This is a genomic window from Allobosea sp. FBZP-16, from assembly GCF_002831785.1.
GTDB classification, from domain to species: Bacteria; Pseudomonadota; Alphaproteobacteria; order Rhizobiales; family Beijerinckiaceae; genus Allobosea; species Allobosea lupini.
In genome coordinates this window covers 381-108,895 of record NZ_LNCQ01000056.1, presented here as the reverse complement: position 1 = coordinate 108,895, position 108,515 = coordinate 381, and the positions used below count along the sequence as shown (strand labels likewise).

The window sequence follows — 108,515 nt, the reverse complement described above, 5'->3', positions numbered from 1 at the left end:
GACGCGGCAGATGCTGGAGAACTTCGCTGCCGGTGGTGCCGCGATCAACCAGATCTGCGCTGCCTACGATCTCGGCTTCAAGGTCTTCGATCTCGCGATCGACCTGCCGACCGGCGATTTCACCGAAGGAGATGCGCTCGACGAGCGCGCCTGCGTCGCGACCATGGCCTTCGGCATGGAGGCGCTCGCCGGCGGCGCCGATCTGCTTGCGCTCGGTGAGATGGGCATCGGCAACACCACCTCGGCGGCCGCGATCTTCGCCGCGCTCTATGGCGGTGGCGCGGCCCAGTGGTGCGGCCGCGGCACCGGCGTCGACGAGGACGGGCTGAGGCGCAAGATCGCCGCGGTCGAGGCTGGGCTGAAGCTCCACGCCAGTCATTTGAACGATCCGCTCGAAGTGCTGCGCCGCTTCGGCGGCCGCGAGATGGCGGCGATCTGCGGCGCGATCCTCGCCGCCCGCCTGCAGCGCATCCCGGTGATCCTCGACGGCTATGTCGTGACCGCCGCCGCAGCGATCCTGCACGCGCTCGACTCCTCCGCGCTCGACCACTGCATCGCCGGCCATCTCTCGGCCGAGGGCGCCCATGCGCAGGCGCTGGTCAAGCTCGGCAAGCAGCCTTTGCTGGCGCTCGACATGCGGCTCGGCGAAGGGACGGGCGCCGCGCTCGCGGCCGGCCTGGTCAAGGCCGCCGCCGGCGTCCATTCCGGCATGGCGACCTTTGCGCAGGCACAGGTCTCGCAGAAGGGCGAGTAACAAAAAAGACGCGCCGGACACTCGGCCCGGCGCGTCTTTCCCGTGTCAGGCGCCGAAGCGCTCGATCACCTCGGCCAACGGCACATGACCCTTGAAGGCGCCGCCGCCGGCCGGTGTATCGCCGTTTTCCAGCGCGGTCGCGAAGACCACCGCCGGATCGGCCTCGACCCGCTGGCGCAGCGCCTGCAGCTTCGGCCAGCGCGAGAGATTGGCGACCTCATGGTACTCCAGCCAGCGCGCCACGCCTGCGAGCAGCCCGTCGGCGAGGCTGTGCTTGCCGCCAGCCAGCCAGTTCCCGCCATCGAGCATTTCTTCCAGCCTGTCGTGGCGCTCGATCACGCGCTCGCGCCCGAAGCGGCGCAGTGCCGCCTCGAAATCCGGATCGGGCTCGGGCAGCTCCAGCGCGACCCACAATGGCGTGAAGGCGCCGGTAAAGCCGGTGTTGAGGAAGCCCATCAGCTGGTGCATGCGGTCGGCTTCGGGCGAGAGCGGATCGAAGCTGATCTTGCGCTCTGTGTCGCGCGCCTCGAGATAGGCGGCGATCGCCATGGTCTCGGTCAGCGGCCGGCCTTTATCCGTGATCAAGACCGGCGTTTCGACACGCTGGTTGATCCGCTTGTAGGGTGGCTCGCGCATCTCGCCGAGCATGTCGACGCGGCTGAGCTTGTAGGGCTGGCCAAGCCATTCCAGAGCCGCGACCAGGCCCATCGAGGTGCCGGCCGGGTAGCCATAAACGAGAATCGGTTCCATCTTGCGTTTTCCATTCTGGTTGGGAAACGCTGCGCAGCGGGGTGGAACCTAGTCACTCGCCGCCCCATGTAAATTACGCACTTTTTTGTAACCACGCGCGGAACGGATCATGAAGGACGTCGTGTCCGACTGCTCAATCGAGAGCGTCATGCGGGTGCTGAGCGGCCGGTGGCCGACCTTGTTACTCTATTATCTGAAGGACGGCACCAAGCGCTTCAGCGAACTCAGGCGCGACAATCCGACCGTCTCGCATCGCATGCTCACGCTGGAACTGCGCAAGCTGGAAGCGGCCGGGGTCGTCCGGCGCATCGACCACGACGGCTATCCGCGCCGGGTCGATTACGAGCTGACCGCCGCTGGTCAGCGCCTCGTACCGCTGATCGACGCGCTTGGCGACTGGTGGGAGGAGGGCGAGGTCGAGCGGAAAGGCACGGCAGGCGTGCGTCGGGCGGCGTAGCGCCTCCGCGGCAGGAGCGCTTAGGCCGCCGAGCGCTCGTTCGGCTCCGGCAGGGCCGGCAGCGTGTCCATCACCCGCTCGGCGGGCAGCGTGATCGTCACTTCCGTGCCGGCGCGCGGGCTCGACTTGATGCGGAAGCCGCCGCCATGCAGGTCGATCAGCCCCTTGACGATCGGCAGGCCGAGGCCCGAGCCCTGCTCGGCGGTCTTGATCGCAAGGGAGCCACGCCCGAAGGTCTGCATCACCACCGGGATCTCGTCCTCGGGAATGCCAGGACCGGTATCGCTGATGCTGACATATTGTCCGCCCGTCGCGGTCCAGCCGACCTTGATCGAGATCTCGCCGCCCTGCGGGGTGAACTTGATCGCATTCGCGATGATGTTGAGCACAGCCTGGCGGATCGCGCGCTCATCGGCCCAGATCCGCGGCAGATCGGGCTCGGTAGCCTGGCGGATTGTCTGGTTCTTGGCCTTGGCGCGCAGGTTGAGCATGTGGGCTGCATCGTCGGAGATGGCCGCGAGGCTGATCGCCTCCTCGCTGAGCTCGTATTTGCCGGCCTCGATGCGAGAGAGGTCGAGGATCTCGTTGATCAGCGTCAGCAGGTGCTGGCCCGAGGAATGGATGTCGCCGGAATACTCCTTGTAGGAGGCATTGGTATGTGGGCCGAACACCTCGTTCTTCATCACTTCGGAGAAGCCGAGGATGGCGTTGAGCGGGGTGCGCAGCTCGTGGCTCATCGTCGCCAGGAAGCGCGACTTGGCGAGGTTCGCCTCCTCCGCCTTGCGCCTGGCCTCGTCGGAATTGGCCTTCGCGGTTTCGAGCTCGGCGATCAGCGCATCCTTCTCGGCCCGGAACTCGATGGTCTCGACCGAGGTCGAATAGAGTCGGTTGGTCAGGAAGATGAAGAAGAGCTGTGCGCAGACCGCCATCAGCAGCATGGTGACGCTGTCGATGTCGGAGCGGCCGCTGAAGGATAGGATGATCGCGCTGACGATCGGCGCGAGGCCGAAATAGACCGCGATCGGGATCGTCGCGGCGAGCGTCACCGTGAGCGCGCTGACGATCAGCAGCGCCGTCATCAGGAAGAAGCGGGCGCCGGGTGCCTCGATGCCGACGAAAAGGCCGGCCAGCAGGGCCCAGGACAGACCGTGCAGCAGTTCGGCCGTAGGTAGGAGCTTGCGCCAGAAGCTGACGCGGGCGGCTGCGGAAGGCTCGGCCAGGAAGCGCCTGCACAGCACGGCCGCGAAGGCTGAGGTCAGCACCACCAGGCAGAGCCAGCCCGAGACCGCATAGAACGGCACCCAGACGCAGGCGGCCGCCGCGACCAGCAAGGCGAGCAGCAGCGTGCCGGCCGAACCGTTCAGCCGATACTGCGCAAAGACGCGGATCAGTTCGTAGTCGAAGGCGCGCTGGAGACCGGTCGAAGAGGTCAATTTCTCCCGCGCCGACCGGACCTCGCGGTTGATCAGCTTGCGGCGCGCCAGCACGGTCGGATCGGGTCCGCGGCCGCGCTGCACCTGTTCGGCTGTCAGTTCCGGCATGATCCGAAGTCAAAGGCTCCCGCCCGGCAGCGCAACCTTCGCGCTCCGGCTCGCCATGATTGGCGAGAAATCGTTAAGCTTATGCTGATGGCACGCTTCGGATTCAGGACAGGCAGCTACGGACCGTTCGGCTGGCGGCGGGTCGGCCGATCCGTCGACTTTGTCGTAGCCCTTGGATTCCTTCTGCTTTTGGCGATCGCGGGAGCAGTCTTGCAGTATCGTCTCGGCTCGGGACGCGATCTCGCCGGAGCGGCCGAGGCGATCGATGGCGATTCGATCAGGCTTCTTGGCGAAGAGTTGCGCCTGGACGGCATCGACGCGCCGGAATACCGGCAGACCTGCCGCGATCGTACCGGTGGCGAGGTTGCCTGCGGCCGGCAGGCCAGGCGTGCGCTGGCCGCGATGCTGGCGCTCGGCAACGTCAACTGCATGATCTCCCGCGCCGATCGCTATGGCCGCGGACTGGCGCGCTGCCGCCAGGGTGACGCCGAGATCAACGCGGCTCTGGTGCGCCAGGGCCACGCGGTATCCTATGGCGCCTACCAGGCCGAGGAGGCCGAGGCGAAGGCGGCCGGCCGCGGCATCTGGGCGACGAGCTTCGAGCGGCCGGAAGCGTGGCGCAGGAGCCATCCGCGTTGAAGCCTGGGCGGGCCATGCGGATTCCTCAATCCCGCTGACAGTTCAGGCGGTTTCGTCTCTGGTGAGGGCGACCTAAAGAAGAATCGTCTTCTTCCTGCTCCCGCGCCGGATTCGCTGCCGCATGACATTGCTGCCCACTTGGTTGCCCGCTTGTGAGTTCAGGGCATGATCGGCGCGATCCTGCTAGCTCTGGCGCCGATCGCCCTGCTGATCGCGCTCGGCCACGCCATGCGGCGCCTGCGCTTCCTGCCCGACGCGTTCTGGCCGCAGGCCGAGCGGCTGAGCTACTATGTGCTGCTGCCGGCCCTCTTCATCCACGCTCTGGCGATGGCTGATCTCAGGGGACTGCCCGTCGCCGAGCTGGCTTTGACGCTGATCGCCGCGATTGTCGCCGTCTCGGCGCTGCTGGTCCTGGCGAAGCCCTGGCTCGGCTACGGCGACGCCGCCTTCACCTCGGTTTTCCAGGGTGGCATCCGCTTCAACAACTATGTCGGCCTGAGCGCGGCCGGCAGCATGCTGGGCGCATCCGCGTTGCCGCTGGCGGCTGTGGCCAACGCCGCGATCGTGCCGACCGTCAACGTGCTCTGCGTCCTCGTCTTCGCCCGCTGGGGCTCGGCCCAGCCGACCTTGCGCGGCATCCTGCGGGGCCTTGCGCTCAACCCGCTGCTGATGTCTTGCGTGCTCGGCATCGCCATCCAGCTCAGCGGCCTTGGCCTGCCGCCTGGCGTCGAGGGCTGCCTCAAGGCGCTCGGCCAGGCCTCGCTGCCGATCGGCCTGCTCTGCGTTGGCGCGGCGCTCGATTGGGGCGCGCTCGGCCGCGGGCTGAAGCCGGCGCTGGTCGCCTCCGCCGTCAAGTTCGTGCTGATGCCGCTCGCGACCTATGCGGCTCTGAAGGGCTTCAGCCTCGGTGGCCCGGCGGCGACCCTCGCCATCCTGTTCCAGGCGCTGCCGACCGCCTCGTCCTCCTATGTGATGGCGCGCCAGCTCGGCGGCGATGCCCCGCTGATGGCCGGCATCTGCGCGCTGCAGACGGTGGTGGCCGCGGTCGCGGTGCCGCTCGCGCTGATCCTGCTTGCGCCGGGGTGATCGCTCGGGAGCACGGTCACATCGGCTCGCGCGGATCGTCCCTGCTCGGCCCATCCAGCCGCGCGGTACCGGGCTGACGCGAGCGCGACCAGAAGGTTGCGAGCATCAGCCCCACCGGAATGGCGAGGACGACGATCCAGACGACGAAGCTCCAGTCCTGCGGCATTGCCTCTTCTCTTGCTGGCTGATCAATCGCCGCGCCCTGGCTTTGTTCCCGGGCTCGGCCGTTCTGTCGTCTTGCCGCCGTCTTTGCAGGCTGAACTCTTGACACGGTGGCGCCGGCACCGTGAAACCGCGATGTCCGAGACGGCGAAAGGCGAGGGGCATGAAGCTCTATGATGGCGGGCGCGCGCCCAATCCGCGGCGGGTCCGCATCTTCTTCGCCGAGAAGGGCGTGCCCTTGCCCGAGCTCATCCCGGTCGACATCGCCAGGAAGGAGCACCGGACGCCGGAGTTCACCCGGATCAACCCGTCCCAGCGCCTGCCGGTGCTGCTGCTGGACGACGGCACGGCGCTGGCCGAGACCATCGCGATCTGTCGCTACATCGAGAGCCTGCACCCGGCGCCGGCCCTGTTCGGCGCCGCCCCGAAGGAGGCGGCGCTGATCGAGATGTGGAATCGCCGCATCGAGCTCGGCCTGTTCACAGCGGTCGCGGCCGTGTTCCGCCACAGCCATCCCGCCATGGCCGAGCTCGAGGACCAGGTGCCGGAATGGGCCGAGGCCAGCCGCGAGCAGATCGACGATCATCTCGTGCTGCTCGACCTGCAGCTCGGCGCCAATCGCTTCCTCTGCGGCGACGAGCTGACGGTCGCCGACATCACCGCCGGCATCGCCATCGACTTCATGAAGCCTTCCCGCATCCCTCTGCCGGAGGATTTCACCAACATCCGGCGCTGGCATGGCGAGCTCTCGGCCAGGCCGAGCTGGAAGGTCTGATCATGCGCCTGCCGCTGATCCTGCTCGCTCTGATGGTCCCGCTCGCCGCGACGGCGATGGAGAAGCTGACCGGCGAGCAGATCAACCGCGCCTTCACCGGCAATACGGTCAGTGGCCGCTACACCGGCGGCGGGTTCTTCACCGAGTTTCACGACCCGGACGGGCGGGCGCTCGGCAACAATGGCTGGCAGGAGAATCGCGACGCCTGCTGGATCACCAAGGGCGATGCCGTCTGCTATTATTACGGCCCGCCGGAGGAGCGGACGACGCACTGTTTCACGGTCGAGCTGACCGACCGGCTCTACATCCTGCGCAATCTCGACAATGGCCGGATCAACGCGGTGGCGACCATCGAGCTCGCCAATCCGCGAAACCACACCGATGGCGGCAAGCCCTGGTATTGCGACGGGCTGATCTCGCGCGGTCCGCAGGGGCCGCTGATGTCGCGACGCGTGGCGGCCAGGTGAAGTGGCCCGGCAGGATCGCGGCGCTGCTGGCGCTCTGCGTTTCGGCAACGAGCGCGTTCGCGGTCGAGCGTCTGACCGGCCAGGAGATCCGCAAGCTCTTCGAGGGCAACACGGTTGCCGGCCGCTACAATAACGGCTTGCCGTTCAGCGAGTATCATCACCAGGACGGCCGTGCGACCGGGCACAACCGGCATGTGCAGAACGTCGATGCCTGCTGGACCACGACCGATGAGGCCGTCTGCTACTATTATGGCCCGTTCGCATCCCGCCGGACCTATTGCTTCACCGTCGAGCGCAGCGGCTCGCTCTATGTGCTGCAGACCCATCGAACCGGCCGCATCAACGCTATCGCCACGATCCAGCCGGGCGATCCCGAGAAGCACGCAGACAAGGCGCCGGCCTGGCATTGCGACGGCCTGATCTCGCAGGGTCCGCCGCCGTCGAGGTCGTCGCGGCTCGCCTCGCAGTGAGGTGTGCGGCGCTGCTGCTGCTCGGGCTCTCGGTCGCGGGCGGCGAGGCATTCGCCGTCGAGCGGTTGACGGGGGAGCAGATGCGCCAGCTCGTCGAGGGCAATACCGCGACCGGGCGCTACAGCAGCGGCGAGACTTTCAGCGAGTTCCATCACGCCGATGGGCGGGTGAGCGGCTACAACCGCGATCGCTCCATGCCTAACCGCGATGCCTGCTGGACCACGACGGATGATGCGATCTGCTATTATTACGGCCCGATCGAGACCCGGCAGACCCACTGCTTCACCATCGAACGCAGCGGCACGCTCTATGTCCCGCGGAGCGTCGCCAGTGGGGACATCATAGGCGCATTCACCGTCCGGCCCGGCGATCCCGAGAAGCACGCCGACAAGGTGCCGGCCTGGTATTGCGACGGGTTGATCTCGCAGCGAAAGGGCCGGGCCCGGCTGGCGGGGGGATGAGCAGGCAGGGAGACAACGCCTCCGAAGCGCTCGGCGATGTCCTCGCCGAATTGCGCGCCTGCCGCATCTGCCGGGACGAGCCGGTCTATCTGCCGCGTCTGCCGCACGAGCCGCGTCCCGTCATCCAGGCGCAGGCGAGCGCGCGCCTCCTGATCGCGAGCCAGGCGCCCGGCACGCGTGTCCATGCCAGCGGCAGGCCTTTCACCGACCGCTCCGGCGACCGCCTGCGCGATTGGCTCGGCCTCGACCATGCCCGCTTCTATGATGCTTCTCGCGTGGCGATCGTGCCGATGGGCCATTGCTTCCCCGGGCTCGACGGCAAGGGCGGCGACCTGCCGCCGCGCCGCGAATGCGCACCGGCCTGGCGAAGCCGCGTGCTCGCGGGCCTGCCGGAGATCGAGCTTATCCTGGTGATCGGCCGTTACGCGCAAGCCTGGCATCTCGGGCGCAAGGCGGCGGCCGACCTGACGGCGACCGTCGCCGACTGGCGCAACATCTTCGCCGGGGAACGCCGGCCGCGCATCCTGCCGCTGCCGCACCCCTCCTGGCGCAACAATGGCTGGCTCCGGAAGAACCCCTGGTTCGAGGCCGAGCTGGTGCCGGTGCTGCGGGCGGAGGTGGCGCGGCTGGTCGGCTGAGCCTTACGGCTCCAGCCGCTTCAGCAGGCTCGACGTATCCCAGCGCCCGCCGCCGAGCTTCTGCACATCGGCATAGAACTGGTCGACCAGCGCGGTCACCGGCAGACGGGCGCCGTTGTTCCGGGCCTCGTCGAGCACGATGCCGAGGTCCTTGCGCATCCAGTCGACGGCGAAGCCGAAATCGAACTTGTCGGCGTTCATCGTCTTGCCGCGGTTCTCCATCTGCCAGGAGCCCGCGGCGCCCTTCGAGATCACCTCCAGCATCGCCTCGACATCGAGGCCGGCGCGCTTGGCGAAGTGGACGCCTTCGGACAGGCCCTGGACCAGGCCGGCGATGCAGATCTGGTTGACCATCTTGGTGAGCTGGCCCGAGCCGGCCGGCCCCATCAGCCTGCACATCCGGGCGAAGCTGGCGATCACCGGCTCGACCTTGGCGTAGGTCGCCTGGTCGCCGCCGCACATCACGGTCAGCACCCCGTTCTCGGCGCCTGCCTGTCCGCCGGAGACCGGCGCGTCGACGAAGCCGAAGCCGGCCGCGGTTGCCGCTGCGTCGAGTTCGCGCGCGACATTGGCGGAAGCGGTCGTGTGGTCGACGAAGACGGTGCCCTTGCCCATCGCGGCGAAGGCACCGCCTTCGCCCGTCGTCACCGAGCGCAGATCGTCGTCATTGCCGACGCAACAGAAGACGATTTCCTGGCCCTCGGCCGCCTGGGCCGGCGTCGGTGCGTAGACGCCGCCATGCTGGGCTACCCATTTCTGCGCCTTCTCCGGCGAGCGGTTGTAGACGGTGACCTCATGGCCCTTGGCCTTGAGATGGCCGGCCATGGGATAGCCCATCACGCCGAGACCGAGGAAAGCGACTTTGGCCATGAGGTGCTCCGCTGCAATCGTCTGAAAGGTCATTGCGGCTTTAGCGCGCCAGGGAAGGCGAGGGAAGCGATAGCAGCGATCGCGATTCTGCAGGGATCGTGCATGGGCAGTCTGCCGCGCCCTGCCTTGCCGGCCTCGCCGAAATCGGTCAGGAACCCGCCATGACCATCACCAATGACGAAGAGCTGCAGGCCCTGCGCGAGATCGGCCGTATCGTCGCCGATACGCTGGCCGCGATGGGCAAGGCGCTCGAACCGGGAATCACCACGGCCGAGCTCGATGCGATCGGCCGCGACATGCTCGAAAGGCATGGTGCGCGCTCCGCTCCCGAGACCGTCTACGGCTTCCCGGGCGCCACCTGCATCAGCATCAACGAGGAGGTCGCCCACGGCATTCCCGGCGGGCGCCGGATCATGGCGGGCGACCTCGTGAACATCGACGTCTCTGCTGAGAAGGCGAGCTATTTCTCCGATACGGGCGCGTCCTTCACGGTGCCGCCGGTCGATCGCCGCATCGAGAAGCTGTGCCGCGACGGCAAGCGCGCGCTCTGGGCCGGGCTCGGCCAGGTCGGTGCCGGCAAGCCGGTCGCCGGGATCGGCGAAGCCGTCGGCCGCTTTGCCCAGAAGAACGGCTATACGCTGGTGCGAAACCTCGCCAGCCATGGCATCGGCCGCTCTCTGCACGAGGAGCCGAAGGAGATCGCCACCTGGCCCGAGCGCTCCGAGCGCCGCGTCATGCAGAAGGGGCTGGTCTTCACCGTCGAGCCGTTCCTGTCGCTCGGCGCCGACTGGGCCGAGCATGCCGAGGGCGATCGCTGGACGCTGTATTCCGAGCCGCGTGCGCCCACGGTCCAGTACGAGCACACCGTGGTCGCGACCGCCAACGGCCCGCTGGTGCTGACACTGCCGGGCTGAACGGTCAGGTTTCGCCCCAATCTTCATGGGCGTGGCGGATACGCGCGATCAGGACATCGCCGTTTTCGTCGACACGATAGACGACAAGGTGCGCCTTGAACGGGTAGTTGCGCATCGGCGGCGACAGTTCAAAGCGTTCGCGCGCGATACGAGGATAGACGGCGATCATGGCGAAGATCGCCAATAACTCATCGTGATAGTGCTTGGCCTGAAGCGGACCGAACAGTCGTATTCCCTGCTCGGCAATGCCGATGATGTCTTCTTCTGCCGCTAGCGACAGGCGAAAGCCCACTATCGATTGCCGGGCGGTGTCGCGGTGCGCTGGAGGGCGGCAGCGAAGAGCTCATCGCCTGAACGCGTGCCTGTCCCGCTGTTCAGGCCTTCATCGACGAAGCGCTGCATCGCAGCGATCTTGTCGTTGCGCTCCTGATCCCGCCGGATCAGGTCACGTACATAGTCGCTCGCATTGGCATAGCGACCGGTCTCGGTCTGGGCCTCGACCCAGTCCTTCATCGAGGCCGGCAAGGACACGTTCATCGTCGCCATGTTCGATCTCCGCTTCATCGAATATGGCAGGGATTGGCAAAGATTGTCAAATTCTCCGTAGCGTCACCTCAACGCCATATGCCGCGTCAGCCGCAGCTCGATCCGGTCCCAGACCCGGCGGATGATCTCGGTCAGCACGAGATAGATCAGCGCCGCATAGAGGTAGATCGACAGGTCGAAGGAGCGGGCGAAGGCGAGGCGCGTCGCGCCCATCAGGTCGAACAGCGTCACCAGCGAGGCGATGGCACTCGCCTTGATCATCACGATCAGCTCGTTGCCGAGCGGGCGCAGCGCCAGGATCATCGCCTGCGGCAGGATCACGCGGCGCAAGGTCGCCCAGCGATGCAGGCCGAGCGCCAGCGCCCCCTCGAACTGGCCGCGCGGGATCGATTGGATCGCGCCGCGCAGAATCTCGGCCTGATAGGCGGCGGTGTTGATGGTGAAGGTGAAAAGCGCGCAGTAGAACGGCTCGCGGAAGAACCACCACAGCCCGATATCCTGCCAGAACACCCGGAGCTGGCCGAAGCCGTAATAGACCAGGAAGAGCTGGCAGAGCAGCGGCGTGCCGCGGAAGAAGGTGGTGTAGCCGTTGATCGCGATCTGCGCCCAGCGCGGCCCGTAGAGCCTGGCGATGGCGAGGCCGAGCGCCAGCACGAAGCCTAACGCGACCGAGAGCACGACCAGCTGGAATGTGATGCCGAGGCCGCTGGCCATGCGGCAGCCATAGTTCTGCAGGACCTCGCTGCCGATCAGGTAGCCGGGATATTCGCACCAGGTCATCGCGTCGCTCCGCCGAAAGCGGCGAAGCCGCGATTGGTGCGTTGCTCGAGCTTGCCGATGCCCCAGGCCGAGACCAGCGAGAAGAAGAAATAGAGCATCATCGCTGTGCCGAAGAACAGGAACGGCTCCTTGGTGACGACATTGGCGCGCGTCGCGATGAACATGATGTCCTGCAGCGTGATCACCGAGATCAGCGAGGTCTCCTTCAGCAGCACCATCCAGTTGTTGCCGAGGCCGGGCAGGGCGACGCGGATCAGTTGCGGGAAGACGACGAGCCGGAAGGCCTGCGCCTTCGACAGGCCGAGCGCCGCCGCAGCCTCGCGCTGGCCCTTCTGGATCGAGTTCAGCGCGCCGACCCAGACCTCGCTGGAGAAGGCGGCGAGCACCATGCCGAGCGCGACCATGCCGGCGACGAAGGGCGGGATCGAGAAGCCGGTCCAGACCTTCTGCACCAGCACCTGGATGCCGAAATAGATGATGTAGAGCGTCAGCAGTTCGGGCACGCCGCGGAAGACGGTGGTGTAGATCGTCGCCAGCGAGCGCAGCAGGATGCTGTCGGAGCGCTTCCACAGCGCGATGATCAGGCCGAGCGCCAGGCCGAAGGGCAGGGTCGCGAGCGCGACCGAGATGGTGTTGGCCGCGCCTTGCAGCAGGGCCCAGCCCCAGCCGCCGGGGCCGAAACCGAGCAGTGCGAATTTGTCGAACATGGGAGAGCCGGCGCGCGAGAGGATAAAGCCCGCCGGCCTGGAGCGGCCGGCGAGCGGGCGTCAGCGGGTGTCAGATCACTCGTACTTGAACCACTTGTCCTCGAGCTTCTTCAGCGAGCCGTCGGCGACGGTCTCGGCGATCGCCTTGTTGAACAGGTCCTTCAGCGCGGTATCGGCCTTGCGCACCGCGCCGGCGACGCCCGCACCATGGATCGCGTCGTCGCGGGTCACCTCGGCGATCTTCTTGCAGCAATCCTTGCCCTGTCCCTTCAGGAAGTCGGCGAGGGCGAGCGCGTCGGCGACGATATAGTCGAGGCGGCCGTTGAGCAGGTCGAGATTAGCCTCTTCCTGGGTGGGGTAGAGGCGCGCTGTCGAGTCCTTGTAGAACTTCTCGACATAATTGGCGTGAATGGTCGAGCCCTGCGCGCCGATCGACTTGCCCTTCAGGGTGGCCGGCGAGATGTCGCTGGAAGCGGTGCTCTTGGGGCCGATCATCCAGATCGGCGTCTTGCTGTAAGGCGTGGTGAAGTCGACCTGCTTCTTGCGTTCCTCGGTGGCGTTCATGCCGGCGAGGATGATGTCGTACTTGTTCGCCTGCAGCGCCGGGATGATGCCGTCCCAATCCTGCACGACCCAGGTGCACTTCACCTTCATCTTCTCGCAGAGAAGGTTGCCGTAATCGATCTCGAAGCCTTCCAGCTCCTTCTTGGCGTTGAGGTTGTTGTAGGGCGGATAGGCGCCCTCCGTGCCGATTCGGACTTCCTTCCATTCCTTCGCCTGGGCGAGCGCCCCGGTGGCGCCGGCAACGGTGAGCGCTGCGGCTGCGAAGAACTTTGCGAAACCTTTCATGGGACCTCCCCTTGGGTTTGGCCAACCGGGCGTTTCGAGTTCCCGCATCGGCTTGTGCGCGACAGCTTGTGCGATCATCGGGGCGGGCCGCAAGTAGGCTCTTGCAGCTTTTCCGAGCGTGCCTGCACAAGGATGGTGCAAGGCAAGGCGCTGTTCTTATTGGTGAAAACAGGTTGTGGCGACGGATTTGCGCTGCAGGGGCCAAGGCGGCTGCACACGGATTTTGTCGCTCGGGTCAGCGCGCTCCTGACGTGGAGACGCTGTTGCAGCGTTTCGGCTGCCAATCCGGTGCGCCGTTCGGTGCACAGGCTTGCCCTTCGAACACGGTCGCGTTCATGGCGGTCCTCCCTCGTTCCTTCGAGGGTAGAGTTGCAAAAGCAGCCGAGGCAGGCCGCCCTTCTCGTGGGTGGCAGCCGAATCTGTCGCTAAGGCGACAGATTCGGGCCGGAGCTGGAGGCCGTCTCAGCGCCGGGCGATCGGAATGACGAGATAGACCATGCCGAGCACCATCGGCGGCACGGCCAGCGCCGTCACCGACCAGGTCGACCAGCCGGGCGTCAGCGGCGCCAGCAGGGCGAGTATGGCGTTGATCAGCAGATAGGCGCCCAGCATCAGCGTTCCCAGGAAGCGCAGGCGGGCGAGAATGGGGTTGCGGGTGAGGCTGGTCATCGCCATCTCCATAACGGAACGTGTCGTTTCGTTATTATTGATAGATACGGTCCGTTTCGATATCAAGCCTTCGGCTGCAAGATCTTGCTTGCAGGGAACGTGCTTGTAGGGAACGTGTTTGCCGGGGGCGGGCCGAACGCGCTGTCGCAGGACCGAAGAAGAAGGGTCGCGATCATGAAGGCCGGAAAAGCCGCAACTCCGGTTCGCCGCGCGTCGATCGGTGCGCGGCGGAACCCGGCTTCGCAGGCGGCGATCCTCGCTGCCGCCCGCGCCGTGCTGGCGGAGGAGGGCTATGCCGGCTTCTCGATCGATGCGGTCTCGCGCCGCGCCGGCGCCGGCAAGCCGACGATCTATCGCTGGTGGAAGAACCGCGCCGATCTGCTGATGGAGGTCTATGCCGCCGAGAAGGCGGGCATCAGGGCCGTGCCGAGCGGGGACCTGGCCCAGGACCTCATCGCTCATACGAGCGCGCTCTGGAGCTTCTGGTGCGGCACGCCGTCCGGGCGCACTTTCCAGGCGCTGCTGGCGGAGGCCCAGAGCGATCCCCATGCGCTCGCGGCCTTGCGCGAGAAATTCCTGCCGGAGCGGTTGCAGGACGTCCGCGGCCTCTTCACCGCGGCTGCGGCGCGGGGCGACATTCCGGCCGAGGAGGTCGAGGCCAGGCTCGCGCTCTATATCGGCTTCAACTGGTTCTACGTGCTGACCGACCAGCTCGAGGCCGGGCAGGCCTCGATTCCTGTCGCGATGCGCCTGATCGCGGCGCGAGGCGGGCCGTGAGTCGGAGAGCCAAGATCTAGTCGACCGTCGCTTCGTAGTTCAGCCGCGCGCAGCCGGAACCCCATGTGTCCTTGCCGCAGATATAGAGGACGTAGTTGTCCGTCCCCCTGAAGCCGGCTTTTGGAATGTAATAGAAGGTGACTTCGCCGATCTGGCGCAACTGCCCGTTCGACGGCGGCTTCATCACCACGAGCTTGTCCATGCGCCAGGTCCCGGCCACGCCATAGCTATGGCCGCAGCCCTGCGAGTCCATCTCGGCTTTCAGCGTCACCCTGTCGTTGGTGTGGAGATACCATTTCGGCCCGGTGACGCGGCATTCGGCGAAGGCGTTCGCCGAGATCATCAGCGCCGCGATCGTAATTGCTGAAGCAGGAAAACCTCGAAGCATGCAGCGCTCACAAGCCACCGTGGAGTGTCGCCGTCTTGGTATGGTGCCAATATGACATTGCAGCTCAGGTCTGTTGCAGGACTTCACATCGCCATTTTCGCGCGATCGGGTTGACGTAGCGGGTCGCGGTCTTTCGTGCCTCCGACCAACCTTGGAATTCCGTGAAGCCGTCCTTGAGTCGCCATTCGAACGTGGCCGAGCACGACGATTGCCCATCCGTACGGACCCGAACGATCCATGAGTGGCTTGGGTAGGCTACGATGCGGATCAGCGTCCTGTCGTCTACGATCCGCCATATCGCGGGCCACTGACCGACTGCATACTGATCACCAAGCGCGACGGTTCGGTTCTGGTTCGGACTCCATCTTTTCGTCGGTGACGGGTCCCTGCTGGTCCGCTCCTCGATCTGACGGCCGCCGATGAGGACGAAGTTGAGTTCGAAATGGTTCCAGAACTCCCGTCGCGGGGGAGCTATTGATTCAGAGGTCCAGTTAAGAACGATCCTGAAACGAGGGTCGCCTGCCAGCGCTGCATGTGGCGCACCCGCGGAGAGCGGCAATGCCGCCAGAAGAAACCCCTTCAATGCCTTGCTTACGGGAGGCATCTGCGTGCGCCTCATAGATGATCTTCCGAGGGGCCAGGGCGAGAAGTACAAATGTGCCGCTACGGCATGTGATGAACTATGACATGGCCGCTCCAGTCAAGGAGCGACCTGTTGACGGATTTGCCCAGCAACCGGGCGCAGAAAGACACAGCCCTAAAAAACGCCACGCTCGCTCGAATGGCTATCGCGGCGCTCGGGGCCCTGACGGGAAGGCGCCGTCTTAGGCAGTGGGTGCCTCTCGGCTCTGTCGCTTCGCATCCCACGCCGTGACCAGCCAGATCGCGAAGCCCGCGAGCGCCAGGCCGGCGCCGACCCAGCCGGTCGAGGTCCAGCCATGGCCGGCGGCGATCGCCATGCCGCCGAGCCAGGGGCCGAGCGCATTGGCGGTGTTGAAGGCGCTGTGGTTCAGCGCCGCGGCAAGCGTCTGCGCGTCCTGCGCGACATCCATCAGCCGGGTCTGCAAGGGCGTGCCGAGCCCGCCGCCGCAGCCGATCATGAAGCCGACCACGCAGATCGCCCAGATATTGCCGGCGGCGAAGGGGAAAAGCGCCAGCGAACCGGCGGTCCAGAGCAGGATGATCGCGATCGAGGCCATCGGCATCCGGTCCGCCAGCCAGGCTGCAGCCAAAGTCCCGAAAGTCAGGCCGAGGCCGAAGATCGCCAGCACCACCGGTACCACCGTGGGCGAGACCTGGGTCACCTCGATCAGCGTCGAGGCGATGTAGGTGTAGACCGCGAACAGGCCACCGAAGCCGACGGCACCGATCGCCAACGTCAGCCAGAGCTGGCGATGGCGCAGTGCCCCGAGCTCGCGCATGGCGCTGGCGCCGAACTGAGGCCGATCCTTCGGCGCAAACAGCGCGATCAGGACCGCTGTCGTCAGCGCCAGGGCAGTGACGACTCCAAAACCCCAGCGCCAGCCGAGCGCCTGGCCAAGCCAGTTCGCCAGGGGCACGCCGAGGATCGTCGCGATCGTCAGTCCGAGCATCACCCGCGCCACGGCGAGTGCACGACGGTTCGCCGGCACCAGCGAGGCCGCGACCAGCGCCGCGACGCCGAAATAGGCGCCGTGCGGCAGCCCGCTGAGGAAGCGGAACAGCAGCATCCAGCTATAGCTCGGAGCGAGCGCCGAAAGCCCGTTGCCGAGGGCGAATGCCGCCATCAGCGCGATAAGTAAGGTGCGGCGGGAGAGTTTTGTCGCCAGCACCGCGATGATCGGCGCGCCGACCACCACGCCGGCGGCGTAGGCGCTGATCACATGTCCGCCCGTCGGCTCGTCGATCCCCAGTCCCACCGAGAAATAGGGCAGCAGGCTCATCACCGCGAACTCGGCCGTGCCGATGGCGAAGCCGCCCATCGCCAGGGCGAACAGGGTGAGGCCGATGCGTGGCGCGGCAGTGGAGCGGGCAGGGCGCGCGAACGCGTCTCCCGTGCTCGAGAGGCTCATGACGATATCCGGTTATGGATTATTGTGTTGCAGCACGGAAAGATCGTGCCGCGCTGCAACATAATGTGATCGTCATGCGCTGAGCGCAAGCGAAATGCGGCTCGATCGCGCCAGAGCAAAGGTGGCATGATCTCAGTTCATGACGATCAGCTCAGGCCGCCACAGCCGGCACTAGGGCTGCCATGATCTCCGCGACGCTGCGGACCCGCGAGACGCGCGGCAGCGTCGAGGCGATGGCGAAGGCGTGGAGCTCCGCGCCGACCGAGCTCGAGGCGTCCTCGGCGACGATTACGTCGTAGCCGTGCTGCCAGGCGTCGCGCGCCGTCGATTCGACGCCGAAATTGGTGGCGATGCCGCCGATCACAACCGTCTCGATCCGCCGCCGTCGCAATTGCAGGTCGAGTTCCGTGCCGTAGAAGGCGCTCCAGTGCCGCTTGGTGACGCAGACGGCGGCCGGCAGCGCCGCGATCTCGGGGGTGAGTTCCGACCAGTCGGGCGGGAAGCCGCCCGGTGGCAGCATCATCGGCTGATCGATCGTTTGCGGCGGCAGGTCGGAGCGGTCGGGGGCGAACGCGACCCGAACTGTCACGATCAGGCCGCCGGCCTTCGCGAAGGCCTGCCCGAGCGCGGCCGTGTTGGCGATCAGGGTTGTCCGGTCATAGGGTGCGAGCGGGAAGGCGAGCGTTCCCTTCTGCATGTCGATGAGGACGAGGGCGGTCTTGCGAGGGTCGAGCTGGAGCGGCATCGAAATCTCCGTCAGGGAGCACGGCCGAGAGGGCCTTTATATGAGGATTGCCTCATGTTTTTAGATTTATGAGTACGTCCTCACAAAATTCAAGCCCCCCGACGGAGAAGAACGCCAAGGCGCCGAGTCGCAGTCGTGGCCTGAAAAGGGTCTCGGCGCTGCTCGACGGCGCCAGCGCCGTCTTCGCCGAGGCCGGATACGAGGCGGCGACGATGACGCAGATCGCCGCGCGCGCCGGCGCCTCGATCGGCTCGCTCTATCAGTTCTTCCCCACCAAGGAGCATGTCGCGGCGGCGCTGCATGGCCGCCATCTCGATGCGCTCGCGGGCATGCTCGACTCGCTCGCGGGAGAGGTTCGCGGCCAGCCGGTCGAGGCGGCAGTCGATGCGCTTTTCGCCCGCTTCGTCGCCTATCTTGAAGAGAACCCGGCCTTTCTTGCCGTCGGCGAGCGCCGCAGCCTCGATCCTGCCGTCAAGAAGGAGGCACGCGCCCGTCTGCGCGGCCGCATCGCGGCGCTGCTCGTGGCGGTCGAGCCGCCGATAGCCGAGGCGCGCGTCGCTTCTCTCGCCGCGGTGACCCTGCATCTGATCCGGGTTGCGGCGCTGTTGCGCGCCGATGACGATGAGGGCGTGCGGGCGCCGGCCATCGCCGAATTGCGCACCATGCTGAAGCGCCATCTCGCCGGGCAGGGCGGCTGAAGGCAGGGGCGCCTGCTACTCCCCCAGCAGCGGATAGCCCTCGAAATCCTTCAGCGCCTTGAGCGCGAAGGTGGTCGCAATCCGGGCGATGCCGAGCTGGTTGTCGGCGAGCCAGGCGCCGGTCAACTCTTCATAGGCGGCGAGCGAGCTTGCGACGATGCGGGCGAGATAGTCGGCTTCGCCGCTGATCACCAGGAGCTCGACCACGTCGGGACAGGCGCGCAGCACCTTCTCGACCCGCTCGCGCCGTCCGACCGAGTGGTCGCGCAGCGAGATCTGCGCGAAGGCGATGATGGCGTGGCCGGCGAGCTCGGGCGAGAGCCGCGCGCCATAGCCGGCGATCAGCCCCGAGGCCTCCAGCCGGCGCATCCGCTCCAGACAGGGCCGGGCCGAGAGCCCGACCCGCTCCGACAGGGCCTGGTTGGTGATCCGGCCCTCCGCTCGCAGGATCGCGATCATCTGTCGATCGATCGCGTCGATTTGAGGCGTCTTTCGCTTCACGGCCGGCCCTTGCCGGCGGCCCTTGCCTCGGCGATCAGGCAGAGCTCGAGGAACAGCACCTGCGCCGCGCATTGCGCCGTGTTGCTGGTCGCATCGTATTGCGGGGCGACCTCGACCACGTCGGCGGCGACGATGTTGCGGCCCTTCAGCCCGCGCAGGATGGCGAGCGCCTCGCGCGGGGTGAGGCCGCCGACCTCGGGCGTGCCGGTGCCCGGCGCGAAGGCCGGATCGAGCGAATCGACGTCGAACGAGACATAGGTCGGCCCGTCGCCGATCACGGCGAGCGCCTCGGCAATAACGGCGTCGAGGCCCATGCGGTCGACCTCGTCGGCATGGATCACGGTCATGCCGGACTCGTAGGAGAACTCCCAGAGATATTCGGCGCCGCCACGGATGCCGATCTGGATGACGCGCTCGGGATCGAGCACGCCGTCGAGCACGGCCTGCCGGAACGGCCCGCCATGGTGGAATTTCGATCCTTCATAGGGCCCCGACGTGTCGCAATGCGCGTCGATATGGACCATGCCGACCGGGCGCTTCTCGCCGACTGCCTTCAGGATCGGATAGGTGATCGAATGGTCGCCGCCGACGCCGAGCGTCGATACGCCGGCCTTCACGATCTGCTTGAAGGTCGCCTCGATGTCCTCGTGGCAGCTTTCCAGCGAATAGCGGGAGCGGAACGGCACGTCGCCGATATCGGCTGCCTTGATCAGGTTGAACGGAGCGGTGCCGTTGACATGGTCCATCGGTCCCATGCGCTCGACGGCGCGCACCGCACGCGGGCCGAGCCGGGTGCCGGCCCGGTTGGTGACGCCGAGGTCCATCGGCAGGCCGATGATCGCGACGTCGAGCCCGCCGAGATCGGGCTGGCTCAGGGCCTCCGGCCGGTAAGGCGCATTGATGAAGGTCGCGACGTCGGAAAACGGCCATTTGCGTCGGTCGCCCTGAAACTGGCCGGCAGCGACCTTGGCGAAGCGGGGATCATGGATGTCAGCGCCGCTCGCCCCGGCATAGCGCGCCCTGAGTTTCGCGAGTTTATCCTGGTCCATCGCTTGGTTCCCGAGGTTTGAGCCAGCCGCGATAATGCGCCAGCAGGCCGAAGAAGGGCAAAGACAGCTTCACGTCGAACCGGAAGCGGCCATCGGCGTCAACCGTCTCGCGAGCCTCGGCCGAGGGCATGAGAAAGCGGGGCAAGCGGAGGCCGAAGACGCGCCAGGCCGCGATCGGCAGCGCCAGGCCCTCCCGGTTTGCCTCGGCGGCAAGCGTGAAGGAGAACGGGCCGAAGGCCTCGCGCAGCTCGCCATTGCTATCGACGCTCAGGCGCGACCGGAAGCGTTGGCCGGCGAAGTTGCGGGTCCAGATCTCGCAGCCCTCGTCAAACGAATCGCCACGCGCGACGCTGACTGTCACCGGCAACCCGACCCCAGCCGTGGGAAGTCCGAAGAGCCGGCAGAACAGGTCGATCGCCGCCCCGTTTCCGCGCGTGACTTCGGCCCGACCCTGCCAGACCGGCTCGGCTTCATTGGCGTGGAAGGCCCGGATCGCCGCCGGAAGCATCGCGAAGGCCTGCGCCCCGAGCACGATCTCGAACAGGGCTGGGCCGACGGCGCGCTCGTCTTGGCTGGTGCTGATCGCATAGGGCGCCATCTCGGCCTCGATCGCGGCGAGGTCGAGCACCTCGGCGGCCGAGCGCGCGCCCGGGGCGATCTCGTCAGCGAGGAGGGCGCGCACCGCGGCGGCGGCTGCCAGTGTCGGCACCTGTGGGCCATCGTCGTTCTCCGCCAGCAGCGACCAATAGGCCCGGCGCGGCCGCCCCTTGCCGTCGATGCCGGAGATCGCGACGCGCATGCCGCCGCGATCCGAGGTCCAGAGCCGGGTGATACGGCGCGCCTTGACGAGAAAGGGCACGAGCGGCGCGAGATCGGCGACCCAGCCACGACGGCGAATCCAAGCGAGCCGCGCCAGCCCCCATTGCTCGATGCCGGCTTCCAGCCCCGCCGCGAAGCTGACGCGCGAGCGTACGGCGAAATCGGGACCGAGCGTCTCGGCATCGACCGTCTCGACCGGTGCGACCCGGCGCGGGCCGAGGCTCGGCATGTCGATGACCTCGCCGGTCTCCCAGCCGGACGTCGTCTGCAATTCGCCTTCGCGCCAGACCGGCACCGGCTTGCCGGCATAGCTCAGGACCGCAGCGATGACCGCCGGCCCAACCTCGCTGCGCCCGCCCGGCGTGATCGCGATCTCGATCGTGTCGAGCCGCTGCCAGCCTTCGCTCAATTCCCGCACCGCCGCAGCCGACAGCGCCGGCGTCGAGCTGGCGCCGGCCAGCGCGACGAGGCCGCGCTGCCTGGCGATCTCTTCCAACTGCGGCCCGTATCCGGCGAGATAGCCGCGCGCATCGGCGAGGTCGACGATATGGGAGCCAAGCAGAAGCGCTGCTGTCGGCACTTCGTAGCCCTGTTGCTGGAATGGTCCGGAGGCGTCGATCACCAGCCAGGGCTGCAATACGGCGAGCGCGGCGACCAGATCCTTGTCGCGATCCAATCCCGTGCCGCTGACCGGCACGCTCGCCTCGGCCGTCAGCTCCTGTGCCAGCGTCTGCGCCTTGCCGGCGCTGCGCGAGGTCAACACCAGATCGAGGCCGTCCATGCGCGAGAGATGGCGCGCCAGCCGCCGGCCGAAGACGCCGGTCGCGCCGATCAGCACGACGCGCCTCATCGGCTGTCCGGCAAGGTGAAGCGGTGGCGCGTCGCGGGATCCGGCATGTCGCACGAGGTCTTCTGGCCGAAGAGTCGGTAGCGATTGCGTGCGACGCGATCGTAAAGCCAGTCGCGCCAGCGCTTCGGCAGCGCACGCCCGAGCAGCAGCAGGCGCGCCGGCCCGTTCAGATGGCGAGCGAGCGCCAGAACGCCCTCGGACTTCGCCAGCGCCAGGCCGTTCTCGATGAAGAGGAAGCTGTCCGGCTCGTCAGGGTCGATACCGTGCGCCTGCGCGAGCGCGCGCCCTTCCTGCGACTGGATCGCGATGAAGCGGATGTCGTGGTCGCGCTCGTGCCGCAGGGTGTAGCGCACGCCGCCTGAGCAGAGAACGCAGACGCCGTCATAGAGCCAGATCGGGGCGGGGATGCTGGTCATCGGGCTTCTTTACGGGAGAGGTTGACCGTGCGGGAAAAAAGTTTCATGCGCTTCCTGCGCAGCCGTGCCATGCTCTGCGTGCAATTGTCGAGCGACCTGAGACAGTTGACGATCTTGCAACGATTGGGGGGAGTGCTGCGCAAATCTTGTGCAAGTATAGATTCGAGGTGAGCCGATTAACCGTGGGTCAACCCGGGCCGCCGCTTCCGATCACCGCTGCATAACACCAAGGTCGTCCTACAAATGTCGCTTGCGCTGGTGCTATTGCTGCCCGGGCGCGGCGATGAACGTCGAAACGAGGAGATGCCCCATATGAAGCGTCGTCAATTCCTGCAGGTCGCTGGTACCGGTGCGGCAGTGTCCGCTGTCGCCATGCCGGCGGTTGCGCAGTCGAATCCCGAGGTGAAGTGGCGCCTGGCGTCGAGCTTCCCGAAATCGCTCGACACCATCTATGGCGGCGCCGAAGTCATGGCGAAGATGGTTTCCGACCTGACCGACGGCAAGTTCCAGATCCAGGTCTTCGCCGCCGGCGAGATCGTGCCGGCCCTGCAAGCGGCCGACGCGGTCAGCAATAACACTGTCGAGATGTGCCACACCGTCTCGTATTACTATGTCGGCAAGGACCCGACCTTCGCGGTCGCCGCTTCGGTTCCGTTCGGCCTCAATGCCCGCCAGCAGAACGCCTGGCTGTTCCAGGGTGGCGGCAACGAGCTGTTCAACGAGTTCTACAAGAAGTTCAACATCTACGGCCTGCCTTGCGGCAACACCGGCGCCCAGATGGGCGGTTGGTTCCGCAAGGAGATCAAGAGCGTCGCCGACATCAACGGCCTGAAGATGCGCATCGGCGGTATCGCCGGTTCCGTCCTGCAGAAGCTCGGCCTCGTGCCGCAGCAGATCGGAGGCGGCGACATCTATCCGGCGCTGGAGAAGGGCACGATCGACGGTGCCGAGTGGGTCGGCCCCTATGACGACGAGAAGCTCGGCTTCTCGAAGGTCGCGCCCTACTACTACTATCCGGGCTTCTGGGAGGGCGGGCCTTGCGTCCACGCCTTCGTCAACCTGGAGAAGTGGAATGCGCTGCCTAAGGCCTACCAGGCCGCGCTGACCGCCGCCTGCACCTACGCCAACACCCAGATGGCGGCGAAATACGATGTGCAGAACCCGGCCGCTCTGAAGCGCCTCGTCGGCGCCGGAACGCAGCTGCGCCCGTTCCCGCAGGACGTGATGGAAGCCTCGCTCAAGGCCTCGAACGAACTCTATGCCGAGATTTCGGCCAAGAACGCCGACTTCAAGAAGGCAATCGATTCGATGGTTGCTTTCCGCGGCGACCAGTATCTCTGGTGGCAGGTGGCAGAGTTGACCTTCGACATCTTCCAGGTCCGCAACCGCGGCAAGTAATCGCCGTCGATCACGGCAGCGGAAACGAAGCCCGGCCTTGCGGCCGGGCTTTTTCGTTGGCGCGAGCGATTGCACTGTCGGTGCGCCGATGCCAAGTCGGGTTAGACAAAATACCTATGCGAAATTTGCATAGGGGCCATGTTGTGTGCTTGCGCTCGCCGGGCAGATGCCCTTTCCTGAAGCTCTTGCGCGCGAACCGGAAAAACCGGCGCGCCTGAAAGCTCTGGGAGGAGCACACCGCATGAAGCGTCGTCAGTTTCTGAAGGTCGCCGGAGCCGGCGGCGCCGCCAGCGTCATTGCCGCTCCGGCCATCGCGCAATCCATGCCCGAGGTGAAATGGCGCGTAACCTCATCCTTCCCGAAATCGCTGGACACGATCTACGGCGCTTCGGAAGTGCTGGCGAAGGCCGTGTCGGAAGCGACCGACGGCAAGTTCCAGATCCAGGTCTTCGCGGCCGGCGAGATCGTGCCGGCGCTGCAGGCGGCCGACGCCGTGACCAACGGCACCGTCGAGATGTGCCACACCGCGTCCTATTACTATGTCGGCAAGGATCCGACCTTCGCCTTCGGAACCGCGGTGCCGTTCGGCCTCAACGCCCGCCAGCAGAACGCCTGGTTCTACCATGGCGGCGGCATGGACCTGCTCAACGAGTTCTACAAGAAATACAACATCTACGCGATTCCGGGTGGCAACACCGGCTGTCAGATGGGTGGCTGGTTCCGCAAGGAGATCAAGACGGTCGCCGATCTCCAGGGCCTGAAGATGCGCATCGGCGGCTTCGCCGGCCAGGTCGTCAGCAAGCTCGGCGTCGTGCCGCAGCAGATCGGCGGCGGCGATATCTATCCGGCGCTGGAAAAGGGCACGATCGACGCGGCCGAGTGGGTCGGCCCCGCCGATGACGAGAAGCTCGGCTTCAACAAGGTCGCGCCCTATTACTACTACCCCGGCTGGTGGGAGGGGGGCGCCTCGCTGCACTTCTTCATGAACACCGCGAAGTGGGAGGCCCTGCCGAAGATATACAAGTCGATCCTGACCACGGCCGCCGGCCTTGCCAATATCGACATGCAGGCCAAGTACGATGCCCGCAACCCGGCGGCGCTGAAGCGCCTGGTCGGCGGCGGAGCGCAATTGCGGCCGTTCTCGCAGGAGATCATGGAGGCCTGCCTCAAGGCGTCCAAGGAGGTCTATGCCGAGACCAACGCCAAGAATCCCGACTTCAAGAAGATCTACGAGGCGATGTCGGCCTTCCGCGGCGACGAATATCTCTGGTTCCAGATCGCCGAATACACCTACGACAACTTCCTGATCCGCGCCCGCGCGGGCAACCTGCTCTGAGAAGAGGGCGGCTGGCCGGTTCGCCGGTCAACTCGGCACCACGCCAACCCCGGCCGCGAGGCCGGGGTTTTTCGTCTCGGTGGTCGTCGCCCTAGCCCGGCCCTGTTCGAAGCGCTATCCTGCCGCCGAACGCAAATCGAGGCACTCATGAAGCTGCCAATCGCAATAGTTCTCGCGACGCTCTGCCTGCCCACGCTCGCAGCCGCCCAGTCGATCGGCGAGCCACTTCCCGGTCGTGGTCCGGCCAAGACCAAGCCGTTGGCAGCGCCCTCTGCATCGAGCCAGGCGGCGCGTCCGTGCCCGGAATACGGGCCGGGCTTCGTTCGCGTCGAAGGCTCCTCGGCTTGCGTCCGCCTCGGCGGCGGCGTCCGCGTCGAATTCGGCAAGACTTCCGGCAACCGCGGCTACGGCTCCGCCGCCGATGCGACGGTCTATGGCGAGGCGCGCAGCCAGACCTCCGTCGGCGAGTTTCGCACCGTCATCAGCGGCCGCGGCCGGATCGACAACAACCTGAACAATGGCTGGCAGCGCTGGTGAATTGAGCGTCGACGCTCGCATCTGAAAACGAAAGCCCCGGATCGTCGATCCGGGGCTTCGTCGTTTCTGGCCTTAACGCGTCACTTGAGGTTCAGCGTCGGCGGAGCGTTGAGATCGAGCCCCGGCAATCCGCCGGAGCCACCGAGCCCGGGTATGCTGATGCTGTCGAGCTGCTTGTTGATCTGCTGCTGGTCGAGCTGAATGCCCGAACTCTTGTAGTGCATCACCATCTGCGGGAAGATCACCACGAGTGCGACCATAATGCACTGGATCACCACGAAGGGCACGGCGCCCCAGTAGATCTGCCCGGTCGTCACCGGCTCCATCATCTTGCCCGTCACCTTGTCGCGATAGGGGTTCTTCGGCGCGACCGAGCGCAGGAAGAAGAGGGCGAAGCCGAACGGCGGGTGCATGAACGAGGTCTGCATGTTCACGCCGAGGATGACGCCGAACCAGATCAGGTCGATGCCGAGCTTGTCCGCCGCCGGCCCGAGCAGCGGCACGATGATGAAGGCGAGCTCGAAGAAGTCGAGGAAGAAGGCGAGCAGGAACACCATCACGTTGACGACGATCAGGAAGCCCGTCGCGCCGCCGGGCAGCCCGACGAGCAGGTGCTCGACCCAGACATGGCCGTTGACGCCGTAGAAGGTCAGCGAGAACACGCGCGCGCCGACCAGGATGAACAGCACGAAGGCCGAGAGCTTCGCAGTCGACTCCGTCGCCTGCCGAAGCAGGCTGAAGGTCATACGCCCCTTGCTCCAAGCGAGCAGGATCGCGCCGGCCGCGCCCATCGCGCCGCCTTCGGTCGGCGTCGCGACGCCGATGAAGATCGTGCCGAGCACCAGGAAGATCAGCGCCAGTGGCGGCACCATCACGAAGACGACCTGCTCGGCCATGCGCGAGAGCAGGTTGAGCTTGAGGTACTTGTTGACCAGCGCGATCACGAAGGAGACCGCGACTGCGATCGACATCGTCAGGATGACGAAATCCGCGCCGCCACCGACCTTGGTGAAGTACTTCATGTAGCCAATGGCCACGGCGAAGGCGAGGATCGTCACCACCAGCAGCGAGCGCCGCCGCGTCACGCCGTCGGCATCGCGCAGCGTCTGCGCTTCCGGCGGCAGGCCGGGTGCCCGTTCCGGCTTCACCATCGTGATCAGGAAGACATAGCCGGCATAGAGCGCCGAGAGCACGAGGCCCGGGATGAAGGCGCCCTCGTACATGTCGCCGACCGAGCGGCCGAGCTGGTCGGCGAGCACGATCAGCACGAGCGAGGGCGGGATGATCTGCGCCAGCGTGCCGGACGCCGCGATCACGCCCGAGGCGAGACGCCGGTCATAGCCGTAGCGTAGCATGATCGGCAGCGAGATCAGGCCCATCGAGATGACGGACGCCGCGACGACGCCGGTGGTGGCGGCGAGCAGCGCGCCGACGAAGATGACGGCGTAGGCGAGGCCGCCGCGGATCGGCCCGAAGAGCTGGCCGATCGTGTCGAGCAGGTCCTCCGCCATGCCCGAGCGTTCCAGCACCAGGCCCATGAAGGTGAAGAACGGGATCGCCAGCAGCACGTCGTTGTTCATCGTGCCGTAGATGCGTTCCGGCAGCGCCTGCAGGAAGTTCTCCTGGAACAGGCCGAGCTCGATGCCGACCAGGGCGAAGAACAGGCCGTTGGCGGCGAGCGCAAAGGCGACGGGATAGCCGAGCAGCAGGAAGAGCACGAGCGCGACGAACATCACGGGCGCCATGTTGACGCGCAGGAAGTCGCCGATGCCGGCAGCGTGGGCGTCGCCGGTGTGCAGGCTGAGGAAGGCGGCTGCGGTGAGCGCGAGCAGCAGCGCGGCGGAGCGGGCGAATGTCATGAAGCGGGTCCGGAAAGCTGCGTCTGGGCTCACGGGGCGAGGCCTTCGGCCCTGGCCTGCTCGAGCAGGCGTTGGGCCTCGGCTTCGGCGGCAGCGGCATGGCCGCGCAGCGTCTCGTCGTCGTCGAGCTTGCCGCGCATGATCGCGATCTGCTTGATCACTTCCGAGATGCCCTGCAGCAGCAGCAGGACGAAGCCGACGATGACCAGTCCCTTGGCCGGCCATTGCGGCAGGCCGCCGGCCGACAGCGACTGCTCGTTGACCTGGTAGGAGCGCATGAAGAACGGGCCGGAGTGGTAGATCATCAGCGCACAGAACGGCAGCAGGAACAGGAGATGGCCGATCAGGTCGATCCATTGCTGCACGCGCTTGGGCAGCAGGTTGTTCACGATGTCGATGCGGATGTGCTCCTTCACCTGCAGCGTCCAGGCGGCGCAGAGCAGGAACACCGCGCCGAACAGCACCCATTGCAGCTCGAGCCAGGAATTCGACGAAACGTTGAACAGCTTGCGGATGATCGCATTCACGGTCGAGACGATGACCGCGAGCAGGATCAGCCATGCGACCCATTGACCGATCTTGCGGTTGAGAGTGTCGATCGCGCGACTCAAAGCGAGGGGTGCGTCCACCTCAGTCCTCCCTGACCTCGTGGATTCCGGCTGCATCATGCAGATTGTGAAGGGCGGTTATACGATTGCTACATGCCGCACAACATTGCGCCGCGCAAGGCGCTGTGGATCAGTCCTTTCGGTTACGCGGTTCCTTGCGCAACGCAAGCAAAGCGACGACGAGCATCAGCCACATCATCGCCATCAGCGCCGGCGGCCAATGCGCCACCAGCGAGCTGATCGCCACGGTCGCGAGCGCGCCCGAGCCGAGCTGGATCGCGCCGGCGAGCCCCGCCGCCGATCCCGCGAGCTCGGGCCGCGCCGAAAGCGCCGCGGCAGTCGCTCCCGGCAGGGTCAATCCGTTGCCGATGGCGCTGATGGCGAGCGGCAGGAACAGCGTCAGCGGCGTCCACCATGGCGTCAGCGCGATCACGAAGGCGACGGTGATCGCCACGAAGGAGATGATCAGGCCGATCCAGGCCATCGTCGCCGTGCCGTGCCTGAGCACCAATCGGGACATCGCGAAATTGCCCACCATGTAGCCGAAGGCGTTGATGATGAAATAGGCGCCGTAAGTGTCGGAGCCGCGCCCCATCGTCTCGACCACGATGAAGGGCGCCGCGGCGATGAAGGCGAAGAAGGCGGCCGAGGTCATCGCCAGCGCGACGACGTTCCTGATGAAGCTGCGGTCGCGCGCCAGCTCCGGAAAGGCCCGGAAGATGCCCGTCAGCGAGGTTCGCACCCCGACATTCGGTGCCGTCTCCGGCAGGCGTATCCCGACCAGGACCAGCACGATCGCGGCCGCCGCGGCCATCGACCAGAAGATCATGCGCCAGCCGAAATTGGTCTCGATATGGCCGCCGAGATAGGGCGTGATCATCGGCGCCACGACCATGACCATGGTCACGGTCGCGATCTGCCTGGCCGCCTGGTCGCGGCCGGCCGTGTCGCGGATGATAGCGCGTGCCAGGGCGAAGGTCGTGCCGGAACCGGCGCCTTCGAGCACGCGCGCGAACAGCAGGGTGCCCGCACTGTCCGCCAGGGCTCCGAGCACGGAGCCAACTGCGAACACGGCTGTGCCGGCGATCACGCAGGGCCGGCGTCCGTAGCGGTCGGAAAGCGGCCCGACGATCAGCTGCGTCAGTGCGACCGCGACCAGGAACAGGGTCAGCGTCAGCTGGATCGTCGCATAGCTGGTGGCGAAGTTGCGGGCGAGCGCCGGGGTCGCCGGGGCCAGCATGTTGAGGGCGATCGGCTGCAGCGTCGAGATCGCGACGAGGACGGTGAGGGTGGGCTTCGCTGTCATAGCGGTTTGTCGCCCTCGGGTTTCAGCTGCGAATCGGGGCGGGCGCGCTGGCGGTGCAGGGTGTAGAGGCCGCTGCCGACGATCAGCGCGATCCCGGCGTATGAGATGGCGTCCGGGGTCTCGCCCCAGACGAGCCAGCCGATCAGCACCGCGATCGGGACGACGGAGTAGCGATAGCCCGCGACGACGCCGACATCGGTGTTGCGGAAGGCGGTGATGACGCTGAGGCCGCCCCCTGTGACCAGGACCGCAGCGGCTGCGATATAGGCGAGCTCGATTCGCCATGGTGATTGCCAGGTTTCCAGGGCGCCCATGCCCGCTGCCAACAGTCCGACGGTCACCGTCGCGGTCAGGGAAACGACGGTCGATGGCACGTCGCTGCCGACGAAGCGGGTCGTCAGATCGCGGATGGCGACGAAGCCGGCGCCGGTAAGGGCGACCAGCGCGGCTGCGTTGAAGCCGTCCGCGCTCGGACGCATCACGATCAGCACGCCGATGAAGCCGACCGTCAGCGCCAGGGCCCGGCGCCAGCCGACGGATTCGATCCGCAGCAGCACCGCCAGCAGAACGATGAGCAAAGGCGAAGCCATCACGATCGCCGTGATGTTGGCGAGTGGCAGCAGCCCCAATGCCCAGATGAACGTCAGCGCGCACAGCGCCTCGACGCAGGCCCGCGCCAGCACCATCGGCCTCAGTCCAAGCGGAAGCTTGCGCCAGTCGTCCATGAACACGACCAGCGCCAAGCTTGCCACGACGGCGAAGATGGTGCGCAGCGCCAGCGCCTGGCCGACCGGGAAGACCTCGCGCGCGAGCTTCATCAGGGCGTCGTTGCAGCAGAAGAGCGTCATCGCCGCCAGCATGGCGATGATTCCGCGGCGGTTCTGGGCGGCGGTGGCCAAGGCGGGTCCTGTCGGGCTTCGCGCACCGTCCGCTCGGCCGATCTCGGCCAAACGGCAAGGCGTCGCGGCGGATCGACGGTTCAGGCGTCGAAGCGGGAAAGGGAGAAGGGCGAGAGATCGAAGGCGGAGCGGCCGGTGGTGGCGAGATCCGCCAGGATCTCGCCGATCGCGCTGGCGAATTTGAAGCCGTGGCCGGAGCAGGCCGAGGCGAACACCGCCTGCGGCACGCCGGGCACGGCGTCGATAACGAAGTCCTCGTCGGGCGAGACCGTGTAGACGCAGCCCTTCACCGTCAGCGGGTCGCCATTGGCGTCTGGAAGGTAGCGCGCCAGGCATTCGCGGATCAGCCTGACCTGGTTGGGGCTCGGCGTCCGGTCCGGCTCGCGCGGATCCATCGGCTCGCGCGCGAAATGCGGGCCGCCGAGCTTGAAGCCGGGATGTTCGTAGAGCGGGAAGCCGTAGAAGGTGCCCTCCTCGGCGCTGAGGATGAAGACGGGAAAGGCGCCTTCGCGGAAAAGCTCCGGGCGGCGCGTGGTGAACCAGCCGATCGCCTGGCGCACCGTCGTCATCGAGCGCGAGAGCTGGGGCACCGCGTCCGTGATCCAGCCGCCGGAGGTGATCACCAGACGCCCGGCCGAATAGGTCGTGCGCTCGGTGCGGACGGTGACGCCGCCATCGGCGGTCGGCTGCCAGTCGAGCATCGGCTCGCCGGTGCGGATATCCGCGCCTTTCGACTGCGCCAGCCCGACATGAGCGTAGATCGCCTTTTCCGAGGCGACGAAGCCGCCGCCCGGCTGCCAGAGGCCGAGATAACCATCCGGCACATGGAAGGCGGGGAAGCGGCGCATGATCTCGTCGCGGCCGAGCATGTCGTGCTCGAGATCATGGTCGAGGCAGGATTGCAGCGAGGATTCGACCGGGCCGAGGCCTTCGGGTGCAAGATCGAGCGAACCGGTGACGTGCAGCAGCTTCAGCCCGGCGGCGTCGCCGGTCTCCTGCCAGAGCTGATGGGCGCGCTTGACGATCGGCACATAATGCGAGCCCTCGAAATAGGCGAGGCGGATGATCCGCGTCAGCCCGTGCGAAGAGCCCATGGCATGGCCGAGATCGAAGCGCTCGAGGCCGAGCACCTTGAGCCCGCGCTTGGCCAGGTGCCAGCAGGCGGCAGAGCCCATCGCACCGACGCCGGCGACGATCACGTCGTAATGCGATGAACTCATCGAACATCCCTGGAGAGCCCGGCTGTGTCGCCGGTTGAAAACTGCCTGCAATCTAGGCGGGCGGGCGATGGCGGTCCATCCTGCCCGGCAGATGAGCGCATCTGCGCCGGGGGCAGGGCGGTCGCAGCTGGAAAGTGTCGGGCAAGCGCGCCACGCGCCGGTTGTCGCAGGGGTTTGTTAACCCTGTTGCCGGATGCTCGGGTTTCCTGTCTCGCCCTCGGGAATGCCTATGCTTGCTCGTTCCGTCTGGCGCCTGTTGGGCCGTGCCGGCCCCGCTGCCGCGCCGGCTGCGTTGCAGGCCGCGGCCGAGACACCGCAGCAGCCTCCCGTTCCCGCCGAAACCTCGATCAGCGAGGCGATCAACGAGCTTGAGAGCGACGTCGTCGCGGCGATGCGTCGTCTGAATGATGGGCTCGACCAGGCTGAGAACTGTTCCGAGCGTTCGGAGATCCGTTCCCGCGAGATCCGCGGCGGCATGGCGGAACTCCGCGAGGCGGCTCTGCAGGCGAGCGACAACTCCGCGGCATTGGCGACGGCGACGCTGCAGGTGTCGGAGGCGGCCGAGCGCGTCGGAGCGGCGATGTCCGGCGCCCGCGACATGCTCGACAACGCCGCCGAACGCGCCGCGGAGGCGACGGCGATGATCAACGGGCTCGCGGCGGCGACCGGCGAGATTCGTTCGATCGTCGATGCCATCGCCGAGATCGCCCGCCAGACCAATCTGCTCGCCCTCAACGCCACCATCGAGGCGGCCCGCGCCGGCGAGGCTGGCAAGGGCTTCGGCGTCGTCGCGCAGGAGGTGAAGTCGCTCTCGCTCGGCGTGCGCGAGGCGGTCGACCATATCCGCAATCAGGTCGATCGGCTGAACCAGACGGCGCAGGGCTCGGCCGCCGTGGTCACCGACGCCTTCCGTCTCGTCGGCGAGGTCAATCCGGTCATGGCGACCGTCGGCGAGGCCTCGCACGAGCAGGCGGCGGCGGCGGCGGAATTGTCGCGCAGCGCCGAGGCGACCGCCCGCTTCATCGAGACGGTGCGCGACCGCGTCGGCGAGGTCGACCGCGTTGCCCTCGCGGCCGCGCAGGAGAACATCGATGCCAGGCGGGCGCTTGCCGAAGGCGCGCGCCAGGCGGAGGGGTTGCTGGAGCGCTTCGTACCGACGCTGCGTCACACCGTCTTCGCCGACCGGCGCCAGCACGACCGTTTCCCGGCCGAGTGTCCGGTCAGGCTCGAATTCGGTGGGCGCATCGTCGCCGGGCAGACGATCGATCTGGGCTTCGGCGGCGCCCTGCTGTCGGTTGCCGATTCCGAACTGAGGCCGCGGATGCGCGGCACGATCGCGATCGAGAACGTGCCGCCCTTGCCCTGCCGGGTGATGGCACGCAGCGATCTTGGCCTCCACGTCGCCTTCGAGCGTGGTGACGAGGCTGCTCACGCGGCGCTGCATCGACGCCTCGCCGAGATCGAGGACGGCTACCGCCCGCTGATCGAGCAGGCGCAGGAATTCGCGCATCGGGTCGCCGCTCTGCTCGAATCGGCGCTGCGCACCGGACGCCTCAGCGAGGAGGATTTGTTCGATACCGACTATCTGCCTGTTCCGGACTCCAATCCGCGCCAGTTCGTCAACCGGGCGCTGCCAGTGCTGCAGGCGATCCTGCCGCCGTTGATGGAGCAGGCCAAGGCGAGCGATCCGCGCCTCGTGTTCACCCTGCCGATCGACCGCAACGGCTATATCCCGGTGCATCATCCCGAATATTCGCAGCCGCAGCGGCCCGGCGACCCGGATTGGGATCCGGCCTACAGCCGCGACCGCCGCATCTTCGACGATCGCGCTGGCATCACCGCGGCGCGCTCAGCACGGCCCTTCATCATCCAGTCCTACCAGCGCGACATGGGCGGTGCCGGCATCCAGCTGATGCGCGAGGTGGACGCACCGGTGCGCGTCGCCGGCCGCCATTGGGGCGGCGTGCGCATGGCCTATCGAATGGCGTGATCAGCCGCGCCCGGCCGCCAGGATCGCGTCGATCCAGCGCTGCGAGGTCAGGGCTTCCTCGCCCGTCACGACAGGATCGCGCCCAGTCTCGATCGCGTCGAGGAAGTCGGCGATCACGGCGCGATGGGCGTCGTGCGGGAAGTCCATGATGTTGGCGCCGCTGCCGGTATTGCCCTCGGCTTCGACCACCTCCGAGCGGCCGTCGAGGAAGGAGAGCTGCAAACGCCCGCCGACCAGCGCTGCATGGCCCTTGCTGCCGATGATCTCGATGCGCTCGGGATGGCCCGGATGGGCGGCAGTGGTGGTCACCAGCGTCGCCGGTGCGCCGCTGCCTGTCTCCAAGAGCGCTCCGACATAGTCCTCGGTCTCCATCCGGTGCAGCGAGGTGGTACGCACCTGCGCGGCGACGACCTTGGACACCCCGACCAGCGAGCGGAACAGGTCGAAGGAGTGGATCGCCTGCGTCAGCAGCACGCCGCCGCCATCGCGGGCCATCGTGCCGCGGCCGGGCTCGTCGTAATAGCTTTGCGGGCGCCACCACGGCACCTGCAGCAGGCCGGCCTCCACCGTGCCGAGCTCGCCGCCGTCCAGCGCCGCCTTGAGCCGCAGGCTCGCCGGCCGGAAACGGTGCTGCAGCACGACGCCGAAGGCCTTGCCGGCTCGGCGCGCCGCGGCGACTAGCTCCTCGCCACGTGCGACGGTGAGTTCCAGCGGTTTCTCGACCAGCACATGCTTGCCGGCCGCCAGGCAGCGCGTCCCCACATCGCGATGGCTCGCCGGCGGCGTCAGCACGATCACCGCCTCGACGGCCTCGTCAGCCAGTGCCGCGTCGATGTCGGTGGTGCCGGGGAAGGGGAACTGGGCGCGATAGGCGTCGAGCCGCTCCTGCGAGCGGCTGGCGACGTAGCGGACATCGACCCTGCCAGCCAGATCGATCAGGCTGCGAGAATGGGGCAGGGCGGCCGGGCCCAGCCCGATGACGGCGATGCCGAGCTTGCGTGTCACTTTGCCTCGGTTCCTCTGACGGGCAGGCGCACGGCACGGTCCTGCGCATGCAAGGCGAGCCGGCAGACCGTGAACATGTGCCGCTGTGTCGCCGCCGTCTCGCTGCGGTCCGCGATGTCGGCGATCAGGTTGCGGAAATAGGTCAATGGTTCGCGCGACGCGTCGATATGGTGCGTGCCGGCCTTGTCGACCAGGAAGACATGGTCGGTCCCGGGCCGGCCGGCAATGTCGACATATTTGCGCAGCTCGATCGTCCCTTCGGTGCCGAGGATGGTGAGCCGCCCGTCGCCCCAGGTCGGCAGGCCGTCAGCGGTGAACCAGTCGACGCGGATAAAGCCGTTCGCCCGGTCGCTGCGCAGCAGAATCTCGCCGAAATCCTCGAAATCGGGCAGGTCGGCCAGGCCGAAATGGCCGGTGCCGGAGGCCGCGATCTCGGCATCGGGCGAGCCGGTGAAATGCAGGAACTGGTCGATCTGGTGCGAGGCGATGTCGGTGAGGATGCCGCCGAAGGACCGCTTGTCGAAGAACCAGTCCGGCCGGATCGACCGGTTCAGCCGGTGCGGGCCGAGGCCGACGGTCTGCACAACCCGCCCGATCGCGCCATCCGCGATCAGCTTGCCGGCGACGATGGTGGCCGGGACGATGAAGCGCTCCGAGAAGCAGACCGAGAAGATCCGCCCCGTTTCCGCGACGACGCGCTCGACCTCGGCGAGTTGCTCGAAGGTCGTGACGCCCGGCTTGTCGACCATCACGTCCTTGCCGGCCTGCATCGCCCTGACGGCGAGGCCGGCCCGCTCCGAGGGGATGCCGGCGCAGACGATGAGGTCGATCGTAGCGTCGTCGAGCAATGCCTCGGCCTGCGCCTCCCGCAGTTGCGGAAAGCGCTCGTGGAAGCCGGCGAGCACGCGCGGATCGCTGGTCGCAGGATCGAAGCCGGCGCAGTCCGCGCCGGCTTCCAGAAGGCCGCCGACCATATGGTAGATATGGCGGTGGTCGAGGCCGATGGCAGCAAAGCGCATCTTACTCGCGTATCCTATTTGGGCGCGTGGCCGACGCCGATCTCCTGGTCCCAGCGCCGGAAGGCGGCGACCAGGCGCGCGGGTGTCAGTGGCGGGCGGGTCGGCAGGCTTGAGATCAGCCCGTCATATTCGGGCCGGCCGAACTCCTTCAGCACGTCCTGGCTCTCCTTCGGCGCCATCGCCAGGGTCACGCCCTTGATCGCCGGGCCGGGGTAGAAATAGCCCTTGTCATAGGTCGCAGCCTGCGACTCCGGCTTCAGCAGATGCGACATCAGCGCCAGGATGACCGGGATCTTCTCCGCAGCCACGCCCTTCGGGATGCACATGAACTGCGTGTCGGGAATCCAGTGCGTATTGGCGATGGTGAAGACCTTCGCCTCTTTCGGCACGATGCCGAGCGCGCGCGGATTGATGTCCCAGCCCAGCGTCGAGACGATGCAGTCGCGCGTCCCGTCGCCGAGTTCCTTCATCGTCGCGGCGGTGCCGGTCGGATAATAGTCGATCGCCGTGCCGAGTTCCTTGAGATAGGCCCAGGTCTTGGCCCAGCCGTTCATCGGGTCGGTCGGATCGCTGTCGCCGAGGATGTAGGGCATGCCCTGCAGGAAGGTCCAGCCGGGGCCGGAGTTGAGCGGGCGGGCATAGGTGAAGCGGTTGGGGTTCGCCTTCACATAGGCGAGGAACTCCTCGGCCGTCTTCGGCACCGTCTTGACCTTGTCGGCCATGTATTCGAACAGCGGGCCGGACGGCGAATAAACGACGGCGACGCCTTCGTTCTGGCCGAAATTGCGCTGCATCATCAGCGCCTGCTCGTGATAGATGTCCTCGGCCTTGGGCAAGCTCGCCGTATGCGACTTCCAGACGTCGACCCACAGGCCCTGCTGGATGCCGTCCGACATCGCGCCAGGCCCGGTCAGGACCATGTCGATGTCGACGCGGTTGGCGTCCTGCTGCGCCTTGAGCTTGGCCGGCAGCTCCGGCGAGGGCGCCCGCGAGAAATTCAGGCGCGAGATCAGCTTCGGATTGTCCCTGGCGAACTTCTCGATCGAAGCTTGGGTAAGCTGCAGATTGCCGGCGACGTCGATGATGTTGAGCATCACCGGGTTTGCAGGCGCGCTCTGGGCGAAGGCTCCGCCGGCGGAGAGCGCCGCGAGGCTGGAAGCGCCGGCGATCACGCCGCGCCGTGTCGGATGGGTCATTGCTACCTCCCTGTGCTGGCCTGCTTTGCTGCGGCCTTGCCGGTATACTAGTACACAAGACGCCGCCGGCAAGAGGCGACGAAAGCAGGGGGAGGGTTGCGTCGGGCGCCAGGAGCGGCAGCCGTCCTGGCGGCGGCAGCTTTCGAATGTGCCCCAGACCCCTGCAATGTCGACAGCGTTCGCGATGAACGCTACGTCATCGGCAGGCTGGCAAACGGGTGGGGAATGCGCGACATCGGAGCTGGCCTAGGTGGCGCGCTCATCCTGTTCTTCGCCCGCTTCATCACGGCGGTGCGCGGGCGCTGGGACGGTGTCGCGCCGACCGATGAGCAGCGCATCTACTTCGCCAACCATGCCAGCCATGGCGATTTCGTCCTGATCTGGACGGTGTTGCCACGCCGCATGCGCTTTTCGACCCGGCCGGTCGCCGGCAGCGACTACTGGCTGAAGAGCGGCCTGCGGCGCTTCATCGGCCGCGATGTCTTCAACGCCGTCCTGATCGACCGCGATCCAGCGACGCGAACGGCAGACCCGATCGTCCAGATGAGCGACGCGCTCGATGCCGGCTCCTCTCTCATCGTCTTCCCGGAAGGCACGCGCAACACCACCGATGCGCCGCTGCTGCCGTTCAAGAGCGGGCTGTTCCATCTGGCGCAGGCGCGCCCGAACGTGGCGCTCGTGCCGGTCTGGATCGACAATCTCAACCGCGTCATGCCGAAGGGCGAGTTCGTGCCGGTGCCGCTGGTCTGCACGGTCACCTTCGGCGCGGCGCTAACTCTTGCCGAGGCCGAGACCAAGCAGGATTTCCTGGCGAGGGCTGAGAAAGCGCTGCTCGCTCTGTCACCGAAGGCCAGCGCGCCATGACGATGCCGCATCCCGATCTCGTTGCCGTGCTGGCCGGTCTGCTCGGCGTCCTGATCGTGGCCTCCACGATCGGCTACCTGCTGCAGCGCCGGCTGTCGCCGGACGGCTCGAATGCCGTGGTCGAGAACCTGAACGATCGCATCCGCGCCTGGTGGATCATGATCGTGCTGATGGGCCTGGCGCTGATCGGCGGTAAGGCCGGCGTGACGCTGCTCTTCGGTTTCTGCTCGTTTGCGGCGCTACGCGAATTCATCACACTGACCGACACGCGCCGCGCCGATCATTGGGCGCTGGCGGCCGGCTTCTTCGTCGTGCTGCCTATGCAGTATTATCTGATCTGGATCGACTGGTACGGCCTCTACTCGATCTTCATCCCGGTCTACGCTTTCCTGTTGATGCCGATCATCGCCTCGCTGCGCGGCGACACCGAGCATTTCCTCGTGCGTATCGCCGAGGTGCAATGGGCGCTGATGATCTGCGTCTTCTGCATCTCGCATGTGCCGGCGCTGCTCAGCCTCGACATCCCCGGATATCAGGGGCGCAACGTCCTGTTGATCGCCTTCCTCGTCATCGTCGTGCAGATGAGCGATGTGCTCCAATATGTCTGGGGCAAGCTGCTCGGCCGCACCAAGATCGCGCCCAGGTTGTCGCCGTCCAAGACGGTCGAGGGCTTCGTCGGTGGCGCGCTCAGCGCGACGGTGGTCGGGGCGGCCCTGTCCTGGATGACACCGTTCACGCCGCTGCAGGCAGCGCTTCTGGCGCTGGTCATCGTGCTGATGGGCTTCTTCGGCGGGCTCGTGATGTCGGCGATCAAGCGCGATCGCGGCATCAAGGACTGGGGCCATCTGATCGCCGGCCATGGCGGCTTCCTCGACCGGCTCGATTCGGTGGTTTTCTCCGCACCGATCTTCTTCCACCTCGTCCGCTATGGCTGGTCGGCGACGTGAGTTCGCCGCTCGCCCGTCTGATGCGAAGCAGCATCGTCCATGTCGGCTTCGCCTTCATCGCCATGGGCAGCTGGGCCGCCTTCGCCAACCGCGCCCATCCGATGCCGGCGCCGCTCCTGGCTGGGCTGATCCAGGGGACGCTCTCGGCGATCATCACCCTGCTGCTGAAACGGGGCATCGAATATCTCGCCAGCCGCTTCACTGGCCTGGCCGCGCTGCTGGCGCCGCCCGTCATCGCGGGGCTCGTCTCCGCGAGCCTGCTGACGCTCATCCATACGATCGGCGGCACGCCCGAGATCGCCAGGACGATCGCAGTCCCGCTGACCGTCGCAACCAGCTATGCGGCGCTCTACAATCTGTCGCTGTGGCGGAGCAGGAAGGCGACGGACAATGGCGCAGAGCGACGACCGGCGGCCGCTCTCGAGCCGCGATACCGGCTGGGCCCGGGCGATAGCGCGCCGGCTGAGCGATAGCGGCATCACGCCGAACCAGATCTCGATGGCGAGCATGGCGATGGCGGCCTGCGCCGGCGCCGCCTTCTGGCTCGCGGGCACGGCGCCGGCCGGATCGCGCATCGCGCTGCTGCTTGCCGCGGCCCTGTTCTGCCAGCTCAGGCTGCTCTGCAATCTCTTCGACGGCATGGTTGCGATCGAAGGCGGCAAGCAGGCGGCCGATGGGCCGTTTTGGAACGAATTCCCCGACCGGATCGCCGATATCCTGATCCTCGCCGGCGTCGGCTACGGGATCGGTGCGCCGGCGCTGGGCTGGGCGGCGGCCGCCTTTGCGGTGCTGACCGCCTATACCCGCGAGCTCGGCCGCAATTGCGGGCTGCCGGCCGATTTCTCCGGCCCGATGGCCAAGCAGCACCGCATGGCGATGATCACGGCGGCGGCGCTGATCTCTCTGCTGGAGCCGTTCTGGCGAGGCCAGAACGAGGTGCTGACCGTCGCGCTCTGGCTGATCGCGGTAGGCGCTGCCGTGACCGCTCTCAGGCGGGCGGCGAACATCGTGCGGGCATTGCGGGCTCGCTGAGCCGGGCCTGCCTCGCTCTCAGCCCCCGGTCACGCTCATATGCCGGCCGACGGCGGCTCGCGGCTGGCGTCGGTCGATGACGAAGTCGTGGCCCTTGGGCTTGCGCGAAATCGCCTCTTCCATCGCCCGGTAGAGCAGGGCGTCGTCGGCCGAGGCGCGGATCGGGGCGCGCAGGTCTGCCGCATCCTCCTGGCCGAGGCACATGTAGAGCGTGCCGGTGCAGGTCAGCCGGACGCGGTTGCAGCTCTCGCAGAAATTATGGGTCATCGGTGTGATGAAGCCGACGAGACCGCCGGTCTCGCGTACCCGGACATAGCGTGCCGGGCCACCGGTCCGGTAGGGATCGTCGTCGAGCGTGTAGCGGTCCATCAACCTGGCCCGCACCATCGAGAGCGGCAGGAACTGATCGAGCCTCGCCGGCTCGATCTCACCGAGCGGCATCACCTCGATGAGCGTCAGGTCCATGCCGAGGCCATGGGCCCACTGCATCAGCCCCTCGATCTCGTCCTCGTTGACGCCCTTCAGCGCCACCGCATTGATCTTGACGCGCAGGCCGGCGGCACGCGCCGCCTCGATGCCGGCGAGCACCTTCGACAGGTCGCCCCAGCGCGTGATCCTGCGGAACTTCTCGGGATCGAGCGTGTCCATCGAGACGTTGATGCGGCGCACGCCGCAATCGGCCAGCTCCTGCGCATAGCGGGCGAGCTGCGAGCCATTGGTGGTCACAGTGAGCTCGTCGAGCGCGCCCGAGGCGAGATGGCGCGAGAGCGAGCGGAACAGGTTCATGATGTCGCGCCGCACCAGCGGCTCACCGCCGGTGATGCGCAATTTGCGCGTGCCGCGCGAGACGAAGGCGCTGGCGACGCGGTCGATCTCCTCCAGCGTCAGCAGATCGCGCTTCGGCAGGAAAGCCATGTCCTCGGACATGCAGTAGACGCAGCGGAAATCGCAGCGATCCGTCACCGAGATGCGCAGATAGGAGATGTCGCGGCCGAACGGGTCGGTCAGCGGCGCACGCATCAAGGGCTTGATGGGGTCCTGCAGCACGGCGGCTGAAATCCTTGGACGGTCGCGGTCTTGCGGCGCAGTGCGCCTGCCGTTGCTCTGATATAGGAAGCGAACATCGGCGGCGGCAAGCCCGCGGTCAAGCCGGCTGATGGTCGCAAGCTGTTCTGGAGAAACACGAAGATGTCAGACTGGCCGAGCGAGATCCGTCTCTCGAAGGACCGCCGCACGCTCCACATCACCTTCGAGAGTGGCGAAAGCCATGCGCTCACGGCCGAACTGCTGCGGGTGGAGAGCCCCTCGGCCGAGGTGCAGGGCCATGGCCCGACCCAGAAGCAGACCGTGGCGGGTAAGCGCGAGGTCGAGATCCTGAAGGTGGAGCCGGTCGGCCACTACGCTGTCCGCCTGACCTTCGACGACATGCACGACACCGGCATCTATGGCTGGGACTATCTGCGCGAGCTCGGTCGCGACGGCGAGGCGAAATTCCAGGCCTATCTCGACGATCTCGCGGCGAAGGGCTTGTCGCGGGAGCGGGGCAAAAGAGTTTAGGGCGCGCCGCCTCAACCGAGCGAACCGAACCCGTGTCCCGGACGTAGATGCTCCTGAATGCGCCTCACGCGCACCAGGGAGGATGTTATGAACGCCAGGGTCATCGTCGCCGGCTTGGTTATGGCGGTTTGTCTGTCCGGTTGCATGGCGATGGGCGGGCCGGCGAACAAGGCGCCGGAACCGTTGAAAAAGATCGACGTCGGCCGCTTCTACAGCGGTCTCTGGCACGAGATCGCCCGTCGTCCGATGGCGATCACCGATGGCTGCGTGGCCGGTGCGACGGAATACAAGCGCGACGCCGGTGGCGGCATCGACGTCCTCGACTCCTGTCGGATGGGTACGCCCGAGGGCGAGCCCAAGACGATCGGAGGGCCGGGCCGTATCCTCGATCCCGGCACGAACGCCAAGCTCAGGGTCGACTATCGCCTCTACGGATTCATTCCGGTCACGCGCGACTATTGGGTGCTCGATCGCGCGAACGACTACAGCTGGTTCATCTCGGCCGATCCCGAGTTCCGCGATCTCTATATCTTCTCCCGCGACCCGCAGATCAGCGAGGCGCAGCGGGGACGGCTTGTCGGGCGCGCCCGAGCGCTGGGCTATGACGTGACCAAGCTCGAATTTCCCGAGATGCCGCGGCGGTGAGCCTGCCTGCCTCATGGAGAAGGGCGGGCAAGATCGCCAAAGACTTGTAGCAGTCCTTGGTTCTCCTGCTCGCCGCGGTGGTGGCAGTCCGGATCTTTGTGACGGTCCCGGCCTGATCGGATGCAAAAAGAAAAAGGCCGGCACGAAGCCGGCCTCTCGCAATCCTGGACGCGTGGTGCCGCTCAGCGGGCGACGACGACGCGGGTGCCGACCTTGGCGCGCTCGTAGAGGTCGATCACGTCCTCGTTCAGCATGCGGATGCAGCCCGAGGAGACCGCCTGGCCGATCGTCTCCGGCTCGTTCGAGCCGTGGATGCGGTAGAGGGTCGAGCCGAGATACATGGCGCGGGCGCCGAGCGGGTTCTCCGGGCCGCCGGGCATGAAGCGCGGCAGGTCGGGACGGCGCTTCAGCATCTGCGCCGGCGGGGTCCAGCCGGGCCACTCGGCCTTGCGGGTGATGGTCTGCGAGCCGGCCCAGTCGAAGCCCGGGCGGCCGACGCCGACACCGTAGCGGACGGCCTTGCCGTCGGGCAGGACGAAATAGAGGCGGCGCTCGCTCGTGTTGATCACGATCGTGCCGGGGCGGTAGGTGCCGCCGAAGGAGACGACCTCGCGCGGGATCGCGGTCGCCTGCGCCTTGGCAGGGTCGACATAGGTGACGAGCGGCTGGCGGGTAAGCGGGTCGATTTCGGCGACGGCGGCGGTCGCCGTGGCCGCGACGGCCGTGCCGGCGATCAGGGCCAAACGGAAGGAGCGGAGCATTGCGGCCTCGGAAGGGGATTGCAGGATGGTGGGCAGGGTGGTGAGCATGCGGAAAGGTGACGGAAAAACGTCAACAATTCCCCAAATCTCTGGCAGAGCGGCGGCTGCCGTTCAATCGATCGACGTTCACATCGACGCGACCTCTTAAGCTTTGAAGGCGCCCGTTGCGGGGCTGCAACAGGCGTAGGCGTCTACTTTGGCAGTTGCGGTGATTTGGACGATTTTCGGACAAAAGCGCGGCGCCGAGAAAAAGTTCCATCGGGCGAAATACGGCCGGAATTGGATCGGGCACGGTGTGCGGGCGTGCGGAACCTCATCGCCAGGGTCGCGTTATGAGGGCGACGATATCGAGGCCTGCCGACCAATGATTCCCGAAGATCACGAGGAACAACGCATCATCCGGATCGCGCGCGCACTCTGTCGCTCGGCGCGCATAGACCCCGATGCAGCGATCGACGAGTGCACTCGCCCGCGACTTCCTGCGTGCAACGACGTCGGCACCGTGCCGTTGCCCGCTTGGGTGGCTTTCCGCGAGTCGGCCCGCGCCTTTGCCGCCCGTCATCCGCGCGAGATCGTGAGCAGCCTGTGATGGCTTGTCCGATTGCCGTTAACCGGTCGTTCGCCTAGTCTTCAGGTCGAGGGGCAACTTCCGATTGCAAAGCCGGGCCGGCTCTGGTCCGCTCTGCAAAATGACGGGAGGTTCGCCATGCCGGCCTGCCAATTCAATGCCGGGCCTGAAGAGCTCGCTGCACTGGGAACAGCCTTTCACGAGGCCTGGCGGCATGTCGGCCCGATCTATGGACCCTTCGAGAATCCGCATCGCGAATGGCTGGCGCGCCTGATTCTCGGGCTGCGCCGCTCCGGCCATTCCGGCGACATCGCCCTGCTCGCGATCGAGCAGTTCATGGCGACCGCCCCGCTGGCTGAATGGGCGAACGATGCGCAGCCGCGCCCGGACCGAGCCACGAGAAACTGAGCGCTCGCTGCCCGGCCACTCCGTTCCGGCTGAGGCCCCTCCGAGCGAACGCGGCCTTGCCTCCACGGTCAGGCGGGCAACGTTGCCGTAATCTTCGCACGCAATCTGCGCCGTGCTGACCCGGTCCGATGCGCGGACATGGGGTCGCAAGCCTGATGCGTCGGCGGCGGCTCAAGGTCGCCGCAAGGAGTCTTTGATGAATCGTTTCGTCCCGTTGGCCGGCCTCGGCCTGTCGGCTCTGCTCGCGATCCCGGCCGTGGCGGCCGATCGTCCCGTGCGGGGGCATGAATGGCCGGCCTACTCGGCGCCACGGCCCTATAACTGGAACGGCATCTATGTCGGCGCCCATACCGGCGGCGCCTTCGATCGCTTCCAGGGGGCCGGCAAGAAGAGCCGCAACGAGATCCTGCTCGGCGGCCAGCTCGGCTACAATCTTCAGATGGGCGGCTTCGTCACCGGTGTCGAGGCTGACATCTCGATGAACGGTCTCGGCAAGGGCGCCAAGCGCACCGGCGGCACCAGCGCCGACATGCGCTATGTCAGCACCCTCAAGGCCCGCGCCGGTATCGCCTTCGACCGCGTGCTGGTCTACGGCCTCGGCGGTGTCGCCTACGGCAGCCTGAAGGCCAGCGACGGGCTGGTCTCGAAGGAGAAGAGCAAGATCGGCTATGTCGTCGGCGCCGGCGCCGAATACGGCATCACCGACAATCTCTCCGCCAAGCTCGAATACAACTACGTCTCGCTCGGCAAGCAGAACTTCCAGTTCGCCAGCGGCCGCGCACGCGTCGGCGTCAACGAGCATCTCGTCAAGGCGGGCCTCAACTACCGCTTCTGACGTCGAAATCCCGGCCGGGAAACCGGTCCGGTCCACCCTGCGGCCCTGGAGCCCGTTCCGATCCGTTCGAGTTGCTCCAACCTGAACGGATCCGGATCCAACGGCTGCGCACTGGCATGGATGGAGCGTGATGCGTCTGGATATTTCGCCCCTATTCCGGCATCACGTTCCATCCGTGCACCCTGATCAGCTTTTTTCATGCGCGCCCTGATCGTCGAGGACGAGCCACAACTGATGGCCTTCCTGTCCTCGCTCCTCACCAATGCCGGACTGATCGCCGATCGCACGACGACGATCGATGCGGCACTTGCCGCCTTGCGCTCGACCCCGTTCGATATCGTGATCGTCGACCGGCGCCTGCCTGACGGCGACGGCCTCTCGATCGTCAAGGCACTGAATTCCGCCGAGCCGCGACCCGCCTTCCTCGTCCTGACCGCCCGGGACGCAAAAGCCGACGTGATCGAAGGCTTGAACACCGGTGCGGACGACTATCTCGTCAAGCCCTTCGAGCCGGAGGAGCTGCTGGCGCGCCTGCGCGTCATCCTGCGCCGGCGCAATCCCAAGCGCTCGCTGGTGATCACCGCCGGCAATCTCTCGCTCGACCTCGAAGGACGCAGCGCCAGCGTCGGTTCGGAGATGCTCGATCTGCGCCGGCGTGAGGCGCTGATCCTGGAGGCGCTGGTCCAGCGCGTCGGCCGTGTCGTCACCCGCGACGTCCTGATCGAGGCGGTCTACGGCTTCGACGACCTGATCGAATCCAACACCCTGGAGGCGCAGATTTCGCGGCTGCGGCGCAAGCTCAAGGAGGCCGGCGCCAGGGTCGAGATCACCTCGCTGCGTGGCATCGGCTACATGCTGCGCGTCTCGGAGCTGGCGCTGTAGCGCAGCCCCCCTCAATGATCCTCCCGCGGCGGGAAGACGAGACGCACCAGAGTGCCGCTGCCCGGCCGCCCGAGGATGGTCAGCGTGCCGCCATGGGCGGCCATGATGTCGCGCACGATGGTCAGGCCGAGGCCGGCGCCGGTCGAGTTCGGCGACATCCGGTTGAATGGCTCGGTCACCTGCGGGCGGTCGGACGGCTCGATGCCGATCCCGTCATCCGCGACCTCGAGCACCGCGCCGTCGATCACCCTGACCACGATCGTCGATTTCGCCCGTGCATGCCGCAATGCGTTGTCGACGAGATTGGCGATCGCCGCCCGCACGGTCGCTTCGTTGGCCTCGATCAGCGAGCGCCGTTCCCCTTCCTCTTCCAGTGCGACATCGGCGCCGTTGCTCAGGATCAGCGGTGCGAGATCGGCCAGCACAGCGCGGGCGATGCCGTTGAGCTGCATCGCCTCGAACGGCAATTCGGTGCTGTGCAGCCGGGCGAGCTGCAGCATCGACGAGACGATGGTGGTCAGCCGGCTGACATCGGTGGTGAGCGCAAGCCGCATCTGGTCGTTCGGCAGCGCGTCGATCCGGCCGCGCATCACGGTCAGCGGCGTGCGCAGTTCATGTGCGACGTTGTTCATGAAGCGCCGCTGCACCTCCATGTTGCCGGCGATCTTGTCGAGCGCGGCATTGAGCGCCGTGGTCAGCGGCATCAGCTCGACCGGGGTCTGCTCGGTCGGCAGCAGGCCGCGCGGCGCCTTCGGGTCGATCCGTGCCGCGGCCTCGGCGGCGCTGCGCAGCCGCGCGCCGATATAGGACACCGACATCGCGATCGCGCCGGCGATCAGGAGGCCGAAGACCACCGAGATCGCCAGCGCCGAGCCTGCGATCGCCCGCAGATAGTAGCCGAGGATCAGATCCCAGCCCGGCTGACCGCCGCGGGTGGCGACGATGATCCTGCTACCGTCCTTCTCGATCACGTCGAAGGCGAGTGCGTTCTCGCCGCCGATCCGCATCTGCGCGGCGATGGTCGGCCCGTCGAGCCGGATGTCGATCGGCAGGGTCGGCCGCAACTCTGGCGCATACTCGACGAGGGAACGTCCATCGGAGACGAGATACCAGAGCGAGGGGCTGGCGCGCTCGATCCGGGACAATCCCGCGGTCTTTTCGACCTGCACGGCGCTGCCGGAGGCGGCACGCGCGCTTTGCTGGATCATTTGGGAGGTGACGTCGTTGCGCAGGACGCCGGGATCCTCGGTGATCAGGGCAAACGCGATGACGGCGCCGATGAAGGCGGTGAACAGGACGATGCCGAGCAGCGACAGGCGGATGGTGAGGGCGCGCGACAGGGAGGTCATGGCAGAGCCTCGCCGCCATGCCGCCCGGCCCGGACCAGCCGATAGGTCGCTCGTCCCTGGCGCGGGATCGCTGCAGCGTTGCGAGTCGTCACGGAACCTCGATGCGGGTATGGCTTGCGGGATCGGGGGCCCGCCCCTTCCTGTCTCTGCATGGACCGTATCGCCATTGCCGTTCAACTCTCTTCCGGAGCTGCCGGCCTGATGCATGCGCTGGGCGTCATGGCGCGTTGGTCTGGCCCGCGTCTCGTGCTTGCCGTGCTGCTGGCCTTCATGCCCGGCCTCGCGCTCGGGCAGGGGGCGGTGACGAAGGGCGAGGTCCGGGCCGGCCAGCTGCCGACGACCTCGCGGCAGGACATCACCAGGCTGGTCGAAAGCGTGTTCGACGCGGCGTCCAAGACGGTCAGCATCCCGATCGAGCGCTCGCTCGCGCTCTTCGGCGAGCCGAACGCCTACATCATCGGCGGCGAGCTCAGCGGCTCCTTCGTGCTCGGCGGGCGCCATGGCAGCGGCGAGTTGCGCTTTTCCGACGGGATCCCGACGCCGGTGACCTGGTCGGCCCTGTCGGTCGGCATCGGGCTCGGCGCCGATTACGGACGGGTGATCATGCTGGTCTACGGTCTGGACCGGCGCGAGGACGTCTTCGGCACCTATGCCAGCCTCGGCGGCAGCGCGCATTTCCTTGCCGGCGCCAACGCCACCATCCTCGCCTCGTCCCGGGCGCGGATCGTGCTGATCTCGTCCGGCCTCGGCTTGCGCTTCTCCGGGGATCTCAGCCGCATCGTCATCGAGCCGGCGGGCCCGCAGGAGCAGTTGCGCCCGCCTGGCCTGATCTGCGCCACGCCGGCCGAATGCGCTGCGCCCGGTCGTTGAAGTCCCGATAGGCAGGATCGTAGCCCTAGCGGCGCCGGTCGAGCAGGCGATGCGCCGTGGCATGGAGCTCGTCGAGCTGGGTCGAGATGTCCAGCGCGATCAGGCCCATCTCGCGCTCATCGGCGGCGCGGCGGACATAGAGCGGCTCCGACCAGAGCACGCAGCCGCGGCCGAAGGGCAGCGCGATGCTGGCCCTGTCCCAGTTGTCGAGATCGACCCGGGCGCTGGTCACCGCCGCGAAGAGGTAGATCGGCCGCCCGGTGGCCCGCGCCAGCTGGATCGCTCCCTTGCCGGCGACACGCGCGAGCTTCGGTACGTCCGCCGTGAGCACGAGGCTGGTGCCTTCGCGGAGCGCCTCGCGCATCTCGAAGAAGGCGGGAATGGCGCGCTTGGTCTTGATCTTGCGGGGACTCTGGGCGCCTGAGCCGCGAATGGCGCGGAAGCCCGCGCGCTCCACCACCGTGGCGACCACTGCCCCGTCGAAATGCAGCGAGGTCAGGATCGCGATCTCCGCCGCGCCGTCGAGCGCTGCCAGGCTCAGCATCTGCTGGCCGTGCCAGGTCAGGGCGATGAAGGGCTCGCGGCTGCGCTCCCACGGCCTGATGCCGGGGAGCGCCGGCTTGAAGCGCGTCGTCCGCTGCACGAAGGCGAGATAGGCGTGCAGGGCGCGGCCGGCGACCGCCGCAGATTGCCCAGTGCCGAATCGCATGATCCGATCTCCACGGTGACTCCCGTGGAGGGGATCGGCGCGTCGGCTTGCTCCAACATTGCGCGGCCCCGCGGCGGCGGCACGCGTTTCGTTCGATCGAGCGAAAAGAGCTCGCGCAAGTACCGAGACCTGTCAGCGCACCATGAACTTGACGATGCGGGCGACGAGCTCGTCGTCCTGCCCGGCGAAACCATGATGTGCGCTGAAGCGACAGGGATTGGCCTCGTCGGTCTGCCCGCCGCTCATCCATTCGACCTGGACGCGCCCGCCCGCCCAGGCCTGGAACGGGGCGACGCCGGCTGGCAGCGTCAAGCGGCAGCGATCCTCTCGGTGATGCAGGACGAGCGTGCGCGGCAGCCGGTTCGGCGTTCCCAGTATCGTCTGGACGCTGTCGTCCGAGCCCGACGCCTTGCTCAGGAGGCCCGAGGTCAGGACGAGCCTGTCCGGCATGGCGCCCGCCACAAGGCCCTGGGCTGCACGGTGCGTGCCCATGCTGGTGGCGACCACGATGACCGGACGCTTGATCGCCGCCATATGGTCGACCGCAGCAGGAAGGTTCGTCCCGAGCTCGGCAAGCAGCACATTGTAGCCCTGCGCGACGAAGGCATCCCGGTTGCGGATCAGGACGTTGTCGCCGGCCTTGCCGAGGCGCGCGCCGCTGCCGACCTCGAGACGGCCATCGCCGCCGGTCAGCAGGATCACGCTGCCTTTGGGATGCGGAGCGCGGATGAGGATGCTGCGGACACCGGCGATCGTGATGGTCTCGCCGCCCTTCACCGTGATCGGCGCCTCCGCCCGGCCGGGGGACGGGATTGCGAACGACCATAGGATCGCAAGCACGCCGAGGGCGCGCAGGACACGCTGCTGATATCCGATCATGTTGTTAGGTCACCCATTCACCTGAAAGCGGCGCAGAACTGCGCGCGCCACCGTCACCGTGTCGCGCCTGCGCCTGCCGCAGGATTCGGTGGCTACATTGCACGAGATGTGCAGCCGGTTTCATGGCCATTCGTCAGGGGAGCCAGGGGGCGGCTCGCGCGGCGGTAACCGGAAAGGCACGGCCGGCGCCCGCCTTTTGAGGTCGGGCTTCCTCGTATCAGCGAGGCTTGGGTCTCTTTAGCAGGCCAGCTTCGATCGCGAGCTCGATGTCGATTTCCAGGATCTCCTCGCTCGTCAGTTTGAGATCGCGTCTCAGCCTGCGTTGGATGTCGAGATCAATTGGGATTTCGGTCGATAGCGGCATCTCAGGAGCCGGCCGCTTCCGGCTTTTAGGCATAGGCATTTGTCATCTACGCGCGAGAGTATGGCGCGGATGCAGCAAACTGGGGCCACCATCCTCCGGCTCGCCGATATCTCCGGCGAGCAGGCGAGCTCGATCACTCGCGCAACCTTTGCTCAGGGCGATGGCGCCTATGGGCTATTCGAACGTGGGGAAATGGTGGGCGGCACAGGGATCGAACCTGTGACCCCTCCCGTGTGAAGGGAGTGCTCTACCGCTGAGCTAGCCGCCCGGACCGCGCTGTTCCTAGTGGGGTGTGCCGCCGCCGTCAAGAATGAGTAGCGAGGGCCGGCTTGCGGTCGGTAAGCTGCCGCACTGCCTGCGGCAGTTCACTGAAGTGCTGGATCACCAGGTCGGGCGCGAGTGCCTCGACCGGCACGTCGGTGTAGCCGAATGGCACGCAGATCACAGGGATGCCGGCGGCACGTGCCGTGTCCACATCGGTGCGCGAATCGCCGACCATCACCGCGCGGGCCGGATCGGCGCCGGCCTCGGCGATCGTCTGCGTGAGATGGCGCGGGTCGGGCTTGAAGAAGGGGAAGCTGTCGCGCCCGGCAATAGCGGAGAAACGCTCGCTCAGCCCGAAATGATCAAGGAAAAGGCGGGTGTGCAGGATCGGCTTGTTGGTGCAGACCGCGAAGACGAAGCCGTCGGCCGCGAGCTCGTCCAGCGCCGCGACGACCCCCTCATGGATGAAGCTGTTGCCGGCGACGCCGTCTGCGTAGATGCCGAGGAAGCCTTCGAACAGCTGCTCCAGCGTCTCGGGGTCGAGCGGCCGGCCGCTGACCTTGAAGCCACGCTCGATCAGCGCCCTTGCGCCGGCGCCGACCAGTTCCCGCGCCCGCTCGACAGGCAGGGCGGCCAGCCCTTCCTGCTCGAGGATGACGTTCAGCGTGCGCATGATGTCGGGGGCGGTCTCGGCGAGGGTGCCGTCGAGATCGAAGACGACGATCGGGGGGAGCGACATGATCCATCCTGTGACGTTGCCCTGCGCATAAAGGCCGAAGGATGCGGGTTGGCAAGGGCGCTGGCGCAACAGCGACGTCATCTCGTCGTGGCCTCGCTGCAATCGCGGTGATACGGGTTCGGCAGCATGGTAGGGTGCGGACGAATCGTCGAAGGGGGCGTAGCGGTGCCGAAACTGTCGAGCTGTTCCAGAAGCTCCATTGGCCGTTCCTGGGCCCGGGCGCTGGGCGCCGGCCTGTTCGTCTTGCCGGCTTTCGGCGCGGCGCTTGCCGCGCCCTATGAGTTCGCGCCGGCGCCGCAGACCGATCTCAACCGCGTCTATCGAATCGACAAGGCGACCGGGGAGGTCGGGGCTTGCCAGTTCCAGCTCAAGGAGGGCGGTGTCGGTGTCACCGTCTGCTTCCCGGCCGGGGAGGGGGCCGGTGCGCAGGCGCCGAGCGACTATGTCCTCGTTCCCTCGCGCCATGAGCGCGAAGGCGGCATCTTCCGCGCCAATGTCCGCACCGGCGAGCTGAGCGTCTGCTACGTCTTCGACGACAAGGTCGTCTGCACGCCGATGGTGAAGTAGCGTCGCCGCCGGGCTGGTGGCGAAACGGTAACTGCAATTTATTCACGACGGCGATGCGGCGTTTGCTATCGGCAAGCGCTTGCCCCGCGTGCTAGAGCCCCGGCGACCCACCCACCACGCCGGAGGCTCGCATGCTGACGCTCAAGGATCCCTCGCTGCTGCGCACGCAGTGCCATGTCGACGGCGCCTGGATCGGCGAGGGCGTCGATGTGGTCGACAACCCGGCGACCGGCGAGATTCTGGCCAAGGTGCCGCGCTTCGGCGCCGACGAGACCACCGCTGCGGTCGAGGCCGCCTCGCGCGCCTTCAAGCCCTGGGCAAAGAAGCCGGCCAAGGAGCGCTCGCTCATCCTGCGCAAATGGTTCGAGCTGATCATGGCGAACCAGGAGGATCTGGCGCAGATCATGACGGCCGAGCAGGGCAAACCGCTGGCCGAGGCTAGAGGCGAGGTCGCCTATGCCGCCTCCTTCGTCGAGTTCTACGCCGAGGAATCCAAGCGCATCTATGGCGAGACCATTCCCTCGCCATTCCCGAATTCGCGCATCATCGTGGCGAAGCAGCCGGTCGGCGTCTGCGCTGCGATCACGCCCTGGAACTTCCCGGCGGCGATGATCACGCGCAAATGCGCTCCGGGACTGGCCGCGGGCTGCACCTTCGTGGTCAAGCCGGCGCCGGACACCCCGCTGACCGCGCTGGCGCTGGTCGCGCTCGCCGAGCAGGCGGGCTTCCCCAAGGGCGTGCTCAACATCGTCACCGGCGATGCCCAGGCGATCGGCGGCGTGATGACCTCCCATCCGGCGGTGCGCTTCATCGGTTTCACCGGCTCGACCCCGGTCGGCAAGCTCCTGATGCAGCAGGCGGCTTCGACCGTGAAGAAGGTCGGGCTCGAGCTCGGCGGCAACGCGCCCTTCATCGTCTTCGACGATGCCGATCTCGACAAGGCGGTCGAGGGCGCGATCATCGCCAAGTTCCGCAACATGGGCCAGACCTGCGTCTGCACCAACCGGCTCTTCGTCCAGGACGGCATCCATGACGACTTCGTCGCCAAATTCGCCGGCGAGGTCGCCAAGATGAAGGTCGGCAACGGCGTCGAGGTCGGCGTCGTGCAGGGCCCGTTGATCAACGAGCGCGCGGTCGAGAAGGTCGAACGCCATGTCGCCGACGCGGTCGCGGGCGGCGCCAAGGTGATGGTCGGCGGCCGCCGCCATGCGCTCGGCCGCACCTTCTACGAGCCGACGGTGCTCGCCGGCGTCACCACCAAGATGCTGGTCACCAATGAAGAGACCTTCGGGCCGATCGCGCCGGTCTATCGCTTCACCAGCGAGGACGAGGTTGTCGCCATGGCGAACGACACGCCCTTCGGCCTCGCGGCGTATTTCTACACCAGGGATCTCGGCCGGGCCTTCCGCGTCGCCGAGGAGCTCGAATACGGCATGGTCGGCATCAACTCGGCCATCCTCGGAACCGAGGTGGCGCCTTTCGGCGGCGTCAAGGAATCGGGTCTCGGCCGCGAGGGCTCCCTCCACGGCATCGAGGAGTTCGTCGAGATCAAGTACATGCTGATGGGTGGGCTCGGCGCGTGAGCGAGGACCTGAAGAAGGCTGCCGCCCTGGCTGCACTTGAGCTGGTGCGCCCGGGCATGCGGCTCGGCCTCGGCACCGGCTCTACTGCCAGGCACTTCGTCGACGGCCTCGGCGCCAAGGTTGCGGCGGGGCTCGAGGTGATCTGCGTCGCAACCTCGGAGGCGACGCAGGCACAAGCGGAGAGCCTCTCGATCCCGATGTCGACGCTGGACGAGACGCCCGAGCTCGACCTCACCATCGACGGCGCCGATGAGATCGACAGCGCCTTGCGGCTGATCAAGGGCGGCGGCGCCGCGCTGCTGCGCGAGAAGATCGTCGCCGCCGCGTCGAAGCGCATGATCGTGATCGCCGACACCGGCAAGCAGGTCGAGACGCTCGGCCGCTTCCCGCTGCCGATCGAGGTCGTGCCCTTCGGGCTGGAGGCGACGCGACGGGCCGTCGCAGCCGCGATCGCCTCGTCGGGGGCGAGTGGCGAGCTCAAGCTGCGCAAGCGCACGGATGGTGCGACGCTGCTGACCGATGGCGGCCATTACATCCTCGACGCGCACCTTGGCCGGATCGAGCTGCCGGACGTGCTGGCGCTGGCGCTGAACCAGGTCCCCGGCGTCGTCGAGCATGGCCTCTTTCTCGGCCTGGCCAACGCAGCGTTCCTCGCGGGCAGTGATGGCGTGCGCGTCCTCGGCGATCCGGCTGCGGAACGTCGCTGAGCGCTTGTCGAGCGGCATGCTTTTGCCGCAAAAGTGGTTTCCACTTTGGCTGCACATGCTCTAAGAGCGGCCGGCGGCTGCTCCCGGTGAGGGGCGTTGCCGCACCGGAACACATGGCCATCGCCGCATGGCCGGCGAGCGACGAAGGGGTAACCGCATGATCCGTCACAGCCTGGCAGGCGCGTTCCTGTCGCTGGCGTTGTTCGCCGTGCCCGCGCTGGCGCAGCAGCCGCTGACGCCGGAACATCTCAAGGCTGCGCGCGAGGTCGTCATCTCCTCCGGCCTGTCGCAGTCGATCGAGTCGCTCTACAGCGAGTTCGTCGCGAATGTCCGCGAGAGCCTGGCGACCCGCCCCGAGCTGAAGAAGGACATGGAAGAGGTCCTGACTGCGCTCAAGGCCGAGGCCGATCTTCGCCGCGACGAAATGATCGATTCCTCCAGCAGGATCTTCGCCAGCAAGATGCCGGAAGCCGATCTCAAGGAGGTCATGGCCTTCTTCAGCTCGCCCGTCGGTCAGCGCTACAATGCGAACCGCGCACAGGCGCTGGAGGAGGTCTACACGCTGCTTCAGCCCTGGACTGTGGCGACCAGCAACCGACTTTTCGATCTGTTCAACGCCGAGATGCGCAAGCGCGGCCACAGGCTCTGAGCCGACAACCGTTGCACGTTGATTGAAAAGGGCCGCCGGTGCTACCGGCGGCCTTCTTCGTCCGATGTTCAATTGACCGGCCCGTGCCCGCCGAAGTCTTCCATCGTCGGATCGCTCGGCTGCACACCGGCGGCGCGGTTGACCATCACCGTTACCAGCCAGAGCACGACACCGACGCCGATCAGGATGCCGGCGATCTTGTATTGGACCGGGTCGCGGCCGGTCCAGGGGCCGGCAAAGAAGGCGCAGAAGAGCGCGCCGAGGACCGGCAGCAGCGTCGGAGTGCGAAAGTGGTCGTGCTCGACCGTGTCCTTGCGCAGCACCAGCACGGCGATGTTGACGACAGTGAAGACGCAGAGCAGCAGCAGCGCCGTCGTGCCGCCGAGCGCCGGCACTTCGCCGACAAAGGTGATCAGCGCGAAGGCGAGCAGTGTGGTGAAGCCGATCGCGATATAGGGCGTGCGCCTTGTCGCATGCACCTTGCCGAGGGCCGGCGGCAACACGCGCTCACGGCTCATGCCATAGACCAGCCGGCTCGCCATCAGCATGTTGATCAGGGCGCTGTTGGCGACCGCGAACATGGTGATGAAGCCGAAGATCCAGATCGGGAAGTTCGGCGCGCCGGCTGCGACGACCTTGAGCAATGGCGTCTCGCCCTCGCCAAGCTGCTCGGGTGCGACCAGTGTGATCGCCGAGATCGAGACCAGCACGTAGATCACGCCGGTGATGACGAGGCCGGCAAGCAGGATCTTCGGGAAGATCCGTGTCGGGTCCTTTGTCTCCTCGGCCATGTTCACCGAGTCCTCGAAGCCGACCATGGCGAAGAAGGCGAGGGTGGTCGCCGCGATCACCGGCCAGAACATGCCGCCGTCCCCTGCCGGCTTGAACTGCGTGATCCGCGAGACGTCGCCCTGGCCCGCAGCGATCGCCCACAGGCCGACGAAGATCACGATCAGCAGGCCGGTCAGCTCGACACAGGTCAGCACGACATTGGCCTTCACGCTCTCGCCCACGCCGCGGAAGTTCACCGCCGCCACGACCGCCATGAAGGCCAGGCCGATGAGGGTGATGCCGATCCCGCCAGTGAGGTTCAGCCCGAAAGCCTGGGACATATTGGCGGCGAAGGCGCGCGAGGCCGTCGAAGCCGAGGTTATCCCTGAGCACATCACAGCGAAGGCGACGATGAAGGTGATGAAATGAACGCCGAAGGCCTTGTGCGCATAAAGCGCGGCGCCGGCGGCGCGTGGATATTTGGTGACCAGTTCGAGATAGCTGAAGGCCGTTATCATCGCGACGACGAACGCGACGAGGAAGGGCAGCCAGACCACGCCGCCGACCTGCTTCGCCACCTGGCCGGTGAGCGCATAGATGCCGGTGCCGAGAATGTCGCCGACGATGAAGAGCAGCAGCAGCCAAGGCCCCATTACGCGATGGAGACTGGGCTCGGCGGCGTCGGCTTGCGGTAATGCGGAAGAGGATAGCGTAGCGTCGCTCATAGGTCGTTCTCGCTCGACAGGCCGCAGGCCCGGTAACGAGAAGAACACAGTCGCGCCATATTTGTTCACGCGCAGCCGAGGCGTACGGCCCCGGCTGCGGCTGGCAGGTCAGTCCTCTGCCGCCTTGAACTTGTTCAGCCCGTTCATCACGAAGGGCGCGACGAGGGCGATGAAGGCGATGCCGAGCAGGGTGGCCGAGATCGGGTTCTCCAGCAGGATCATCGGATCGCCCAGGCTGATCTGCAGGGCGCGGCGCAATTGCTGTTCCGCCATCGGCCCGAGGATCAGCCCGACCACCATCGGCGCGACCGGATAGTCGTAGCGCCGCATCAGGTAGCCGAGATAACCGAAGGCGAAGAGCATCATGAGCTCGACCGGCGAGCCGTTGACCGCGAGCGTGCCCATGGTCGCGAAGACCAGGATGCCGGCATAGAGCCAGGGCTGCGGCACGGCGAGCAGCTTCACCCACAGCCCGATCAGCGGCAGGTTCAGGATCACCAGCAGGACGTTGGCGACGAAGAGCGAGGCGATCAGGCCCCAGACCAGGTCGGGCTTCTCGGCGAAGAGCAGCGGGCCGGGGTTGAGCCCGTATTGCTGGAAGCCGGCGAGCATGATCGCGGCGGTCGCCGAGGTCGGCAGGCCGAGGGTCAGGAGCGGCACCAGCGTGCCGGCGGCCGAGGCGTTGTTGGCGGCCTCGGGACCGGCGACGCCCTCGATCGCGCCCTTGCCGAACTCCTCCGGGTATTTGCACAGCCTCTTCTCGGTCGAATAGCTGAGGAAGGTCGGCACCTCGGCGCCGCCGGCCGGCAGCGCGCCGATCGGGAAGCCGAAGGCGGTGCCGCGCAGCCAGGGCGCCCAGGAGCGCTTCCAGTCCTCCTTGCTCATCCAGAGCGACCCCTTGATCGGGATGATCTCCTCAGGCTCGCGGAGGCGCTTGGAGGCGACGTAGAAGGCTTCGCCGACCGCGAACAGGCCGACGGCGAGCGTCGTCACCTCGATGCCGTTGAGCAGCTCCGGCACGCCGAAGGTCAGGCGCGCCTGGCCGGTCAGCTTGTCGATGCCGACCAGGCCGAGCGTGATGCCGAGGAACAGGCTGGTCAGGCCGCGCAAGGGCGAGTCGCCGAAGGTCGCCGATACCGTGACGAAGGCGACGATCATCAGCGCGAAATAGTCCCACGGCCCGAATTTGACCGCGACCTCGACCAGCCAGGGCGCCAGGAACGCGAGGCCGATCGTGGCGATCAGGCCGGCGACGAAGGAGCCGATCGCCGACGTTGCGAGCGCCGGACCGCCGCGGCCGGCCTTCGCCATCTTCGAGCCTTCGAGCGCGGTCGCGAGCGAGGCGCTCTCGCCCGGGGCGTTGAGCAGGATCGCCGTGGTCGAGCCGCCATACATGCCGCCATAATAGATGCCGGCGAACATGATCAGCGAGCCGGCGGGGTCGAGCTTGAAGGTGACCGGCAGCAGCAGCGCGACAGTCAGCGCCGGGCCAATGCCGGGGAGCACGCCGACGGCGGTGCCGAGGAAGACGCCGACCAGGCAGAACAGCAGCTTCGAGGGCGCGAGAGCGACGGAAAAGCCGTTCAGCAGGGAGAGGAGAGTGTCCATGATTGACCCGCCTTCGGCGTCAGAGGAAGAGCTGCTCGAACGGCCCTGACGGCAGGATCAGCGTCAGGAGCTTGGCGAAGACCAGGAAGATGATCAGTCCGAGCACGAAGCCGATGGCCGCATCGACGAGGAAGGCGCGGCGGCCGAAGCCGCGGGCGGTGCAGGCGAAGATCAGCGTGGTCGCCAGCACGAAGCCGCCGCCGAGGCCGATCGAGGCGATCAGGCCGACAAGGCCCGCCGCGATCCAGAGCAGGGCGCTCTTGTCGGCGGCCTCAGGCTTGGGCAGGCCCTCCCGGAAGGCGACGAACAGATGCGCCAGACCGAGAAGCACGAGCCCTCCGCAGATCACATAAGGCATCGCCGTCGGCCCAAGGCCGTAATTCGAGGTGATCGTCTGGGTCGAGGCGTCATGGCCGACGATCGCCGCGACGGCGAGCAGCAGCACGCCGACCAGGAGGGCCGGTTTGTCCGGTCGGTGCGCGAGAGGCTCCTGGCTCATCGGATGATCCGTCGTTGCCCGGCATGTCCGGAGCCGGGGAGGGCGAGTGGTAACGAGAGGAAAAAAGGGGGCCGGTCTCCCGGCCCCGCACTCAGCTGTGCCGTGGCAGGCTCACTTGACCAGGCCGACCTCGGTCATGACCTTGGAGACGCGGGCGATCTCTTCCTTCAGGAAGCTGTCGAACGCCGGGCCGGCGAGATAGGCGTCGTCCCAGCCGCGGGCCTTGAGAATGTCCTGCCACTCCTTCGACTTGACCATCTTCTCGGTCGCGTCGATCAGCGCCTTGGTCTGGTCGGCCGACAGGCCCGGAGGGGCGACGACCGAGCGCCAGTTCAGCAGCTCGAGATCGATGCCCTGCTCCTTCAGCGTCGGCGCGTCCGGCGCATTGTCGAGGCGCTTGGCCGAGGAGACGGCGAGCACGCGCAGCTTGCCGGCCTTGATCTGGCCTTCGAACTCGCCATAGCCGGAGACGCCGGCGGTGACGCGCCCGCCGAGCATTGCGGCCAGCGCCTCGCCGCCGCCCGAGAACGGGATGTAGTTGATCTTCTTGGCGTCGGCACCGACAGCCTGGGCGAACAGAGCCGCCAGGATGTGGTCGGTGCCGCCGGCCGAGCCGCCGGCCCAGGTCACCTTGGCCGGGTCGGCCTTGAGGCGCTCGGCGAGGTCCTTCGCCGACTTCAGCGGGGAATCGGTCGGAACGACGATGACCTCTGCTTCGGCGGTCAGGCGCGCGATCGGTGTCACCTGGGTCAGGTTCACCGGCGACTTGTTGAGCAGGATGGCGCCGACCATGACGAAGCCGTTGACCATCAGCTGGTGGCCGTCGCCCTTGGCGCCGATGAGCTGGGCGAGGCCGATCGTGCCGCCGGCGCCGGTGACGTTGTTGACCTGGACGCTCTTGGAGATGCCTGCAGCCATCAGCGCCTGCTGCATCGAGCGCGCCGTGCCGTCCCAGCCGCCGCCGGGCGCGGCCGGAGCCATGATCTTCAGTTCCATCTGCGCGAAGGCGGCCGTGGTGAGGCCGGCGAGGGCGACGGCGGCCACGGCCCCGCGCTTGAAGAAGGACGTGAGCATTGTTACCTCCCGAGTGGCGTGTTTGGCACGCCGATTGTCGACGCTCGCCCTGTGGCACCGCATCGGACCACGGATCAATTGCGCCTGATTGCATAATCACAAGTCAAGATGTTTCGCTTCCGGGGCGTGTGCACGCAGGAAAATTCGACGAGAGGCAGCTGGTGAGATCGCCTAAGGTCGTAGGTCCTGGTGGGGCTGGACCAGCTCGGGACGGGTTCGGACGATCTCGTTCGGAGCATGTCCGGCTGCCCTTCTGCCTCTAGGCGACACTTCCCGCATCGCGTAAGCCGCAGCGCATGAGTCAGATCTTTCCGCCAGCCAGCTCGACTGCCTCGAATGCTCTGCGCGATGCTCCGTCGGCACGGGCGAGCGAGCCCGCGGCGGTTCGGGCCCTTCGTATCGCCGGTGTGGTCTGCCTGGTCTTGCTGCCGCTCGCCATGTGGCTGGCGAACCGCTCGGCTCCGCTGATGCTGGGCCTTGCCGCCGCGGCCTTCCTGGGGGCGGGACTGCTGGCCGAGCCGGCCGCGGCGAGCATCGCCCGCCTGCGCGCCCTGTTGGCCACGCCTGTGGCACTGGCGATCGCCGCATTCCTTGCCTGGGCGCTGGTTTCGATCGGCTGGAGCAACAAGGCCTCCGTTTCCCTGCAGGCCTGGGCGGAATTGATCCTGCCGATCGTATTCGCGCTGGCGATTGCGACCTCCGGGCAATGGCGGCCGACGCCGCAGTTCCTGCGCGCGCTCGCCCTGATGATCCTCGCTGCGGCCATCCTTTCGATGATCGAGCTCGCCTCGGGCCTCTCGCAGCGTGCCGCGCTGGGCACCGGCAAGATGATGGCCTTCGTCTTCAATCGTCCGGCGATCACCTGCTTCCTCCTCGCAGTGCCGACGGTCTACGCGCTCTGGTCGCGACCGGGCGCTCATTGGGCTGACCGGCTGCTGGCCGTGCTGCTCATGCTTGTGGTCGCCATCTTCGCCGTTCGTTCAGAAAGCGCCTCGGTGCGGCTCGGCCTCGCGGTGCTGGTGCTGTGCTGGGCTTGCGCCGCGCTCGCCCCGCGCCTTGCGTTGACGGCGGTGGCGCTCGCCTTCGTTACCACCATGGCGCTCGCTCCCGTGCTGGGCGTGACGGCGCAGCGCTGGCTGCCTTCCATGATCCTCGATCGCTTCAATAGCATGACCGGACAGGCGCGCATCGACATCTGGCAGAGCTTCGGCGAGGTCGTCTGGGTCCGCCCGGTTGCCGGCACCGGCTTCGGTACGTCCGCCGTTATGCGTGAGCACCCCGTCGCGGCTGAAGTTCCCGCTGCGGAGCGGGAGCTGCTGGGTGTCGGCCATCCGCACGATATGCCGCTGCAGGCCTGGGCCGAAACCGGCGTGATCGGGGCGGGGGTGCTGACGCTCGCCGGGCTGCTGCTGCTCGCGCGACTGCGGCGCCTGCCGCCGGCCGAGCTGGCGCCACGCTTGGCCCTGTTCACGGCGGCTTTCTCGATCGCCGTTGTCGGGCATGGCGCCTGGCAGGGCTGGTGGATCGCCGCGCTCGGCGCTGCCATTCTCTGGTTTGGGACAGTTGCCGCCTCGCGGCGGGGGGATGATCATGGCTGAGTTCGACGTCGACCTCTTCGTCATCGGAGCCGGTTCGGGTGGCACGCGCGCCGCCCGCATCGCCGCAGGCCATGGCGCCCGCGTGATGATCGCCGAAGAGGATCGCATCGGCGGCACCTGCGTCATCCGCGGCTGCGTGCCCAAGAAGCTCTTCGTCTACGCCAGTCGCTTCGCCGACGAGTTCGAGGATGCAGCCGGCTTCGGCTGGAGCGTCGGCAAGCCTGAGTTCGACTGGCCGACCCTGCGCGATGCCGTCGCCGGAGAGGTGACGCGGCTCTCCGGCCTCTATCGCAAGGGCCTGGACGGCGCCGGCGTCGAAATCCGCGAGGAGCGTGCCGTCGTCACCGCGCCGCACGAGGTCAGGCTGCTAAAGAGCGGTCAGACGATCCGGGCCCGCCACATCCTGGTCGCGACTGGCGGCCATCCCGCCTTCGATCCGCCGATCCCGGGCGGCGAGCTCGGCATCTCCTCGAACGAGATCTTCCATCTGCCGAGCCTGCCCGGGCGCATGCTGGTCATCGGCGGCGGCTATATCGCGCTCGAATTCGCCAGCATCTTCGCCCGGCTCGGCGTCGCCGTCACGCTGCTGCATCGCGGCGACAATGTCCTGCGCGGCTTCGACGAGGATCTGCGCACTCGCCTGCGCGATGCGCTCGGCCATGCCGGCATCGCCTTGCGCCTCGGCTGCACGGTAAACCGCATCGAATTGCTGCCGGATGGCACGCGCCGGGCCCATTGCGCCCATGGCGCACCGATCGATGCCGATGTCGTGCTGGTCGCGACCGGCCGCCGCCCGAACACGGCTGGGCTTGGCCTCGAAGCCGCCGGCGTCAAGCTCGGCCCGATCGGCCAGGTCCTGGTCGATGCCGGCTCGCTCTCCAATGTCCCGTCGATCGCGGCTGTGGGCGACGTCACCGATCGCGTCAACCTGACCCCGGTGGCGATCCGCGAGGGCCATGCCTTCGCCGACTCGACCTTTGGCGGCAAGCCGTGGACGGTCGATCACGCCCTCGTCGCCTCCGCCGTGTTCACGACGCCGGAGCTCGGCAGCGTCGGCCTCACCGAGCAGCAGGCGCTGGCGACAGGCCGCGAGCTGCGCATCTTCGAGACCGGCTTCCGGCCGATGAAGGCGACCATCTCCGGCCGCGACGAGCGCATCTACATGAAGCTGGTCGTCGACGCGGAGACCGACAAGGTGCTCGGCGTCCACATCCTCGGCCACGATGCCGGCGAGATCATCCAGTCGGTGGCGATCGCCGTCACCATGGGCGCGACCAAGGCCGATTTCGACCGCACCGTCGCGTTGCACCCGAGCGCGGCCGAAGAACTCGTCACCATGCGCACGCCGCGCAAGAGCGCTCTCTGACGGGCATCAGCCGCCGCGATCGGAGCGGCGGCTGTCATAAATCAGGCTTGCGTCACTGAGCCCGATGTCGCGCGCCATATGGGTGCTGAGGCCCTCCTGTTCGAGGCGGTCGTCGAGTGCGACCACGCGATTGCGCTGGAACTGGCGAATGCGCGCGAGAACCGCATGTAGCGCTGGCATAAGGCTGACATATCCATTACTTCTGCTGACTTCGGCCGACATGACGCGGCTCCCGAGGTGGATGTCGATTGTGCCAAGGGATGCTCTCGATCGGCCTCGCGGACAAACTGGATTCGACGCGACATACATAAGGTCAGCTGATGAATGATCTGGCGACGGGCCTGCCGCCGCTCAGCGCGATCCGCGCTTTCGAGGCGGCGGCGCGCCATGGCAGCTTCACCCGCGCCGCGGCCGAGCTCGGCATGACGCAGGCTGCGGTGAGCTATCAGATCAAGCTGCTGGAGGAGCGGCTCGGCCTGCCGCTGTTCCAGCGCCAGGCGCGACGCGTCGTCTTGACCGAGGCGGGCGAGCGCCTTGCGTCGTCGGTGATGGATTCCTTTGACGGCCTGCGCGCGGCCTTTGCCGCGGTCACGCAGACGGCGGAAGGCGTGCTCTCGATCCAGGCGCTGCCGACCATCGCGTCGAATTGGCTGGTGCCGCGCCTAGGCCTGTTCCAATGCGCCAATCCGGGGCTGGCGGTGCGGATGACCACGAAGGTCGGACCCAGTGACCCGCAGGCCGACGACTGCGACGTGGCCATCCGGCGCGGCAGCGGCCAATGGCCGGGGCTAGAGGCGCACTGGGTGATGAAGAGCGAGTTCACGCCGCTGTGCGGGCCGAATCTGTTCCGCGATCTTGGCCGGCCTCCGCAACCCTCGGACCTCTTGCACGTGAAGCGCATCGGCAAGGCCGAGGCCTGGGATCGCTGGTTCGCTGCCGCCGGGGTCAATTCCGAGGCGACGCCGGTGGAGGCGGGCTTCGACCTCGCCGTACAGCAGCTTGAAGTCACGGCCGCGCTCGCCGGCAATGGCGCGGCCATGTGCTCGCCGATCTTCTTCCGGCGCGAGCTTTGCGAAGGGCTGCTGGTCCAGCCCTTCGACCTGATGCTTCCCGGCGGCTACGATTACTGGCTGACCTACCCGGCAAGGCGCCGGACAGCGCGCAAGATCAGCCTGTTCCGCGACTGGCTGCTGGAGCAGGCGCGCGAGCCCGCGCCTATTTCGTCAGCCCCTTCTTCGCCAGCCAGTCCTGGATCAGCTGCGCGACAGCCAGATTATTCTTGTCCATCATGAGCATGTGCGAGTTGCCCGTAATGCCGACGGCGGGCAGGTTGACGACATCGACCGAGCCACCGGCCGCGGTGATCTTGTCGCCGAAATCGGTCGCGGTCTTGCGGATGGTCGGCCAGCGCGCGTCCTGCTCGATATAGTCGCCGAAGACCATCAGCACCGGGATGTCCTTCAGCGCCGCCGCCTTGGCCGGATCGCCGATGCCGGCAGGCTCGACCGCGATCAGCGCCTTGACCTTGTCGGGCCGTGCCTGCGCCACCTTGAAGCCGAACTGGCCGGACTGGCTGTGGAACGAGATGACGCAGGGGCAGACCTTGTCGACCTCGGCGATATAGGCGTCGATGATCATCTGGTCGGTCGAGGTCCAGCGCGGCACAATCTGCTTGACGAAATTGTCGTAGCCCTCGGCCGGGAACTGGCTGCCGGCCAAGTATTTGCGCTTGGCCGGGTCGGCGTCGTAGCCGCCGCCTGCGCCGATGCGGAAGCGCTCGAACGGGTTCGCCGTGGTCAGGAACAGAGGCTCGCCGGGGATGACGTCGGGGTACATCGCCCAGCTCGAGCGTCCGCGCTCGACCGCGTCGGAATTGTAGACCGACCAGCCCTTGCGCAGGAAGAATTCGAGCCAGCCCTGACGGCCGTCCGGCGTCGTCTCGTAATTGACGCCGGTCATGCCGCCGCCATGCCAAAGCAGGAGCGGGACGGAGCCCTTCTCGTTCTGCGGCAGGAAGTACTGCACATACATCTGCCCGGTCTGGTAGGTGCCATTCGGGTCGACGCGGGCGGGCGTGCCGCCGGGCGTGAACACCACGTCCTTGACCGGCCGGCCCGAGATCTCGACCAGCTTGCCGCCGACATGGAAGGAGCCCATGCCGCGCAGCGTGATCGGCTCCTGCGCCTGCTGGGCCTGCGCTGCACCGAGGCCGCAGGCCAGGCCGAAAGCGGCCGCCAGAATGTGACGTCTCATGGTTCCTCCCATCGCCGCGACCGGCGTTGTTGATTGCACGGCCATCTTCGGACACGCCGCGCGAGGCAGACAATGGCCTTTGCCGCCGGGTGTGAAATGCAAATGCCGGGGAGATTGATGCAGGCGGCGCATCAAAGGCTGCCGCTTCGCATGATTCAAAATCTGAGCCGGCTGAATCGCTGGTGCAGGGTTTTGAATCGGCGTCTTAACGCCTGGAATCCGTTTGACAGCCGACCATGCCAAGCGCTTGACGGGATTCGTGCTTTCGGGCCGCGGCCTCTCGTCCTTGCCGTAACGGTGGCCAGAGGCAGCTTGCGGGTGTATAGGCCGCCGTTCGCGCCAAGATGAGGTTAACGCAGGCGCGATGCGTGAAATCAGGAGCAAGACCCATGTCCGAGCGGTGGACGCCCGAGAGCTGGAGGGCAAAGCCCGTCCAGCAGATGCCGGAATATCCGGATCAGGCAGCCTTGAAGGCAGTCGAGCAGCAGCTCGCCGGCTTTCCGCCGCTGGTTTTTGCGGGCGAGGCGCGCAAGCTCAAGCGGGCGTTGAGCAAGGTCGCGGCCGGCGAAGCCTTCCTGCTTCAGGGCGGCGATTGCGCTGAGAGTTTCGCCGAGCATTCGGCCGACAACATCCGTGATTTCTTCCGGCTTTTCCTGCAGATGGCGGTGGTGCTGACCTTCGCCGGTGGCTCGCCGGTGGTGAAAGTCGGCCGCATCGCCGGCCAGTTCGCCAAGCCGCGCTCGGCCCCGAACGAGAAGATCGGCGATGTCGAACTGCCGAGCTACAAGGGCGACATCATCAACGACAACGAGTTCACGGCGGAGTCACGGATTCCCGACCCGCGCCGGCAGATCGAGGCTTACCGGCAGTCGGCGGCGACGCTCAACCTGATCCGCGCCTTCGCCACCGGCGGCTACGCCAATCTCGACAACGCCCATCGCTGGATGCTCGGCTTCGTCAAGGACAGCCCGCAGTCGCATCGCTACCAGGAGCTGGGCGACCGCATCACCGAGTCGCTCGACTTCATGCGCGCCATCGGCGTCGATCCCGAGACGCATCCCGAGATGCGCACGACGGATTTCTACACCAGCCACGAGGCGCTGCTGCTCGGCTACGAGCAGGCGCTGACCCGCGTCGACTCGACCACCGGCGACTGGTACGCCACCTCCGGCCACATGGTCTGGATCGGTGACCGCACCCGCCAGCTCGACCACGCCCATGTCGAATACTTCCGCGGCATCAAGAACCCGATCGGCCTGAAATGCGGCCCGTCGCTCAAGCCGGACGAGCTGCTCAAGCTGATCGACGCGCTCGATCCGCAGAACCAGGCCGGCCGCCTCGTCCTGATCGGCCGCTTCGGCGCCGACAAGGTCTTCGACCACCTGCCGGCTCTGGTGCGCGCCACCAAGCGGGAAGGGCGCAACGTCGTCTGGTCCTGCGATCCGATGCACGGCAACACGGTCAAGGCGGCGAGCGGCTACAAGACCCGGCCGTTCGACCTGATCCTGACCGAGGTGAAGAACTTTTTCGCCGTCCATCAGGCTGAAGGCACGCATGCCGGCGGCCTGCATCTCGAGATGACCGGCAAGAACGTCACCGAATGCACCGGCGGCGCCCGCGGCATGACCGACGCCGATCTCAACGACCGCTACCACACGGTCTGCGATCCGCGCCTCAATGCCGAGCAGGCGCTGGAGCTCGCCTTCCTCGTCGCCGAGCTGGTCAAGCGCGAGCGCGCCGGCCGGGCCCGGCCCGAGGTCGAAGCGGCCGAGTGATCCCGGCAGCACCGCCAAAGAAACAGGGCCGCAGCAGCGCTGCGGCCCTTGTCATGTGGAGGATCGCGGCCGTCAGAACTTCAGCGCGGCGGCGATGCGGCCGGTGTTGACCGTCGTCGTCGTGCCCTCGACCTCGGCGAAGCGGACGATCTGGTACTCGGCCCGCAGGAACAGATTGTCGGTCAGGGCCCAGTCGACGCCGACGCCGCCGGACAGGCCGAAGGCGTAGGTGTTCTTGCGGATGCTCCCGACGCGCAGCGGATAACCGTCGGCGCGATTGCGGGTTTCATTGGCTTGGTTGGCATTGTTGACGATCAGGATATCTGCGTCGATCGTCGAGGTCGTGTTGAAACGGCCGAGCGCCGCGCCGATCGTCGCGAAAGGCATGATCCGGCCATAGGCCCAGCCCATGCGCAGGCGCAGCGTGGCATAGTCGTTGAGCTTGGCCGCCTGGTCGGTCGCCATCGCCCAATCATAGACGCGGCCGCTCGACATGGTGCTGCGCCGGGAGATGTAGTCGGTCACCCGGTATTCGTGTCCCGAGCGGGTGTAGTCCGCCTCGAGGCCGAGGACGACATCGTCGAAGAGATAATTGTAGCCGGCGATGCCGAAGAACTGCGTGCCGCTGTCGCGCTTGTCCGGCAGGTCGTTGATGAACGAGCCCATGTCGCGTTCGGCGACGAGATCGGTGTTGCGGAAGGCGGAATTCGCCAGGGCGCGCAGGCCTTCGCCCGGCTTGAACTTGGTCTCGCTCACGCCCGCGCCGCCGCCGAAATAGAAGCCGGACCAGTCGAAGCGGCCTCCGCCGAACATCGGCGGTGCTTCCACTGGCTGCTCGATCTGCGAGCCCCTGAGATAGTCGGCGCCCAGCGCCGCCTGCGGCAGCGCCAGCGTGCAGGCCATCGCGACGACGGGGGCGAGGGCGGCGATTGATGCAGCACGCATCGCGTGTCTCTCCGAGCAGCGGCCGAAGCAGCAGTTGCAACGGCCCGGAGACGATTCATGCGCGGTTAACCCTAATGTCGGGTTAATGCGACTGCCGATCCCGCCGGCTTCTGAAGAGATCGCCCGCGTCGAAGGCCGGGCAGGGCAGCCGTAGGAGCACGGATGATCCGGCATATCGTTTTCTTCACGGTCAAGCACGCCGAGGATCTCGACAGGACCAGGCGCCTGCTGAACCGGCTGGGCGAAATCCCGCATGCGCTCGCCTTCGAGGTCGCTGCCAACGCCATGATCGATCCGATCGGCGATGCCGCCGACATCGTCGTCTACGGCGAGTTCGCCGACGAGGCCGCGCTCGCGGCCTGGAGGGCGCATCCGACATAGGACGAGACGACGCGAGCCGTGCACCCCTTGCGCGAACGGCGCTGGTCCGCCGATTTCCGCTCGGCGCTGAGCTGACCCGACCTTGCGAAAACGCAGGGGCGGGCAGGACGCCGGCCCGTTGCTGGCGCGCGGACCGCAAGCTACATCCAGAGCATGACCGCGACCTCTCTCCGCCTGGCGCTCGCCCAGCTCAACCCGATCGTCGGCGACGTCGCCGGCAACGCCGCCAAGGTGCGCGCCGCCCGCCGCGAGGCGGCCGCCGGCGGCGCCGAGCTCGTGATGTTCCCGGAGCTCTTCCTCTCGGCCTATCCACCGGAGGACCTGGTGCTGAAGCCGGCCTTCCAGGACGCCTGCCGCAAGGCCTGCGAAGACCTCGCCCGCGAGACTGCCGATGGCGGCCCGGCCGTGCTCGTCGGACTGCCCTGGCTCGAGGACGGCAAGCTCTACAACGCCTATGCGCTGCTCGACGGCGGCCTGATCCAGTCGGTGCGCTTCAAGGTCGACCTGCCCAATTACGGCGTCTTCGACGAGAAGCGCGTGTTCGAGCCGGGGCCGCTGCCCGGCCCGGTCGTCTTCCGCAACCATGTCCGCCTGGGCATTCCGATCTGCGAGGACATCTGGGACGAGGAGGTCGTCGAGTGTATCGCCGAGACCGGCGGCGAGATCCTGCTGGTCCCGAACGGCTCGCCCTTCCGCCGCGGCGTCATCGAGGAGCGGCTCAACGTCGCCGTCGCCCGCGTCGTCGAGAGCGGCCTGCCCATGGTCTATCTCAACCAGCTCGGCGGCCAGGACGAGCTCGTCTTCGAGGGCGCCTCCTTCGTCCTCAATGCCGACCGCAGCTTCGCGCATCAGTTGCCGGCCTTCCGCGAGGCTGTTCGCATCACGGATTGGGAGCGCGGGCCTGATGGCTGGCGCTGCCTGCCGGGCGAGGTCGCCCCGGTGGAGAGCGGCGACGAGGCCGACTACGCCGCCTGCGTGCTGGGCTTGCGCGACTATGTCGAGAAGAACCGCTTTCCTGGCGTCGTGCTCGGCCTCTCCGGCGGCATCGACTCCGCCATCTGCGCCGCCATGGCGGTCGATGCGCTGGGCGCGGAGCGCGTGCGCTGCGTGATGATGCCCTATCGCTTCACCTCGCAGGAGAGCCTCGACGACGCAAAAGCCTGTGCCGACGCGCTCGGCGTGCGCTACGAGATCGTGCCGATCGCCGAGCCCGTCGAGGGCTTCGAGGCGGCGCTGGCCGAGCTCTTCGCCGGCACCAATCGCGGCATCACCGAGGAGAACCTGCAGAGCCGGGTGCGCGGCACGCTGCTGATGTCGATCTCGAACAAGTTCGGGCCAATGGTGGTGACGACCGGCAACAAGTCGGAGATGTCCTGCGGCTACGCCACGCTCTATGGCGACATGAACGGCGGCTACAACCCGATCAAGGACCTCTACAAGACCGAGGTCTTCAGGCTGAGCGCCTTGCGCAATCGCTGGAAGCCGGCGGGCGCGCTCGGGCCGGACGGCGAGGTGATCCCCGAGAACATCATCGTCAAGCCGCCCTCGGCGGAGCTGCGCGAGAACCAGAAGGATCAGGACTCGCTGCCGCCCTATGACGTGCTCGACGACATCCTCGCCTGCCTGATCGAGCACGAGATGCGCCTGTCCGACATCGTCGCCCGCGGTCACGACCTGGAGACGGTGCAGAAGGTCGAGCGCCTGCTCTATCTCGCCGAGTACAAGCGCCGGCAGGCTGCGCCGGGCGTCAAGGTCACCCGCAAGAACTTCGGCCGCGATCGGCGCTATCCGATCGTCAACCGCTTCCGCGATCCTGGCGAGCCGGCGCATGAGCCGGATCGGCAGCTGGTCAAGGGCGTCGGCAAGGCCGGGGCCGAGAGCTTCGATTTCTAGAGCCAGAACCCGCCGATCTGGTTCGCTGTCGGATTGGCGATGCAGGCCGTCATCCGGTCGAGCCAGATGCGCTGGTACTTGGCATTGGCGCCATGCTGGGTGTCGACGTCGTAACGGCGCTGGATCAGCTTGACGCGGCGCTTGATGTGCAGGTCGACGAGGCTGTTGAGCTGCGTGATCAGCCCGCCGATCGTCGGAGCGCGCGCGATGGTGAGCTGGTGCGCCAGCGCGCGGCAGACGACGAAGCCGACATCGTAGTGGAACTGCTCGTGAGCGAGCAGGCCCGGGTCCAGCGTCACGCCGATCCGGACCTGCGCATTCGGCCAGACTTCGATGTCATTGGGCACGCCGAAGGCAAAATCGGTCCCGACCATGCGGGCGCCCTTGTCGAAAATCTCGTATTCGAAGGCGGTGTAGGCGTCCTGCACCGTGCCGTCGGCCGGGTCCATCACCACCGGCACCTGCAGGAAGTCGCCGGCCTTGAGCTTGATCGGCAGGCGCGAGGCACTGACCACCACGTCCGCCGGCGCCGGATTATTGGCCATGTGCAGGACAGTCTTGCCGCCCGGGTCGACCCGCGAATCCGGGCTCGTCATCTTGAGGAAGACTTGCTGGTAGCGCTTGATCGCGCCCCGGGTCAGCGGCCCGCATTTGCCGTCGACCTCAAGCAGATCGATGCCCAGCGCCTTGAAATGCGGGTTGATGCTCGCCTGGATCAGGCGCGTATCCGCAACGGTGTTCTTGCCTCCCAGACCGACTGAAGCCGTGATGCTCATCCTCGCCTCCCAGCGCAGAGATCGACATCCCCGTCGCCATCTAACCTTGCGTCAATCCGAGCGCTTGTCGATCTCCTTCAACCCAGCTTCTGCGATGCCCTTGCCCTCGCGCCGTTCCCGCGCGACAAGCGGCCGGTCATGACCACTCCTTTCGTCCGCACCGCCCCGTCGCCGACCGGCTATCTCCACATCGGCAATGCCCGCTCGCTGATGTTCAACTGGCTGTTCGCCAAGCGGCATGTCGGGCGCTTCCTGCTGCGCTATGACGATACCGACCAGGCGCGCTCGAAGCCGGAGTTCGCTGACGCCATCGCCGAGGACCTTGCCTGGCTCGGCGTCGTTCCCGACGCCAGCGTCAAGCAGTCTGAACGGATCGCGCTCTACGATGGCGCGGCAGACAAGCTGCGCGCCGCTGGCCGCCTCTACCCCTGCTATGAGAGCGCCGACGAGCTGGACCGCAAGCGCAAGCGCCAGCTCGCCCGCGGTCTGCCCCCCGTCTACGACCGCGCCGGCCTGAAGCTGACGGCCGAGGAGCGCGCCAGGCTCGAAGCGGAAGGCCGCAAGCCGCATTGGCGCTTCCTGCTCGACTGGGAGGAGGTCGGCTGGGACGACCTCGTCCGCGGCCCCTCGCATGTCGATTGCGCCTCGCTCTCCGATACCGTGCTCGTGCGCGAGGACGGCACCTATCCCTATACGCTGCCCTCGGTCGTCGACGATCTCGACATGGGCATCACCCATGTCATCCGCGGCGAGGACCACGTCACCAACACCGCCGTGCAGATCCAGATCATGCAGGCATTGGGCGGGGCGCTGCCGGCCTTCGGCCATCACAACCTGCTGACCACCGCGAGCGGCGAGGGGCTGTCGAAGCGCCTCGGCCATCTCTCGCTGCGGGGCCTGCGCGAATCCGGCATCGAATCGCTGGCGGTGGCGGCGCTCGCGGTGCTCACAGGCTCGTCGGAGGCGGTTCGGCCGGTGTCGAGCCTCGACGAACTCGCCGGGCTGGTGGATCTCGCCCATGTCTCGCGTGCGCCGGCCAAGTTCGACGAGCACGAGCTGGAGACGCTGTCCGCCCGCACCCTGCACCAGCTCGACTTCGCCACCGTCGAGGAGCGGCTGAAAGATCTCGGCATTCCCGCCAGCGAGCCGTTCTGGCTCGCCGTGCGCGGCAATCTCGCCCGGCTGTCGGACGCCAGGGACTGGTGGACGATCGTCGAGGGGCCGATCGAGACGCAGATTGCCGATCCGTCATTCGCTGCGGCTGCGGCTTCGCTGCTGCCGGCGGAACCGTTCGATCAGGCGACCTGGAAGAGCTGGACGCAGGCCGTAGCAGCTGAGACCGGCGCCAAGGGCAAGGCGCTGTTCATGCCGCTACGCCAGGCGCTGACCGGCCGCGATCATGGCCCCGAGCTGGCGGTGCTGCTGCCGCTGATCGGGCGCGAAAAGGCGCTGAAGCGGCTCGCAGGCGAAGCGGCGTAGGCTGTACCGCCATCGCGAAGGCTCGTGAGCCGAGCCCCTCACGCGTGCCGGTCCATCGCCGTCTCGTGTTTGGTGTCGCGCATGGTCGAATAGACCAGCAGCGAGATGAAGATCACCGCCGAGAGGTAGTAGTAGAACCACTGCTCGTGGCCCTGCTGCTTGAAGAACAGGGCGATTGCCGGCGCGGTGCCGCCGAAGATCGAGACGGTCAGGGCATAGGGCACGGCGACGCCGGTGGCGCGGATCGAGGTCGGGAACAGTTCCGCCTTCACCACCGCGTTGATCGAGGTGTAGCCGGCGACGAAGAGCCAGGCGCCGGAGATCAGCAGGAAGGCGACCCATGGCGACTTGGTCTGCGCCAGCGTGGTCAGGATCGGCACGGTGAGCAGGGTCCCGGCGAGGCCGAAGAAGATCAGCAGCGGTTTGCGGCCGATCCGGTCGGAGATCAGGCCGTAGATCGGCTGCAGGATCGAGGCGAAGATCAGCGAGCCCGCGATCACATAGGTGGTGGTGATGTCGGAAAGGCCGACGGTCTGCTTCACGAAGGTCTGCATATAGGTGGTGAAGGTGTAGAAGGCGGCGGTGCCGCCCGCCGTTAGCCCGACCACGATCGCGACCTCGCGCGGATATTTCAGCAGGCCGCGCAGCGAGCTTTCCTTTTTCTTGATCTTGTTGGCCTCGGCGAAGGCCTCCGTCTCGTGCATGTGCCGGCGCATGAACATGGCGGTGACGGCCAGCATCGCGCCGATCACGAAGGGGATGCGCCAGCCCCAGTCGACCAGCTGCTCATGCGTCAGGAAGACGTTCTGCAGGAGCAGCAGCACCAGAATGGCAGTGAGCTGCCCGCCGATCAGCGTCACGTACTGGAAGCTCGAATAGAAGCCGCGATGGTCTGGATGGGCGATCTCGGTGAGATAGGTCGCGCTCGCTCCATACTCGCCGCCGAGGCTCAGCCCCTCGATGATCCGGGCCAGCGCCAGCAGCACCGGCGCGGCGAAGCCGATCGTCTCATAGGTCGGCGTCAGCGCGATGATCAGCGAGCCGAAGCACATCATCAGCACCGAGACGGTCAGTGAGAGCCGCCGCCCGTAGCGGTCGGCGATATGGCCGAAGAGCCAGCCGCCGATCGGGCGAACGATGAAGCCGGCGGCGAACAGCGTTGCTGCGTTGAGCTGCACCACCACCGGGTCATGCGAGGGGAAGAACTTCGGTGCGAAGTAAAGCGCGAAGGCGGTGTAGGCGTAGAAATCATACCATTCGACGAGGTTGCCGACCGAGCCGATGAAGATCGCCTTCAGGCGTCGCGCCGTATCGGCGAAGTCGAGGCCCTGAGGGGCAGGCGTTGCGGTTGCTGGATTGGACATGGCTCGCTCCGCTTTCGAGGGCGGCGCGAGCAGCAGCGGGCGCCGGCAGCAGAACTCAGGTCTACGCCTTGCGTTCCTGGCCTGTCAGCGACGGAAGATTTGAGCAGCCTTGCTTCCAGCGCATGACGGCGCTGGTCCGCTGGCCAGTTCTGACAACCTCGCCCTTATCCTGAGGAGCCGCGAAGCGGCGCCTCGGAAGCGGCGCCTCGAAGCATGCTTGAGGAGGTGCCGGAACAGGCTGGCGCATCTTTCGAGACGCAGGCTGTTGCCGGCTCCTCGGGATGAGAGCCGAGGAACTTTCAGCTTGCCGCGCTACGGCCGTGCGGTTGCTCCGACGCCTAGATTGGGCGCGAGGTTCGGCGCGACGATTCGCACGGTGCGGCGCTCGCCGGTGACGCTCTTGCTCTCGCGCTTCAGGCCGTCGCCCTGCTGCAAGGTCTTCTCGCCGTCGATCCGCTGTGGGCCGACGCCGGCGGATTCGGTGCTGGCAGTCGGGACATTGGCATCCGGCGTCGGCTCGTCGCCGGGTGCGGCCTGAAGCGTGGTCGGCGCCGGGGTGGCCGGCTTGGCCTCAGCCGCAGGCGCATTGGCAGCACCCTTCTTGCCGCGCTGCGGCTGCTCGGGCTTGGGCCGCGACATCTCCTGCGAGCGCTGCTCGGTGACGATGATGTCGCCTTTGCGCTGCTCGAGCATCTGCTCGGCGTTCGCCAGCGCCTGGGCCCAGCTCTGGCCGGGGCCCCGGCAGGTGCAGGCGGCGTCGAAGCTGCGGGTGTACTTCAGCGCGTTCGGCAGAGAGGTATAGGGCTGCCCGGTCGAGCGTGCCACGGCGTTCTGGATGTCGCCGCCGCTGCTCATGCCATAGGCGCGCGTCTCGGTGCCGGGGCAGAGCGACTGGCACATCTCGTCCTGCCCTTCGCGTCCGCTCGGGCTGTTGGCGAGCGGGAAGAAGAAGCCGTCGCAACTGCGTACGCAGACCGTATAGGGCCCGCCCTGGCGTCCACCGCCTTCCGTCGGCTCGGACGGTTGATCCGGGTCGAGCTCGGGCAAGGTGGAATCGATCTCGCCGCGGCGCGGCTCGATGCCGAAGATCGTCTCGAAGAAGCCGCGCTGCTGCGGCGCCCGGCAATTATTGTTGATCAGCGCGGCGAGCTGGGCACGGCGCTGCTCGATGCCGCCGCCCTGCGCCTGCTGCTGAAGCTGGGCATATTGCTGCTGGAGCGCGCCCAGCTGGGCGCGGATGCCGCCACATTGCGGCGGGGGGGCGTCTCCGAAGAAGAGGAAGCCGCCGCGATCGCAGCCCATCGCCCGATATTGGTTGGAGAGCTGCCCCAGCTGGCCGGCGACGCGCTGCGCCGCCTGGGCGGCGCGGGGATCGCCGCCGCGCTGGCCCTGCAGGCTGGAGAGCTCGGCGCGCCAGTTGTCGCAAGCCGGCGACTGCGCCACGGCTGCGCTCGTCAGCGCGGCGAAAGCCAGCGCCGGAGCGAGAACGCGTCGGAGCGAAGCGAAAATCATCGAAGGCAGAGTGCTATCCCTGTAACTCGTCCGGTGCAGGCCGTGATCGCCCGCACAGACAGAGCACATGCTAGAAACGCGACGGAACTAAGGAGGCGCGCGTCAGCCGGGTCGAAACGGCGATTCGACGCACCGTCTATTCGCCTCAGCGCATCGCATATCGCGCCCCGGGCGGCAAATCAGCTCTCGATAACGCTTGTGCGATCAGGCTTCCTCTGTCTGGTACGCGCCGGCGAGATGGCGACCGCGCTCGGTCAGCACTGCCAGAACGCGCTCGAAGACGCGCAACTCTTCCGGCGCGATCCCCTCGATCCAGCGTTCTTCGAAAGCGAGTGCCAGCGGCACGATCTGGGCGTAGAGGCGTTGGCCGGCGGCCGTGAGGGCGACGAAGGCCTCGCGCCGGTCGGCCCGATTCTCGGCTCGCGTCACCAGCCCGCGCTTGTCCAGTTCCGAGACGGCCCGCGAGACCTTGGTCTTGTGCATCTGCGAGAGCTCGCCGATGTCGCGCGAGGTCAATTGCCCGAATTCGCCGAGCTGCGCGATTACACGCCATTCCGGGATGCCGATGCCGAAGCGCGTGCCGTAGACGCGGCCGAGCGCGCGGCTGGCGAAAAAGCCGACGACGTTGAGCCGATAGGGCAGGAACTGCTCGAGATGCAGGGCGCGGTCTTCAGGCTTTTGCTTCGTTGACATTAGTTGCGCTTGTAACTAACTGGGGTGAGAGAATGCCGCAGAGGCTGCGGCACGCATCATTACCGAACGGCAGCGCCTGTCAAAGCTGCCGGCATGGGAGGAACAACGATGAGCTTGCAGGCCGCGGTTCGTCCAGGGTTCTGCCGGCGGATCGGGACTGTGCCTGTCCATGCGTGAGCCGGGCGTTCCCCGGCGAGGCCCTCGGCCCCGGAAGCGCGCCGTCGGCACGCTCCGGAGCGATGGTTGTCGGTCAGCGCGAACGCAGCCGGTTCATGAAGGCGTCGTAAGAGAGCTCCGCCACCTGCCACCAGAGCAGGTTCTCGCCGCGGAAGGCGACCATCGACTCGTAGCCCTTCTTGAAGGCTTCGCTCTTGGCCGAGGTCTCGGCGTAGTACTCCTCCGCCGCCTTGAGCGAGGCTTCCATGATCGGCTGCGGGAAGGCCTTGAGCTGCGCGCCCTGGGCGATCAGCTTGCGCAGGCCGCCCGGATTGACGAAGTCGTACTTCGCCAGCATCCAGTTGTTGGCCGCTTCGCAGGCATTCTGCACGATCGCCTGGTAGTGCTTGGGCAGCTTGTTCCACTGATCCTGGTTGATCACGAGGTGCAGCATGGCGCCGCCTTCCCACCAGCCGGGATAGTAGTAATAGGGCGCGACCTTCACGAAGCCGAGTTTCTCGTCGTCATAGGGGCCGACGAACTCGGCTGCGTCGATGGTGCCGCGCTCCAGCGCCGGATAGACGTCGCCGGCCGCGATCTGGGTCGGCACCACGCCGAGCTTGGCCAGCACTGCCCCGCCCATGCCGCCGATGCGGAACTTCAGGCCCTTGAGGTCGTCGAGCGTCTTGAGCTCCTTGCGGAAGAAGCCGCCCATCTGGCAGCCGGAATTGCCGCAAGGGATCGAGTAGGCGTTGAACTTGGCCAGCGCGGCGTTGACGATCTGCTCGCCGCCGCCGAAATACCACCAGCTGTGCTGCTGGCGGGCGTTGAGGCCGAAGGGGATGCCGGTGCCGAGCCCGAGCGCCGGCTCCTTGCCGACGTAGAAATAAGTCGGCGTGTGGGCGCATTCGACAGTGCCGGAGGTGACGGCGTCGAGCGCCTGCAGGCCGGGCACGATCTCGCCGGCCGAGAAGGTCTGAATCTGGAACCTGCCGTCCGTGGCGTCGGACATGAACTTCGCGAACTGCTGGGCGGTGCCGTAGATCGTGTCGAGCTGCTTGGGGAAGCTCGACGTCAACCGCCATTTCACTTCGGGCATCGATTGCGCGATCGCGGGCATCGCGATCGGCGCGGCGGCTGCGGCGAGCGCGCCCGTCTTCAAAAACATACGGCGTTGCATGGACTTTCCTCCCGGGGACAGATTTGCTGCCATCATCACTGTTCGGCGAGGATTGAAAAGAGATGAAACTAGCATCCCTCATGCACGGCCGGGATGGCCGCCTCGTCATCGTCTCCGGCGACCTGACCCGCGCCACCGATGCCTTCCCGGTCGTCGCGACGCTGCAAGGCGCGCTCGACGACTGGGATCGCTGCGCGCCACGCCTCGCCGATCTCGCCGAGAGCCTGGAGCACGGCTCGGTACCGTCCTTCCGTTTCCACGAGCATGACTGCGCCTCGCCGCTGCCGCGTGCCTATCAGTGGGTCGATGGCTCGGCCTATGTGAACCATGTCGAGCTGGTCCGGAAGGCGAGGGGCGCCGAGATGCCCGAGAGCTTCTGGACCGACCCGCTGATGTACCAGGGCGGCTCCGATTCCTTCCTCGGTCCGCGTGAGGCAGTGAAGCTCGCGAGCGAGGATTACGGCATCGATCTCGAAGCCGAGATCGCGGTCGTCACCGGCGACGTGCCGATGGGCGTCACGCCCGAGGAGGCGAGGGGGCTGATCCGCCTCGTCGTGCTCGTCAATGACGTGAGCTTGCGGAATCTGATTCCGAACGAATTGGCGAAAGGCTTTGGTTTCCTTCAATCAAAGCCGTCCTCGGCCTTCTCGCCGGCGGCGGTGACGCCGGACGAACTCGGCCCGGCCTGGAAGGACGGCAAGCTCAACCTGCCGCTGCTCGCCCAGGTCAACGGCAAGCCCTTCGGCAAGCCGCAGGCCGGCGTCGACATGACCTTCGATTTCGGCGTGCTGATCGCCCATGCCGCCAAGACCCGCCCGCTCGTCGCCGGCACCATCGTCGGCTCCGGCACGGTTTCGAACCGCGATGCCGACGGCGGCCCTGGCCGGCCGGTCGCGGAAGGCGGCCTCGGTTATGCCTGCATCGCCGAGCAGCGCATGGTCGAAACGATCCGGCACGGTGCGCCGAAGACGCCGTTCCTGCGCTTCGGAGACAGTGTCCGCATCGAGATGAAAGACGCTGCCGGCCATTCGATCTTTGGCGCGATCGAGCAGGAGATCCTGCCGTATGCGTAGCCCGCACCGTCATTATCGGGCGAAGCGAAGCGTAGACCCGAGAATCTCCTGGCGAGTAGGGCCCGGACTGGAGCCTCTCGCGGCCTGAGATGCTCGGGTCAAGCCCGAGCATGACGTCAGTATCAACACGTTTACGAGGTTGCCCAATGTCCTCCCCCGCTTTCGCCTCCACCGCCGATCTCGGCGAAAAGACCGTATCGTTCGAGGAGATCGGCAAGGGCGTTTACGCCTATACCGCCGAGGGCGACCCCAATAGCGGCATCGTCGTTGGCGACGACAGCGTGCTCGTCTTCGACGCGCAGGCGACGCCGACCATGGCCGAGCGCGTCATCGGAAAAGTGCGCGAGGTCACCGACAAGCCGGTCAGCCATGTCGTGCTCTCGCATTACCACGCCGTGCGCGTCCTCGGTGCGCCCGCCTATGGCGCGAAGGAGATCGTCTGCTCGGACGCGGCGCGGGCGATGATCGTCGAGCGCGGCGAGGAGGACAAGGCGAGCGAGATCGGCCGCTTCCCGCGGCTGTTCCAGGGCGCCGATTCGATCCGCCCCGGCTTGACCTGGCCGACCACGACCTTCTCGCACAACGCCTCGATCTGGCTCGGCAAGCGCGAGGTCCGGCTGATGAAGCTCGGGCGCGGCCACACCGCCGGCGACATCGTCGCCTGGATGCCCGACACCAATGTGATCTTCGCCGGCGACCTCGTCGAATACGGCGCGACGCCCTATTGCGGCGACGCTCATTTCACCGACTGGCCGACAACGCTGGACGCGCTCGCCGCCTTCGCTCCCGCTGCGATGGTGCCGGGCCGCGGCGCGGCGCTGACCAACCGGGCGATGGTCGCCGACGGCATCAAGGGCACGCGCGCCTTCCTCACCGACCTGTACGAGGCGGTGAAGAGCCATGTCGCCGCCGGCCGCTCACTTCGTGAAACCTTCGAGCGGGTCCACGAAACGTTGAAGCCGTCCTATGGCGACTGGGTGATCTTCGAGCACTGCCTGCCCTTCAACGTCACCCGCGCCTATGACGAGGCAGGCGGCCTCGACCATCCGCGCATCTGGACCGACGAGCGCGACCGCCAGATGTGGCTGGACCTCAGGGGCTGAGGCGTCAGCGCATGCAGCCCTTCCGCCAGTTCGCCTATCGCCGCAGCGCGGATCAGGACGCGGCAACGCCCGCCCGGCATCCGGTCGTCATCGTCGGTGCCGGCCCGGTCGGGCTGACCTTGGCGCTCGATCTGGCACGCCGGCAGGTCCCGGTCGTGCTGATCGACGATGCCAATCGGATCGGCGAGGGCTCGCGCGCCATCTGCTTCGCCAAGCGCACGCTCGAGATCTTCGATCGGCTCGGACTGGCGCAGGCGATGGTCGAAAAGGGTGTCACCTGGCAGAAGGGCAGGGTCTTCCGCGGGCAGGCCGAGCTCTACGAGTTCGACCTCCTGCCCGAGGGCGGCCACAAGCAGCCGGCCTTCATCAATCTCCAGCAATTTTATGTCGAGGCGGCACTGGTCGACGCTGTTCTGGCCGAGCCGCTTGTCGATCTGCGCTGGAGCAACCGTCTCAGCGGCCTCGACAATCGCGAGGACGGGGCGCGGATCACCATCGCCACCCCGGAAGGCGATTATTCCCTGCACGCCGACTGGCTCGTCGCCTGCGACGGCGCGCGCTCGCCGACGCGCGGCCTGCTCGGCCTGGAATTCCGCGGCGAGGCTTTCGAGGACCGCTTCCTCATCGCCGATGTGAAGATGACCGCGCCGTTCCCGACAGAGCGCTGGTTCTGGTTCGATCCGCCTTTTCATTCCGGCCAGTCGGCGCTGCTGCACAAGCAGCCGGACGATATCTGGCGCATCGACCTGCAGCTCGGCCCCGATGCAAATCCCGAGCATGAGAAGCAGCCCGGGATCGTGCGGCCCCGGATCGAGCGCATGCTCGGCCATGCCGATTTCGCGCTGGAATGGGTCTCGGTCTACCGCTTCCAGTGCCGCCGGCTCGACAGATTCCTGCACGGCCGCGTGGTCTTCGCCGGCGACGCCGCTCATCAGGTCTCGCCCTTCGGCGCGCGCGGCGCCAATTCCGGTATCCAGGACGCCGACAATCTCGGCTGGAAGCTCGCGCTGATCGTGCAGGGCAACAGCCCTGCCTCGTTGCTCGACAGCTATGACAGCGAGCGCGTCGCCGCCGCCGACGAGAACATCCTGAACTCAACACGGGCGACAGACTTCATCGCGCCACGCTCCCCCGGCGAGCGGCTGCTGCGCGAGGCGGCGCTTTCGCTCGCGCCCCTGACCGGCTTCGCCAAGCGCTTCGTCAATTCCGGCCGGCTTTCCGTGGCCAGCGCCTATGCCGGCTCGGCACTGTCGAGTGACGAAGAGGACTGGGACGACGGCCTGCTGCCGGGTGCGCCCTTCCTCGATGCGCCGCTGGCCGGTGGTTCCCATACTTGGCTGAGCGAGGCCTTTGCGGCCGGGCAGGCGATCCTGATCGGTGAGGGCGCGGCAGAGATTGCGCCCGCCAGGGTCCTCGCGATCAAGCCGGCTGCCAGCGATGGCACACTGCGCCAGCGTTATGCCCTGGAGCAGGGTGCAGCCGTGCTGCTGCGGCCGGACGGGCATGTCGCCGCTCGGTTCCGCGAGCCGAATCGGGCCGCGATCGAAGCCGCGCTCGCGCGGATGGAGGGCAGGGGATGAATGCAGCGGCCACCATGGCGCCAGCGAGCAGGCTCGCGCGCGAATCGCGCTTCGCCGATCCCGACGCCGCCTTTCGCCTGCTCGCCCAGGCGCATCGCGACCTCGACGAGCGTGCAAGCGCCGCGCTCAATGCCCGCCTCGTCCTGATCCTCGCCAACCAGATCGGCGACGAGCAGGTGCTGCGCGAAGCCGTGGCGCTGGCGCGCGAGGCAAGCTAGGTTTGGCGCACGACGCCGGAGCGAGCCATGATGGAAGACCTTCCGACCTTCTACTCCACCCTGATTCCGCTCGGCTTCTTCTTCTGGGGGCCGGCGCTGGTCGTGCTGACGCTGCTGCTCTCCTGGCTCTGGGCGCGCAGCCTCAAGGTCGACCGGGCGCTGGAGAGCGATCTCGACGGTTTCACCAAGGACGACGTCGAGAAGCTGTTCTCGCTCTATGGTCCCGAGCGCCGCGCCATTTATCGCAACAAGCTGCTCCCGGCCGATCTCGCCTTCGCGCTTGTCTATACGGTCGTCGGGGCGCTGATCATCACCGGCCTGTCGATGCGCGGCTATCCCTGGTGGGTGGCGGCCTTGTGTGGCGGTGGCTGGCTCTTCGGCGGGCTCTGCGACATCGTCGAAAACCTCGCCATCGCCCGCCTCCTCGATCGGTTTCCGACCCTCGACGACGGCACCGTTGCCATCGCCAGCGGCTTCACCCGGCTGAAGCTCGTCCTGACAGGGCTTGGCTTCATCGGCGCGATCGCGGCCTACTACCTGGCGTTCAGGCCGATCGTGGCCTGAGCGGCTTTTCGCCAGGCGGCCCGATCCTGGCGGAAGCAGGCGGCCGGTACCGGTGGATCGCCGATGCTCGGCGCGTTCCGCGTCTTGTCGGTTTCGAAGCCGAGCCGAGCGGCGAGTTGCAGCGATGCGACGTTCTGCGGATGCGTGACCACGAGGGTCTCGGGAAGGTCGAGCGTCTCGAAGGCATGGCGGAGCAGCCGGCTGACCGCCTCGCGCGCGAAACCCTGTCCCCAATGGCGCGTGGCGAAACGATAGCTGACCTGCGCCTGCTCCGGGTCGTCGCCATCTGGAATGAGCCCGACATAGCCGAGCGGTCCGCTTTCGTCGGTACGGGCGAACACTGTCCAGTAGCCGAGCCCGCGCTCGACATGCAGGAAGCTGCGCGCTGCGACGCCCTCGCGCCCCATCGCGGGGTCCCCGATTGCCGCGATATGGCGCATCACCTGCGGGTCGGCGTTGAGCGCGGCGATGAAGTCGAGATCGGTCTCGGTTCGCGGCTTCAGCAGGAGGCGCTCCGTTTCCAGCACCGGCAGCATGGTGGTGGCCCTGTCGTGTCGTTCGAGGATTGCTGACGCCTGCACTGGTGCGGGACCGCGCGCCATCCCATATCCTGCCCGCCGTCCCTCGGGAACGCTCTGGGAGAATCTGGATGAGCTTTCGTCATTGTCTTCTCGCCCTCTCGTCTCTTCTCGCGCTCGCCGGCGTCGCTGCGCCGGCCGTGGCGCAGGAGGACCTGATCTTCAGGAAGTCGACGGTCTGGAAGATGCTGACCCCGGACGACAAGCTCGCGGTCTACGGCGTCGACGACCCGGTCGTCGAGGGCGTCGCCTGCCATTACACCGTTCCTGAGAAGGGCGGCGTTTCCGGCATGTTCGGCGTTGCCGAGGAGGTCTCGGAGGTCTCGCTCGCCTGCCGCCAGGTCGGTCCGGTGAAGATCAAGGAGAAGTTCTCGCAGGGCGACGTCGTCTTCCGCGAGCGCCGCTCGCTGATCTGGAAGAAGATGCAGATCGTGCGTGGATGCGATACCAAGCGCAACGTGCTGATCTACATGGTCTACACCGACAAGCTGATCGACGGCTCGCCGCAGAACTCGACCTCGAGCGTGCCGATCATGCCCTGGGGCGGGATGGGCGACGTACCGAAATGCTCGGAATGGGTGAAGTGAGGCGGGTTTGGCCCATCTGATCTAACGGGGCGTGTAGGTGCCGGTGTAGTTGCAGTTCGCGCCGTGGAACGGTGTGCAGGCGCCGCTTTCCGTCACCGCGAGGGAGCGGCCCCTGCGGCGAATCTCAAGGCGGCAGATCTCACCATATTCCGTTGCTTCGGCGACGAGCCGGTCACCCTGGGGCCGGCCGCGAGCCGAGATGACGCCGACGCAGCTCCGGCTGCCGATCTCGGCATCGACCTTGAGCATGCCGGCGCCGGCCGGGCGGATCGTCATGCTGCCGCCGAGCGTCCAATAGCGGCCCTCGAAGGCCTCGGCCGGCAGCAGTGTCGCCAAGGCGAAGATGGCGATGAGCGCTGGACGGATCATGGGCCGGTGATCCCCGATGCAGCCGGGGAACATCCACGGCGGCCAAGCATACGGCTTGCGTCAATCCGGGAAAATCTCGCCCGTCGGGATTAGCCCCCGCAGGTGATCGCCAGCGGCTGCTCGGCCACGGGAGCGCTGGCTTGGCGCGGCGTCGAGCCGGTGAAGTCTTCCGGCTTGGCAAGACCATAGGCGGTGGCGGCACGATGGCCTTGCGACTCGCACCAGGCGTCGGCGACGATCTGGCCGCATTCGGACTTGCTGGAAATGCAATCGGCGACGCCGTAGCCGTCTCCGGCCGGGATCAGATAGGTGCGCTCGGCCTTGGGGGCGGCGACGGTTCCGGTCGCAGGCAGCAGCGCCAGCGACATCCCCGCACCGATGATTCCGAAGAGCCCGACCAGAGCGACGGCGCGGCGCATGATATTGTCCCTGAGACCCGACCGGGGCTGAACCTTCGACATGTCAAATTGGTTCCAAATGGTTAAGACTGCGTGAACCCCCGCAATCTTGGTTGCGCGCAAACCGTCTTCAGCTTGTGGCGGCATTGCGGCGATGAGGGCAGAAATCGCGGGAGGGCAGGGCGATGGCGCGCAGGCGTTGCCAAGCTGCCACTTGACGTAAGCGTACATGACAGGCATCACGGCAGGATGACGCGAGCCCTCGCCATTACCTGCATTATTTGCCGCTAGCTTTCGCTGGCCGGCTGCTCACGTCCTCGTCCCAACGAAAAGACAGACAGCGCCCCGGCCAGCGGCCAGGATAAGCCGTTTTTGTCGCCTTCTCGTCAGGATACCACTTCGATGCAGCCGACCCTCAGGCTCTACAACACGCTCACGCGGACGAAGGAGGTCTTTACCCCCGTCGATCCCCAGAACGTGCGCATGTATGTCTGCGGCCCGACGGTCTATGACTATGCTCATATCGGCAATGCCCGGCCGGTCATCGTCTTCGACGTGCTCTACCGGCTGCTGCGGCACGTCTATGGCGAGGGTCATGTCCGCTATGCGCGCAACCTCACCGACGTCGATGACAAGATCAACGCCCGCGCCGCGCGCGATTTTCCCGACCTGCCGCTGAACGAGGCGATCGCGAAGGTCACGCAGACGACGACGGCGCAGTTTCACGCCGATGTCGATGCGCTCGGCAACCTGCGCCCCGACGACGAGCCGCGCGCCACCGGCCATATTGAGGAGATGAAGGCGATCATCGAGCGCCTGATCGCCCGCGGTGTCGCCTATGTCGCCGAGGAGCATGTGCTCTTCCATGTCCCGGCCGTCGCCGGGCTGAAGGACGCGCCGCGCTACGGCTCGCTCGCCCGCCGCTCGCTCGACGAGATGGTGGCTGGAGCACGAGTGGATGTCGCTCCCTACAAAAGGGATCCGATGGATTTCGTGCTGTGGAAGCCCAGCCGCGCCGGCATCGATCCGGGCTGGCCATCGCCGGCCGGCATCGCCACGCCCGGCCGCCCCGGCTGGCACATCGAGTGCTCGGCCATGTCGATGAAGGCGCTGCTCGAGCCGTTCGGCGGCGGCCTGCAATGCGACGATCCCGCCAGGAACGTCTTCGACGTTCATGGCGGCGGGATCGATCTCGTCTTCCCGCATCACGAGAACGAGCTCGCCCAGAGCTGCTGCGCCTTCGGTGCGGCCGGCGGTGCTGCGCGCATGGCAAACTACTGGATGCACAACGGCTTCCTGCAGGTCGAAGGCGAGAAGATGTCGAAGTCGCTCGGCAACTTCGTCACCATCAACGAGCTGCTGGCGACCGAGAGCTTCGGCGGTCGGACATGGCCCGGCGAGGTGCTGCGTCTCGCCATGCTCAAGACCCATTACCGCCAGCCGATCGACTGGACGGTGAAGGCGCTGGAGGAGGCGGAAAGGACGCTGGCCGACTGGGCCGTGGCTGCAGGAGACGCTGAAGCAGGGCAGGTTCCTGCCGGCGTGATCGAAGCGCTGGCGGATGATCTAAACACCTCGCAGGTGCTCGCCGAACTGCATGCCCTGCGCAAGGCCGGTGATCACGCCAGCCTGAAAGCGAGCCTCGCGCTGCTCGGCATCGGCTTGCCGGAGCTGCCCGTGGCCGCGATCGATGATGCCTTGCGCACGAAGGTCGAGGCCTTGATCGCCGCCCGCCTCGCTGCCCGCAAGGCGAAGAACTTCGCCGAATCCGATCGCCTTCGCGACGAGCTTGTGGCGATGGGCATCGTGCTCATGGACGGCAAGGACCCGGCGACCGGCGAGTTGACGACCAGCTGGGAGGTGAAGCGGTGATGACTCCCGCCTCACGTGAGCCGATCATCATTGCCGATGCGGGGCCGGTCCTGCGTCTGGCTGCGGCTGGGCTGCTCGCCATGCTGCCGCGGCTGAACCGCCGCATCGTGCTGGTCGATCGTGTCGAGGACGAGCTGGTCGGCGATGAGACCAAACCCTTCGCGATCGAGATCCGCAACTGGATCGAGAGCGAAGGCATGGCACTCCTGCGCGTGCCGACCGTGATCGGCGAAGGCATCCGTTCGCTCAGGGCGCGCGAGCGCTCGCTCGAGGAGGAGGCACGTCTAAAGGCGAGCCTGCGCAATTCCGGCGAGCTTGCGCTGCGCGAATTCGTCGACTTCTGGCGGCCCGACGAAACCTCCTCCGCCGTCGTGCTCTACGAGGACCGCAAGGTCCCGAACCTGTTCCTCGAAGTCGATTACCCGGTCACTTTTATGACGACCCGCGCCTTTGCCCGGACCATGGCGTTATGGGGCGTCAATCTCGATGCCCCGGCCGCGCTCGAAGCCATTGCCGGCATCTATGATCTCAAGCCGGCGATGATCGGCGAGATCGACCCCGATACGCCTGTCGACCTGCGACCCCTGCCGGCTGTTTTGAAAGAAGACCAAGAACAATGACCACCGAGGCTCCGAAGATCCGCAAGCGTGGTTCGCTCTCGATCGCGATGAAGCTCGTCATGCTCGCCATGGTGATGCCGAAGGTGTTGCGTTACCGGTTGCGGGTGAGGCGATGAGCGCCGCGGCACAAGCCACCTTGACCGACGCAGCGCCGCGCATGGCTGGCGAGGCGACGCTCGCCCGCATCCACCTTTTCGACACGACGCTGCGCGACGGCGCCCAAACCACGGGCGTCGATTTCTCGCTCGACGACAAGCGCGCCGTCGCGGCGATGCTCGACAAGCTCGGCATCGACTATGTCGAGGGCGGCTATCCCGGCGCCAATCCGCTCGATACGGCCTTCTTCGCAATCAAGCCGACGCAGCGCGCCAAGTTCGCCGCCTTCGGCATGACCAAGCGGGCAGGGCGCTCGGCCTCGAACGACCCTGGCATCGCCGCGCTACTCGATGCGAAGGCCGACGCCATCGTCTTCGTCGCCAAGAGCTGGGACTACCACGTCCATGTCGCGCTCGAGATCTCCTTGGAGGACAATCTCGACGGCATCCGCGACAGCGTCGCCACCGCGAGGGCGGCCGGCCGCGAGGTGATGCTCGATTGCGAGCACTTCTTCGACGGCTACAAGGCCAATCCCGACTATGCGCTCGCCTGCGCCCGCACCGCCTATGAGGCCGGCGCGCGCTGGGTCGTGCTCTGCGACACCAATGGCGGCACGCTGCCGGACGAGGTCGGACGGATCGTCGCCGAGGTCGCGAAGGTTGTTCCAGGCGATCATCTCGGCATCCACGCCCATGACGATTGCGGCTGCGCCGTCGCCAACTCGCTCGCTGCGGTCGAGGCCGGCGTTCGCCAGATCCAGGGCACGCTGAACGGGCTCGGCGAGCGCTGCGGCAACGCCAATCTCGTCACGCTGATCGGCGCGCTGAAGCTAAAGGAGCGCTACAACCGCCGCTTCGCGCTCGGTGTCGGCGAGGCCGAGCTCGGCGAGCTCACCCATGTCTCGCGCGCCCTCGACGAGATGCTGAACCGCGCGCCCAACCGCCATGCCCCCTTCGTCGGCGCCTCGGCCTTCGCCACCAAGGCCGGCATCCACGCCTCGGCCGTGTTGAAGGACCCGCGCACCTACGAGCATGTCGCGCCCGATCTGGTCGGCAATGTCCGGAAAGTGCTGGTTTCCGACCAGGGCGGCAAGTCGAATCTCGTCGCCGAGCTGGAGCGCATCGGCGTCACCATCGGCCGCGACGATCCGCGGCTCTCGCGCGTGCTGGAGGAGCTGAAGGAGAAGGAGGCACAGGGTTATGCCTTCGAGGGCGCCGACGCCTCGTTCTACCTGCTTGCCAAGCGCATCCTCGGCGAACTGCCGGATTATTTCGAGATCGAGCGCTTCACCGCCAATGTCGAGCGCCGCTACAATGCGCTGGGCGAGCTCGTCACCTTCTCGGAGGCGATCGTCAAGGTGAAGGTCGGCGAGGAATCGCTGATCTCGGTCGCCGAAAGCGCGCTCGGCCCGGTCAACGCGCTCGACCTCGCCTTGCGCAAGGATCTCGGCCGCTACCAGTCGCTGATCGGTGGCCTGAGGCTGGTCGACTACAAGGTCCGCGTCTTCCAGGGCGGCACCGACGCTGTCACCCGCGTCCTGATCGAATCCGCCGACGAGACCGGCGAGCGCTGGACCACGGTCGGCGTCAGCGCCAACATCATCGATGCCTCGTTCCAGGCGCTGGTCGATTCGATCACTTACAAGCTGATGCGCGAAGGCGCGACGGCGTAGTCAGCCTCCTTCTCCCCTCGGGGGAGAAGGTCCGGCCGGGGATGAGGGCGGTTCGACTGGGTGCGCCGGTTGTCGACCGGCCCTTTCCTTCCCTCATCCGTCAGCGCTTCGCGCTGCCACCTTCTACCCCGAGGGGCGAAGGTGAAGGGTCACTCCGTCAGGCGCAGCGACTTCTCCTTGCAGAGGTCGATGCCGTCATTGTCGCTCTCGCTTTCGTCGCTGAACTTGCCGAGCAGGTAGTAGCTGCAGCCGGCCGGCTTGTTGAGCTTGACCATGGCGCTCTTGCCGGGAGCCAGCGGCTTGGCGAGCTTGCCGACGAGCCGGGCCTGCTCACCCGTGGTGGTGATCTCCAGCGACTCAAGCGGCACGGTACGGGCATTGGTGATCTTGATCTGTGCCGGCGGGCGCGATTGCGCCAGCGCCGGCACGATCGGCAGCAGCGCGAGTGCGCAAGCGGCGGGAAGAATGCGTCGAAGCATCATGGGCGTCTTCTCCAGGCTTCAGCCCTTAAAGGCTTTAGGCCAGTCTGACATCGCAGTTGCGACGAGAACAAGGCCTGATCGGTGCCGGTTCATGGCGCCGGCGTCCGGTTGCAGACGGCGCGGACGTCGCCGATCCTGCGGCGGGGGAGCGGAGATTCCGGGCTTGTGACCATGCAAACTGCCGAAGATGTCGCTGCCAGGATCGTCGAGCGGGCCGGTGACCGGCGCCGCGTCGTCGTTGGGCTCGCCGGTGCTCCGGGGGCTGGCAAGTCGACGTTGAGCGAGCATCTGCTCGCAGCGCTGCCAGCCGGCGAAGCGGCGCTGGTGCCGATGGACGGCTTTCATTTCGACAATGCCGTGCTCGACGCGATGGGATTGCGCCAGCGCAAGGGCGCGCCTGAAACCTTCGACTGCGCCGGGCTTGCGGCGACGCTCCGGCGCATTCGGTCGGGCGAAGGGGGTGTGGCGGTGCCGGTCTTCGATCGCCAGGCCGATCTTGCCCGCGCTGGCGCGGCCATCATTCCGGCCGATGCGCGTTTCGTGCTGGTCGAGGGCAACTACCTTCTGGTCGACCGAGCGCCATGGTCGGAGCTCGCGCCGCTCTTCGAGCTGACCATCTTCATCGACGTGCCGATCGCCGAACTGGAGCGCCGTCTGCTCGCGCGCTGGACCGATCTCGGTCGCAGCGAGGAGGCCGCGCGCGCCTGGGTCGAGGGCAACGACCTGCCCAATGCGCGGCTGGTTGTCGAAGGCAGTCGCTCAGCCGATATCATCTGGAAGAATGGCGTCGCCACACGCTGATCGGCTTCAAGATCAAGCGCTGGTCGTCCCGGACGCAGCGAAGCGGAGATCCGGGGCGACACTGCTACTAGCATCATCGCAAAAGCGACTTCGGTAATTTCATCTCCCGCCCCCTGCATTCCCCGGAGAATCCGCCTATATCGGCGGTTCCATTTGGAAGCATTTCAATGTCCTCGCCTGCCACGCCGGTTCCGGCGCCCCTCGCGCGCCAAGCCGTGCTCCAGCCCGGCTCCGGCTTCATCGCAACGTTCCAGGCGCTCTGGCCCTATCTCTGGCCGCCGGAGCGGGCCGATCTGCGCCAGCGCGTCGTCGCTGCCTTCGTGCTGCTGGTGATCGGTCGGCTCGTGCTGATGGGCGTGCCCTTCACCTTCAAGTGGGCGACGGATGCGCTCGCCAACAACCCGACCTCGCTGTCGAACTGGCTGCCCTTCCTCGTCGGCGCACCGCTGGCGCTGACAGTGATCTACGGTTTTGCCCGCGTCGGCTCGGCCGCCTTCGTGCAGCTGCGCGACGCGATCTTCGCGCCGGTCTTCATGCATGCGGTGCGAACGCTGGCGCTGCAGACCTTCGGCCATCTCCACCATCTCTCGCTGCGCTTCCATCTCGAGCGCAAGACCGGCGGCCTGACGCGGGTGCTCGAGCGCGGCCGCAACGGCATCGAGGAGATGGTCCGCCTCGGCCTGAACCAGCTCGTGCCGGTGATCATCGAGGTCACGCTGATCATCACCGTGCTGCTCTGGCTGTTCGACTGGCGCTATGTCGTCGTGCTGGTCGTGATGGTGGTGGGCTACATGGCCTACACCATCAAGGCCACCGAATGGCGCATCGCCATCCGCGCCCAGATGAACGAGTCCGATACCGACGCCAACGCCAAGGCGATCGACTCGCTGCTAAACTACGAGACGGTGAAGTATTTCGGCGCCGAGGCGCGCGAGACGGCGCGCTACGATCTCTCCATGGCGCGCTATGAGCGCAACTCGATCAAGGCCTACACCTCGCTCGCCTGGCTGAACTTCGGCCAGGCCGCGATCTTCGCGGCGGGCCTCACCATCTCGATGGTGATGTGCGTGCGCGGCTTCCAGGCCGGCACGAACACGGTCGGCGATTTCGTGCTGATCAACGCCATGCTGATCCAGCTCTACATACCCTTGAACTTCATGGGCACCGTCTACCGCGAGATCAAGCAGGCGACGCTCGACATCGAGCAGATGTTCTCGCTGATCGGCCGCGATCCCGAGATCCAGGATCGGCCGGGGGCTCCGGCGCTGGACGTCCACGCCGGCACCGTCACCTTCGAGGATGTCCATTTCGCCTATGTGCCGGAGCGGCCGATCCTGCGCGGGGTCTCCTTTGAGGTGCCCGCCGGCAAGACCATCGCGATCGTCGGCCCCTCGGGCGCCGGCAAGTCGACGATCTCGCGCCTGCTGTTCCGCTTCTACGAGCCGCAACACGGCCGCATCCTCATCGACGGCCAGGACATCGCCGCGGTGCAGCAGGTCAGCCTGCGCTCGGCGATCGGCATGGTCCCGCAGGACACGGTGCTGTTCAACGACACCATCGAATACAATCTGCGCTATGGTCGGCCAGAGGCGACGCAGGCCGAGATCGAGGACGCGGCGCGCCTCGCCCAGATCGACCGCTTCATCAAGTCGCTGCCGGAAGGCTACCAGACCTCGGTCGGCGAGCGCGGCCTCAAGCTCTCGGGCGGCGAGAAGCAGCGCGTCGCCATCGCCCGCACCATCCTGAAGGGCCCGCCGGTGCTGGTGCTCGACGAGGCGACCTCGGCGCTCGATTCCTTCACCGAAAAGGAGATCCAGGACGCGCTCGACCGGGTGAGCGAGGGCCGCACCACGCTGGTGATCGCCCACCGGCTCTCGACCGTGGTCAACGCCGACGAGATCATCGTCCTCGACAAGGGCGTGATCGTCGAGCGCGGCCATCACCGCGACCTGCTCGCCGCCGACGGCGTCTACGCCGCGCTTTGGAACCGCCAGCGCCAGGTGGACGAGGCCAAGGCGACGCTGCAGCGCGCGACCCAGGAAGAGGGCGAGAGCGTCCGGGTCAGCCTGACGCAGTGAGGTTCTAACGCCGCGCGAAGGAAATTTGCGCGGCGTCGTTGATTCCTGCCCAGAATGACGCATATCGAATTTACGACGCTAGCATAGGCCGGGGCGCCCCGGCCGAGGTGGCCTTCGGGTCGTCGCTTGTTTCTTTCCGGCGTGCACGCCGCTACGGCGTCGCAGCTTCTTTCTCCGTCCCATTCCGCAATCCAGGCGCACGCAGCGCCCGACATACGAGGCGCGCGGCCCCAATCCCGGAGCCCGACCATGATCATCGCCGGCTACGCCCTTCTGGCGCTCGGCTACACGCTTCTGGCCATCGCCACCCTGAGCGGCATCGGCCACTGAAGAAGACCCCGCCCCGGAGCTGAGGTTCCGGGGCGGCGGCTTCCGGAAAGAGCGCTGTCGGTTGTGGACGATCGATCAAGCGACCGGCTGAAGCCGATGATATGCACGGGACTTTCGCGGGAGGAGCCGGGGCATGTCGCTTGCCGACAAGGCGCTTTGGGTGATGGAGCGCAATTCCAGCCGGGAACTGACGCTGGGCTCGATCGCGGCGGCTTGCAACGTCTCGCGCTCGCACCTCGCCAATGCCTTCGGGACGGCGAGCGGCTGGCCGGTGATGGCCTATCTGCGGGCCCGGCGATTGAGCGAGGCCGCCAAGCGCCTTGCCGCTGGCGCGCCCGACATCCTCTCGGTCGCACTTGAGTTCGGCTATGGCTCGCACGAAGCTTTCACCCGCGCTTTTCGCGACCAGTTCGGCACCACGCCGGAGGAGATTCGCAACACTGGCAGCACCGAGCGGATCGACCTCGTCGCACCGCTGCGGTTGACCAACGGACGCGCCAGGACTCCGGTCCCGACTGTTCGGGAGCTGGGTCGGCTGCGCCTCGTCGGCCTGTCAGCCCCGTGCTCCTATGAATCGGCGATCGGGATACCGGCGCAATGGCAGTCATTCATGTGCGACCACTATGCCGATATCCCCGACAAGGCTCCGGGCATACCGATCGGCGTCTGCCGCGCGCCCGATGAGGATGGCTGCTTCGAGTACATGTGCGCCACGGAGGTGAGCTCGGCCGCTCCGCCGCGAAAGCCGCTGGCCTATCTGGAGACCGAGCCCCGAACCTATGCCGTTTTCGAGCATCGCGACCACGTCTCGACGATCTTCGACACCTACACGGCGATCTGGAACGAGGCGCTGCCCGCCGCCGGGCTCAATGCGGCGAACGGCCCCGTCCTCGAATTCCACAACGACGCCTTCGATCCGGGCACCGGGCTCGGCGGCCTGCAGATCTGGATCCCCCTGGAGCGCGAGGGAGGTGGGAGATGAGTGCGCCGGAAACGGTCAAGGAGGCGGTACAAGCGAACCGCTCGGCTTCGAACAGCTCGACCCTCGCCGGCTATGAAGGCTGTGCCGACGACTACGCGGCAACGACGGCGCCCAAGCCGCAGGCTGACGACGAGCCGGCGCTTGTCGAACTGCTGAAGCTCGTCCCGCCGGGCAGCCATCTGCTCGAGATCGGCTCAGGTCCGGGCTGGGATGCCGACTGGCTCGAGAAGCGGGGGCTTGCCGTCAGGCGGACCGATGGAGCGCAGTCCTTCGTGCAGTTGCAGGCGGGGCGCGGCCGCCGAGCCGATCTCCTCGACGTTATCCGCGATCCACTCGGCGGCCCTTATGACGGCGTCGTGGCGCTGTACGTGCTCCAGCACGTCGAGCGCGAGATCCTGCCTTCGGTCCTCGCCAGGATCGCGGAGGCGATCCGCGAGGGCGGCGTCTTCCTGCTCGCGCTTCGGGAAGGGCAGGGCGAGAGCGTCGAAATCGGCACGAAGGGCAGCGCGTATTACGTCGCCCTGTGGCCGCGTTCCGAGATCATCGCGATTTTCGCAGCACTCGGGCTCGGTTTGCACTGGTCGCACTCGTTCGAGGGCCGCGACGGCCGCTGGCTGACTGCGCTGTTCCGGAAGGGCACGCTGGCATGAACCGGAAAGCCTGGCTGCTGTTCCTCGCCCTCGGCGTGATCTGGGGCGTGCCCTATCTGCTGATCCGGATCGCCGTTGCCGATTACCACCCGGTCATCGTCGCTTTCGGCCGCGCTGCCATCGGCGCGCTGGTGCTGCTGCCCTTCGCGCTGCGCGGCAAGGGCATCATGTCGGGCTTCCGCCGGCCCGGCTGGCTGATCCTCTACACGCTCGTCGAGATCAGCGGCCCGTGGTTCCTGATCGGCTTCGCCGAGACGCGGGTGACGAGCTCGCTGGCAGGCCTGATCATCGCGCTGACGCCGATTATCGCCGCGGTCCTGGGCGTCGTGCTCTCGCAGGAGCGGCTCGGGATCGGGCGGCTTGCCGGGCTCGGCCTCGGCCTGGCCGGTGTCGTCGCACTGCTCGGCTTCGACGAGCAGCCGGTCGAGCTCTGGCCGGCGCTGGCGCTGGGGCTGAGCGCGCTCGGCTATGCCATCGGCCCGATCATGGTCGTGCGTAAGCTCGCCGAGGCGGAGGCGAGCGCGGTGGTGGTCGTTTCACTGATCGTCGCTGCGATCCTCTATCTGCCTTTCGTTCCGGCTCTCTGGCCTGCCCGGATCACGCTCGATGCGAGCCTTGCGGTGGTAGCCCTCGCCGTCGTCTGCACGGCGCTGGCCTTCCAGCTGCTGTTTGCGCTCATCGCCGAGGTCGGCGCGGCCCGAGCGACCGTGATCGCCTATCTCAATCCCGCGGTGGCGGTGCTGCTCGGAGTGCTTGTGCTCGGCGAGCCACTTTCCGCCGCCTTATTGGTCGGGTTCCTGCTGATCCTCGCCGGTTCTTACTTCGCCACGGCCCGCCAACAGCGCACCAGTGCGCCTGCTGTGGCTGCGGAGCCATTCAGTTGAGAACTTTTCCATAAGCCTCTCGCCAGCACGCCCCACGATTGGCAGTATGGCTTGCAGAGCCTGGCTGTGGGCTCGCTGCGGTTGAAGCGGGGGGGCTTTGCCATGTTCGTGCTCGATCCAACCACGCTGGTGGGCTTCCATACCTGGCTCAGCCTGATCGCGATCGTCGCCGGGTTCCCGATGACGGCCGCCCTGCTGAAGGGCCATCTCAGCCCGCGCTGGAATGGCATCTATCTCTCGACTGCCTTCGCGTGCAGTGCCACCGGCTACGCCTTCCCCTTCGACAGGGTGCTGCCCTCGCATATCGTCGGCGCGGTGTCGCTTGTGCTGATCGTGCTTGCGGGGCTGGCGCTCTACGCCTTCGCCCTGCGCGATGTCTGGCGGCGGATCTACGCGATCACCGCGGTGCTCTCGTTCTATCTGCTGATCTTCGTGCTGATCGCCCAGCTCTTCCTCAAGGTGAACGTCTTGCACGATATGGCGCCGACGCAGAGCGAGCCGCCCTTCGCGATCGCCCAGGTGCTGGCGCTGATCGTCTTCCTGATCCTGACCCTGCTCGCGGCGCGCCGTTTCGGCGCGGGCGTGGCTGTGGCGAGAACGGCATAAAAAAGGGCGGCCCGGAGGCCGCCCAAGTTCTCACCATGCTGGTCTTCTGATGCCGCCTCAGTTGCGGTCGACGTCGACGATCTCGCCGCGCGCGTTGATTTCGACTCGCAACTCTTCGCCGCGCCTGTCGGAGCCGTCGATGACCCAGACATTGCCGCTCCAGCGGGCCTGGTCGATCTCGGAAACGCCGTTGCGGCGCGCGATCCTGATCGCCTCGCGTTGCGAGATCATCTCGTAGCGCGCGCTGCCATAGCTGCCCCTGTCATAGCCTTGGCGATAATCGTCCGGCTTGTACGTGCCGCCGCGATGGGGTGCATTGTCATAGCTTGTCGGCCCGCGCTCATATTTCGGAACGCTGTTCTCCGGCCTCAGGTCGACACCTTGCGCCATCGCCGCGACAGACGACAGCGCCAACGCGCCAGCCACCAATCCAGTCTTCAGAGGTTTCATACTCATCCTCCACGGGTCGATGATGTGTACTGATATAGAAACCGCTGTGCCTGTCAGACGTTCCAAGATCTTTCGTGACGTTTCTGAGGCAAATATTTAATCCGCCCGCTAAACTAGCCATGCCCGCCGATGATCGGCAGGATTTCGCCGGTGATGTAGCTCGAGCAGTGCGGTGAGGCGAGGAAGACATAGGCCGGGGCGATCTCCTCGGGCTGGGCCGGCCGCTTCATCGGCACTTTCGAACCGAATTCCGCCACGGCCTCGGCCGGCGGATCCGACGGGTTGAGCGGCGTCCATACCGGGCCGGGCGCGACGGCGTTGACCCTGATCCCGCGCGGCAGCAGATGCGCCGCCAGCGACCGGGTGAAGGCATGAATGCCACCTTTGGTCGTGGCGTAGTCGATCAGTTCCTTGCTCCCCTCCAGCCCGACGACCGAGCCGGTGTTGACGATGGCGCAGCCCTTGCCGAGATGCGGCAATGCCGCCTGCGTCAGATGGAAATAGCCGTGCAGATTCGTGCGGATCGTCGTGTCGAAATGCTCTTCGCTTAAGTCCTCGAAGCGGGGGGAGTGCACTTGGAAAGCAGCGTTGTTGACGAGGATGTCGAGCCCGCCGAGCGCCTTCACCGTCTTCGCCACGGCATCGCGGCAGAAGGCTGAATCGCGGATGTCGCCGGAGATGGCGATGCCCTTGCGGCCTTCCTTCTCGATCGCGGCGAGCGTTTCTCTCGCATCGGCGTTCTCGCCAAGATGCAGGATCGCGACATCGGCGCCCTCGCGGGCGAACAGCACCGCCACCGCCCGGCCGATGCCGGAATCGCCGCCGCTGATCAGCGCGACCTTGCCGTCGAGCTTTCCAGAGCCCTTGTAGAAGGGCGCATCGTACATCGGTGCCGGATCGAGCGCCGACTCCGAGCCGGGCTTGGCCTGGTGCTGGGGCTTGAACGGTGGCGCGGGGTAGACTCTGGCGCCGGTTTGCACCGCGCCATCCTTCTGCTTCGATGGCCGGGCGTCGGCGCGGGCGATGTCCTTCTGGATTCGTCGCTGCTGCTTGGCGGCGGTTTTCACCGATTTGGGCGCCTTGTCGTCTTTGCGCTTCGCGGCGGTCTTGGCCATCCGAGCCTCCTTGCGTGCTTTCCCTGTTGCTTTGGGCAACGTGTCGCTGCTGGCTCTGTTCCGCGCGCCGCCGCATCCAACGCCCTTGCGGCCAAGCGACTTCTGGGCAAGCTCGACAGTAACGGGAAACCGGCGGCAGGGAGGGGGCATGGCGCTCGAGGCGGATGTGGTCATCGTCGGGGCCGGCCTTGCCGGCCTCGTCGCGGCCGCCGAACTGGCCGATGCCGGCCGCAGGGTCGTCATCGTCGAGCAGGAGCCGCGGGCCTCGCTCGGCGGCCAGGCGCACTGGTCCTTCGGCGGGCTCTTCCTGATCGATTCGCCCGAGCAGCGGCGCCTGCGGATCAGGGATTCGCTCTACCTCGCCCGTCAGGACTGGTTCGGCTCGGCCGGCTTCGATCGTGACGAGGACCATTGGCCGAAGCAATGGGCCGAGGCCTATCTCGATTTCGCCGCCGGCGAGAAGCGCGGCTGGCTGCACCGGCAGGGCATGCGCTGGTTCCCGGTCGTCGGCTGGGCCGAGCGCGGCGGCTATCTCGCCACCGGCCATGGCAACTCCGTGCCGCGCTTCCACGTCACCTGGGGTACGGGCCCGGGCGTGCTCGAGCCCTTCCTGCGCCGCGTCGCGGATGCTGAGAAGAACGGGCTGATCAAGCCTTGCTTCCGCCACCGCGTCACCGGCCTGACGCACAGCGGCGGCGCCATCGACGGCGTCGAGGGCGAGGTGCTGGAGGAGAGCGCGGTCGAACGCGGGCAGGCGAGCTCCCGGACGGTGACCGGCACTTTCGCGATCAAGGCGCAGGCCGTGATCGTCGCCTCCGGCGGCATCGGCGGCAATCACGATCTCGTCCGCCGCAACTGGCCGCAGCGCCTTGGCGAGCCGCCAAAACACATGCTCTCCGGCGTGCCGGCCCATGTCGACGGCAAGATGCTCGGGATCGCTGAGGCGGCGGGCGGGCGGCTGATCAATGGCGACCGGATGTGGCACTATGTCGAGGGGATCGGCAACTGGGCGCCAATCTGGCCGGCGCATGCGATCCGTATCCTGCCCGGCCCGTCCTCGCTCTGGTTCGATGCCCGGGGCAACCGCCTGCCGGTGCCGCTTTTCCCGGGCTTCGACACGCTCGGCACGCTGGAATACCTGCGCAGGACCGGCTTCGACCATTCCTGGTTCGTCACCAGCCGCAGCATCGTCGCCAAGGAGTTCGCGCTCTCGGGCTCCGAGCAGAACCCGGACCTCACTGGCAAGAGCTGGCGCCAGGTTATCCAACGTGCGCGGGCCGGCATGCCGGCGCCGGTCCAGGCCTTCCTCGACAAGGGCGAGGACTTCATCGTCGAGGCCGACTTCTCGCGCCTGGTCTCCAGGATGAACGATCTCGGTGGCGCCGGGCTGATCGACGAGGCGCATCTGCGGGCACAGATCGAGGCGCGCGACCGCGATGCGCAGAACCCCTATGGCAAGGACCTGCAGGTCACGGCGCTGCGCGGCGCGCGCGCCTATCTCGGCGACCGCCTGATCCGCACGGCCAAACCGCATCGCATCCTCGACCCCGCCCACGGCCCGCTTGTCGCGGTCCGCCTCAACATCCTGACGCGCAAATCGCTGGGCGGGCTGATGACCGATCTCTCGGCGCGCGTGCTGGGGCAGCGTGGCGAGCCGGTGCCGGGACTCTATGCGATCGGCGAAGCCGCCGGCTTCGGCGGCGGCGGCCTGCACGGCTATCGCGCGCTGGAGGGCACCTTCCTCGGCGGCTGCATCTTCTCGGGACGAGTCGCGGGAAGGGCGGCGGCGAAGGCGGTTGGCTAGGATCGATTGTCGCGCCATCCTCGCGCCTCTTTCGCAAAAGCCCGCAAAAGCCTAAACAGCTTGCCCGCCTTGCGGTCTCAACCCCGCCGCGAAGGCCCTGCCAGATGCGCGCGCCGCGCCAACAAGAGCAACAGGACTTTACGCCCATGTCTCTCGTCGACTCCGTCCGCCGGACGATCGTGCCGATCCACAAGGAAGGCTATGTCTTCATCGCCATCGGCGTGGTGGCGACGCTCGTGCTCGGCCAGCTCTGGGGGCCCTTCGGCTGGATCGGCACGCTGATCACGCTGTGGATCTGCTATTTCTTCCGCGACCCCGTGCGCATCGTGCCGCAGCGCGAGGGGCTGGTGATTTCGCCCGCCGACGGCCGCATCAGCCAGATCGCCACCGCCGTGCCGCCGCCGGAGCTTGAGCTGCCGGCCGAGCCGATGACGCGCATTTCGGTGTTCATGAACGTCTTCGACTGCCATGTGAACCGCAGCCCGGTCGCCGGCCGCCTCACCAAGATGGCCTATACGCCAGGCCTCTTCCTCAATGCCGAGCTCGACAAGGCGAGCGAGGACAATGAGCGCAACGCGCTGGCGATCGAGACGCCGGCCGGCACCATCGCGGTCGTCCAGATCGCCGGCTTGATCGCCCGCCGCATCGTGCCCTTCGTCAAGGAGGGCGATCCGCTCGGCCAGGGCGAGCGCTTCGGCCTGATCCGCTTCGGCTCGCGCGTCGACGTCTACCTGCCGCAGGGCGTCGTCCCGCTGGTCGGCGAGGGCCAGACCGCGATCGCCGGCGAGACCGTGCTGGCGGATTTCTCGGGCAACGACATCGGCCGGGCGTTCCGGGGGATTTGAGTTTCGAGGAAGGGCGCGGGAAGCCCTCTCTCGTGTGGGAGAAGGGTAGGGATGAGGGCCTGCCCCAGCCGTAGAAATTGCGGCGGCAGCCGCCTCACCCTGACAGTCAGCGGTGGTCCCTCACCAGTACCCCTCTCCCACACGGGAGAGGGAAACCCGCGCCTGCCCATTCCCTCTCACCTTAAAACCGCGTATTCCCGCTGATATGAGCGACCTCTTTCCGCCTTTCGAACCCGAGCGCGTCGAATCGAAGCGGACCCGCTTCAAGGCGATCCCGTTCCGGCTGATCGCGCCCAATGTCGTGACGCTGATCGCCCTTTGCCTGGGCCTGACCGCAATGCGTCTCGCCGTCGACGGCAAGTTCGAATCGGCGACGATCTGCATCCTCGTCGCGGCCCTGCTCGATGGCATCGACGGGCGCCTGGCACGCCTGCTCAAGGGGACGTCGCGCTTCGGTGCCGAGCTCGATTCGCTCTCGGACTTCGTCTGCTTCGGCGTCGCCACCGGCTTCGTGCTCTGGACCTTCGTCCTGCACGATCTGCGCTCCTTCGGCTGGATCATCGTGCTGACGCTGGCCTGTGCCATGGCGCTCAGGCTGGCGCGCTTCAACGTGATGATCGACGATCCCAGCCGGCCGGAATGGCAGAAGAACTTCTTCGTCGGCATGCCGGCCCCGGCCGGCGCGATCACCGCCATGCTGCCGTTCTACCTGGAGTTCGTCGGCATGCCGGTGAGGGAGTATGGCGCTCCCTTCGTCGGCCTCTACATCCTGTTCATCGCCTTCCTGACGATCTCGCGCATCCCTTGCTATGCCGGCAAGACGCTCGGCACCCGCGTTCCGCGCGATCAGGTGCTGCCGATCTTCGTTGCCGTCGTCGTCATCGCCGGCCTGCTCTTCGCTTATCCGTTCGAGATGCTGGCGCTGGTCGTTGCGGCCTACCTCGCGCTGATCCCAGTCAGCGTGGCACGCTATCGCAAGCTGGAGCGCGAGTACGACGCCACGGCAGCGCTGCCGACGGTCGCCGAGCCGGTGCTTGAGACGGGCTCAGAACCCAAGGCTTAACGACGCTTCGACAGCCGGCTGGCATTGGCGCGGGTGCGCCGCGAGAACGGCTCCAGCGTGCTGTGGACGGCCTTGGCCGTCGCTTCGCCGAGCCCGTTCGGGGTCAGCGGGTTGAGCGCCATGCTCCACCAGAACAGGGTCGCGGCATGGCCGATGGCGAAGCTGCTCTCGGCCAGGGCCGCGGCCTTCTCGACCACGGCCTTGCTGGCCTCGCGCTGGCCCCTGGCATCGCCGAGGGCGCCCTTGGCCAGGATCGGCATCCGCATGGCGATGGTGAGCCCGGCATCGACCTGCATCGCGACCATCTGGGCAAGGACGCTTTGCGCGTCCGCCGCCAGCGCGACGGTCGAGGCAGATCCAGTTCGTGACGCCATGGCGAAAGCTCTCCGGTGACGAGAAGGGGGCCGTGTAGGCCGAGCCTTGCGGGTCGCCGCCACGCCCGCTTGTCTGATGTGGCAAGCTAAACGGGTTAGTGCAATCCGGAACCATGCATGGCGACGCTCAAATTCTGCGCATTGCACAGGAGATGCAGCCACCCCACGCGCGAGCGGCAGGACAACCGGTTGGCCGGGCTTCCGCGGAGAGGGCCTGGACATAGAGGGCTTGGGATATTCCGCAACTGGCTCTAAAGCCTTGCGGGAAATCGTCCCGGACGCGCAGCGAGCCGACACTTGAATCTCTTCAGCTCCCAGAAGCCGCCGGGCTGGCGCCCGAAGCTGGTCCTGGCCTCGGCCTCGCCGCGGCGCCTTGCCCTGCTCGAACAGGCAGGCCTCAAGCCCGACGCGCTGTTGCCCTCCGATCTCGACGAGAGCCCGCTCAAGGGCGAGCGCCCGCGCGATCTCGCCCGCCGGCTCGCCCGCGCCAAGGCCGAGGCCGGGCTTGCCGGGCTGAAAGGGCGGCCCGATCTCGAAAGTGCCTACATCCTCGCCGCCGACACCGTGGTCGCTGTCGGCCGGCGTATCCTGCCCAAGGCCGAGATCGTCGACGAGGCCGCCGCGTGCCTGCGCCTGCTCTCCGGTCGGGCGCACCGGGTCTATACCGGTGTCGCGCTGGCGACGCCGGCGGGCACGATCCGCGAGCGCATTGTCGAGACGCGGCTGCGCTTCAAGCGACTCTCGAACGAGGATATCGAGAACTACCTCGCCTCGGGCGAATGGCGCGGCAAGGCCGGCGCCTATGCCATCCAGGGCATCGCCGGCTCCTTCGTCGTCAAGCTCGTCGGCTCCTATACCGGCGTCGTCGGCCTGCCGCTCTACGAAACGGTCAACCTGCTCGGCGGCGAGGGCTTCCCGATCCGGCTCGGCTGGCTGAATGTCGGCTGAGCGGGCGTAGGCCAGACGATCATGGCTCTGGTCTGGCTCTCGCCGCTTATCCTCTTCCTCGGATTGATCCTGTCCGGGCGTTCGGCGCTGACCGCCGGGCTGGCCGGCACGCTCTGCGCCGCGCTCGTCGCCTACATCGCTGGCCCCAGCCAGCCCGACGCCGCTTCGATCATCGGGCATTTCGCCGCCGGAGCCTGGATCGGCCTGCCGGCGACACTGGTCATCATCGCGGGGCTCGCCTTTTCCCTCAGCCTGGAGAAGGCAAGCGATAACGCCGACCCGGCCCTGCCCGAACATGGCGCGCTGGCCGAGGCCTGCCTGCTGCGCGGGCCGTTCCTGGAGACCGCGACCGGCTTCGGCGTCGGCTATGTCGTCGCCGTTTCCGGCGCCCGGCGCCTCGGCGTCGACAAGGCGCCGGCACTGGCGCTCGCCACCTTCAGCCAGATCCTGGTGCCCTGGGGTGCGCTCGGCATCGGCACCAGGATCAGCGCCGATATCGCCGGAGTCCCGCTCGCGGCATTGATCTGGCGGATCGCGCTGGCGACGGCGCTGCTCGGGGCGGTGCTGCTGCCGCTGTTCTGGCGCCTGTCGCGGCAGGCCAGGCTGCCGCCCGCGCTCTCCGACCGCCTCGAATGGGCCGGCCTGATCGCGTTGCTGATGGCCCTGCTCGTCACCGCGAATCTCACTTTGCCGCTGGAACTCGCTGCCATCGCGGCGCTGGCGCCGGTGATGCTGCTGCGTGTCCTGCGCGTGAAGGGCTGGGCGGGGCTCGATCGGGCACTGCTGGCGCGCTTGTCGCCCTATATCGCCCTTGTCGTCGCGCTGGCGCTGATGCGGCTGGTGCCGGCGGTCCATGACCGGCTCGAGCATCCGTCCTTCAAGCCGTTCGCCGACGCCTCGACCTTCGCGCCGCTGCTCTCGCCGGCGCTGCCGCTGCTCGTCATCGCGCTCGTGGTCGCCCTGCGCCGGGGCGGGGCGAAGCAGGCGACCACCCTGATGAAGCTGACGCTGCGGCGTTCGGGGCGGGCGGCGCTGCTGACCTTCCTGCTCGTCGGCATGGCCTGGATCATGGTCGGCTCCGGCCTTGCCGGCGGCATCGGGCTCGCCGTCAGCAGCGTGCTCGGTTCCTGGTCGGCCGGCATCGTGCCGGTCGCGGGGGCGCTCGGCGGCTATCTCACCGGCTCGAACACCGGCGCCGGCGCGGTCTCGATGCCGCTCGCGACCGCGCTCGTCCCGGCCGGTGAAGCGAGGCTGGCCGTGATCGCCGCCGCGGTCGTCGCCGGCAGCCTGCTCACGGCAGTCAGCCCGGTCCGCGTCACCATGGGCCAGGTCCTGATCAAGGCGACGACGCCTGAGACCGGGCAGGCAATGCGCGCGCTCTGGCCCTGGTTCGTGCTGGTCGTCGGCCTCACCACCGCCATCGCGCTCGCGGCCGCGCAACTCGCCTGAGCGCTGTCCACGTGCATGCCGGCTTGCATGCCATGCGCTTGCTCCGGCCGCGGCGAGTGCCGATGGTGGCGCCAACGGCAAGCAAGCGTGCAGGGCAGGGAACATCGCTATGACGAAACGTCTCGAAGGCAAGGTCGCGATCGTCGCCGGCGCGGGCTCGATCGGCCCGGGCTGGGGCAATGGCAAGGCGACGGCGACGGTGTTCGCCCGCGAGGGCGCCAGGGTCGTCTGCGCCGACCGCAACCTCGAGGCTGCGCAGGAGACCGCCAACATCATCGCCAGCGAAGGCGGCGAGGCCTTCGCGATCCGCACCGATGTCACCAGCGAGGACGATCTGCGTGCGCTGGTCGAGGCGACTTTGGGCCGTTACGGCCGCATCGACGTGCTCGACAACAATGTCGGCATCGCCGAGGTCGGCAGCGTCGTCGACCTGCCGCTGGAGACGTGGGAGCGCGTCTTCAAGGTCAACCTGACCGGCTGCTTTCTGGCGATGAAGCATGTGATCCCGGTGATGCAGCGCCAGTTCGCCGAGGGCGGGCAGGGCGGCTCGATCATCAACATCTCCTCGATCGCCTCGATCCGCCACACCGGCGTGCCCTATGCCAGCTATGGCGCCAGCAAGGCGGCGATGAACCAGCTCACCCGCACCACGGCGGCCCAGTACGCTCCGCAGAAGATCCGCGTGAACGCCGTGCTGCCCGGGCTGATGAAGACGCCGATGGTCGAGCATTCGGCCGGGCTCGCCCAGACCTATGGCAAGGGCGACGTCGCAGCGATGTGGGCCAAGCGAGACTCGCAGGTTCCGATGGGCCATATGGGCGAGGCCTGGGACGTCGCCTGGGCGGCGCTCTTCCTCGCCAGCGACGAAGCGCGCTATGTCACCGGCATCGAGCTTCCAGTCGATGGCGGAGTGACCCTGCAATATGGCGCCTGAACAACCGGAAAATCCCGCCCCGCCCGCGCGGCCTTGCCCGATCTGCGGCAAGCCGGCCGTGCAGCGCTTCAAGCCGTTCTGCTCGTCCCGCTGCGCCGATATCGACCTCGGCCGCTGGCTCAAGGGCAACTACGTGATCCCAGGCGAGCCGCTGGAGGAGACCGAGGAAGCGCCGACGCGGCAGGGCGAGGACAACTAGAGCATCTTCGAGCGAAGTCGACACCGGTTCGCGGGAAGAAAATGCGACAAAGCAAAGATGTCTAATGGAAAGGCCCGGCGTTTCCCTGTCGGGAGGACGCCGGGCCATTCGCTGACCGGCCGCGCGACGGGTCAGGACTTTTCGGTGGGCTCATCGCCCTGAATTCCGCCTCCCGCGCGATCGAACTGCCGGTACATCCGCGGCGTGCTCAAGATCGGCGGTAGGCACGGCGCCATCGCTGGCGCCGCCGCATCAACCCGACTACCGCGCTTTGGTTCCAGGGCTTGTCAGCATCTGCGTTGCCGCGTTCGCGGCCAGCCTGGCGCGAGGCCGCGTTCAGGCCGGGCGCAGTATAAAGAGGCCGTCTCAGCCCCGATTTTCGATCCCCTTGCCGGACGGGTCGAAATTTTCCCACCGGCAGGATCGTTTGTCGGCTGGACAGCCCATGCCCATGCCTCTATATCGCCTCCACCAACCGAAGCGCGGCGCGCTTCGCGGGACGCCCAGGTAGCTCAGTTGGTAGAGCATGCGACTGAAAATCGCAGTGTCGCTGGTTCGATTCCAGCCCTGGGCACCATTTTCTTACATTCGCAAACGTTTGCGACGTTTGATAACCGGCAACTGCGGTCGGGTTTTTGTGTTTCGCGTTCGCTGACGTTCGCGAGCGACCGTTGGCAGTCGCAAAAATTGTTGCTCCTCCTGTTGACTCGTGAGCAAGGCCTACAGATGGCCCTGACCGCCATCGCCATCAGAAACGCCAAGCCCTTCGACAAGACGTGAAGCTATTGGGCGGTGAGGGTTGGAACTCGGGATAACGCGAACGGATCGAAGCTCTGGCACGCGAACGGTGCGCCACATCTCATTGAAAGCGAATCTGCACCGGTTGTTGCCGCCCCGAATTTTTCTTCGGTATCGGATCTGCCATCGAAGCAAAGTCGGCAACAAACTTTCGACGGTCGCTCTGGCTCGCCCAGTTGACGAGCTCTGCGCCTTGATGGCTCGCCGCCTCCAGACACGGTATCGCGATGCGTTCCACGCTTGGCGACGCGACATATACCAGTCGCGTCGAGATGTTACTTCCGAACTTCATCCGTGCGCGCTCAAGCACGAGTGCGGAAATGCCGATATCGCTCAGTGCCTTCCGGGGTGTTTCAGCTTCAGCTGAGGCATCAACCGTTTCGACGACATGGAATTTGCCGTTTTTCAGCACGAGATCAGCGACGAGCCCCTCCTCCATTTCGACCCCTGGGACAATTCTATGCGAACCGAGGCCTTCGCCGCGTTGAGCTAGAATGCGTTCCTGCCTGAAGACCTTCTTCATCTGCGTCAGCAAACGAGTCCGCTTCTCTCGTACACGAGTTGGGGCTTTTTCGGGCTCAACCATCGCGGTCATGATGCTCTCGATGCGCCGCTCGTAGGCCTCCATTGTCTCAGCCATGAACGCTCCCGACGTCGAAAGCATCAAAGGGCCGATGCGGTTGAGGTGTTCCAGGCGTTCGTTGGGCGATTTCAGCCCCGCAAGCTGCAGTTGGGCGTCGACCTCTCGCATCGACAGCACCAAATCGCGCAGTGCTCCAGCGTCGATGGCATTGGAGATCGCGCGCACCTTGTCCATCTTGCGGGATACGCGCACGTCGAGGCCATCGTCAGTGACAATGGCAATGCCGACATTCACGCGTTCGTCGCGCGTGTCGTTGGGGGCAAGGCGGATAACCGCGAAATTATAGGAGCGAGCCATCGCTCAACCCTCTTCGGAGCTCATTCACTCGAGTGGTCCTCATGCCGCCAGACCAAAAACTCTGAAACTGACTACGACGGTCGGGGTCCAACCAATTTGCGGGCATCCGGTTAAAGATGCCCTCAATCGTGTCGTCAGACAACGCCTCAAGACGATCGAGCGTGGTTCGGGCAACTGTCCCGTCAAAACCATGGATGTGCTGCAAAACTCGACCCCAAATGCGAGTGTTGCAACCTATGGGCGGGAAGCCCGACCACGGCCACGACCAGAACAGGCAACGACTGAAATCGAACGCATAAAGGCGCTGAGTGCCGTTGTCGTCGTAGCTAAGATAGTTTCCGAGGTGGCGGTCATCATTGAACAGAAAAAGGTCAAAAATGTAGATCGCCGAAAGTACGCGCTGGAGACCCACCGTTGGCGGTGCCCCGATATTTGGAGCTGGATTCCGTAGCAGGTAGCCTTGCGTTAGTACGTCAGCAGCAACGCCTCCGACCCGCCGAGATCCAAATACGACCTCCCCGGTCGAGAGTTCGACGAGAGCCGGCGACGGAGCGCTGATCCCGACCGCTTCGGCGAGATTGGTGCATATCCATTCGGAGGCTTTGACCGGTGCCCCATGAGCATCACCCTTGATGTAGTATCGGTGCCCATCGTCGGCCTCGACCTCGCCAAGAGCATCAGCGGTCGGCTTGCTCTTTGGGAACTCGACCACTGCTCTCAGCGGAAACAACACGTACTGCACCCGGCCAAATCCGATTGCCACACCTCCCCACGCTGGGACGCGTCGGCCGTAGCGTCAACCACTTCCGGTTGCGAATCACAGGCATCTTTTCTCCCGTGGGAGACTCTGCTCAGGTAAGCCCGTGTCGGCATTTACTAAATGATCAGCTGAGGGGCGATGATTGCAGCCCGCGCTTCTCCGCCGCTGTACAACAGTGCCCGCATCAACCCTCACCGCCCACTCGCCGGCCTGGCCGCCCCCGCGGGATCGGCTGCGAGCGGCGCGGTGTGGTGGCCGGGCAGCACAACCGTGTTGCCGGCAGCGTAGAGGAGGCAGGAGCCGGTCGCTCCGTCGCGGGCCGGATCGTCGTTGCAGACCTTCAGGGCCTCGGTCTCGGCCGCGAAGGCGCTGGCCGCCCCGGTCCTGACGAAGATGCGGCCGAGCGGGTGGATCGCCATCGCCTTCGGTTCGCGCGCCCGGCCATAGCCGGCGATGTCGGCTTCCTTGCGCCGTTCCGCCGTGATCGCCGGCACCTTGTCGGGGCGATAGGGGCCCTCGTGGCGCAGCCGCTCCATGTCCCGGCGCGGCCACTCCCCGCCCTGTTGCGGCGTGCGGAACGCCTCGTTCACGGCGAAGAGGACGCAGGGCTCTTCGTTGCGAAGCTGGCAGCGTTCCAGGGCCAGTTCCTCGGCCGCAGCGGCTGAGGGGCTCTCGGCGACGCGAAAGCTCCGCTGCTGCTTCGGCGAGATGGCGATGGCGCGGTGCTGCTTGCTCTCCTGGTAGGCCTGCAAGGCGCGCACCTGCGCTTCGAGGCGCCCGCGGGGAACCGTGCGGTCGAGGCTCAGGACGCTGAGCAGGAGCGCCTCGCGCCCCTCGGGCGTTGCCGGATCGAGCGCTGTCGCGCTGCTTGCGTCGGGGCGGCGCAGGTCGGGCGAGCGATTGCGCTCCATCTCCTCCAGCCGGTTGCGCGCCAGCGAAGCGAAGACGCCGCCCGGGAAGCGCGCCAGATAGGCGCGCAGATCGGCCGGGTTGCGGCTGCTGCGCACGCTTTCCCAGAACACCGTCTCGGCGCCGGGCACTGCTGTGCCTGGGGCCTGAGCGGCAGCGGAACGGGCTGCCGCCGGAGCCGGCGCAGAGGCGGCTGCGGCGCGGAAATAGAAGCTGCCCTCCAGCGCCGAGTTCTCCCACGGTACCTGGCGCCCCTGCGTCGCCTCGCGGACCTCGCGCCTGACCTCGGCCATGAGCTGGCGAATCTCCAGCCCCGGCGTCTCGATGCGCTTCAGCAGGGCGGTGGTGAAGGGGCTGTTCCGGCCGCGACCGTCATCGGCCACCGTGCCGGGCGCGGTGGCGAAAGCGAGCAGCGTCCCGACCGTTGCGCTCGCCTGGCCGAGCCCGGATGCAGCCGGCGCGCCGCGTCCCGAGGCCTGCAGGCGCTTGCGGAAGGGATTGTCGCGGCAGGCATCGAGAACGAGGATCGAAAGCCGCGCCGCGCCGTCGAGCTGTTCGAGCACGCTGTCGACATCGAGCGCCTCGAAACGCAAATCGCGGTCGCTGCGGATCTCCGCCGGCGCGGGCAGGAGCCAGTTGCGCCCGGACGCCTCGAGCCCGTGGCCGGCGAAGAAGAAGAACGCCGCATCGGCGCCGCGGGCGCGCTGGCCGAGGCGCCTGACCCCTGCTTCCAGTGCTAGCCGATCAGGGTCGACCAGCGTTTCCGTCTCGAAGCCGAGGCGGTCGAGCACCGCGCCGAGGTCCCGCGCATCGTTCGGCGGGTTGGGGAGCGGGGGCACGTTGCGATAGGCGCCGACGCCGACGATCAGAGCAACGCGGCGCTCTTGCTGCGCGACGGCGGCGGAGGCCGTGAGAAGCAATCCGAAGACGCACAGAGACAGCCGGTGAGCGGCCTCCCGGCGGCGCCACAGTCCCGTCAGCCCATTGCCGAACCGCATGGCGCGACCCCAGCTCGCAACCTTTCCGCCAGAGTCGCATTTCGGCAGGCGGGCCGCAACACGCGATGTCCCGGGCCTCCTAGAGCAACTCCAGCTGAAGTGTGGAGCGGTCTTGCGTTCAGAATTGCGAGGAAGCGAAGCGGTAGAGCATTCGCGAGCGGGGTGGTCACCGGATCGCGCGAAGAAAATGCGATGAAACAAAGGCTTGGAACAAGTCCGTGACTCGAAGACCTGCGGAGTTGCTCCAGGCTGTCAGGAGAGGCGCCTGTCCTGCAGCTCGGCGATACGCTCGATCATGTCGCGGTGCTCGGCCAGCAGCTCCTGCAGCGGGCCGATCGGCCGGAACGCCCGCTGGTCCTGCTCTTCCTCGCCTTGCTTGGCCCAGGCGGCGATCGCCTCGTCGGCGGCGGCGAGGTGGTCGACCGACAAAACGAGCGGTATGGCGCCTGCCTCCTCGGCGAGGCGTCTCGCGATCTGATGGCGCAGCTCCTCCTCGCGTTGGAGCATCGGCTCGAGCGGGTCGGTATAGGGCATCTATCGAACCTTGCTTGGATGCGGTGGTCTTGGCGGCAGGAGCTACGCGTGGCAACAGCTTGCTCTCTCGCGCGTTCAGGCCGCACGGGCAATCGTCACGCGGAGGGGAACCATGAGCCTCGATGAGCTGAGTTTCGACATCTGGGCCGAGGTCGACCTCCTGCTGCGCCTGCTAGCCGGGATGGCGGCCGGGATCGTCGTCGGCTGGGAGCGGACCGGCAGGCAGGGCGCCGCCGGCATTCGCACCTTCGGGCTCGTCGGCCTCGGCACGGCTGCTGCCGCGACCATTTTCAGCGAACCGCAGCAGATCGACGCCGCCAGCCGCGTGGTGCAGGGGATCCTCACCGGCATCGGCTTCCTCGGCGCCGGCGTGATCGTACTGCGCAAGGGCCACTCCGCGCCGCAGGGCCTGACGACGGCGGCGGCGATCTGGGTTACCGCGGCGCTCGGCTGCGCTGCCGGGCTCGGCGATCATGCCATCGTGCTGTCGGCGACCGTGCTCGCGCTGGGGCTGCTGATCGTGGATCATTCGATCGAGCGCCGGGCCGGCCGGCCAGATCGCGTGCAGGGCAGTGGCGACGGAGTTGCGTGATCGGGCTGAAACCGCCCAGCCGACCGCTTTGGCTTGCTGTCAAATTGGAGAATTTTTTAAGTAAAATCAATATTTTAAGGAAAAATACTCACTTCGCGCGCAATGGCGCGCGTCGCGGATGCTGTCGACGGGGCGCCTTCAGCCTTGCTTCGGTCGTCCGAATCTCCCGTCATTTCTGATCACAGAATCGCCTTCTTTCTTAAGCAAAGGCGCCCATCCTTCCGACTGCCGATCCCGCGCTCTCCCCTTAGCAAGGCGGACCATGATGTGGTTTCGACCATGACGATGCCTGCCTTCATCACGGCATGGGCGGGCGTTGTCGCTCTGCTCGCCGGAAGCGTGCCGAGCGCTGCCAGGGCCGATCAGCTCGCGGCGCGGACCCGCGGGCCGGCGTCGCCGCCGCCGGCATTCCTCGATTTCTGCGCCAGGAACCCGGTGGAATGCCGCCGATCCGGCGTTCTGACGCGGCAGGTTGTGCTGACGCCGGAGCGCCAGCGCGACCTGCAGGAGGTCAATGCGCGGGTGAACGCCGCGATATGGGAAATCTCCGACCGGGAGCATCATGGCCGTGAGGATGTCTGGAGCATCCCGGCCGACGGGCAGGGCGATTGCGAGGATTTCGCGCTGTTGAAGCGCAAGCACCTGATCGAGCGAGGCTGGCCGTCATCGGCCCTGCTGATCGCGGTCGTCGGCACGCCCGCTGGCGAGGGACACGCGGTGCTGATGGCGATAACCTCCGAGGGGGATCTCGTTCTCGACAACAAGACCTCCCGCCTGCTGCCCTGGACGCAAACCGGATATCTGTTCTTCACCCGCATGTCGCAGTCCAAT

At 66.8% G+C, this 108,515-nt stretch carries 117 protein-coding genes, 2 tRNA genes and 2 pseudogenes (1 of these 121 only partly in view); 65 read left to right on the top strand and 56 right to left on the bottom strand.

The features are described 5' to 3' along the window. Nucleotides 1-754, top strand: partial view of a nicotinate-nucleotide--dimethylbenzimidazole phosphoribosyltransferase gene (gene cobT, locus CXY91_RS28215; protein WP_100965297.1) — the 3' portion only. It extends 278 nt beyond the left edge of the window; only the last 754 of its 1,032 coding nucleotides appear in the window; its start codon lies off the left edge, out of view; it ends in the stop codon at nt 752-754. Nucleotides 755-799: 45 nt separating this feature from the next. Here cobT and CXY91_RS28210 read toward each other — a convergent pair whose 3' ends face one another. Further along, nucleotides 800-1,504, bottom strand: coding sequence for a glutathione S-transferase family protein (locus tag CXY91_RS28210; RefSeq protein WP_091830875.1), 705 nt, complete (start codon nt 1,502-1,504; stop codon nt 800-802). A gap of 109 nt (nt 1,505-1,613) precedes the next feature. On the opposite strand from CXY91_RS28210, the gene CXY91_RS28205 reads away from it, so the two are divergent. Then, nucleotides 1,614-1,961, top strand: coding sequence for a winged helix-turn-helix transcriptional regulator (locus CXY91_RS28205; RefSeq protein ID WP_100965296.1), 348 nt, complete (start codon nt 1,614-1,616; stop codon nt 1,959-1,961). A 20-nt stretch (nt 1,962-1,981) separates the two neighbouring features. Here the strand turns inward: CXY91_RS28205 and CXY91_RS28200 are convergent, their stop codons facing one another. After that, nucleotides 1,982-3,502 (bottom strand): sensor histidine kinase, encoded by a 1,521-nt coding sequence (locus tag CXY91_RS28200; RefSeq protein WP_100965295.1) that lies wholly within the window; start codon nt 3,500-3,502, stop codon nt 1,982-1,984. A 210-nt stretch (nt 3,503-3,712) separates the two neighbouring features. Between CXY91_RS28200 and CXY91_RS28195 the strand changes: the two genes are divergently transcribed. After that, complete coding sequence (locus tag CXY91_RS28195; RefSeq protein WP_158673628.1) at nt 3,713-4,141, top strand: thermonuclease family protein; 429 nt, start codon at nt 3,713-3,715, stop codon at nt 4,139-4,141. A 165-nt stretch (nt 4,142-4,306) separates the two neighbouring features. Next, nucleotides 4,307-5,227, top strand: coding sequence for an AEC family transporter (locus CXY91_RS28190; protein ID WP_100965294.1), 921 nt, complete (start codon nt 4,307-4,309; stop codon nt 5,225-5,227). Nucleotides 5,228-5,243: 16 nt separating this feature from the next. Here CXY91_RS28190 and CXY91_RS30440 read toward each other — a convergent pair whose 3' ends face one another. Further along, complete coding sequence (locus CXY91_RS30440; RefSeq protein WP_158673627.1) at nt 5,244-5,393, bottom strand: hypothetical protein; 150 nt, start codon at nt 5,391-5,393, stop codon at nt 5,244-5,246. A gap of 159 nt (nt 5,394-5,552) precedes the next feature. On the opposite strand from CXY91_RS30440, the gene CXY91_RS28185 reads away from it, so the two are divergent. The 5 genes from CXY91_RS28185 to CXY91_RS28165 are packed head-to-tail and all read left to right on the top strand — an operon-like array spanning nt 5,553 to nt 8,200. Further along, nucleotides 5,553-6,164 (top strand): glutathione S-transferase family protein, encoded by a 612-nt coding sequence (locus CXY91_RS28185; protein WP_091830865.1) that lies wholly within the window; start codon nt 5,553-5,555, stop codon nt 6,162-6,164. Nucleotides 6,165-6,166: 2 nt separating this feature from the next. After that, on the top strand, nt 6,167-6,631 hold the full coding sequence (locus CXY91_RS28180) for a hypothetical protein (protein WP_091830863.1): 465 nt from the start codon (nt 6,167-6,169) through the stop codon (nt 6,629-6,631). Next, nucleotides 6,628-7,101: a hypothetical protein gene (locus CXY91_RS28175; RefSeq protein ID WP_100965293.1), complete on the top strand. Its 474-nt coding sequence runs from the start codon at nt 6,628-6,630 to the stop codon at nt 7,099-7,101. The genes CXY91_RS28180 and CXY91_RS28175 overlap by 4 nt, the downstream gene beginning before the upstream one ends. Then, nucleotides 7,098-7,562: a hypothetical protein gene (locus CXY91_RS28170; RefSeq protein ID WP_100965292.1), complete on the top strand. Its 465-nt coding sequence runs from the start codon at nt 7,098-7,100 to the stop codon at nt 7,560-7,562. The genes CXY91_RS28175 and CXY91_RS28170 overlap by 4 nt, the downstream gene beginning before the upstream one ends. After that, the gene (locus CXY91_RS28165; protein WP_100965291.1) at nt 7,559-8,200 is read left to right on the top strand and encodes a uracil-DNA glycosylase family protein; all 642 of its coding nucleotides are present in this window, start codon (nt 7,559-7,561) and stop codon (nt 8,198-8,200) included. Before CXY91_RS28170 ends, CXY91_RS28165 begins: the two co-directional genes overlap by 4 nt. A 3-nt stretch (nt 8,201-8,203) precedes the next feature. On the opposite strand, the gene CXY91_RS28160 is transcribed toward CXY91_RS28165, so the two are convergent. After that, nucleotides 8,204-9,070: an NAD(P)-dependent oxidoreductase gene (locus CXY91_RS28160; protein WP_100965290.1), complete on the bottom strand. Its 867-nt coding sequence runs from the start codon at nt 9,068-9,070 to the stop codon at nt 8,204-8,206. Between the two features lie 161 nt (nt 9,071-9,231). On the opposite strand from CXY91_RS28160, the gene map reads away from it, so the two are divergent. Further along, nucleotides 9,232-9,984 carry a type I methionyl aminopeptidase gene (gene map / locus CXY91_RS28155; RefSeq protein WP_100965289.1) on the top strand — a complete coding sequence of 251 codons (753 nt, stop codon included), beginning with the start codon at nt 9,232-9,234 and terminating at the stop codon, nt 9,982-9,984. A 4-nt stretch (nt 9,985-9,988) separates the two neighbouring features. Here the strand turns inward: map and CXY91_RS28150 are convergent, their stop codons facing one another. The 6 genes from CXY91_RS28150 to CXY91_RS28125 all read right to left on the bottom strand — a co-directional run bounded on the left by CXY91_RS28150 (nt 9,989) and on the right by CXY91_RS28125 (nt 13,535). Then, nucleotides 9,989-10,276 (bottom strand): type II toxin-antitoxin system RelE/ParE family toxin, encoded by a 288-nt coding sequence (locus CXY91_RS28150; protein ID WP_100965288.1) that lies wholly within the window; start codon nt 10,274-10,276, stop codon nt 9,989-9,991. Continuing rightward, a complete protein-coding gene (locus CXY91_RS28145) occupies nt 10,276-10,530 on the bottom strand; it encodes a type II toxin-antitoxin system ParD family antitoxin (protein ID WP_100965287.1) in 255 nt (84 codons plus the stop codon). The genes CXY91_RS28150 and CXY91_RS28145 overlap by 1 nt, the downstream gene beginning before the upstream one ends. Nucleotides 10,531-10,593: 63 nt before the next feature. Continuing rightward, on the bottom strand, nt 10,594-11,310 hold the full coding sequence (locus tag CXY91_RS28140; protein WP_091830846.1) for an ABC transporter permease: 717 nt from the start codon (nt 11,308-11,310) through the stop codon (nt 10,594-10,596). Continuing rightward, nucleotides 11,307-12,017: an ABC transporter permease gene (locus CXY91_RS28135; protein ID WP_100965286.1), complete on the bottom strand. Its 711-nt coding sequence runs from the start codon at nt 12,015-12,017 to the stop codon at nt 11,307-11,309. Before CXY91_RS28135 ends, CXY91_RS28140 begins: the two co-directional genes overlap by 4 nt. A gap of 75 nt (nt 12,018-12,092) precedes the next feature. After that, nucleotides 12,093-12,866 (bottom strand): transporter substrate-binding domain-containing protein, encoded by a 774-nt coding sequence (locus tag CXY91_RS28130; protein ID WP_091830842.1) that lies wholly within the window; start codon nt 12,864-12,866, stop codon nt 12,093-12,095. A 462-nt stretch (nt 12,867-13,328) separates the two neighbouring features. Continuing rightward, nucleotides 13,329-13,535 carry a hypothetical protein gene (locus CXY91_RS28125; RefSeq protein ID WP_158673626.1) on the bottom strand — a complete coding sequence of 69 codons (207 nt, stop codon included), beginning with the start codon at nt 13,533-13,535 and terminating at the stop codon, nt 13,329-13,331. Nucleotides 13,536-13,709: 174 nt separating this feature from the next. On the opposite strand from CXY91_RS28125, the gene CXY91_RS28120 reads away from it, so the two are divergent. Next, on the top strand, nt 13,710-14,312 hold the full coding sequence (locus CXY91_RS28120; protein WP_100965284.1) for a TetR/AcrR family transcriptional regulator: 603 nt from the start codon (nt 13,710-13,712) through the stop codon (nt 14,310-14,312). A 16-nt stretch (nt 14,313-14,328) separates the two neighbouring features. Here CXY91_RS28120 and CXY91_RS28115 read toward each other — a convergent pair whose 3' ends face one another. The 4 genes from CXY91_RS28115 to CXY91_RS28105 form a co-directional block, all read right to left on the bottom strand. Then, on the bottom strand, nt 14,329-14,655 hold the full coding sequence (locus CXY91_RS28115; RefSeq protein ID WP_100965283.1) for a hypothetical protein: 327 nt from the start codon (nt 14,653-14,655) through the stop codon (nt 14,329-14,331). A 109-nt stretch (nt 14,656-14,764) separates the two neighbouring features. Next, complete coding sequence (locus CXY91_RS30435; protein WP_158673625.1) at nt 14,765-15,304, bottom strand: hypothetical protein; 540 nt, start codon at nt 15,302-15,304, stop codon at nt 14,765-14,767. 220 nt (nt 15,305-15,524) lie between these two features. Beyond that, entirely contained in the window at nt 15,525-16,751 is a 1,227-nt protein-coding gene (locus tag CXY91_RS28110) for an MFS transporter (RefSeq protein ID WP_100965282.1), read from the bottom strand. A 151-nt stretch (nt 16,752-16,902) separates the two neighbouring features. Continuing rightward, entirely contained in the window at nt 16,903-17,496 is a 594-nt protein-coding gene (locus tag CXY91_RS28105) for an isochorismatase family protein (RefSeq protein ID WP_100965281.1), read from the bottom strand. Between the two features lie 68 nt (nt 17,497-17,564). On the opposite strand from CXY91_RS28105, the gene CXY91_RS28100 reads away from it, so the two are divergent. Next, nucleotides 17,565-18,194 carry a TetR/AcrR family transcriptional regulator gene (locus tag CXY91_RS28100; RefSeq protein ID WP_100965280.1) on the top strand — a complete coding sequence of 210 codons (630 nt, stop codon included), beginning with the start codon at nt 17,565-17,567 and terminating at the stop codon, nt 18,192-18,194. Nucleotides 18,195-18,209: 15 nt separating this feature from the next. Here the strand turns inward: CXY91_RS28100 and CXY91_RS28095 are convergent, their stop codons facing one another. The 4 genes from CXY91_RS28095 to CXY91_RS28080 are packed head-to-tail and all read right to left on the bottom strand — an operon-like array spanning nt 18,210 to nt 21,829. Next, nucleotides 18,210-18,767 carry an Lrp/AsnC family transcriptional regulator gene (locus CXY91_RS28095; RefSeq protein WP_100965279.1) on the bottom strand — a complete coding sequence of 186 codons (558 nt, stop codon included), beginning with the start codon at nt 18,765-18,767 and terminating at the stop codon, nt 18,210-18,212. After that, nucleotides 18,692-19,744, bottom strand: a complete 1,053-nt coding sequence (gene speB / locus CXY91_RS28090; RefSeq protein WP_100965278.1) for an agmatinase — start codon at nt 19,742-19,744, stop codon at nt 18,692-18,694. Before speB ends, CXY91_RS28095 begins: the two co-directional genes overlap by 76 nt. Continuing rightward, a complete protein-coding gene (locus tag CXY91_RS28085) occupies nt 19,731-21,413 on the bottom strand; it encodes an SDR family oxidoreductase (RefSeq protein WP_100965277.1) in 1,683 nt (560 codons plus the stop codon). The genes speB and CXY91_RS28085 overlap by 14 nt, the downstream gene beginning before the upstream one ends. After that, nucleotides 21,410-21,829, bottom strand: a complete 420-nt coding sequence (locus tag CXY91_RS28080) for a thiol-disulfide oxidoreductase DCC family protein (RefSeq protein WP_100965276.1) — start codon at nt 21,827-21,829, stop codon at nt 21,410-21,412. The genes CXY91_RS28085 and CXY91_RS28080 overlap by 4 nt, the downstream gene beginning before the upstream one ends. A 312-nt stretch (nt 21,830-22,141) precedes the next feature. Between CXY91_RS28080 and CXY91_RS28075 the strand changes: the two genes are divergently transcribed. From CXY91_RS28075 to CXY91_RS30650, 3 genes are all read left to right on the top strand, one after another. Further along, the gene (locus CXY91_RS28075) at nt 22,142-23,227 is read left to right on the top strand and encodes a TRAP transporter substrate-binding protein (protein ID WP_091830819.1); all 1,086 of its coding nucleotides are present in this window, start codon (nt 22,142-22,144) and stop codon (nt 23,225-23,227) included. A 241-nt stretch (nt 23,228-23,468) separates the two neighbouring features. Continuing rightward, the gene (locus CXY91_RS28070) at nt 23,469-24,563 is read left to right on the top strand and encodes a TRAP transporter substrate-binding protein (protein WP_091830816.1); all 1,095 of its coding nucleotides are present in this window, start codon (nt 23,469-23,471) and stop codon (nt 24,561-24,563) included. Nucleotides 24,564-24,710: 147 nt separating this feature from the next. Next, complete coding sequence (locus tag CXY91_RS30650; RefSeq protein ID WP_199777587.1) at nt 24,711-25,100, top strand: porin family protein; 390 nt, start codon at nt 24,711-24,713, stop codon at nt 25,098-25,100. Between the two features lie 80 nt (nt 25,101-25,180). Here the strand turns inward: CXY91_RS30650 and CXY91_RS28060 are convergent, their stop codons facing one another. The 5 genes from CXY91_RS28060 to solA all read right to left on the bottom strand — a co-directional run bounded on the left by CXY91_RS28060 (nt 25,181) and on the right by solA (nt 30,992). Next, entirely contained in the window at nt 25,181-26,845 is a 1,665-nt protein-coding gene (locus CXY91_RS28060) for a TRAP transporter large permease (RefSeq protein WP_100965325.1), read from the bottom strand. Nucleotides 26,846-26,988: 143 nt separating this feature from the next. Continuing rightward, nucleotides 26,989-27,588, bottom strand: a complete 600-nt coding sequence (locus CXY91_RS28055; protein WP_167561550.1) for a TRAP transporter small permease subunit — start codon at nt 27,586-27,588, stop codon at nt 26,989-26,991. Between the two features lie 109 nt (nt 27,589-27,697). Further along, nucleotides 27,698-28,873: a multidrug effflux MFS transporter gene (locus CXY91_RS28050; protein ID WP_158673624.1), complete on the bottom strand. Its 1,176-nt coding sequence runs from the start codon at nt 28,871-28,873 to the stop codon at nt 27,698-27,700. After that, nucleotides 28,870-29,772 carry a DMT family transporter gene (locus CXY91_RS28045; RefSeq protein WP_100965274.1) on the bottom strand — a complete coding sequence of 301 codons (903 nt, stop codon included), beginning with the start codon at nt 29,770-29,772 and terminating at the stop codon, nt 28,870-28,872. The genes CXY91_RS28050 and CXY91_RS28045 overlap by 4 nt, the downstream gene beginning before the upstream one ends. 80 nt (nt 29,773-29,852) lie before the next feature. Continuing rightward, entirely contained in the window at nt 29,853-30,992 is a 1,140-nt protein-coding gene (solA, locus tag CXY91_RS28040; RefSeq protein WP_091830810.1) for an N-methyl-L-tryptophan oxidase, read from the bottom strand. A 229-nt stretch (nt 30,993-31,221) separates the two neighbouring features. Between solA and CXY91_RS28035 the strand changes: the two genes are divergently transcribed. Then, the gene (locus CXY91_RS28035; protein WP_158673623.1) at nt 31,222-32,982 is read left to right on the top strand and encodes a methyl-accepting chemotaxis protein; all 1,761 of its coding nucleotides are present in this window, start codon (nt 31,222-31,224) and stop codon (nt 32,980-32,982) included. Here the strand turns inward: CXY91_RS28035 and CXY91_RS28030 are convergent, their stop codons facing one another. Genes CXY91_RS28030 through CXY91_RS28020 form a run of 3 tightly spaced genes read right to left on the bottom strand, consistent with a single transcriptional unit; the run spans nt 32,983 to nt 36,202 of the window. Continuing rightward, entirely contained in the window at nt 32,983-33,987 is a 1,005-nt protein-coding gene (locus tag CXY91_RS28030; RefSeq protein WP_100965272.1) for a Gfo/Idh/MocA family protein, read from the bottom strand. Further along, nucleotides 33,984-35,006 (bottom strand): Gfo/Idh/MocA family protein, encoded by a 1,023-nt coding sequence (locus CXY91_RS28025; protein WP_091830804.1) that lies wholly within the window; start codon nt 35,004-35,006, stop codon nt 33,984-33,986. Before CXY91_RS28025 ends, CXY91_RS28030 begins: the two co-directional genes overlap by 4 nt. Before the next feature lie 14 nt (nt 35,007-35,020). Beyond that, complete coding sequence (locus tag CXY91_RS28020; RefSeq protein WP_100965271.1) at nt 35,021-36,202, bottom strand: ABC transporter substrate-binding protein; 1,182 nt, start codon at nt 36,200-36,202, stop codon at nt 35,021-35,023. Nucleotides 36,203-36,427: 225 nt separating this feature from the next. On the opposite strand from CXY91_RS28020, the gene CXY91_RS28015 reads away from it, so the two are divergent. From CXY91_RS28015 to CXY91_RS28000, 4 genes and pseudogenes are all read left to right on the top strand, one after another. Beyond that, nucleotides 36,428-37,066 (top strand): lysophospholipid acyltransferase family protein, encoded by a 639-nt coding sequence (locus CXY91_RS28015; RefSeq protein WP_100965270.1) that lies wholly within the window; start codon nt 36,428-36,430, stop codon nt 37,064-37,066. After that, a complete protein-coding gene (locus CXY91_RS28010; RefSeq protein ID WP_100965268.1) occupies nt 37,063-38,013 on the top strand; it encodes a phosphatidate cytidylyltransferase in 951 nt (316 codons plus the stop codon). Before CXY91_RS28015 ends, CXY91_RS28010 begins: the two co-directional genes overlap by 4 nt. A 20-nt stretch (nt 38,014-38,033) precedes the next feature. Then, a pseudogene (locus CXY91_RS28005) lies at nt 38,034-38,378 on the top strand (hypothetical protein); the annotation flags it as partial. A gap of 25 nt (nt 38,379-38,403) precedes the next feature. Continuing rightward, nucleotides 38,404-39,045, top strand: coding sequence for a CDP-alcohol phosphatidyltransferase family protein (locus CXY91_RS28000; RefSeq protein ID WP_100965265.1), 642 nt, complete (start codon nt 38,404-38,406; stop codon nt 39,043-39,045). A gap of 18 nt (nt 39,046-39,063) precedes the next feature. On the opposite strand, the gene moaA is transcribed toward CXY91_RS28000, so the two are convergent. Then, nucleotides 39,064-40,065: a GTP 3',8-cyclase MoaA gene (moaA, locus tag CXY91_RS27995; RefSeq protein ID WP_100965324.1), complete on the bottom strand. Its 1,002-nt coding sequence runs from the start codon at nt 40,063-40,065 to the stop codon at nt 39,064-39,066. Between the two features lie 168 nt (nt 40,066-40,233). Here moaA and CXY91_RS27990 point away from each other — a divergent pair, with 168 nt between their 5' ends. Both CXY91_RS27990 and CXY91_RS27985 read left to right on the top strand, forming a co-directional pair. Then, the gene (locus tag CXY91_RS27990; RefSeq protein WP_100965263.1) at nt 40,234-40,602 is read left to right on the top strand and encodes a gamma-butyrobetaine hydroxylase family protein; all 369 of its coding nucleotides are present in this window, start codon (nt 40,234-40,236) and stop codon (nt 40,600-40,602) included. Nucleotides 40,603-40,785: 183 nt separating this feature from the next. Further along, nucleotides 40,786-41,247: a lipocalin family protein gene (locus CXY91_RS27985; protein ID WP_248307665.1), complete on the top strand. Its 462-nt coding sequence runs from the start codon at nt 40,786-40,788 to the stop codon at nt 41,245-41,247. Nucleotides 41,248-41,429: 182 nt separating this feature from the next. On the opposite strand, the gene CXY91_RS27980 is transcribed toward CXY91_RS27985, so the two are convergent. After that, nucleotides 41,430-42,008: a L,D-transpeptidase gene (locus CXY91_RS27980; protein ID WP_091832287.1), complete on the bottom strand. Its 579-nt coding sequence runs from the start codon at nt 42,006-42,008 to the stop codon at nt 41,430-41,432. Between the two features lie 196 nt (nt 42,009-42,204). Between CXY91_RS27980 and CXY91_RS30430 the strand changes: the two genes are divergently transcribed. The 4 genes from CXY91_RS30430 (at nt 42,205) to CXY91_RS27960 (ending at nt 44,701) form a co-directional block, all read left to right on the top strand. Further along, nucleotides 42,205-42,597, top strand: coding sequence for a hypothetical protein (locus tag CXY91_RS30430; RefSeq protein ID WP_158673622.1), 393 nt, complete (start codon nt 42,205-42,207; stop codon nt 42,595-42,597). Nucleotides 42,598-42,714: 117 nt separating this feature from the next. Beyond that, complete coding sequence (locus CXY91_RS27970; protein WP_091830786.1) at nt 42,715-42,984, top strand: hypothetical protein; 270 nt, start codon at nt 42,715-42,717, stop codon at nt 42,982-42,984. A gap of 196 nt (nt 42,985-43,180) precedes the next feature. Next, nucleotides 43,181-43,819 carry an outer membrane protein gene (locus CXY91_RS27965; RefSeq protein WP_100965260.1) on the top strand — a complete coding sequence of 213 codons (639 nt, stop codon included), beginning with the start codon at nt 43,181-43,183 and terminating at the stop codon, nt 43,817-43,819. Between the two features lie 198 nt (nt 43,820-44,017). Then, a complete protein-coding gene (locus tag CXY91_RS27960) occupies nt 44,018-44,701 on the top strand; it encodes a response regulator transcription factor (protein WP_091830781.1) in 684 nt (227 codons plus the stop codon). 11 nt (nt 44,702-44,712) lie between these two features. Here the strand turns inward: CXY91_RS27960 and CXY91_RS27955 are convergent, their stop codons facing one another. Continuing rightward, nucleotides 44,713-46,050, bottom strand: coding sequence for a sensor histidine kinase (locus CXY91_RS27955; RefSeq protein ID WP_158673621.1), 1,338 nt, complete (start codon nt 46,048-46,050; stop codon nt 44,713-44,715). A 201-nt stretch (nt 46,051-46,251) separates the two neighbouring features. Here CXY91_RS27955 and CXY91_RS27950 point away from each other — a divergent pair, with 201 nt between their 5' ends. Next, on the top strand, nt 46,252-46,920 hold the full coding sequence (locus CXY91_RS27950; protein ID WP_158673620.1) for an EipA family protein: 669 nt from the start codon (nt 46,252-46,254) through the stop codon (nt 46,918-46,920). Between the two features lie 25 nt (nt 46,921-46,945). Here CXY91_RS27950 and CXY91_RS27945 read toward each other — a convergent pair whose 3' ends face one another. The 4 genes from CXY91_RS27945 to CXY91_RS27930 form a co-directional block, all read right to left on the bottom strand. Further along, complete coding sequence (locus CXY91_RS27945; RefSeq protein ID WP_100965256.1) at nt 46,946-47,629, bottom strand: lysophospholipid acyltransferase family protein; 684 nt, start codon at nt 47,627-47,629, stop codon at nt 46,946-46,948. Nucleotides 47,630-47,761: 132 nt separating this feature from the next. Then, nucleotides 47,762-48,508: an alpha/beta hydrolase gene (locus CXY91_RS27940; protein WP_100965254.1), complete on the bottom strand. Its 747-nt coding sequence runs from the start codon at nt 48,506-48,508 to the stop codon at nt 47,762-47,764. Between the two features lie 557 nt (nt 48,509-49,065). Beyond that, nucleotides 49,066-49,140, bottom strand: a tRNA-Val gene (locus CXY91_RS27935). A 36-nt stretch (nt 49,141-49,176) separates the two neighbouring features. Next, entirely contained in the window at nt 49,177-49,875 is a 699-nt protein-coding gene (locus CXY91_RS27930; RefSeq protein WP_100965252.1) for an HAD family hydrolase, read from the bottom strand. Between the two features lie 165 nt (nt 49,876-50,040). Between CXY91_RS27930 and CXY91_RS27925 the strand changes: the two genes are divergently transcribed. The 5 genes and pseudogenes from CXY91_RS27925 to CXY91_RS31335 all read left to right on the top strand — a co-directional run. Then, nucleotides 50,041-50,442, top strand: a complete 402-nt coding sequence (locus CXY91_RS27925) for a hypothetical protein (protein ID WP_425285409.1) — start codon at nt 50,041-50,043, stop codon at nt 50,440-50,442. 131 nt (nt 50,443-50,573) lie between these two features. Then, entirely contained in the window at nt 50,574-52,025 is a 1,452-nt protein-coding gene (locus CXY91_RS27920; protein ID WP_100965250.1) for an NAD-dependent succinate-semialdehyde dehydrogenase, read from the top strand. Continuing rightward, complete coding sequence (rpiA, locus tag CXY91_RS27915) at nt 52,022-52,732, top strand: ribose-5-phosphate isomerase RpiA (RefSeq protein WP_100965248.1); 711 nt, start codon at nt 52,022-52,024, stop codon at nt 52,730-52,732. Before CXY91_RS27920 ends, rpiA begins: the two co-directional genes overlap by 4 nt. A 157-nt stretch (nt 52,733-52,889) precedes the next feature. Beyond that, on the top strand, nt 52,890-53,381 hold the full coding sequence (locus CXY91_RS27910; RefSeq protein ID WP_158673619.1) for a DUF2059 domain-containing protein: 492 nt from the start codon (nt 52,890-52,892) through the stop codon (nt 53,379-53,381). 18 nt (nt 53,382-53,399) lie between these two features. Continuing rightward, nucleotides 53,400-53,465: pseudogene (locus CXY91_RS31335) on the top strand (hypothetical protein); the annotation flags it as partial. Here CXY91_RS31335 and CXY91_RS27900 read toward each other — a convergent pair. The 4 genes from CXY91_RS27900 to CXY91_RS27885 all read right to left on the bottom strand — a co-directional run bounded on the left by CXY91_RS27900 (nt 53,450) and on the right by CXY91_RS27885 (nt 58,058). Next, entirely contained in the window at nt 53,450-54,805 is a 1,356-nt protein-coding gene (locus CXY91_RS27900; protein WP_199777586.1) for an APC family permease, read from the bottom strand. The pseudogene CXY91_RS31335 and the gene CXY91_RS27900 sit on opposite strands and share 16 nt — an antisense overlap. Before the next feature lie 180 nt (nt 54,806-54,985). Next, a complete protein-coding gene (locus tag CXY91_RS27895) occupies nt 54,986-56,485 on the bottom strand; it encodes a tripartite tricarboxylate transporter permease (protein ID WP_091830759.1) in 1,500 nt (499 codons plus the stop codon). A gap of 19 nt (nt 56,486-56,504) precedes the next feature. Next, complete coding sequence (locus tag CXY91_RS27890; protein WP_091830757.1) at nt 56,505-56,984, bottom strand: tripartite tricarboxylate transporter TctB family protein; 480 nt, start codon at nt 56,982-56,984, stop codon at nt 56,505-56,507. 111 nt (nt 56,985-57,095) lie between these two features. Beyond that, complete coding sequence (locus CXY91_RS27885; protein ID WP_091830755.1) at nt 57,096-58,058, bottom strand: Bug family tripartite tricarboxylate transporter substrate binding protein; 963 nt, start codon at nt 58,056-58,058, stop codon at nt 57,096-57,098. Nucleotides 58,059-58,354: 296 nt separating this feature from the next. On the opposite strand from CXY91_RS27885, the gene CXY91_RS27880 reads away from it, so the two are divergent. Both CXY91_RS27880 and gor read left to right on the top strand, forming a co-directional pair. Next, entirely contained in the window at nt 58,355-59,656 is a 1,302-nt protein-coding gene (locus tag CXY91_RS27880) for an O-antigen ligase family protein (protein ID WP_100965242.1), read from the top strand. Beyond that, complete coding sequence (gene gor / locus CXY91_RS27875; RefSeq protein WP_100965240.1) at nt 59,649-61,022, top strand: glutathione-disulfide reductase; 1,374 nt, start codon at nt 59,649-59,651, stop codon at nt 61,020-61,022. The genes CXY91_RS27880 and gor overlap by 8 nt, the downstream gene beginning before the upstream one ends. Nucleotides 61,023-61,028: 6 nt before the next feature. Here gor and CXY91_RS30425 read toward each other — a convergent pair whose 3' ends face one another. Beyond that, nucleotides 61,029-61,244, bottom strand: coding sequence for a hypothetical protein (locus tag CXY91_RS30425; RefSeq protein WP_158673618.1), 216 nt, complete (start codon nt 61,242-61,244; stop codon nt 61,029-61,031). Nucleotides 61,245-61,342: 98 nt separating this feature from the next. On the opposite strand from CXY91_RS30425, the gene CXY91_RS27870 reads away from it, so the two are divergent. After that, on the top strand, nt 61,343-62,314 hold the full coding sequence (locus CXY91_RS27870) for a LysR family transcriptional regulator (protein ID WP_100965238.1): 972 nt from the start codon (nt 61,343-61,345) through the stop codon (nt 62,312-62,314). Here CXY91_RS27870 and CXY91_RS27865 read toward each other — a convergent pair. Beyond that, nucleotides 62,238-63,275, bottom strand: a complete 1,038-nt coding sequence (locus CXY91_RS27865; RefSeq protein ID WP_100965236.1) for an alpha/beta hydrolase — start codon at nt 63,273-63,275, stop codon at nt 62,238-62,240. The two genes, CXY91_RS27870 and CXY91_RS27865, sit on opposite strands and share 77 nt — an antisense overlap. 389 nt (nt 63,276-63,664) lie before the next feature. Between CXY91_RS27865 and CXY91_RS27860 the strand changes: the two genes are divergently transcribed. Beyond that, nucleotides 63,665-65,050 (top strand): class II 3-deoxy-7-phosphoheptulonate synthase, encoded by a 1,386-nt coding sequence (locus tag CXY91_RS27860; protein ID WP_091830738.1) that lies wholly within the window; start codon nt 63,665-63,667, stop codon nt 65,048-65,050. Between the two features lie 72 nt (nt 65,051-65,122). Here CXY91_RS27860 and CXY91_RS27855 read toward each other — a convergent pair whose 3' ends face one another. Then, nucleotides 65,123-65,995 (bottom strand): outer membrane protein, encoded by an 873-nt coding sequence (locus CXY91_RS27855; RefSeq protein WP_158673617.1) that lies wholly within the window; start codon nt 65,993-65,995, stop codon nt 65,123-65,125. Between the two features lie 162 nt (nt 65,996-66,157). Here CXY91_RS27855 and CXY91_RS27850 point away from each other — a divergent pair, with 162 nt between their 5' ends. Together CXY91_RS27850 and CXY91_RS27845 are read left to right on the top strand one after the other, a co-directional pair. Beyond that, entirely contained in the window at nt 66,158-66,376 is a 219-nt protein-coding gene (locus CXY91_RS27850) for a Dabb family protein (protein WP_199777585.1), read from the top strand. A gap of 153 nt (nt 66,377-66,529) precedes the next feature. Further along, nucleotides 66,530-68,269: an NAD+ synthase gene (locus tag CXY91_RS27845; protein ID WP_100965232.1), complete on the top strand. Its 1,740-nt coding sequence runs from the start codon at nt 66,530-66,532 to the stop codon at nt 68,267-68,269. Here CXY91_RS27845 and CXY91_RS27840 read toward each other — a convergent pair. Then, on the bottom strand, nt 68,266-69,045 hold the full coding sequence (locus tag CXY91_RS27840; RefSeq protein ID WP_100965230.1) for a peptidoglycan-binding domain-containing protein: 780 nt from the start codon (nt 69,043-69,045) through the stop codon (nt 68,266-68,268). The two genes, CXY91_RS27845 and CXY91_RS27840, sit on opposite strands and share 4 nt — an antisense overlap. Before the next feature lie 138 nt (nt 69,046-69,183). On the opposite strand from CXY91_RS27840, the gene gltX reads away from it, so the two are divergent. Beyond that, on the top strand, nt 69,184-70,524 hold the full coding sequence (gene gltX / locus CXY91_RS27835) for a glutamate--tRNA ligase (protein WP_100965228.1): 1,341 nt from the start codon (nt 69,184-69,186) through the stop codon (nt 70,522-70,524). A 38-nt stretch (nt 70,525-70,562) separates the two neighbouring features. Here the strand turns inward: gltX and CXY91_RS27830 are convergent, their stop codons facing one another. The 4 genes from CXY91_RS27830 to CXY91_RS27815 all read right to left on the bottom strand — a co-directional run bounded on the left by CXY91_RS27830 (nt 70,563) and on the right by CXY91_RS27815 (nt 75,429). Further along, complete coding sequence (locus CXY91_RS27830; protein ID WP_100965226.1) at nt 70,563-71,888, bottom strand: MFS transporter; 1,326 nt, start codon at nt 71,886-71,888, stop codon at nt 70,563-70,565. A gap of 312 nt (nt 71,889-72,200) precedes the next feature. After that, the gene (locus CXY91_RS27825; protein ID WP_158673616.1) at nt 72,201-73,331 is read right to left on the bottom strand and encodes a DUF2865 domain-containing protein; all 1,131 of its coding nucleotides are present in this window, start codon (nt 73,329-73,331) and stop codon (nt 72,201-72,203) included. 273 nt (nt 73,332-73,604) lie between these two features. Next, entirely contained in the window at nt 73,605-74,093 is a 489-nt protein-coding gene (locus tag CXY91_RS27820) for a MarR family winged helix-turn-helix transcriptional regulator (protein WP_091830724.1), read from the bottom strand. A 250-nt stretch (nt 74,094-74,343) separates the two neighbouring features. Continuing rightward, nucleotides 74,344-75,429, bottom strand: a complete 1,086-nt coding sequence (locus CXY91_RS27815; RefSeq protein ID WP_100965224.1) for a TRAP transporter substrate-binding protein — start codon at nt 75,427-75,429, stop codon at nt 74,344-74,346. 62 nt (nt 75,430-75,491) lie between these two features. Between CXY91_RS27815 and CXY91_RS27810 the strand changes: the two genes are divergently transcribed. From CXY91_RS27810 to CXY91_RS27790, 5 genes are all read left to right on the top strand, one after another. After that, nucleotides 75,492-76,502, top strand: coding sequence for a fumarylacetoacetate hydrolase family protein (locus CXY91_RS27810; RefSeq protein WP_100965222.1), 1,011 nt, complete (start codon nt 75,492-75,494; stop codon nt 76,500-76,502). Between the two features lie 146 nt (nt 76,503-76,648). Continuing rightward, on the top strand, nt 76,649-77,605 hold the full coding sequence (locus CXY91_RS27805) for an MBL fold metallo-hydrolase (protein ID WP_100965220.1): 957 nt from the start codon (nt 76,649-76,651) through the stop codon (nt 77,603-77,605). Nucleotides 77,606-77,616: 11 nt separating this feature from the next. Further along, complete coding sequence (locus CXY91_RS27800) at nt 77,617-79,185, top strand: FAD-dependent oxidoreductase (protein WP_100965218.1); 1,569 nt, start codon at nt 77,617-77,619, stop codon at nt 79,183-79,185. Further along, nucleotides 79,182-79,403: a DUF2783 domain-containing protein gene (locus CXY91_RS27795; RefSeq protein ID WP_336529454.1), complete on the top strand. Its 222-nt coding sequence runs from the start codon at nt 79,182-79,184 to the stop codon at nt 79,401-79,403. Before CXY91_RS27800 ends, CXY91_RS27795 begins: the two co-directional genes overlap by 4 nt. A gap of 27 nt (nt 79,404-79,430) precedes the next feature. After that, nucleotides 79,431-79,967 carry a hypothetical protein gene (locus CXY91_RS27790; RefSeq protein WP_091830713.1) on the top strand — a complete coding sequence of 179 codons (537 nt, stop codon included), beginning with the start codon at nt 79,431-79,433 and terminating at the stop codon, nt 79,965-79,967. On the opposite strand, the gene CXY91_RS27785 is transcribed toward CXY91_RS27790, so the two are convergent. Then, the gene (locus CXY91_RS27785; RefSeq protein WP_100965216.1) at nt 79,937-80,569 is read right to left on the bottom strand and encodes a GNAT family N-acetyltransferase; all 633 of its coding nucleotides are present in this window, start codon (nt 80,567-80,569) and stop codon (nt 79,937-79,939) included. The genes CXY91_RS27790 and CXY91_RS27785 overlap by 31 nt on opposite strands. A gap of 47 nt (nt 80,570-80,616) precedes the next feature. Between CXY91_RS27785 and CXY91_RS27780 the strand changes: the two genes are divergently transcribed. Next, the gene (locus CXY91_RS27780) at nt 80,617-81,132 is read left to right on the top strand and encodes a CreA family protein (protein WP_091830708.1); all 516 of its coding nucleotides are present in this window, start codon (nt 80,617-80,619) and stop codon (nt 81,130-81,132) included. Between the two features lie 21 nt (nt 81,133-81,153). Here the strand turns inward: CXY91_RS27780 and CXY91_RS27775 are convergent, their stop codons facing one another. Together CXY91_RS27775 and CXY91_RS27770 are read right to left on the bottom strand one after the other, a co-directional pair. Next, nucleotides 81,154-81,501: a hypothetical protein gene (locus tag CXY91_RS27775; RefSeq protein WP_100965214.1), complete on the bottom strand. Its 348-nt coding sequence runs from the start codon at nt 81,499-81,501 to the stop codon at nt 81,154-81,156. A gap of 89 nt (nt 81,502-81,590) precedes the next feature. Beyond that, on the bottom strand, nt 81,591-81,920 hold the full coding sequence (locus tag CXY91_RS27770) for a hypothetical protein (RefSeq protein ID WP_091832272.1): 330 nt from the start codon (nt 81,918-81,920) through the stop codon (nt 81,591-81,593). A gap of 381 nt (nt 81,921-82,301) precedes the next feature. Here CXY91_RS27770 and cysS point away from each other — a divergent pair, with 381 nt between their 5' ends. From cysS to cimA, 3 genes are all read left to right on the top strand, one after another. Beyond that, nucleotides 82,302-83,771 carry a cysteine--tRNA ligase gene (gene cysS, locus CXY91_RS27765; protein ID WP_100965212.1) on the top strand — a complete coding sequence of 490 codons (1,470 nt, stop codon included), beginning with the start codon at nt 82,302-82,304 and terminating at the stop codon, nt 83,769-83,771. Continuing rightward, a complete protein-coding gene (locus CXY91_RS27760; protein WP_210202613.1) occupies nt 83,768-84,391 on the top strand; it encodes a hypothetical protein in 624 nt (207 codons plus the stop codon). The genes cysS and CXY91_RS27760 overlap by 4 nt, the downstream gene beginning before the upstream one ends. A gap of 157 nt (nt 84,392-84,548) precedes the next feature. Beyond that, nucleotides 84,549-86,159 carry a citramalate synthase gene (gene cimA, locus CXY91_RS27755; protein WP_100965322.1) on the top strand — a complete coding sequence of 537 codons (1,611 nt, stop codon included), beginning with the start codon at nt 84,549-84,551 and terminating at the stop codon, nt 86,157-86,159. 149 nt (nt 86,160-86,308) lie between these two features. Here the strand turns inward: cimA and CXY91_RS27750 are convergent, their stop codons facing one another. Continuing rightward, complete coding sequence (locus tag CXY91_RS27750) at nt 86,309-86,641, bottom strand: hypothetical protein (protein ID WP_100965209.1); 333 nt, start codon at nt 86,639-86,641, stop codon at nt 86,309-86,311. A 171-nt stretch (nt 86,642-86,812) separates the two neighbouring features. Between CXY91_RS27750 and CXY91_RS27745 the strand changes: the two genes are divergently transcribed. The 7 genes from CXY91_RS27745 to CXY91_RS27720 all read left to right on the top strand — a co-directional run bounded on the left by CXY91_RS27745 (nt 86,813) and on the right by CXY91_RS27720 (nt 92,972). Then, a complete protein-coding gene (locus CXY91_RS27745; RefSeq protein WP_100965207.1) occupies nt 86,813-87,442 on the top strand; it encodes a nucleoside triphosphate hydrolase in 630 nt (209 codons plus the stop codon). 167 nt (nt 87,443-87,609) lie between these two features. Then, nucleotides 87,610-89,520 (top strand): ABCB family ABC transporter ATP-binding protein/permease, encoded by a 1,911-nt coding sequence (locus CXY91_RS27740; protein ID WP_100965205.1) that lies wholly within the window; start codon nt 87,610-87,612, stop codon nt 89,518-89,520. A gap of 126 nt (nt 89,521-89,646) precedes the next feature. Then, on the top strand, nt 89,647-89,850 hold the full coding sequence (locus CXY91_RS30420; protein WP_158673615.1) for a hypothetical protein: 204 nt from the start codon (nt 89,647-89,649) through the stop codon (nt 89,848-89,850). 133 nt (nt 89,851-89,983) lie between these two features. Beyond that, nucleotides 89,984-90,832 (top strand): AraC family transcriptional regulator, encoded by an 849-nt coding sequence (locus CXY91_RS27735; protein ID WP_100965203.1) that lies wholly within the window; start codon nt 89,984-89,986, stop codon nt 90,830-90,832. Next, nucleotides 90,829-91,482, top strand: coding sequence for a class I SAM-dependent methyltransferase (locus CXY91_RS27730; protein WP_100965201.1), 654 nt, complete (start codon nt 90,829-90,831; stop codon nt 91,480-91,482). The genes CXY91_RS27735 and CXY91_RS27730 overlap by 4 nt, the downstream gene beginning before the upstream one ends. Further along, on the top strand, nt 91,479-92,366 hold the full coding sequence (locus CXY91_RS27725; RefSeq protein WP_100965199.1) for a DMT family transporter: 888 nt from the start codon (nt 91,479-91,481) through the stop codon (nt 92,364-92,366). Before CXY91_RS27730 ends, CXY91_RS27725 begins: the two co-directional genes overlap by 4 nt. A gap of 102 nt (nt 92,367-92,468) precedes the next feature. Further along, entirely contained in the window at nt 92,469-92,972 is a 504-nt protein-coding gene (locus tag CXY91_RS27720) for a hypothetical protein (RefSeq protein ID WP_199777584.1), read from the top strand. Nucleotides 92,973-93,029: 57 nt separating this feature from the next. Here CXY91_RS27720 and CXY91_RS27715 read toward each other — a convergent pair whose 3' ends face one another. Further along, the gene (locus CXY91_RS27715) at nt 93,030-93,422 is read right to left on the bottom strand and encodes a hypothetical protein (RefSeq protein ID WP_143079656.1); all 393 of its coding nucleotides are present in this window, start codon (nt 93,420-93,422) and stop codon (nt 93,030-93,032) included. A 113-nt stretch (nt 93,423-93,535) separates the two neighbouring features. Then, on the bottom strand, nt 93,536-94,537 hold the full coding sequence (locus CXY91_RS27710; RefSeq protein ID WP_100965197.1) for an SDR family oxidoreductase: 1,002 nt from the start codon (nt 94,535-94,537) through the stop codon (nt 93,536-93,538). A gap of 148 nt (nt 94,538-94,685) precedes the next feature. Here CXY91_RS27710 and CXY91_RS27705 point away from each other — a divergent pair, with 148 nt between their 5' ends. The 3 genes from CXY91_RS27705 to CXY91_RS27695 all read left to right on the top strand — a co-directional run bounded on the left by CXY91_RS27705 (nt 94,686) and on the right by CXY91_RS27695 (nt 98,249). Continuing rightward, nucleotides 94,686-96,341, top strand: coding sequence for an FAD-binding dehydrogenase (locus CXY91_RS27705; protein ID WP_100965195.1), 1,656 nt, complete (start codon nt 94,686-94,688; stop codon nt 96,339-96,341). A 104-nt stretch (nt 96,342-96,445) separates the two neighbouring features. Next, nucleotides 96,446-97,186 carry a phosphatidylserine decarboxylase gene (locus CXY91_RS27700; RefSeq protein WP_091830678.1) on the top strand — a complete coding sequence of 247 codons (741 nt, stop codon included), beginning with the start codon at nt 96,446-96,448 and terminating at the stop codon, nt 97,184-97,186. 205 nt (nt 97,187-97,391) lie between these two features. Further along, nucleotides 97,392-98,249 carry a CDP-alcohol phosphatidyltransferase family protein gene (locus CXY91_RS27695; RefSeq protein WP_100965193.1) on the top strand — a complete coding sequence of 286 codons (858 nt, stop codon included), beginning with the start codon at nt 97,392-97,394 and terminating at the stop codon, nt 98,247-98,249. Here the strand turns inward: CXY91_RS27695 and CXY91_RS27690 are convergent. Next, complete coding sequence (locus CXY91_RS27690; protein ID WP_143079655.1) at nt 98,246-98,623, bottom strand: hypothetical protein; 378 nt, start codon at nt 98,621-98,623, stop codon at nt 98,246-98,248. The genes CXY91_RS27695 and CXY91_RS27690 overlap by 4 nt on opposite strands. Before the next feature lie 297 nt (nt 98,624-98,920). On the opposite strand from CXY91_RS27690, the gene CXY91_RS27685 reads away from it, so the two are divergent. The 5 genes from CXY91_RS27685 to CXY91_RS27665 all read left to right on the top strand — a co-directional run bounded on the left by CXY91_RS27685 (nt 98,921) and on the right by CXY91_RS27665 (nt 102,730). Then, nucleotides 98,921-99,571, top strand: coding sequence for a Maf-like protein (locus tag CXY91_RS27685; RefSeq protein WP_091830671.1), 651 nt, complete (start codon nt 98,921-98,923; stop codon nt 99,569-99,571). A 21-nt stretch (nt 99,572-99,592) separates the two neighbouring features. Then, nucleotides 99,593-101,020 (top strand): L-lactate permease, encoded by a 1,428-nt coding sequence (locus tag CXY91_RS27680; RefSeq protein ID WP_100965191.1) that lies wholly within the window; start codon nt 99,593-99,595, stop codon nt 101,018-101,020. A gap of 109 nt (nt 101,021-101,129) precedes the next feature. Further along, nucleotides 101,130-101,954: an SDR family NAD(P)-dependent oxidoreductase gene (locus CXY91_RS27675; protein ID WP_091830667.1), complete on the top strand. Its 825-nt coding sequence runs from the start codon at nt 101,130-101,132 to the stop codon at nt 101,952-101,954. After that, entirely contained in the window at nt 101,944-102,153 is a 210-nt protein-coding gene (yacG, locus tag CXY91_RS27670; RefSeq protein ID WP_100965189.1) for a DNA gyrase inhibitor YacG, read from the top strand. The genes CXY91_RS27675 and yacG overlap by 11 nt, the downstream gene beginning before the upstream one ends. Before the next feature lie 501 nt (nt 102,154-102,654). Beyond that, nucleotides 102,655-102,730 (top strand) — tRNA-Phe (locus tag CXY91_RS27665). Between the two features lie 282 nt (nt 102,731-103,012). Here CXY91_RS27665 and CXY91_RS27660 read toward each other — a convergent pair. The 4 genes from CXY91_RS27660 to CXY91_RS27650 all read right to left on the bottom strand — a co-directional run bounded on the left by CXY91_RS27660 (nt 103,013) and on the right by CXY91_RS27650 (nt 107,092). Next, nucleotides 103,013-103,891 carry a DUF3037 domain-containing protein gene (locus tag CXY91_RS27660; RefSeq protein ID WP_100965187.1) on the bottom strand — a complete coding sequence of 293 codons (879 nt, stop codon included), beginning with the start codon at nt 103,889-103,891 and terminating at the stop codon, nt 103,013-103,015. Next, entirely contained in the window at nt 103,875-104,633 is a 759-nt protein-coding gene (locus CXY91_RS30415) for a HipA family kinase (protein ID WP_158673614.1), read from the bottom strand. Before CXY91_RS30415 ends, CXY91_RS27660 begins: the two co-directional genes overlap by 17 nt. A 209-nt stretch (nt 104,634-104,842) precedes the next feature. After that, entirely contained in the window at nt 104,843-106,558 is a 1,716-nt protein-coding gene (locus tag CXY91_RS27655; RefSeq protein WP_100965185.1) for a caspase family protein, read from the bottom strand. A 252-nt stretch (nt 106,559-106,810) separates the two neighbouring features. Continuing rightward, complete coding sequence (locus CXY91_RS27650) at nt 106,811-107,092, bottom strand: hypothetical protein (protein WP_100965183.1); 282 nt, start codon at nt 107,090-107,092, stop codon at nt 106,811-106,813. Nucleotides 107,093-107,204: 112 nt separating this feature from the next. On the opposite strand from CXY91_RS27650, the gene CXY91_RS27645 reads away from it, so the two are divergent. Further along, complete coding sequence (locus tag CXY91_RS27645; protein WP_100965181.1) at nt 107,205-107,684, top strand: MgtC/SapB family protein; 480 nt, start codon at nt 107,205-107,207, stop codon at nt 107,682-107,684. Between the two features lie 102 nt (nt 107,685-107,786). Continuing rightward, a partial coding sequence (locus CXY91_RS27640) for a transglutaminase-like cysteine peptidase (RefSeq protein WP_248307664.1) occupies nt 107,787-108,515 on the top strand: 729 nt, incomplete at its 3' end.

Bases quoted from the DNA above. Each gene is read 5' to 3' on its own strand.
- CXY91_RS28210 (WP_091830875.1), bottom strand. From the start codon at position 1,504: ATGGAACCGATTCTCGTTTATGGCTACCCGGCCGGCACCTCGATGGGC.
- CXY91_RS28205 (WP_100965296.1), top strand. From the start codon at position 1,614: ATGAAGGACGTCGTGTCCGACTGCTCAATCGAGAGCGTCATGCGGGTG.
- CXY91_RS28200 (WP_100965295.1), bottom strand. From the start codon at position 3,502: ATGCCGGAACTGACAGCCGAACAGGTGCAGCGCGGCCGCGGACCCGAT.
- CXY91_RS28190 (WP_100965294.1), top strand. From the start codon at position 4,307: ATGATCGGCGCGATCCTGCTAGCTCTGGCGCCGATCGCCCTGCTGATC.
- CXY91_RS30440 (WP_158673627.1), bottom strand. From the start codon at position 5,393: ATGCCGCAGGACTGGAGCTTCGTCGTCTGGATCGTCGTCCTCGCCATT.
- CXY91_RS28185 (WP_091830865.1), top strand. From the start codon at position 5,553: ATGAAGCTCTATGATGGCGGGCGCGCGCCCAATCCGCGGCGGGTCCGC.
- CXY91_RS28180 (WP_091830863.1), top strand. From the start codon at position 6,167: ATGCGCCTGCCGCTGATCCTGCTCGCTCTGATGGTCCCGCTCGCCGCG.
- CXY91_RS28165 (WP_100965291.1), top strand. From the start codon at position 7,559: ATGAGCAGGCAGGGAGACAACGCCTCCGAAGCGCTCGGCGATGTCCTC.
- CXY91_RS28160 (WP_100965290.1), bottom strand. From the start codon at position 9,070: ATGGCCAAAGTCGCTTTCCTCGGTCTCGGCGTGATGGGCTATCCCATG.
- map (WP_100965289.1), top strand. From the start codon at position 9,232: ATGACCATCACCAATGACGAAGAGCTGCAGGCCCTGCGCGAGATCGGC.
- CXY91_RS28145 (WP_100965287.1), bottom strand. From the start codon at position 10,530: ATGGCGACGATGAACGTGTCCTTGCCGGCCTCGATGAAGGACTGGGTC.
- CXY91_RS28140 (WP_091830846.1), bottom strand. From the start codon at position 11,310: ATGACCTGGTGCGAATATCCCGGCTACCTGATCGGCAGCGAGGTCCTG.
- CXY91_RS28135 (WP_100965286.1), bottom strand. From the start codon at position 12,017: ATGTTCGACAAATTCGCACTGCTCGGTTTCGGCCCCGGCGGCTGGGGC.
- CXY91_RS28130 (WP_091830842.1), bottom strand. From the start codon at position 12,866: ATGAAAGGTTTCGCAAAGTTCTTCGCAGCCGCAGCGCTCACCGTTGCC.
- CXY91_RS28125 (WP_158673626.1), bottom strand. From the start codon at position 13,535: ATGACCAGCCTCACCCGCAACCCCATTCTCGCCCGCCTGCGCTTCCTG.
- CXY91_RS28120 (WP_100965284.1), top strand. From the start codon at position 13,710: ATGAAGGCCGGAAAAGCCGCAACTCCGGTTCGCCGCGCGTCGATCGGT.
- CXY91_RS28115 (WP_100965283.1), bottom strand. From the start codon at position 14,655: ATGATCTCGGCGAACGCCTTCGCCGAATGCCGCGTCACCGGGCCGAAA.
- CXY91_RS30435 (WP_158673625.1), bottom strand. From the start codon at position 15,304: ATGCCTCCCGTAAGCAAGGCATTGAAGGGGTTTCTTCTGGCGGCATTG.
- CXY91_RS28110 (WP_100965282.1), bottom strand. From the start codon at position 16,751: ATGAGCCTCTCGAGCACGGGAGACGCGTTCGCGCGCCCTGCCCGCTCC.
- CXY91_RS28105 (WP_100965281.1), bottom strand. From the start codon at position 17,496: ATGCCGCTCCAGCTCGACCCTCGCAAGACCGCCCTCGTCCTCATCGAC.
- CXY91_RS28100 (WP_100965280.1), top strand. From the start codon at position 17,565: ATGAGTACGTCCTCACAAAATTCAAGCCCCCCGACGGAGAAGAACGCC.
- CXY91_RS28095 (WP_100965279.1), bottom strand. From the start codon at position 18,767: ATGCGCGGCGCAGGTGCTGTTCCTCGAGCTCTGCCTGATCGCCGAGGC.
- speB (WP_100965278.1), bottom strand. From the start codon at position 19,744: ATGGACCAGGATAAACTCGCGAAACTCAGGGCGCGCTATGCCGGGGCG.
- CXY91_RS28085 (WP_100965277.1), bottom strand. From the start codon at position 21,413: ATGAGGCGCGTCGTGCTGATCGGCGCGACCGGCGTCTTCGGCCGGCGG.
- CXY91_RS28080 (WP_100965276.1), bottom strand. From the start codon at position 21,829: ATGACCAGCATCCCCGCCCCGATCTGGCTCTATGACGGCGTCTGCGTT.
- CXY91_RS28075 (WP_091830819.1), top strand. From the start codon at position 22,142: ATGAAGCGTCGTCAATTCCTGCAGGTCGCTGGTACCGGTGCGGCAGTG.
- CXY91_RS28070 (WP_091830816.1), top strand. From the start codon at position 23,469: ATGAAGCGTCGTCAGTTTCTGAAGGTCGCCGGAGCCGGCGGCGCCGCC.
- CXY91_RS30650 (WP_199777587.1), top strand. From the start codon at position 24,711: ATGAAGCTGCCAATCGCAATAGTTCTCGCGACGCTCTGCCTGCCCACG.
- CXY91_RS28060 (WP_100965325.1), bottom strand. From the start codon at position 26,845: ATGGCGCCCGTGATGTTCGTCGCGCTCGTGCTCTTCCTGCTGCTCGGC.
- CXY91_RS28050 (WP_158673624.1), bottom strand. From the start codon at position 28,873: ATGACAGCGAAGCCCACCCTCACCGTCCTCGTCGCGATCTCGACGCTG.
- solA (WP_091830810.1), bottom strand. From the start codon at position 30,992: ATGAGTTCATCGCATTACGACGTGATCGTCGCCGGCGTCGGTGCGATG.
- CXY91_RS28035 (WP_158673623.1), top strand. From the start codon at position 31,222: ATGCTTGCTCGTTCCGTCTGGCGCCTGTTGGGCCGTGCCGGCCCCGCT.
- CXY91_RS28025 (WP_091830804.1), bottom strand. From the start codon at position 35,006: ATGCGCTTTGCTGCCATCGGCCTCGACCACCGCCATATCTACCATATG.
- CXY91_RS28020 (WP_100965271.1), bottom strand. From the start codon at position 36,202: ATGACCCATCCGACACGGCGCGGCGTGATCGCCGGCGCTTCCAGCCTC.
- CXY91_RS28015 (WP_100965270.1), top strand. From the start codon at position 36,428: ATGCGCGACATCGGAGCTGGCCTAGGTGGCGCGCTCATCCTGTTCTTC.
- CXY91_RS28010 (WP_100965268.1), top strand. From the start codon at position 37,063: ATGACGATGCCGCATCCCGATCTCGTTGCCGTGCTGGCCGGTCTGCTC.
- CXY91_RS28000 (WP_100965265.1), top strand. From the start codon at position 38,404: ATGGCGCAGAGCGACGACCGGCGGCCGCTCTCGAGCCGCGATACCGGC.
- moaA (WP_100965324.1), bottom strand. From the start codon at position 40,065: ATGCGTGCGCCGCTGACCGACCCGTTCGGCCGCGACATCTCCTATCTG.
- CXY91_RS27990 (WP_100965263.1), top strand. From the start codon at position 40,234: ATGTCAGACTGGCCGAGCGAGATCCGTCTCTCGAAGGACCGCCGCACG.
- CXY91_RS27980 (WP_091832287.1), bottom strand. From the start codon at position 42,008: ATGCTCCGCTCCTTCCGTTTGGCCCTGATCGCCGGCACGGCCGTCGCG.
- CXY91_RS27970 (WP_091830786.1), top strand. From the start codon at position 42,715: ATGCCGGCCTGCCAATTCAATGCCGGGCCTGAAGAGCTCGCTGCACTG.
- CXY91_RS27965 (WP_100965260.1), top strand. From the start codon at position 43,181: ATGAATCGTTTCGTCCCGTTGGCCGGCCTCGGCCTGTCGGCTCTGCTC.
- CXY91_RS27960 (WP_091830781.1), top strand. From the start codon at position 44,018: ATGCGCGCCCTGATCGTCGAGGACGAGCCACAACTGATGGCCTTCCTG.
- CXY91_RS27955 (WP_158673621.1), bottom strand. From the start codon at position 46,050: ATGACCTCCCTGTCGCGCGCCCTCACCATCCGCCTGTCGCTGCTCGGC.
- CXY91_RS27950 (WP_158673620.1), top strand. From the start codon at position 46,252: ATGCATGCGCTGGGCGTCATGGCGCGTTGGTCTGGCCCGCGTCTCGTG.
- CXY91_RS27945 (WP_100965256.1), bottom strand. From the start codon at position 47,629: ATGCGATTCGGCACTGGGCAATCTGCGGCGGTCGCCGGCCGCGCCCTG.
- CXY91_RS27940 (WP_100965254.1), bottom strand. From the start codon at position 48,508: ATGATCGGATATCAGCAGCGTGTCCTGCGCGCCCTCGGCGTGCTTGCG.
- CXY91_RS27930 (WP_100965252.1), bottom strand. From the start codon at position 49,875: ATGTCGCTCCCCCCGATCGTCGTCTTCGATCTCGACGGCACCCTCGCC.
- CXY91_RS27920 (WP_100965250.1), top strand. From the start codon at position 50,574: ATGCTGACGCTCAAGGATCCCTCGCTGCTGCGCACGCAGTGCCATGTC.
- CXY91_RS27910 (WP_158673619.1), top strand. From the start codon at position 52,890: ATGATCCGTCACAGCCTGGCAGGCGCGTTCCTGTCGCTGGCGTTGTTC.
- CXY91_RS27900 (WP_199777586.1), bottom strand. From the start codon at position 54,805: ATGGGGCCTTGGCTGCTGCTGCTCTTCATCGTCGGCGACATTCTCGGC.
- CXY91_RS27895 (WP_091830759.1), bottom strand. From the start codon at position 56,485: ATGGACACTCTCCTCTCCCTGCTGAACGGCTTTTCCGTCGCTCTCGCG.
- CXY91_RS27890 (WP_091830757.1), bottom strand. From the start codon at position 56,984: ATGAGCCAGGAGCCTCTCGCGCACCGACCGGACAAACCGGCCCTCCTG.
- CXY91_RS27885 (WP_091830755.1), bottom strand. From the start codon at position 58,058: ATGCTCACGTCCTTCTTCAAGCGCGGGGCCGTGGCCGCCGTCGCCCTC.
- CXY91_RS27880 (WP_100965242.1), top strand. From the start codon at position 58,355: ATGAGTCAGATCTTTCCGCCAGCCAGCTCGACTGCCTCGAATGCTCTG.
- gor (WP_100965240.1), top strand. From the start codon at position 59,649: ATGGCTGAGTTCGACGTCGACCTCTTCGTCATCGGAGCCGGTTCGGGT.
- CXY91_RS30425 (WP_158673618.1), bottom strand. From the start codon at position 61,244: ATGTCGGCCGAAGTCAGCAGAAGTAATGGATATGTCAGCCTTATGCCA.
- CXY91_RS27870 (WP_100965238.1), top strand. From the start codon at position 61,343: ATGAATGATCTGGCGACGGGCCTGCCGCCGCTCAGCGCGATCCGCGCT.
- CXY91_RS27865 (WP_100965236.1), bottom strand. From the start codon at position 63,275: ATGAGACGTCACATTCTGGCGGCCGCTTTCGGCCTGGCCTGCGGCCTC.
- CXY91_RS27860 (WP_091830738.1), top strand. From the start codon at position 63,665: ATGTCCGAGCGGTGGACGCCCGAGAGCTGGAGGGCAAAGCCCGTCCAG.
- CXY91_RS27855 (WP_158673617.1), bottom strand. From the start codon at position 65,995: ATGCGTGCTGCATCAATCGCCGCCCTCGCCCCCGTCGTCGCGATGGCC.
- CXY91_RS27850 (WP_199777585.1), top strand. From the start codon at position 66,158: ATGATCCGGCATATCGTTTTCTTCACGGTCAAGCACGCCGAGGATCTC.
- CXY91_RS27845 (WP_100965232.1), top strand. From the start codon at position 66,530: ATGACCGCGACCTCTCTCCGCCTGGCGCTCGCCCAGCTCAACCCGATC.
- CXY91_RS27840 (WP_100965230.1), bottom strand. From the start codon at position 69,045: ATGAGCATCACGGCTTCAGTCGGTCTGGGAGGCAAGAACACCGTTGCG.
- gltX (WP_100965228.1), top strand. From the start codon at position 69,184: ATGACCACTCCTTTCGTCCGCACCGCCCCGTCGCCGACCGGCTATCTC.
- CXY91_RS27830 (WP_100965226.1), bottom strand. From the start codon at position 71,888: ATGTCCAATCCAGCAACCGCAACGCCTGCCCCTCAGGGCCTCGACTTC.
- CXY91_RS27820 (WP_091830724.1), bottom strand. From the start codon at position 74,093: ATGTCAACGAAGCAAAAGCCTGAAGACCGCGCCCTGCATCTCGAGCAG.
- CXY91_RS27815 (WP_100965224.1), bottom strand. From the start codon at position 75,429: ATGCAACGCCGTATGTTTTTGAAGACGGGCGCGCTCGCCGCAGCCGCC.
- CXY91_RS27810 (WP_100965222.1), top strand. From the start codon at position 75,492: ATGAAACTAGCATCCCTCATGCACGGCCGGGATGGCCGCCTCGTCATC.
- CXY91_RS27805 (WP_100965220.1), top strand. From the start codon at position 76,649: ATGTCCTCCCCCGCTTTCGCCTCCACCGCCGATCTCGGCGAAAAGACC.
- CXY91_RS27800 (WP_100965218.1), top strand. From the start codon at position 77,617: ATGCAGCCCTTCCGCCAGTTCGCCTATCGCCGCAGCGCGGATCAGGAC.
- CXY91_RS27795 (WP_336529454.1), top strand. From the start codon at position 79,182: ATGAATGCAGCGGCCACCATGGCGCCAGCGAGCAGGCTCGCGCGCGAA.
- CXY91_RS27790 (WP_091830713.1), top strand. From the start codon at position 79,431: ATGATGGAAGACCTTCCGACCTTCTACTCCACCCTGATTCCGCTCGGC.
- CXY91_RS27785 (WP_100965216.1), bottom strand. From the start codon at position 80,569: ATGGCGCGCGGTCCCGCACCAGTGCAGGCGTCAGCAATCCTCGAACGA.
- CXY91_RS27780 (WP_091830708.1), top strand. From the start codon at position 80,617: ATGAGCTTTCGTCATTGTCTTCTCGCCCTCTCGTCTCTTCTCGCGCTC.
- CXY91_RS27775 (WP_100965214.1), bottom strand. From the start codon at position 81,501: ATGATCCGTCCAGCGCTCATCGCCATCTTCGCCTTGGCGACACTGCTG.
- CXY91_RS27770 (WP_091832272.1), bottom strand. From the start codon at position 81,920: ATGCGCCGCGCCGTCGCTCTGGTCGGGCTCTTCGGAATCATCGGTGCG.
- cysS (WP_100965212.1), top strand. From the start codon at position 82,302: ATGCAGCCGACCCTCAGGCTCTACAACACGCTCACGCGGACGAAGGAG.
- cimA (WP_100965322.1), top strand. From the start codon at position 84,549: ATGGCTGGCGAGGCGACGCTCGCCCGCATCCACCTTTTCGACACGACG.
- CXY91_RS27750 (WP_100965209.1), bottom strand. From the start codon at position 86,641: ATGATGCTTCGACGCATTCTTCCCGCCGCTTGCGCACTCGCGCTGCTG.
- CXY91_RS27745 (WP_100965207.1), top strand. From the start codon at position 86,813: ATGCAAACTGCCGAAGATGTCGCTGCCAGGATCGTCGAGCGGGCCGGT.
- CXY91_RS27740 (WP_100965205.1), top strand. From the start codon at position 87,610: ATGTCCTCGCCTGCCACGCCGGTTCCGGCGCCCCTCGCGCGCCAAGCC.
- CXY91_RS27735 (WP_100965203.1), top strand. From the start codon at position 89,984: ATGTCGCTTGCCGACAAGGCGCTTTGGGTGATGGAGCGCAATTCCAGC.
- CXY91_RS27730 (WP_100965201.1), top strand. From the start codon at position 90,829: ATGAGTGCGCCGGAAACGGTCAAGGAGGCGGTACAAGCGAACCGCTCG.
- CXY91_RS27725 (WP_100965199.1), top strand. From the start codon at position 91,479: ATGAACCGGAAAGCCTGGCTGCTGTTCCTCGCCCTCGGCGTGATCTGG.
- CXY91_RS27720 (WP_199777584.1), top strand. From the start codon at position 92,469: ATGTTCGTGCTCGATCCAACCACGCTGGTGGGCTTCCATACCTGGCTC.
- CXY91_RS27715 (WP_143079656.1), bottom strand. From the start codon at position 93,422: ATGAAACCTCTGAAGACTGGATTGGTGGCTGGCGCGTTGGCGCTGTCG.
- CXY91_RS27710 (WP_100965197.1), bottom strand. From the start codon at position 94,537: ATGGCCAAGACCGCCGCGAAGCGCAAAGACGACAAGGCGCCCAAATCG.
- CXY91_RS27705 (WP_100965195.1), top strand. From the start codon at position 94,686: ATGGCGCTCGAGGCGGATGTGGTCATCGTCGGGGCCGGCCTTGCCGGC.
- CXY91_RS27700 (WP_091830678.1), top strand. From the start codon at position 96,446: ATGCGCGCGCCGCGCCAACAAGAGCAACAGGACTTTACGCCCATGTCT.
- CXY91_RS27695 (WP_100965193.1), top strand. From the start codon at position 97,392: ATGAGCGACCTCTTTCCGCCTTTCGAACCCGAGCGCGTCGAATCGAAG.
- CXY91_RS27690 (WP_143079655.1), bottom strand. From the start codon at position 98,623: ATGGCGTCACGAACTGGATCTGCCTCGACCGTCGCGCTGGCGGCGGAC.
- CXY91_RS27680 (WP_100965191.1), top strand. From the start codon at position 99,593: ATGGCTCTGGTCTGGCTCTCGCCGCTTATCCTCTTCCTCGGATTGATC.
- CXY91_RS27675 (WP_091830667.1), top strand. From the start codon at position 101,130: ATGACGAAACGTCTCGAAGGCAAGGTCGCGATCGTCGCCGGCGCGGGC.
- yacG (WP_100965189.1), top strand. From the start codon at position 101,944: ATGGCGCCTGAACAACCGGAAAATCCCGCCCCGCCCGCGCGGCCTTGC.
- CXY91_RS27660 (WP_100965187.1), bottom strand. From the start codon at position 103,891: ATGGCTCGCTCCTATAATTTCGCGGTTATCCGCCTTGCCCCCAACGAC.
- CXY91_RS27655 (WP_100965185.1), bottom strand. From the start codon at position 106,558: ATGCGGTTCGGCAATGGGCTGACGGGACTGTGGCGCCGCCGGGAGGCC.
- CXY91_RS27650 (WP_100965183.1), bottom strand. From the start codon at position 107,092: ATGCCCTATACCGACCCGCTCGAGCCGATGCTCCAACGCGAGGAGGAG.
- CXY91_RS27645 (WP_100965181.1), top strand. From the start codon at position 107,205: ATGAGCCTCGATGAGCTGAGTTTCGACATCTGGGCCGAGGTCGACCTC.